Origin of the sequence: Hyunsoonleella pacifica (assembly GCF_004310335.1) — a bacterium.
Taxonomy (GTDB): domain Bacteria; phylum Bacteroidota; class Bacteroidia; order Flavobacteriales; family Flavobacteriaceae; genus Jejuia; species Jejuia pacifica.
In genome coordinates this window covers 403,700-519,042 of record NZ_SIRS01000002.1, presented here as the reverse complement: position 1 = coordinate 519,042, position 115,343 = coordinate 403,700, and the positions used below count along the sequence as shown (strand labels likewise).

The window sequence follows — 115,343 nt, the reverse complement described above, 5'->3', positions numbered from 1 at the left end:
ATTAGAAAAAGTTTACGAAAAGGGTTATAGAGAAAGAATAATTTATCAATTATTAATTAGTGCATATTTACAGATAAAAGATTACCCTAACTCACAAAGAGTAAATGATTTATATAATAACGAATTCAAAAAAGAATTCAATTCAAATGACTACACAAATTCGGGGCTAATAAAATCCTTTTCTGGAGCATATAATGAAGCTTTAGTTGATTATAATAAAGCTATTGAACTTGACCCAAAGAATAGTACTGCATTTAATAATAGAGGTTATACTTATAATGTTATGAAAGACTATGAGAGTGCAATATTGGATTTTGAGGAAGCTATATCACTAGAAGATAGTTTTGCTTACGCGCTAAACAATAGAGGATTTGCAAAGATTAAGCTAGGCCTGAAAGCTGAAGGTCTCAAAGACCTAGAAAAATCAATGACATTGAATGGTACCAACTCGTATTGTTATCTAAATTTTGGCGTGTATCATTATGACAATGGTAAGTATAAAAAAGCTTTGGAATGTTTCAATAAAGCTAAAGAACTTGATGATAAAACTTATTTGCTTGACAAGTACATAGAAAAGGTAAATGAGAAATTAAGTTTATAATTTCTATAATATTCCATACACGCTTTCAAGAAATTGTAGAAAGCACTTTGTCGCCGCATTGCCTCACTCCTACTCTAAAAACCCTAGAAGAACTTCCTCATTAAGGGATATAAAAGTTCAAGTTATACCTAATCAAGTTCGACACAAGCACCACGCAAGAACATTATAATGCATTTTTAATAACGGGATCATTTGGAAACAATTACGGTTCGTTTTTTATGTGTTTTGGCCAAAGTTTTCTGAAGTCGTATTTCTAATCTTTCCTAATATATTGATTGGAATACTATTTAATAAAGCTGCAACAATAAGTAATATTAACCCTGAATTCATAATTGATTTTTTCATATAAATAGGGCCAAAAAGAATAAGAATAATAGTTCCTGCAGTTGCTAAATAAAATGCTATCCAACTTTTTATTTGGTTTGATCTGCGCCAAATAAACCATAAGTTAATAAAAAGTAATCCACATAATACCGGAAGCATCCAAGGACTGTAAGGAATTGTTGATAAACTTGTTATTCCAAATATACTCATATAGGCAGTCCAGCATAATGGGCACTTGGGAAAAAGCACAATCAAAATTGGAACAATTATATTTCTAAATGTGCCAACCATATTTTGCAATCCTAAAGTATTAATCACAGACGTTTTTGGCTTTTTAGATAAATATTCCAATAAGCTATTTACTACATCCTCAGGTTCCCACTGAAATCTCACAAGAGACTTAATTGGTTTTCCAAATTCATCTAATATATGGAGCTCAATTAAATGTTTATTTATAATGTTTCCTGCATAATTAACTTCAGAATTAAAATACTTTAGAATTTGCGGCATTGAATTTTTATCTCTTGCTCGAAATATTCTATTTAAATAATCAAAGCTCACATGACGCTTTAGGGCATATGTTTTTAGTCTTTCTGGTGTGTCAAAAATTGGATCGTAAGACATTGCTGCAGTTTTTACTTTTTGATGCAGCTCAAATTTCTTTAATAGTTGTTGTAGTTTTCCTAATTTATTTATGGTTAAGGAGCATTTATTATGGTTTTCGCATCGTGTATAAAAAAAAACTAAAACAGTAGGTTTATCTGTGAAAAAATCACCATAAGTAAAAATCTCTCCATCTTGATCCTGAATTTTTAAACTCTTTATTTTTTTATAATCTATTTTAGAAACTTTTATGGGCGACTCAATTTCGACATTACAACAATGCTCTTGTTTACTTTTGTCTTTTTTAATTTTCTCAATAGTTTCTAGAATTAGTTTACGGTTGCTACTATTAATCTCACTGCTTACAGACAGAACTTCTAACTCTACAATTGCATCTTGTGCATTGGCTCCTAACCACTGTAAAGTAAGCATGATTTCTCTTAAAGCAGAAGTAGGATATTCTAATGGCCACTTGGGTTTATAAGTATTAAATGTAATTGTATCATCTCTATAGTAGATGTTTGTTATTCCAGCCATTAGATAATGAACTAATCGCGGATTTTTCCGTTTAAGACCTCTAATAGCCTTAGCAGAAGCAGCTACCATATATGCACTCATACCACTTTCCAATGACTCTAATGCAATGGGCAGCAACTTTAAAGAAAATCCATACTTTTCAAATGAGGCTAAAATATATCCTTGTATTCTATTGACTTCATTAGTACCTCGTCCATTATATAAAGGATTTGATTCTACTAATAACGCCCCTAAGACATTTATTCTGTTCTTTAATTTATCAGCTTGATCAACAAAAGTAGCTATATCTTCCTCTATAGTATGCCTGTCAAATTTGGGTACTAAATATTTTTTTCTATTCAAAACACATTATATCTATTTATTATCTGTATTTAAATAAAGATCTATCATATCATTTAATTCAGAAAGATTTGAGGTTCCTTTAATTTTAAGAAGGTTTTCCTTGAAGTTACCTTCTTCTTCTGTTAACCTCATAATTTTATGTTCAGCTTTTTCAATGTCTTCAGTTTCAAGAAAAATTAGTGTATTAAGTAAAGCGGTCTTTAATTCATCAAGGTGATGCCCTTGCTCTTCTATAATTATCTTTTTTGATATCTCGGAAGATAATTTCGGATTTAGACACATTAATGCGGTAGCAGCAGCATGACGAATTTCTGGTTCTTCATCTAAATTGTTTAATGTTTCTTGTAATAGTTCTTTGGACTCTTCATCGAAACCCAAATTTCTGATAGATTCTCTTTTAGCTATACTGTTAGGAGGGTTTTTAGCAACTTTACGTAAGACTTTAAAATGATTTGCATGGAGATCGTATGACAATAACTGTACGGCAATCTCGGGAGCAATTAATTCTTTAGATGGGTCTTCTAAAGATTCAACCAAACGTCTTTGTGCGTATTCATCCTTATTAATTGCCAAAATTTCTAAAGCCGAACCTCTTAGGTTTTCATTTTTATGATCTATAGCTGTACGGAGCGCATCCTTATACTCTGCAACATTAGCCCCATAGAGCTGTGGAGAGCTAATCTCAGCTGCCTTAACAGCATTAAGTGAGGCCAATGCAATTTCTCCACTGCCCTCCCCTTTCTTAATTTCATTGATAGCATCAAGCATCACATCTTCCTGGGAAAACACAAGCCCTGATATCCCATAAAACGCGCAAACTCTTAGTTCTTCAGGTAGATCCTTATTTCGAAATAAGCTAAGGGCTTTATCAACATCATCTCCTGTTATTCTACTCATTGTCTTTGCAGCTTCAATACGTTCCTCAAGCGATTTAGATTCGTCCAAAAAAACAGCAGCAGCTTCTTTTGCCTTCTTTTGAGACATCTTATCCATTTCTAAAGCTTTGGCATCTGCTTCTTTAATGGCCTTTTTGTAATTGGAATCTTTGTATCTATATTTTGACATTTTGATTTCTTTTTAAGTTGAGAATATTATACTATCAAACAATTGTTCCTGTTGGATAATCTAAAGGTATATCATCGTAATCAAATCCCAAATAATCATCTGGATTCTGACTGTGTTGCCCATGATAATCTATAGCTTGTTTTAATTTTGGAATGGGTCCAGGGGCACTTGCTACATCTGAATCTGGAAAATTTCCCCAATTGGCTTGAGGTGGTCGTGGAGGCTGATCATCTCCATCCCAAGGCCATAATGTGTCTTCAGTATAGTTACCTATTAAATCACTTATTGGTTGCCCTGGTGTTCTCGATCCGGTACCTTGACGATCATAACTAAATGGATCTGTAGGGTCAAAACGATATCCGGTAGTTTTCCATTGCCAAGTGGCCCATAGACGATCTACATTACAATGTAACATAAAAAATACTGGATCTGCTGGTGAATAGCCAATCAAGCTAATTGGGCCTCCCCAACTTACGTGAGCTCCTCCATGAGGCGACTGTTCTAAACCTGGAACTCCTTGGCCAGGTCCATTATTAAATTGATCATAATCTGAATATTGATAAATCGTTTCATGTTCTGTTCGATGCGCCCAACTTGTGCTAGGATGTGTATAAACAGGTGTAACTTGAGACTGTGGATTCCAAGACATTTGAGGATTATTTCCTATTAAATGCGCCCGATATAGTTTAGGACCTAATATAATGTTACCTTGGGTTATACCAGGTAAGTTTGTACTCCAGTTAACCAATGGGTTATTTGCATGGAAATCAACTAATCCAGCAGCATCCGGACTACCAGCAAATGACTTTACAAATACATTACTAGCAACATCAAAAAAGTCCCAATATGGTATAGTAACATGCGCATAAGATTTAATTGAGCCATCAGATTGCGATATCGTAACATTCTGGATTAGTCTTTCAAGGTTTAAAAGATACATTCTATGCCATGGCAAAAAACAACTTCTACCATGAATCTCTCTACCTGTATTTCCTACATGCATGTCTTGAAAATTTTTCCAAGGATGACTCGAAGAAGTTCTTGTATTCAAAAACATTATGGCTTCTAAAAAATCTTTTCTTTCATCTAAAGTAAGGGCCTTTACATTTTTACGTACCCTTACCATCAATTCTTTAGTGTAAATTAGACTAGCATCCTGGGAGTTATAAACACCAATCCCGGTATCTTTATCTTTAGAACTTGGAAAACTATCACCTGTGTTTTGATCAAACTTTCCAGCAATATAGAATTTAACCCAACCGTTATCTTGCGGGTCATTTATTAACTTAATCCCTGCCAATTCATCAGAAGGTAATAACATATCTGGCAAATCATTTGCATCCGTTGGGAAAAAAGTTACCTCTCCTCCACCTGAAAGACCATTATTTTTAAGATCTACAAAAATATCAGAGTTGCCATTAATTTGTCTTACCCATGCCGGCCTTGGTGACCAACCGATATAATCTGTATTTACATTGTTTCCTGAGAGATCATTTATTCTAATTTCAATTGTCATAAGAAATTCTATTTGTTTGTTTTAGTTTTTTACATCAGAAGATTAGTTTTTCTACTATAGATAATGATATTCAAATATTAAAAAAGAATATCATCAAAAATATACCCAATAATAGGTAATTAATAAAATACTATGTGTGCTATTGTTTTACTAAAGGAAGAGATAATTACCGTTTAATTTAGTAATCAGTTAAATATAAGAAAAATATTTCGATAATAATTCATTCTATACACATTTTGCCTCAACTCCTCTGCCCTTTCAGCGAAAAGCGTATTCCATTACCTTTCTTTAAAGAAACATTTGGGAATAAATTTTTCAAGAAACTGTAGAAATGACTTTGCCTCCGCATTACCTCACTCTTACTTCAAAAGGTCTACTAAACCTTTATCATTCAGACGTATCCAAAGCTCAAGTTACATAACGCAAGTACATTATATAAAATATCTTTGTAACATTAAAGATGAAGGTTTTGTTGTAATTATAGAAATAAAAATATGGAGTAAGATATTCCCAATATTGATTGAGTATCAATATTGGGAATACTATATACATGTAAAAATTAATTTACAGCTCAATTCTTAATTTTATTTTAGATGTCCACAAACCCTAATTTATTTGTGTTCATCAATAAACCGAAGAACTTCTGTTGTAAACCTATCAGGCTCACTGAACATAGGACCATGACCTGATTTTTTAAATATTAATAAGTCTTTAGATGGTGATCCAATGGCTTGGTAAGCATTTATAGCAGAAGCTATAGGTACTACCATGTCGTATTGACCTGATATGAATAAAGATGGTATTGTTATTTCTGGAAGTTGACTTGTGAAATCAACTGTTTGAAACAAACCTTTATCATCTACTAGTATAGATGATATTTGAGCATTGTTCCACCCTTTAGTTAAAAAATTATAGGCGAAGAAACTTTCATTACCTCTTATTCCATTTTCAACTGAAGCAATAAAGCCATCGTCAAACAATTTTTCTTCGGCTTCAAAAGCTTTATTGTTAAGCTTTAAAAAATCATCTAAATTATTTACTGGATCTACCTGATTTACAAACTCTATAACTGTCTCCCAGAAATTAATATTATTACCCAACGCAATTTGGGTATTTGCAGTAGCAATAAACGTTTCTATATACATATCATATAATCCAGTGGGGTTATTTGCTCCATCTACTTCTATCCAACCTTTAAAGTTACTTTGATCTTTTAGTAAAGTAGCTGTGCCTAATGTTCCTCCCCAACTACCTCCTAATAAAAAGAAACGTGCTTCATTACCAAACTTATATTTCATAACTTTTACTAAAGCTAGTACATCTTCTACCATAAGATCAATGCTTAGGTCATTTTCAGAATAATGTCCTTGAGAATTTCCAGACCCTCGCTGGTCAAAATATACCACACCATACTTGTTTTCTATAGCATCAAACGCTTTTCCAGTAAATCCTAATCCCGTACCTCCAGGGCCACCATGTAATGTTATTAAGAAAACTTTTTCGCTAGCATTTCCTCTTACATATGCAGGCATATCTGCATTTTTATGACGAACAAAGATGGTTTCATCTAAATCATTTAGAACATTATCATTAGAGCAAGCAGCTACTATGCATAGAGTAATTATAGCGAATATTATTTTTAAAAATGGTTTGTTAAACTGTTTCATTGTTTTTTGTTTTTAAAATTAAAGCGAAAACCATATTGTATTGAAAATGTTGGTAGTGTGCCTGTATTGTAATTAAAACGTGGGCTATAGGTAACATTTAAATACCTACCAGACCGTACTTTTCCTTTGCGCAGTTTGCCTATTCCAACAGAAAGAGAAGGACTATAATATCCACGTCCCGGTAGAAATACTTTGTCTACCTTATCGCCAATAACTTCGTAAGTTTCTGGTAAGAATGAGCGATAATAACCAAGTGGATTTAAATCGATACTAAACTGCTTTCCTTTTTTGTTAGTACGCCTCCAAGTAATTCCAAAATTTGTAAAACCTCCTGTGTCTGCCTTAGAAGCAAAATTGGTTACAAAACCTAGATTTCCATTAAAAAGAAACTGGTGTGTATTAGTGCGGTAAGCTCCTCTCCTGTCTTTGGTTTTTTTAATGTCTTTCCATAAATATTCAGCACCTAAACTTATGCCATTACTCCAAAGAATAGTTCCAGAATAGCCTATTTTGAATTCGGTTCTATCTAAAAAGGAGGCAACTTCTGCCTTTGTTTGTGCGCGTAATTGTATTGCATATACCAGCAGAAAAATAACGCTATATTTTTTCATGTTTCTAAATTTTTAGAGGTATTGTTTACTGTAGAGCTTCTATATCAAATGCTTCGCTAAAGCCCTGTTCAATAAAGTCCTCAAATGGTTCATCATGACCTCCACTCCCAGAAAGTATATTTGCGTTTTTCGACTCCAGAAATGCAACTTCAACAGCTGTAAGGCTCCCAACAGCTTCGTCAGTTTCGCCATAGATATAAGTTAGGTTAGATAAACTCTCTATAGCATTAAATTCTTGGGTATATCTATTCTTTACAATTGCTGCAAATAATCTTGCCTCGTTTCTATTAAACACGTTATCAAATGGCTCTGGAGCTACTACTGGCGTTACACCATTTTCGAACTCTGCGTTTCTACCATCTGCTAATCCTTGCCAGAAGACTTCATTTATATCTAATCTGCCAGAAATAATCAAAAATTTATCGGCTACATCTATCCCTTTTTGCGCAATTAATTCTTGGGTAATAAATGCCCCAAATGAAGCACCTACAACATACACTGTTCTACCTTCATCTTTAAAATATTTAATGGTTTTATAAAGTATTTCTATACTTTCGGTATTAAAACTAGCTGCTTCATTTAATGTAATTTCATTACCTAATAATAGGTTAGAATTCTTAGTTTGTGCTTGGTGAACAGTTACAGTTAAAATACCAGTAGTATTAAAAGTTTCAATTAACCAATCTACAGTATCTTCATCAAGTACTGGTGCTGGTCCTCCTTGAACATTTATTAAAACAGTAGATGCTTTTTCGTCTCCTTTATAAAATATTAGTTCTTTAATCTCTTCTGATATTTCATCAGCTATTACAGGTTGTTTTCCTCCATCATCATCTTTAGAACAGGAGTATGTACAAATTGTGAAAAGTGTTATTACCACTAAATTGATTACAAAATGAAACCGATTTTGATTTTTCATTTTTAAGAATACTTTTTTCATTAATATTTGTTTTTTGATTAATACAATACTAAAGACAATTCGGTTTTTAAATAGTTGCATTGGAGAAGAAAATCTTATAAAATGCATTCTTTTGAAGTAATTTAATACGTAAAAAACGAACAAGAATAGAGCTACTGGTTTCTAGAATAAGTGAAAATTATTATAGCATACCATTCCACAAACATTTCACTAAATTCCTATCTCCATTTTGTAAAAAGTGTATTCCATTAACGTCCGTAAAGAAAATGTAGAAAGCACTTTGTCCCCGCATTGCCTCACTCATACTCTACTAAAAGAAGAACTTCCTCATTAAGGGGTATCCAAAGCTCAAGTTATACCGAATCAAGTTCGGCACAGGCGACACGCGAGAACATTATAGTGTATTTTTATACTCTATTACTTTCTAATAAGATTGGAAGAAACTGTTATTGAAGAATAGTTATCATTCCAACCATTTGATGGACACACATTATCGTAACTAAGACTTCTTGTAAATACACCTCTAAAAATACCAACAACATCAATAGTTCCTGAGTAAACTATTTTACGGTCTTCTCTTACCCATATTTGATCTCCATCACAAAAGTAAGCGTGGGATACACTATCAAAATTAAACTCGTATGTTAATACATTATCATTAAACTCATATGTGCCAGATCCTCTTGATTCTGAAATCATAGTGCCATCAGCAAAAAATTCAATATCATCTATACCATAAAAACCTTTAAAATCATTAGGTACATCATCTTCAGTTTGAAAATATTGATCAGTATTAAAGTTATAGTTATGGCGCCATTTTCCAATAATATCTATCGTATTTGGCTTGGTTTTTATTTTTAAAACAATTGGTATTTCTGAAACTCTTGGACTAGAAAACTGTGGCATTATATTAATTTCTGAATCCTTTTCTTTAGCTACAAAATTTAGTGTAAGCTTACCTGTATGATCAGTAGTAATAGGGTTGCTGGTATTTACTTGTGCATCTCCATTTATAGTATAAGTGAAAGGTAGGTCTTGGGCTGAAACTAAATTTTCTTCTGAGGTAAACTTTAAACTTGTAGAGCTTGTCTGGAAATTATACTTAATTTCTCTTTCTTTAAAACTCGTTTCAAAAGTAAACGCATCTCCTTTTTGTCCTTCAAAAGCAACATCAGAAATAGTATTCTGTTCTAAGAACCCAACAGAGATACCATCTTTAAAATGCCTAATTTCTTGACCTTTTATATCTGAACCAAAATACTCTATAATAAAGCGCGCTAGCTCTGATCCACTTTCAAATCTACTTAAAAAGGGTTCGTATAGATCTATAAAAAACTTTATATATTCAAAATATCGTTGTTCTGTATAGCATTCAGGCTGTATTTCTTTTATATCATTCCTAGTATCTAGAATTACTGATAATACATCTCCAACGTTAACGCCTTCATTAAGTCCCATTAAAACCAATACTGTAAATTTTTCTTTTAAATTTTGACACTTTAAATATTTTGAAATAGTAATTATATCAATAGGCATTGCAAAAGAAAGTATTTGACTAGCAAATAAGCGTGCATTTTCTTTCTGGACAAATGCATTTAAATCACCAACATCATTCCTATTTCCATTTGTAAAACTTAAAGTATAACTTGAATTTTGTGAAAGCTGAAATGAATCATTGGGGTTGGGGTTGGAATCCACAAAATGGGTATAGATTTTTTCGGGTAATGAACCCGGAGAGAATACTAAATTATTAGGTTTTATGATTTGAGGGGTCATCACTTGATTACTATCAAAATCAGTAATTTCTACTCCCAAAGCACAGTATACAGGAGATTTAGATGGCCATTCAATTTTCCCATCTCTATGATAGTTAAAGCTATAGGATTCTGTTAGTTTACTTTTGGAAGACTTTGAGGTTATTTTATCTGAAATTATTTCTTGCGAATTGTCAAATATTAAATTAACAAAATCAGCATCTGCAAGTGGCGATTTATTTGCATTAATTATTGAAACCATTTTCTCTATTAACTCTGTGTAAGCTTGGAGTTTACTTATAGAATTTTTAATATCTTCCTTCTGAAAGTTATATATAGCCAAATTAGGATTACAGTTAAAGAAAAACGTTAAAATATCGTCTTTTGTGATGGTATTATCCTTTATAGTTTCTGGAAAGTACCCTAAAACAATTTGCGCATTTCGTTTTAAAATAACAGGTAATTTACTATTATCAGATTCTTGCCTTAAATATTGAAAGTTACCTTCATTATCAATTGTAGTTTCTCCTCCTATTGAAAGTACTCCAAGAGAGCTTACATCTAATTGTTCAAACGCTTCTAATTGTAGTTTTATAATATTTGAATTACTATTATTAGTAACCTCCTCAGTTTCATTAGAATCTTTACTACAACTGAGGACAACTAAGATTATAAGTAATAAAGCTATTGCTTTTCGCATTTGATTATAATGTTGTTTAGAAATAAAAGTACTTTAATTAAATATGTTATGCAATACCTTTTAATGGGTATTTAACGAGAAATATTGCTTTTAATCCTGTTTTGATATATTAAGTTCTTACACTATATCATTACTTAAAAATATTCTATTAACACTGGAAAGTGCTGCAGATAGATTTTTTTTTAAATATGTAACAAAAACTTTCACAAATTACGAAGAAGGTTGCAGTGCTCTTTTGATATCTAATTGATAACTGTAATTTATGTTATGCAAAATTATATGAAGTTTAATTCTGTTTGAAACTTAAGAAACAATTAAAGTTTATTTCACTATACCTTAAAGCAGAGTTATTCAAGAAAGATGTAATGCATTTTATCCTTAATCCCTTCTTGACTTTTAAAATTACCTATTTTCTTAGTAGTATCATTATAAAAGCTGTTGTCACAATTTGTATGTACCGCTAAATTAATAAGGCCTGCTATCGTTTCAAGTTGAGACATCTCTTGTTCAGACAAATAAATAGTATCTGTTTTCCCTACTTTGTTTTCTCCTATTGCTAAAGGCACTACTTTACCAGTAGTTGTGAGCCATACTAAGGGTGTTTCACTCCATGAAACATCTTCACATGGTGCAGCTGAACTTCTTCCAAAACCTGATATTACTTTACCATCTAAGATATTTATACGAATATCATAGTAATAAGGCTTTCCGTTTTTGAATGTTTTAGAGGGCTCAATCCATTTTTGAAAAATCATATTTGATGAATCCTTGCTCTTATCTAGTAACTCTTTCTTTTCTTTTAAATCTTTAATTGATGATACTTTTTGAATTCCAACACTAGCAGAGCCTTTTTCAGGTTTAATAATAATTGACTGTCCTGATATTAGCCATTCTTCTGCTAAAGTATATGCATTATTAAAATCATGATAAATTAAACAGTTACTGCTTAAACCTACATCTATCAATAATTCCGCTAACTGCTTTTTGTCAGGACAAATTGCTCTAAGGCGAAGGTCGTTTAAGCAAAAGCAATCTGGTTCATTTTTGGGGAATTGTGAGCTTCTCCGATACATGGCTCCTACCTCTATCGATTTTAATGATATTTTAGAACCTACTTGCTTAATCGAACTAAAATCAGCAATAAATGTTTCTATTTTTTTGCCATTTAGATATGTTAAAAGCGCATTAAAATCTTCCAACGTTTTCTCTATCCTATAATCGCCCAAAAACATATTATCTGTGATAGAAATAGGACGATTACTGAATCCATTTTTTATCCTGAAACAATCTGGCAGCAGAAGTACTATAGCTTTATTTCTACATTTTGATATTAGCTTTTCTGCAATTTTATCTATTCCGTTTCTACTTAAATATTTTGAAAATTGGGTAGATGTGTTTAATAACTGATCTGCTAAATATAATCCTGTAGGATGGTCGTTAACCTCTAATATATGCCATTGTCGGTATTCATCTAAAATCAAATCAATACCGAGTAATGCCATAATTTAACTTGAAAAACTGTAATCACTATTTTCGTTTACCACCAATGTTTTGTTCTACTTTAATAGCTTCCCAACTTTTTCTAACATCTCTTAATTTAGAGGCCAATGTAGAAACTGATGTATCATTAACAATATCAATCACTGCTATCGTCTCATTTGATGAAAGATCAATTCCACTTTCTTGAAGTGTTTTTAGTGGGTTCTCGTGTAAATCCTTAGAAAATTCTAAATCTTTTCTTGCCACTTCAAATACGAATGACACCTTCATTAACATTGCTTTTTGAATCATAGTTTACTATTTTTAATGGTTTATACTTAGTTTTTATTCTCAACTATCTCCTATAATTTGTTTCATTACATGAGTAGCATATCGTTGACTTGTTTTTCTCAATTTTATAGATTGATCACTTAAAATTATATGACCTTCTCTTTCAAGTTCTAAAAGGCGTTGCTTAACAATTGGATCTAGAACCCCAACTTTATTTAAAATAGGTTTTAAAGGTACATCCAACAGACATATACCCATAGCGATATCTCGAATACAGATATCTGATGTATTCATTTTAAACATCTTGTTAAATGGTAAATTACCATTTGCTACATCAGAATTGTACAAATGGTGTAATACATGGTTTTCCCATAAGTAATTCTTATTACGACTATAGGCCGCGGGGCCAAACCCTAAATAGTCTGATCCGTTCCAATTAGAAATAACATATTTACATTCATACCCTTTTTTGCAATATTCAGTTAAAGAATATTGTTCATAACCATGTAATGCAAGCTGTTGTTGTGCATATTCTCGCATTTGATGAATGACCTCTGAAGGTGGCATTTCTAATTCGGGTTTATTAGTCATTTTACGATCAAGAAGCTCACTTTCAAAGACAATCAATGGATAAAGTGAAAAGTGTGTAGGCGCCAAAATAATCGCTTGATCGATTGAGAATTTCCAATCACTCATTACTTGTCCTGGTAATCCGAACATTAAATCAATATGCATATTTTCAATTCCAGCATCTCTTGCATCTCCAAACATCTTTATGCTTTGCTCAATGGTATGCATTCTATTCATTGATTTAAGAATTTCATTTTGAAAAGCCTGAAACCCTATAGAAACACGATTAACACCAATTTTTACAAGTTTTTTAAAATCGGCTGCTTGTTTGGTGCCTGGTTCACATTCTAAAGTAAATTCTATCTCATCACCAATGTTAAATGAAGTCTTAATTTTATTAATTAGAATTTCTAAATCAGAAACAGATAATAAAGAGGCTGTTCCTCCTCCTAAATACACAGCTCTAGGTTTTGATTTTGAAAAGTCTGATTTCTGAAGAACTATATCAATTTCTTTAATCACACTATTCATAAATTGACTCAAAGAACCTTTTTCTAATTTTTTACGCTCGAAAGTACAGAATGTGCATATATCTCTACAGAATGGAACATGAACATATAAAGTGTAATCTGTCCAGGACATTTTTGGTAAAACTCCTTTCTCCCAAAGAAATTTTGGTGGATGATGAAATACATAAGCACCATCTTCTCTTAACTCCTTTTCTTTAACTTCTATCTTTTCCATTCATTTAATTTTTCAATATTTAAGCCTATAGGACAACTATCGATACACGCCCTACATTCAATATAACTATTAGTTGTTACAGCTACTGCCTTGCTCTTAACTTTCTCAGGGGATGCAACTACACTAGAGCACCTGTATGCTATAAATTCAGTTTCTGAAATAGCATTTACTGGGCACGCATCAATACAATTTCCACATTTGATGCAAATATTTTCTACTAATGAAGTGGAATATTCTTTTTCTGAATACTTATCAAGAGTTACTATCGTAGCTAATTGAAGGTATGCTCCATATTCTGGGTGAAGTAATAAATTATTCCATCCTCGTGTCCCAATACCTGCTAATTCAGCTAGTTCTACTTGGGCTATTTTATTGTTTGATATTCTGTCTATAGAACGAATCCTCGAATCTGGGAATTGATTACTTAATTCCACAATTGTACTTTCAAGTATATGGTTTGCAGTTAAATATCTTTTCTCATTAACATGATTCCAAAACCATAACGCTTCATCGTCAATAGGAATTCCAAATACAAAAAAGCTTCCCGTTTTATATTTGTTGAATTCTTTATACTCTTCTTGATTTAACAAATTTACAATACTGCTTAAACGTTGATCGTCCGCAGAAATAGTACCATAAACAGCGTTTGGAATAAATTCTAGAATACAAGAAATATATTTATTCAACATTCAACGTAGTATTATACGCATAAAACTATAAATATATTACGCAAATTCAAAATAAAACCATAAACAATTACTATAATAAATAAAAAAATACAACACATATTTACAGAAACAACTTTAATTTTTGACGAAAAATAAATACAGTTCTATTGACTTAAATTTTTATAAAATCTTTTAATCAATCTTAAAATGAAAGGAATAAACCCACATTAACGACACTAATTTTAAGTCTTAAAAAATATATTTCAATTAAATTAGATAGCTATAATTCTATTTAGATTAGCAATTTTATCCCTTAAAAAATGTAAAACCTCTTGCATCCTATCTACTCTTGTTCTCAACAAAAAGTTATGTTATTATAGCTTTTCTCTTTTCTAAAAAAGGGGCATCTCCCCCCTTATAAATATTGTTTTCCCTCTTTTCTGTACTACAGTAGCTATCTAAGTTTGAAACTTTATTATTAACCTTTTAATTAATTTAATTATGGACAAAGCACCAAAACTAAGTATAGGAGCAATAAACCCCTATGCCTTAACTGAAACTCTACTTGGAAGAAAAATTGATTGGAGTAAAAAAAAACTCAATCAAAATTATGGAGGACACTCTGGAAACGGATTACAGTGAACTTTTTGATATGAAATTTAATTCGCCAATTTATGCTGGATTAAAATTGAACAAGGACAATATGCCTGAACCATTAAAGGCTTCTGAAATTAAAATAAGAACACTTGAAGACGCTGAGACCCCAGATATATCTAGACTAAAAAAACTAAGCGAGTTAAAAAAGTTAGGTATTGAAACGCTTAGTGATGTAAAAATAAAATCTGGTTTGATTAATAAAGACTCTTTAGAGCTTAAATTAGACATCCCAAATATAAACCGTACATTATCTAAATCGGTGTTAAGTAAAGCTTTAGCTGCTATTGTACTTAACAAATCTGGGGCTTCTAAAAAAGATTGGACGCCACAAAATGGTGTTTGGGTAAATAAAGGCGATTTTTTTAATGATGTGGTAGAATATTCAGACCCTATACAAGGTGCAGTAGCAAATTGTTATTTTATTGCAGCTTTAAATGCAGTGGCCTGGGCAGATCCTTACAGGATTGTACATAGAAATAGAGCTACTAGCACTGGGGAAACCAGAAGGGTTAATGCTATTAAATTTTACTCAAAAGGAGGCGGTAAAGATGCGCCTACTAAACTCGTAGAGGTTTCAGATAAAACTGTAGTTAACGCTTCTAATAGTAATTGGATTTATTGCCGCTCTAATGATAATAATGAGATTTATCCTGCATTATACGAAAAGGCTTTTGCTAAATGGATCACAAAAACAAACTCTGATAAACCAGATATTACCAAAACTGCATGGGGTAATTGCGTGAAAGCTACAGCACAACTCAACAACAAAAAACCACATTATTATAACACGAATAGTAGAACTGGGAGTGAATTGTACTCTATAGTGAGAGCAAACTCTATGTCTAGAAAAACAATCCATCCCATGACTGCATGGACCTATGGGTCTTCTAGCAAAACCTACACAGGTACCAATGTTGTAGCTAGCCATTGCTATACTGTTTTAGGCTGGGCTTTTAATAATGATAAAAAATATATTGTTTTGCGCAATCCTTGGGGAGTAACTGAGCCTGCGGGCCTTAACACTTATCAAGGCCTAATTTCATTTTTTGATGGAAGCTTTTGGAGACCAATAAACACTATTGGTAATGATGGCGTTTTTGCTCTTGAAGCCAATTCTTTTAAAACACTATTTGCTGGGATAGGTGTCGCAAAATAAACCAGACCCTTGTGTTAATTTAATATATGAAACAAAAAATTGTTTACATATATTCATAATACATAATTACCAAAAAGCCGAACAATATTCTACTTTATAGATATTGTTCGGCTTAACTAATATTACTCTCAATAGCAGAACTTATAGAAAAACATCTAAGACGCTTATCAATTTTTGCATTTTTCTGCTGTTACTAATTTCATGATTTCTGTGATTTAAAAAATGAATTTACTTATCCATCTTATCTCAATTAAAAACGGTGTTTTTCCATTGTAATTCTAATTTTATTATTAGACGATTTAGATAGTTTAATAAAAACTTAGATGCTTCGTGTTTTAACTATCTAAATAGACTATTGAACTGAATATTAGCAATATAAAAACTTACTTTCAAAAAATATTTTTAAAAAAATAATATCATGAAAGAAATATCTTCATATATTTAGCAGTATTAAAGTGTTAAAATGAAAAATTATTTGTATGGAAAGAATACGGTACTTAAATTTTGAAAAGGCTGAAAAACTTTTTGAAGCAAGAAAAACAGCGCTTCACACGGATAATATTATGTACTTTATTGCCTTTTACACAGCCTTAAATTCAATTTTAAGCCAATTTGACCAATTGAGGTTTGTTGGTCTAGCATTAAATGTTTGTACTGTAATTGATGAACTTATAAATAATGCACCAACTATTATGATAATTATTGGCTTATTTATTAATGGCCTTATTATATGCTTTTTTATTTATTTGGCAATTAGAGCGAAAAAAAGAGAATTGTGGGCTTACAAACTAACTTTAATAATATATTTTTTAGATACAATTTTAATATTCGTATTACCTTACGAGCATAAAATAAGCACTTTCGTATTACATGTATTTTGTTTTTGGTTAATATGGCAAGAATATAAAGAATATAAGGATTATTTTATTTTAGAAAGAGATTTATACCTTCCAGAATGGGCGTTATCAAAAGAAAGTAATGTACTGTTTATAAAAAAAACAGATTTTGATTTACAACCAAATGAAGCATCACAAATATTAAACTATAAAATTGCAGTTCAATATCATGAACAAGGAAGAATTGCTAATGCAATCAAGTACTACACTGATGCAATTAATATATGGAAGCATATACCAATAGTAGATAATAAAGATAGAGATTGGTTTAGTTTAGCTCTAATGAATAGAGCTGTTTTAAAGTCAAGTAAAAAAAACCGCTACTATAATGAAAGCCTAAAAGATCTTATACTTGCGTATACCAATTTTAAAACATTAATACATGATGAAGTAAAACCATTGGACGTAAATCAATATACTAATCAAATAAATAGTTATGAAAACTATTACTATGTAGAGGAATATTTTGTTGAATGCTCTTATTGGACGCTAAAGTATTTAATGAATAACTTAAATAACGATCCTGCAATATTGAAGTTTGGAAAGATTATTCTAGGGATAGAATCTACTAAAACTAAATATCTATTGAATGATTTATATATGGATAGCTTAGATCTTATCAATAAATATCATGTCGATATATGGCATAACAAATGGACTTCAAAAATATTGAGTGAAATAATAATTCCTATAGACAAAACTAGGTTTAGCTATAAAAAAGGGCCCTTTTTTAATGATTAGCGAATCATCTAACATACTAGTACTTTCAACATTAATAGCTAATATAATTGCTATCATTAATGCTATTATTCTATTTACCAAAGGTGTAATTAATAAAAGATTAAAAGAGGATGATAAAAGGATTTATGAATTATCTGAAAAACCCGGTATAAAAGAAAAACTAAATGACATCAATGATGATGATGATAAATTAATTAAACTAAAGGAAATCATTTCTCAGCGAAGTAAAACCCAATTTGCTATTTCAACATTTTTAATTGTTTTAATTTTACTTTTAAGTTCACTTCTTATCTTTTTAATTAATAATCCTGACTATAAGTTAAATAATGAAGAATCTTTGCGTTTTGACACTAGTACGCCCTTCAATAAGATTCAAGATCAGTTTAAAATATTAATTCTACCTTTTAAAAAAGATGTTCATGATGACGATAATTTAGAATTCTTTCTAAAAAATAGATTTATTGAATTAAAACATGAAAAAGAACTTAATATCGCAGTAAAGTTTATAGATTATAAATATGCGAGAACGCATGAGGAAGCAGAAAAAATTGGAAAAGAATTTAATGCTGACATTGTAATTTTCGGCGATCAAGACATAAAAAACGAAAAAGCACGATTGTGCTACCTTTTATTGAATAAGGTTACCAAAAGAATGAACGAAAAAGGAAAATCTGATTTTGTCAATTTTACTGGTATTTCAGACGTAAGTCAAGGTTATCTTCAACAGGATGTAGATGATATTTTGTTTTGGACTTTTAGTATAAAAGAGTTAAGATCCAATAACTACAGTAAAGCCTTAGAATATTTAAATAGTATTCAACAAATCAATGATTCTCCATTAAAACGGGAAATAAATCTGGCAAAACTAACGTGTTTATTCCACTTCAGTGGATATAATATTGATAAGTTTAGTAATCTTATAGAAATAGAGAATATTGCTTTTTTTTCATTCACTGAATTAGCAATCTTTTCGAGTCAACATACCAATGATAAAGACTTAACAATAGAATTATATAAAAACGTTAATGGACTAGAAAGAAAACCTTCAACATTAAGTAATATTGCTTACGAGTTTGAAGAAAATGGTAATTATGATAAAGCTGAAAAATTTTATAGACTAGCATTAAAACTAAGTGATAATTCTTATTTGTATAGTAGTTTGGCAAAATTATACGCAAATGACTATTTTGAAAAATTTGATAATAGTGAAAAATTACTCTTAAAAGCTATTGAACTAGATAAGCAAAACCCATCACTTTACAACAGCTTAGGAGACTTGTATTCAAATAGTCATTTTAAGGATTATACCAAGGCAAAAAAACAATATTTAAAGGCCATTAAAGTAGATTCTCTTTATTTGAGTTCATATACTAATTTATCGTATTTAGAAAGTAAATACAATAATAATGGTGATAGTGCTATATACTATCTAGACAAAGCAAAAAAAATATACAGTAATTCTTCTTATCTATATAATTCTTATGGAAGATTATACCAGTATCATTTTAAAAATTATACAAAAGCAAAGTCTTTTTATATTAAGGCTATAGAACTAGATGGAACAAGCTCTTATGCATATAGCCATCTTGGCGATATATACATGTATAATTATAAAGATAATGCTAAAGCTGAAGAGAATTATAGAATTGCAATAAGTAATTCGCCTAATGATGCTAGTTTATATAATTCGCTAGGTTTGCTTTTTTTAAATGAATACAAAAATTATGATGAAGCAATGATATATTTTCGTAAAGCTTTATCAATACGTAATATATCAAAGACTGATAAAGCTGTTTATTTAACTAATTATGGTTTATCTAACATAATGACAAATAAATATGTAGAAGCTGAAAAGTATTATTTAGACGCTTTAAAGCATAACAAAGATTATTTTTATGCCCATATGGGGTTGTATAATCTTTATGATATAACCATGGAATATGAAAAAGCCTTAAAACATTATAAAAAAGCCTCTAAATTGAATAAAAAATATTATAATAGACTAACTATCACAAGTTTAAAACTAAAGCAGTTTTTCAAATCTAACGATTAGTAAATTATAAAAATTTTATTTAATAAATCTATAGATACTTTTGTTTTAAACTGTCGCTATAATTCTAGTTTAAAGGTTTTACTAGACTTTTTATGGCACAAATTCAAGTCAACGTTTTTGATTACTTAAAAAAAAACTAAAATACTCTCTGATTTCTTATAAAGAAAAAAAAGACACAAACTCACATTACTATTTAAGTAATAGGAAATCTAGCATCTCTATTTTGGTAAAACATATTGTAGTAATCAATTAAAAAATAAAGTATACCGCCATTGCCAACAAAAAAATCAGCAGTAGGATAATCAGGGTTTTCAGTTAACCAATACATACTGTTATTTTCTTTAATAAATGAATTTAGTAAAACACCTAAGACCCAATTTATGCGATCTGGGTAACTTCTATTATTAGTAATGCCATAAGCATGAAGCAAAATTTCCCCAATACCACTTAAACCATGGCATAAACTTAAATTAGGAAAATTGGGTTTATTATTTACCGCATTTAAAGATTTTGTTATGACGTTTAAATATTTTTCCTTCTTTGTAATATCATAAATGTTTAAAAAGAAAATAGCGATACCTGTAGCGCCATGGCACCACCAATTCCATATTTCTTGATTAGTTTCACTAAACGTCCACTCGTAATATGTCTCTTTGTCAATTTTATTCTTGTAAAGCCATTCTGCCGCTTTTTCGGCACATACTAAAGCCTCTATATTTTGACTATACTTATAATATGACAAGACAAAATTTGCTATTCCTGCTACTCCATGAGCAAAACCACACATAGTTTCTCCGCTAATACCATCAACCCCCTCCTCTATTACCCAATAGCCTTGTGCTTCCTGTTTAGTTTTTAGGTAGCCGTAACATTTTTGTAAAAACATCTCAACATCTTTATCAAACCCAATTAATTCCATAACCTTTAAACATGCCATGCCTTGACCTGCAGCACCATGTGTATAATCACTCCAATCTAAATCTCGTATGAGACTTTTCTTTATAAAATCTAAGTTTTCGTTGTTTCTTGGCAATATTCCAGATGAAATACAATATGCTATAGATACCGCAATACCGGCTGTGCCAAAGTGAAGACCAGGCAATAAATTTTTATTAATGTTAACATCATAATTATTTTTTAAATATGATATGGATTTATCAATGATTTTTGAGTTTGATGTTATATCAAAACCAGATATTTTAGCATGCGCCATAACATATAACACACCACTAATTCCCCTGTTTAAAGAACCATAAAATGTTTTATTTGAAGCTTTGTTGTTTTGTTCGTGATTGCTTTTATCTATAGTTTCTGAAAACCATAAATCATCCAAAGTATAGACAGTATGCGCTATGGAACTGATACAATTATTTATTGATGTTGTTAATTCTTGCTTTGTAATTGAAAACGAACTTTTTTTATTAGATACTTCCTTAAACTTAATCTGTTTAAACTTTGATTTTAAATAGGCTAGAGATGGTCTATCATTGCTCGGTTTAAAACAGTTTAATAAATCATCTAGAACAATTTCAATATCTCCTCCTGCTAAATGTAACAACCGCTTTTTAATTTGACTTAAAGTACCTTTTAGTACACGCCTAGGGTCTAAGCCCGTAAAAATTAAAGTAATTATTGCACCAACAGAATAAATGTCATCTTCAAATTTAGGCTCCATATTTTCTTTTTGCTCTAAAGACATGAACCCATCTGTACCTCCTTTAAACGGATGTTCTGAAGAGTTATTTAGATCGTAAGCTAATTCAAAATCTGATAAATATATAAAGTCGTTTTTTGAAACTAATATATTACTTGCTGATAAATCCCTGTGCACTATACCTTGATCGTGTAATCTTATAACTTCTTCTATTAATTGAATAGCGTAGTTTATTAATAGTTTTTTAGTTTGTAGTTTAGATGCTTTAAATGTTGAAGTGCTTAAAAGTTCAAATACTTTATGCTCTAAATTACCACCATCTATATATTCGGTTATGAGATAATGATTTTCTTTATACTTTTTTAAATCATATGGTGTAGGAATATTTATATTTTTTATTTTCTTTGAAAGTTGAAATTGGGAATTCAACCTGTTAATGATGTCTCTATCACTATCTTCATCACAAAATATATTGGCTACTGCTTGTTTTATAACTACAGGTTTAATGTTTTCTTTATTTGAAATATCAATCCCTCTAAAGACTTGTCCTTTCGGATGGGACTTTAATACATCTAATATTAAATATTGATTGAATAAAAGTTTGCTTCTCTCTTCTTGAGGTATCTCATATTTAAATTCATTAAATGGAAACTTATAATATTTTAAATCTAAATGACTTGTATAGTTGTCTTCTATAAGATTGTTATAGGGGTCATAAATCATTAATTTTTTACGCCCAAATCTATCATATTCAATAATAGGGTTATAACCACCATACCTAGTATAAAGAATGCTACCTAGCCTAATGTCTGTGGAGATCTTTGGACCTGTAAATTTAAAATCGGTTCTCTGCTTTATGTAAGTAATTATTTGTTTTGCAACTGTTTCGTTTTCTGGGTAAATAGTCATAGTCTTACCTATTTGTGTCACCCCTAAATCGCCATCGTTTAGCTGTATACACAACTGTTTATTAGCGATGATTTTAAAAGCAATTTTATTTTGTTTTAAATACGGACAAATGATAGTAAATAATTGATGAATCTTATTTGGTGTTGTAGAAACATGTAATTTCCACCCTTGAACTAAGTTAGTTTTTCCGCAAATAAGCCATGGTTGTTTTTCTTCAAAATCTATATGATGTTTCTCTAAGATGTTTTTATATGTTTCCATTATTATTTTAATTAAAAATGCCCAGCCTTATTTAAGGCTGGGCATTAGGTTAAAAAGATTAAAACAAAAGTCTTCTGTTGTTTAAAGCAAGAGTTCTAAAATCTCCAGGATTAACTAAGTTCGTGGTGTAACCACAACTTTGGTTACATGTAACCCCACAACTACTTGTACAGGTTACATCACAGCCAGCTGCGGTACCAATGTCTCCAGTAATTACCCCAATAAACTCCTCGGGATCCAGTGCTAGTATTGAAGCTTTGGTTTTCCTATCTAAAAACTCTAACTTATCAATAGCTTTTTCTGTTTCGAAGATTAGTGAATGTAAAAGTTTTGGATCTCCTTTTACTTCTTTTAATAATTGATTGAATTGCTTTGCATCCATGATTTTAATTAAATATTTGTACCTACATTAACGCATTCGGCTATACGTCCTACTTATTAAAGGCTTTCGGATTTTACCTGTACAACTAGTTGTTAATTTAAAAAAATCAATAAAAGATGATTACTATTAGTGATTCTTTTCGTTAGCTAAATTAAATAGAGACCAATTTTAAATTAATAGGATTTTTAACCTTTTTATAGTAGGGTTTTTCCTTTTTTTTACACTGTTATAAAACGTATGGATACAATAATGTATAAAAACAAAAGCCGAACAACCTCTTATTTTACAGAGATTGTTCGGCTTAACTAACTAACCAAACTATTAAACTAATACTGCTGCTCTAAACTGCAGAACTTAGAGAAAAACCTTTAAGACGCTTGTCAATTTTGCGTTTTTTAATGGTTACCAATTTCATAATATCCATTAGTTTAGGATCTTTTGTTTTCTTATAAATAGTATTAATAGCTAATACTATTGCTTTAGCTTCTCGTGATGCTAACACCCTATCGCTAGTAGTCATTCTAGACATGCTTCTCTTTTCGAACTCTAGTGCTTTTTCTATTAACTTCATGATTTTTATGATTTAAAAATTAACTTACTTATTCATCAGTTTCAATTAAAAATGGTGTTTTACCATCGGTAATTATAATTTTGCTATTAGGCGATTTAGATAATTTATTAAAAGCTTCAATACTTCGTATTTTAATTATCTCTTGCGTTAAACCTTCTGATAAAATCTTTTGAGCATCTCTTTCTCCTTTTGCATTAATTATTTTTCGTTCTGCTTCTAATTTTTCCTGTTGTATTACAAACTCCATACGCATTGCATCTTGTTCTGCTTGTAATTTGCGCTCTATAGAACTAGCAAGACCACTAGGCAACTGAATACTTTTCATTAATACCGCAATAAGTTCTATGCCATCAGCTTGTTTTTCTAAATTTATCATCATTTTCTGCTTGATTTCTTCTTCTATATTTGCACGCATACCTGAATGCATATCTTTTGCAAAAAACTGAGCACAAACATCAGAAGATGCAGACCTAAATACACTAGTGATAATAGATTCATAATCTCTACCTAAGTTTTCTAAAACTGATGGGATTTTTTCTTGTTCTAAACGATACAGAATTGAAATTTCAGATTTTACACTTAACCCTTCTTTACTTGGTAGATTTAAGATAAGTTTTATGTTGTTAGTTTGAGTAGATTCTTTTATCACTTTACTATTAAAAGGATTGTAGAAGATGGTACCCTGAGTAACAACTTGATTGGATAATTTACCTAATGTTTGTTTTACACCTGCCTCACCAGGCCTAATAACTGCGCAACTTGTAAAAAGTAGAATTGTGGTAACTAAGAATATAACTTTTGTTTTCATAACTATTTTATTTTAAATTAAAATTACGAAACAAAAATCATATATTATTATTTATATTTTTAATGATTTATATAATCTAAATTTATGTTTTCAAAAAAATATTATAACTTATCTTCTCATAACAGTAATTAATAATCGTCTTTAAGTATTTATAAAACAGAAACTTATATTTTCGGTTTAAACCTTAAAAAAACTACTAGTCTATTGCTTAGAACATAATTTAAAAAAAAACGTCCAATAAAATATTTTTATTGGACGTGGTGTTATAGTGTACAAATTTAACTTACTCATTAATGCACCATCACTTTCTTAACTAACTGTTTACCTTCACTTGAAATTCTCACAAAATAAAGACCATTGGTAAGATTTTGAAAATCAATTACTGTGTCTTTAATTGAAATAATCTCTTGGATCGTTTTTATGGATTTACCTGTTACATCAAAGATTTGAACTTCTGAAATTTTACTATTAAATCCATCACTTAAAAGTTTTACTGATCTATCTAGTTGATTGTATAACAAGTTTAGCGAGTTAACATTAAAATCTTTAGTATTTAATGTTGAATAATTACAGGCATTAAATACATCTAAAAGATTCTCACCTGAACTATTAACGGTAACTAGCCTATTTGTACCAGTAACTGTAGCACAGGTAGCTTCTGGCCCTGGCGTTTCATCATTACCCCATCCTGAAGCACTTAAATACTTATATTCCAATTCGATAGGATAATCTGATGGTGTAGGAAGTCTTAAAACACCACTATGTATATCTCCTGAAGCATTTGGCAGTGATAACACTTCTGCATTCCAATCGGTTAACCAACCCGCTACATGTACATTACCTGCTGCAATGGTACCTTCACTAGACATATCTACATTTAATGTTACCTCAAAACTTGTTCCTGAAGCGTTACAACCATTAAAAGGTACAGGTTCTAAAACTACAGCCATACCAGAATTATTGATGTACAAGAATCTGTCTCCATTTGAAGGTGCGCAAGGGTACCCAGCTTGCTCCTCTGTACCCCATGCATTTCCATTTAAGAATTTGTATCGGTGCCATCCTTGATTTAACTGAATAGTTACAGCATAAATACTCGTTGCTCCTTCTTGAGTTAACATTGTAGCGTCTGGAGTCCAACCGTTAATTGTGCCCACCACATGTATTCCATTAGCGCTTACAGACTGTCCTGCCATGTCTACTCTAATAGTTACATCTACTTGTGCAAATGCTTGTACTGATATAAGCATAGCTATAGCAAAGCTTAAAATGTAATTTTTTTTCATTGTCTTAAAATTTTAGTTAATAAATTATTGTTTGCATTGCATGGGGCATTATTTTATAATCGATTTGATAATCGCTTACTATTAATTTATAATCAATAGGTTGGTCTGTTTTATTCATTACCACAGTAACAATTTCTCCTTCTGGATTTTGAAACGAGGTACTTTCAATCGTACTTCTACTCATTGTAGTACTGATGCGTTTTGCTTTAGGCTTTATAAACTTTGAAAAGTGCCCGATGTAGTAATAGGTAGGTGTATATATAAGCGTGTTAGTTTTTGTATCTGCATGTATAGGCGCAAAACAGAAGTTCTTAACATGATTTGGACCACCATTTTCATTTAACAAAATATTCCAATCGGTCCAACCAACAGTACCACTATTAAAATCGTTAATCATGGAATTACCATAACGTTCTGCATTAGACCAACGCTCATACTGCGTGGCATCAAATTTTTCTTGACATCCTTCTGTGAACAATAAATTTTTAGATGGGAAAGACGCTTTAATGTTTTTAAGATTATCGTATTTTGGATCACCTCCTGTCCAAGTTTCATACCAGTGAAACCCTATTCCCCAAGCGTATTTCATAGCTTCTGGGTCTTCAAAAATAGTATTGGCTCTATGTGATATTAAATCTCTATTATGGTCCCACACTACAATGTTTTTATCTCCTAAACCATTTTTTTCAAATGTTGGCCCTAAATTGTACTTTAAAAAATCTCGTTCTTCTTCGGCTGTATATATACAAGATTCCCAACGTTGTGTTGCCATAGGTTCATTTTGAATAGTTACGCCCCAAACTGGAATGCCTTCTGCTTCATAGGCCTCTATAAACTTTACAAAATAATTAGCCCAAGCTTGATAGTACTCTGGCAACAACTTACCGCCCTGAAGCATGTGTTTATTAGTTTTCATAAATGCTGGTGGACTCCACGGACTTGCATAAAACACCAAATCATCATTTACAAGAGCTTGGGCTCGTTTAATCATAGGTATACGCTTTTCCTTGTCTTTCGCAATGGAAAATGTTTTAAGCTCCATATCTCCTTCTTCTATATAAGTATGGCTACCTAAACCAAAATCGCTACTGTGGATACTGGTTCTTATAACGTTATAGTTGATACCTTCATCAGAGAAGTAGGCGTTTAGGAACTCCTCTTGCTTGTCTTCACTTAATTTTGAAAATACTTCTGCTGCCGCATCTGTAATAGCTCCTCCTATTCCTAGAAATTCTTGAAATTGCTTTTCTGGATTAACAAAAATGGCTACTTCAGTTTCTAATGGTTGTTTTGCTTCCTTAAACGTTTTCTGAATGTCTAAAGACAATCTTTTATCGGTATGTTCTGCCGTAGTATAAACACGCACTTGTTTACCTAATAGGCTTGTACTTTCTTTTACTTTACTTTCATAATTCATAGCTAAGTCTCTAGAATTTTCTTTTTGCTTACACGCAAAAAAAGCGGATACTATGAAAAGGAGGTATAAGATTCTTTTATTCATTTCTACTATTTTTTACCAAATAAATGTAGCTACTGAACCTGCTGGTATCGTTACTGTTATAGGCTCTGTTTGTACGTTAATGTTTAATGATTTTTGTACGTCTGAATTGTTTAATACAAGAACTACAATCTTATTCTCAGGTGTTTTGTATGCTACATTAGGAAACTCAAAAGAGGCACTAGATTCTACTCTTACAGAACCGGGCGGTACAAATTTTGAAGTATGTGCTATAATGTAGTACCCTGGGTTTCTTTGGATAGAATTACCATCTATTGTAACAGCACCCAAACATTCTTCACAACCGCCATTGGTATGTGGATCGCTATTAGGATCTGATGCCAAGTTCCATTGTAATACATTTTTACTCCAATTACGTGGTGCACCAACCATGAGTTCTCTAACATGCCAACGCATATCTCCAAAGAAATCTCCAGGTGCTTGTATCCACTGCTCTGTGAAATACAGGTTTTTGTCAGGATGTGCATTATGAACAAGCGACATGTTACTAATTTGACCAGCGTATAAATGAAAGGCTGACCCATCTACATAGGTTTTAGCAGAGGCGTCATTCATTATTGAAATAGGATAATCTGGATTATCAAGATTATGATCAAAAAGAATGATTTTCGTTGTTATGTTTTCTGTTGCAAATAATGGTCCCAAATGATCTCTGATGAAGACTTTTTGTTGTTCTGCGCTCATTACCATGCTTGGGTTATTAAATGGATTTTCTGGTTCGTTTTGTACTGTAATAGCATCTATAACGATACCTTGAGCAGCCATTCCTTCTACATACTTCACAAAATAATTTGCATACGTATCATAATATTGTGGTAACAACTCTCCTCCTACTGTATTATTATTAGTTTTCATCCATGTTGGTGCAGACCATGGTGTTGCCAAAATTTTAATATTAGGATTTATGGCTAAAACTTCTTTTAGTACAGGAATTAGATTTGCCATATCTGGATTTAGAGAGAAATTATCTAGATTAACATCAGTTTGTCCGCTTGGCAAATCGTTATAACTAAACGTGTTTGCATCTAAATCAGAAGAACCAATACTTACTCTTAAATAACTAATACTTATACTGTTTGCTCCTGTTCCAAAAAGTTCCTCTAAAAGATTTGCTCTAGCTGAAGATGACATGTTATTAATTAGCATAGCACTACCTCCTGTTAATGAATATCCAAAACCATCCATTTCTTGATAGCTTGTACCTTCATCAACAGTAATTGTAAAATTGTTGTTTGTGACCATTGGAAATAGGCCATTAGTTGTCTCAGCTAGTAGATTGGCTTCATCAGGAGAAGTGAGAAAAAAATCTACATTCACATCTGCAACTTCAGGTGGTGGGTAAGTTCGCATTTCATCATCATTACACGCCTGTAACGTCACTATAAGAAGTAGTATAAAATAAAAGTTCAAATTGTATATATTTAATAATTTCATGAGTCTTAATTTGTATTATTGAGCAAATTCGTAGGTTCCTGTTTGGTAATCATCATTTAATACTATAGTTACTGTATATGAGCCATCAGTATCTATATTAAGTAAGTTTGCACCTCCGCCATTAATAAGGTTTCCTGTTAATGAGGCTGGATTATCGCTACCTAAATCAAAATCCCATGGACTAATAAATTTACTATCTGATCCTGCTGTAAGATTGGCTGTAACTGTAAATGTATTTGGATGGCTGTACGTCATCTGTAACTCTTCTCTATCATCCCAAACTTGCCAGTGAAATAATTTAAAGTTGTAGTAAGACCATGTAAGTTCTGGCGCACTAAAATCTATAGTGAAACGTAATGCTCTATCTGAAACAACTGTAAACGTTGTGTTGCTTTCTACCAAAGTAATAGCATCAGTTACTAAATCGCCATCAGGAGTTACACTGTTGGCTAATACATCATTAACACTGTATGAAGTGCCCGAACCATCCATAGCACTATTAAGAGTATAGCTATTACTAGCTTGCATAGGAATAAACCTGCTAGAACTAAAAACATCCCCATTTGCAGATAACTCTTCAATCATAGTTCCATTTTCAAATAGAAATAATTGTGATGGTGTGTCTATGGGTTCAACAACAGTATCATCTATTTCAAAAGCATAATTATAGTTTTCAGCTGATAGATCTAGAGTTACAAAATATTGTCCCGTTTGGTTGTTTGGTATATCTTCAAAAGTTACCCCTTGGTTACCTGCATCACTTTCCAAAACAAGTGTATTTGGTGTACCAACTATTCGTTTTAATAAATAGCCCCAATCTCCATTGGCTCTAAACACAAACCCACCTGTTTCCAGCAGATTGATAGATGCTCTCCAAACACCATTGCCCTGATAAGCTAAAGGTTCATCACCTCCCCAACCACCATTGATTGGTGTACCTACCATACTCCAAAAATTTATTTGAAATAGTTCGTAGGTATTGTTATCTAAATCTACTCTTATTCTAAATTGACCTGAATCATTAGCTACTATTGCATCTCCAAATGATACTATATTACCATCACTCCCACCAAACTCTAATGCAGGTAGTGAACGTTCACTGTAAAACTTGTAACTTTCTCCTGCGACAAGACTTGTATAAACTTCATAGATATTTGATAATGCACCATTACTATCTGTTAAGCGTCTTAAAGCAATAGCTTGAGATAAATCATTATTATTTTCTGTTGCTGTTCCAGAAATGTAAAGTGATTGTGGCAATGCTTCACTTTCAAAACGTGTGATATTTAAGTTTGCAGTTGTTTGACTCGACTTGCTTAAGCTATTAGCTTTTACAGCAAATGTTATTTGCGCTTCTTCATTGGCTCGAAAACCTGAGAAAGCTAATGCTTGGTCTAATGCTTCATAACTTATAGATAGTGAAGTATTTGTACCATTATTAGATGATTCTGAGTTAAAAAGAGGTCTCGTGAAATCTGCACCTATTTCATCTATTAAAACTTCATAAGTAACTGCGTATCCTTCTGATGATTCTGCAGCCTCCCAACTAAAAGTAATAGTTTCATTAGGTGTGTCTTCATCTAATACTATTACAGATTCTATAGATGGTGTTAATATTGTTGGTGTGCTTAATTCCCATTGACCTTCTGGTTGCAAGTTACCGTCTGGATGGCAAGATGTTATTACTAACACCACACACGCCATTATAATTCTTATTGTATTTAAATTCTTTGTTATCATAGCTGGATTTTTAAAGTGGATTTGGATCTAAAGCTGGATTTCTATCTAACTCTTGTTGTGGAATTGGCAATAATTTTTTTGCCTCTGTCATATTATAATTAACTGGATTACCAGTTCTTAAATCTATTTCTACAACATCATTCATTGTAGAGACTAATACATTATATCTGGCAAGATCATCCCAACGTTGACCTTCTTGAAATAATTCTAATCGCCGCTCCTTAAGAATGGTTTCTCTTAATACCTGTTGTGAACTACTTTGAACGTCTGTTAAATCTGGTAATCCAGCCCTCGACCTAATTAGGTTTATCTCTGTAATAGCTGCTTGAAGTTGGTTTGTAGCATTTAAGGCTTCTGCCTTAAGTAAAACAATATCGCCATAACGTATTAGGTATGTATTATCTGCACTTGCAAAACCACTAGCGTTTTTCCACTTATAACTAAATGGAATTGATGTACCTTGGCTATTACCCCAATATTCGTCTACCCATTGTACAGATTCAAATAAAATAGCTGCATTTTTTCTAACCGTATCGCCTTCAGCATCAAATGCATTAATTAGATCTACCGAAGGTGTTACAAATTTTCTCCAAGTGTCACCACTAACTGATGGTGGCAACAAAAGCTGTGGACCAAAATTACCTTCATTTCCTCCTAAATATTGTACTTCAATAATCGATTCTGCATTGTTATAATTATTACCATCAAATAACTGATTGTAGTCGATAAGTTGATAATTTGCTGCGCTCGTCTCAACAGCTTCAATATGGTTTAAAACAGCTTGATAATCTGGCATTGGTTGCTGAGCATAGGCCTTAGCTGCCAGAGCATGAGCTGCACCTGATGTAGCTCTCCCTTTATTAATACTTGCATCATTTCCATAAACATCTGGTAGTAATGATGCTGCTAAAACTAAATCTGAGGTTATTTGTGCATATACTTCCTCTGCTGTAGAACGAGGTATATTAATAGCATCAGCTTCTGTTGAGGTTATTGTATTTGTAATTAAAGGTACCCCTCCCCATAATTTTACTAGTGTAAAATAATGGTATGATCTTAAAAAGAGCGCTTCACCTCTAATTTGGTTTTTACGTTCTTCTGTAAGTAAAGGATCATTAATACCATCTACGCGTTCTAATACTAAATTAGCTTTAGAGATGGCATTATAAATATTTGACCAATGCTTGAATAATCTGGAATGGGTTGGTGCAATATCAAGAAAATCTAATTGAAAAATTTCAGGATTGTCTCCTCCTGCGTAACAGTTATCAGATCTCACATCTTGAAATAATAGATAATCCCAAACATAATATTCTGAAGATTGAAAAGATTCGTAAGCTCCAACTAATGCAGCTTCTATTTGACTAGCTGTTTCATAAGCATTTCCACTTGTTTCTATAGAAATAGGTTCCAATTCTAAATAATCATCACAAGAAAGCCATGTTATTGAAATAAATAGAATCGTTAAAATTTTATATAGTTTCATAGATATATTTTTTAAAATGTTGCGTTTAGTCCAAATATTAAATTTCTGGTTTGTGGATAGGTACCAAAGTCTATACCTTGCACCGTATTGCTACCGCCAAAAGCGTTCACTTCAGGGTCGAAACCAGAATAGTTTGTAATCGTAAAGATATTCTCCCCTGTTCCATAAATTTTTAAAGCTGATATACCAAGCTTATCTAGAATACTTTGTGGTAAATTATAGCTTAGAGTGATGGTTTTAAATCTTAAATATGAGGCATCTTCAATAAACCTTGTAGACACTCTTGAATTATCACTATTCCCAAAGCTTGATCTTGGAATATTGGTAATATCTCCAGGATTACGCCACCTGTTTAAAACTGCTATTGATTGATTTTTAGGGTCTATCATGCCCTCGGTTTCAATACGTGTAACATTTAGCATATCGTTACCTTGAGAACCTTGCAAGAATACAAACAAACCAAACCCTTTATAACTTAAAGTATTTGTAACGCCATAATAAAAATCTGGGTTGGCATCGCCTATTATAGTTCTATCATCTGAACTTGGTGTAAACGTAGAGCTTCCATTTCTATCAATGTAAAACGCATTTCCTGTTGCTGGATCTACACCTCCAAAAATATAACCGTAAAGTGATCCTAAAGGTTCCCCTTCTCTTACCAAACTTGCTTCTCCTCTACCTCCAGTAATACCACCTTGAAGTAATTCTTGACCTACTAAATCAACAACTTCATTACGATTAAATGAAATATTAAATCCAGTATTCCAGGATAAGTTTTTTGTATCAATATTAACCGTATTTAACGCAAATTCTAATCCTCTGTTTTCAATCACACCAATGTTTCTTATGGCATTATCAAAACCAGTAGCTGTTGGCAACGGTGCATTTAATAGTAAATCTTTTGTCTTTTTAATGTATGCATCTGCAGTTAAGCTTATTCTACTACTAAATAGTGCAATGTCAATACCTATATTAGTTTGCTCAGACTCTTCCCATTTAAGCTCTAAATTTTCTATAGACGCAGGAAAAGTTCCAGGTTGCACTACTCCTGCAAAAGGATAATTGGCACCAGAACCAACACGCCCTAGATAACTGTATGCTTCAATATTATCATTACCTACAATACCCCATCCTGCTCTAAGTTTTAAATCATTAATGAATGAGTCGTCTTTGATAAAACTCTCTCTAGACATACGCCACCCCAATGAAAATGATGGAAAATACCCCCAACGTTTATCAGGTCCAAAAACACTAGATCCATCAGCTCTAAAATTGGCAGTTACAAGATACTTATCATCATAGCCATAATTTATTCTGCTTAAAAACGAGGTATTTGCTCTTTCTGATTTAAATGCTGATGCCGAAAACAGTTCTGCACCACCACTAGGCGTTGTTATGGCATCACTCGCAAAATTTCTAGTTTGTATACTACTATCCTCAAATCTAAATTTTTGCGCAACAGAACCTACTAATGCTTCAACTTTATGTTTATTATAATTTTTATTAAAGCTTATTGTATTCTCTACAATGTAATATGATTTTTTGTTGGTATTATTAATACCTTGACCACCTATAGCAACACCAAAACCGGTTCTAAAAGGGTCAAGAAAAGAATCAAAAACACCATGACTATTATCTATACCATAATTAAAACGGTATTTAAAATTTTTTAGAAACTTAGCCTCTAAGTAAATATTTCCTAAAAAACGTTGATCGTTAAATTCTCTATCCAATCCATCTGTACTTGCTAATGGGTTTTCCCAATTTTGAAATGGATTACTTGTAAACATACCATTATCACTAAAAACTCCTATGATAGATGGCGTTGTTAAAGCGCCTAAAAGTACGCCTCCTTGATTTACACTATTGTTATCATTAACATCAACATCTCTATATATAGTATAAGCTATTCTTGTGCCTACTTTTAGCCAATCGTTTATTTCTTGATCTATATTAATCTTAAAATTACTACGTTCTATCTCAGAACTTCTAACTGCTCCTTCTTGAGACAGGTAACCTCCAGAGATAAAATAATTAGTACCATTTACTTTTCCTGAAACTGATGCTTGATAATTTTGTGAAAATCCATTTTGAAATATTTCATCTTGCCAATCTGTGCGTGCTGTAAAACTATCCCAATCTGTAGTTAAACCCATTTCTGTCATTAAATCTCGATACTGTTCGCCATTCAATACAGGTAATGTATTCCAAACTTGAGATACTCCAGTATAGGCATCTAAAGTAACTTTAGGCTTAGATGTTGTTCCTCTTTTAGTAGTAATTAAAACAACACCATTGGCACCTTGAGCTCCATAAATAGCTGCAGAAGATGCATCTTTTAAAACGGTAATAGTATCTATATCACTTGGATTTATAGATCTAGTATCATTTGTAGGTACACCATCTACTACATACAAAGGTTCACTACTAGCATTAATAGAATTGGTACCTCTAATTCTTAAACTAAAACCAGCGGAGGGTTTACCAGAACTTGAGATAACTTGTACTCCTGATGATTGCCCTTGTAATAACGACCCCACTTGTGTGTTAGGTCTAGATTCAAAACTATCTCCGTCAATAGTGGCTACTGCTCCTGTAATATCTTTTTTAAGTTGAGATCCATAACCGACTACTACTACTTCATCTAGAGTACTAATATCCTCTTCTAATTTTACATTAATAACACTTTGTCCATTAACAAGTATTTCCTGTGTCTTAAAGCCCAAATAGCTAAAAACAAGAATGGAAGAATTGGTCACCTCCTCTTTTAATGCATAATTACCATCAAAATCTGTTGTAGTTCCTGTAGCTGTTCCTTTAATAATTATTGAAACGCCAGGTAATGGTATATCATCCTTATCTACAACTAGCCCTGAAACATTGGTTTGAGCTATTGCAAAATGACAAGTAAATAAAATAAGTACTGCAATCGTTAACCACTTTTGTTGTATCATTTATTTAGTTAAGTTTAAATTAATATTTAGTTAAGTTTAGATTGAAAATTTTCTTGATGCAATTTACTTTGACATAAGACTTATAACAATAGGGAATCTTTAAAAAGTGGATATAATAAAACCCAAAAACACAACAATTGACTAATAATCAATTATTTAATAATTTATTATTGAAACCAAAAAGTGGATTTAAAGTATGGAAATAATAAAAAATAGCACCTTTTTTTAAGGATTAGATATTAAAAAAGGTAAGAAAAAACAGAGTTGTAAATCTTATTGTATTTTTTTTATCAAATCCTCAAACAAAGCTTTGTCTTTTGACATACTTTTAATTGACGCCCTATAGTTGTAAATTGTATTTACTGAATATCGTAAGATTTTTGCAATTTTAGAACTGCTTGTTATTCCCAATTTTATTAATGCCAAAATCCGTAATTCAGTATTAAGTTTGGTCTTATCTTCAAGATGTATTTGATTGTCTTGCTTAAGTAGTTTGTTAACTGCATCAACAAAGTCTGGGTAGATATGCAAAAATGAACTATCAAAATTTTTATTAAAAATCTCTAATTCTTCATCAATTAATTGCTTAGATTTAGAAAGCTTTAGTAAAGCATTCATCTGATTTGCGTTTACATATTTACTTACTAATTTTCTATAAACATCTAATTTTGAGATGTATTCTGAATAAAGGTTTAAAAAATTACCTATGTAGTGTTCTTTTATTTTATCAACTTCTGAAAGTTCTTTATATAATTTTCTTAAATCTTCATTTGCTGTTTTTAATTCATTTCTAGCTAATGAAACTTTTTGAACTTGCTTATAGATAAGATAGACAGCAACTAATAAAAATACAGAAAGTATACTTATGAATATTAGCAGTTCTTGTAGACGCTCTTTTTGTTTAGCTGTTTTTTCCTCATAAGCCTTTGTTATTAAAGGCATACTATTAGCAATATTTACAAAACGTAAATTAGAATTATAAAATTCTGCATCATCATAGGAAAAATTAATATAACGATGAGCACGATCTATATCGCCTTCTTTAAAAAGTATTTTTGCAAGTGTCCCTAAAGATGCATTATCCTTTACTGAAGATTTAATATCAGAAATTGCAGATAGAACTAAGTACTTTTTTTGTTCAGTAATATTACCTTCTAATTCATAAAGCAATGATCTTTCAAAAGTTATCAATGAAAATAGTCTTGAACCGTCATTTACTTTAGATAAGCGCTGGTTATTTATCTCTAGCGCCATTTTAAGATTTCTATTATCTCTAAATTCCTTTTCTTTTACTCTCAAAGCTTCTTCAGAATCTAATTTAAGCCTTGAGTATAATGAGTCTTGATACGCTAAGTATAATTGAGTATAATTTAATTTACTACTGTTAACAGTTGTATTAAAGGCCAAACCAGAATACCCTTCACTAAAAGCAATGTAATAGTTATCTAATAAGATATTAGGAAGTGTTTTTTTAACCACTTCATTCAAAGCATCAATTGACTCTTTATAACGACCTGTATTTACGAGTAATAGCCCTAATTTAAGTTTCGATTCATTAATATATGATAAGTTCTCTAATTGATTTGCAATTTGAATGTTACCTTCTATATATCTAAGTGCATTATTAAAATTATAGAATTGATAGATCTTGAAAAGAGAGTTATTAAACGCGTATATTTTTTCTAAATCTGTAGTCTCATTTCTATGAGTAAGAAGGTTTCTGATTTGTTTTTCTTTTTGCAAATCATAATCTTGATGCATATTCATAGTAGACTCCAGCTCAGTTATTAGCGAATCTAGTTGCTGTGCATTGATTTTTAATTGTAGACAAAGAAATACTATAACAAATATTATGGTCTTCAAAAGAGCAAATTTTCTACTAAAATATTGATTATATTTTATAGTATATCAAATACCATGATATGCCTAACTTTACTGTACAAAATGCATAAGGCTTTTATTGTAAAAACACTAGTATTATGAAATTTTTGTGGAAATATTCAATTTTAAGTAGTTATAATTTACATCTTGATGGAAAAAAGTAATAGTAAAGCTACTTATGTTTCTATTATTTTAGGCCAAAATAGATATCCTGCAATTACTCCAAGTACAAGTATTAATAGTTTCATTTCATTTGTTAAATCTAATTTAAAACCTACCTTACTATTACAGTTAAGAGTCTCGCAATCTCTATTTTCATAATGAAAAGAATCACTCTCAAATTCTTGACATAGTACTCTGGTAACATATTTAATTTCCACCTTTTTTATAATAGTTTGATAGTTAGAACATTTAACATCATCACTTATTATAATTTTGTTTCCTATAATTATAAATCCAACAGATATAATGACAAGTATGATTAAGTTCCAAACAAAATTTATATTATTTGATACTTTTCGTTGTAAAAACACATTGGAAATAAATAAACCAAACAACCAAATTAGCACAATAAACTTAGGCGATGAGTTATAAATAACTCTACTAATAGTTGGGAATTGTGAAAAAGAAACAAATACAATATCTAAAACTACTAATGCAATAAAAACAAAAAAGATAATTTTCTTGAACTTCTTTGCGCCTTCACTGTTCGCTATTTTTACTAAGCTATTTATTTGGTTTTTCATATTGATAATTATTTAAACGAAAATATTCATGCTCCAAATAAAGTGACCTGCAAACAGCCCACAGATTAGCAACAAAAAATGAAAAAACACATTTGAAGTTTTAAATTTAGACACCAATCCACTAATAAGAAAAATTGAAACTAAAACTGCTATTACAAGAACATCAAAAATGCCACAATCCAAATTTATTCCTAAAGTTTGGCAATCAAACCACCTATAAGTTATCCCTAGAAAAAGGTGCCCAGAAATTACACCAAAACAAAACGTAATAAAGTAGTACTTATCATAAGCCCATTGTCTAATTAACTCATTAACATTATCATTAGGAACATTGTTCAATTTAGCTATTATCTCTAACGCAAAGAGAATCAGTACAGCTAATACTATTACAGCGGAAACTACCCAATACAAAGACTGCATATTAATTTATATTTTAAGCATCTATATTCAAATTAAAATCAAAGATATCATCTTCTAAATTTTGAAGTTTAGATTTTTCTATTTCTTCTTTCAATCTATTTACAACCACCCTACAAGGGGCTAAAAATGGTTTGCGAGTAATTTTTATACTTAGCGTATTCGTAGACTCATACCAATCAGCAATAAGTACTATATTTTTATCTTCTAACATTATATCCCAAGGATTATCGCCTTTTACAGAAGCACCAGCTCTTAATAGTGCTTTAATAATTCTTTCGACCATGCTCTTAGAAACCTCTTTTACAATAAATTTTTCGCAAGCCATAATTTACTTTTTGTTTATACATTAATTATTTTACAATGTATATTCTTTATTGCAGGCTAAGAATACCCAATAACAGGTAATTTATAAATTATTTATATAGTGAAATATTAGAAAGAACAACACTACTTATTATGAAGTAATGCATGTAAATATAATAAATTTAACAGGAAATTAGAGACAGTATAAAATGATTAAAACGTGTAATAACAATGAATTAGTATTCTAATTAATGAATTTCATAGTTATTGATATAGGCACAAGTGAATAAATCGTTCATGTGAAATTATATACGTTATGCTACCCAAATTTGCGTAATATTTTTAGTTTATTTGTTTTTTAATCCATCATTATGATTCTTAAAGCCAATAACTTCTATCTTTTTGCCACAATATTTCTTTTTAGTTTCAATGTATTTTGTGCACAAATAAAAGTAAGTGATACACCAGTATGGGTTGTAAAACAATCTTATGATAAAACTCCTGAAATTGATTTAGATGAGATTTCTTATGGCTTATTAACGCTACTTAGTGATGAGCAAATTCATATCCCTAAAAAGGAACGTTATATTCGTTTTGTTCGTAAAATAACAGATAATGTTGGTGTACAAGATGGATCATCAATATCTATTAATTACGACCCTACATACCAACAGTTATTTCTACATGGTATTACTGTAATTAGGCAAGGAAAAACCATTAATAAACTTAACGTAAATGATTTTCAGAGTATTCGACAAGAATCTAATGCTGAAAGCTATATTTATGACGGTAGCCTTAATGCGATAGCTAATTTAGCTGATATAAGAAATGGTGATATTGTGGATGTAAGCTATACTATTAAAGGTTTTAACCCTATACATGGAAACCATTTTTCTGGAGGTACTGCACTTAACGACTTTCAGCCTGTAGGGAAAATTAATTATTACTTAATCTCTAATAAGAACTTAAAATATAAGAGTCTAAATTCAGACATTACACCAAAAACAGGGAAATATAAAGGGTATACAACCTATAATTGGACAACCACGTTAACAAAAGCTCCGAAATTTGAAGAGAATACACCAAGTTGGTATCTTTCTTACCAAAACCTATTTGTTACCGATTTTGAAACTTGGAAGAGTGTTGTAGACTGGGCCTTGAACATATATCAAGACAACGTTAAACCATCGCAGACACTAAAAGATGTAATTGAAAAAATAAAAAGCAGTACTGAATATGAAGGCGAGCGCATATTTGCGACACTTAAGTTTGTACAAGATGATATTAGATATCTTGGTTTAGAGTCTGGTATTGGGGCATATAAGCCTTTTTCTCCAAATAAAGTATTAGAGCAACGTTTTGGAGATTGTAAAGATAAAAGCTGGCTTATGGTTACCATGCTTCGTAGTATGGGTATTAAGGCATACCCTGTACTTATTAATACAGTATATGGCGAATCTCTTCATCAATTTTTACCCTCTCCTAAAGTATTTGATCATGTAGTGGTTAAAGTTATTGATAGTACAAATACAAATTTGTTTTATGACCCCACTAATAGCAATCAATCTGGAAATTATAAGTCAGTTCCCTTCACAAATTACGGAAAAGCTTTAGTTATAAAACAGGGTAATACAGCCTTAGAGCAGATTACCACTAAAAGTGAAAATTTGGTTGAGGTGTTTGATACATTTAATTTACCCACAGTAGGTGGCCCTGGCACTTTAAATACTATGACTGTATATAAAGAAGCTGAAGCAGATATCATAAGGTCACGATATAAATCGAATAGTATATCATCATTACGTAAAGATTTTAAAAGCTATTATGACAATCTTTATGATGGAGTTGAATCTTTAAAAGATCCTGTTTTTGATGATGATAGCTTGTCAAATGAAATACTAGTGGAAGAATCATACAAAATCAATGATATATGGAAATCAATGGTAGGAAACGATAAAAATATAGCCGTAGAATTTACACCATACAGTATATTGGATGTTTTTATCTTACCTAACGAAACACAACGTGAAACACCATTTGCCTTATATTATCCAACGCATAAAAAACATCAGATTACAGTTAAGCTACCAAGAAGATGGCCTATTTCTAAAGATAACAGTAGTGTAAATTCTAAGAGTTTTGATTTTTCAATAACATCTAAAATGAACCCCACACAAGATATTCTATATATAAATTATGAATATAAAAATAAAACCAGCTATGTAAAACCTGAAGACTTTGAAGAATATTACACGAAAATTAAAGAGGTAGAACAAATTTTGGGCTATTACATTTATATTCCAAAAAGCGAAGCAAATAGTGGTAATTTTGATGCGCCCTTATTTAGTAATAACTTTACTTCAAGTATAACAACGATACTGTATTGGGTTATAGGTCTTATGTCATTAATAGTGATTGGCTTAGTTATTTTTGTGGTAAAAAGTAATAGGAATAGAAGTTAATAGACTATCATTTTTATAAAACCTAGTCGTACATTTCATAGTTAAATTATATCAAACAGACATTAAACATATCTTAATAACTTATTATTAATAGTATCGCTGAAATGCTTAAATTTGCGATCATCCAACTAAAAATAAGTCTTTAATCCCTCATGAAAGTATTATTTTGTATTGTACTTACAGTATTAAGTTTTCAATCAAACGCTCAAAAATATAACTTCTTAAAACCTATAGAAATTGATATTGTGGTGGATTCTATGACCACAACTGTAGATTCTATTAATCTTGAAAAGCCAGATGTAAAAGGAGAATATTGGATAAGTACAGTATATAATCCCTACAAATATGCTGAGGATTTAAAGTTTCCATTAAAACTAACGTTTGAAGACTCCACCTATGCCCCACCTATCAAAAAGAAAAAAATAGTGACGTCACGTTATGGTTGGAGATATGGCAGACCACATAAAGGTATTGATATTGATTTAATTACTGGTGACAGTATTTATTCTATGTTTGGAGGTATTGTACGTATGGCAAGATATACTAGAGGTCACGGAAGGACTGTTGTAGTTAGGCATTATAATGGATTAGAAACTGTTTATGCACATTTATCTAAATATGACGTAAAAGAAAATGATACCGTTGCTAAAGGTGGATATCTCGGCAAGGGTGGTGTCTCTGGTAATGCCAGAGGAAGTCATCTACATCTAGTGGTAAATTATAAAGGGACTTCTATTAACCCTGAGTATATTTTTAATTTTGATAGTAGTAATACTATAAGAGCTCAAGAAATCTGGGTAACCAAAAAATGGACCCAACCTATTGCGCATAATTCTAAAAAGCAAAGCAAAATAAAGCCTTTACTTACTGAAGAAGATGCTTTAGCTAGTTTGGTAAAACAACGTTCAATTTATATTGTAAAACCTGGAGATACACTTTCTAGAATATCTAAACGAAACGAGGTTACTATTGCTTCTTTATGTAAAGTGAATACTATACGGAGAAATTCGGTTTTGCGTATCGGTCAGCAATTAGTCATTGAAAAATAGGTGTTCCTTCTACATAAGATAGATTAACATTGTTACCTATATCTAGGTGTCCAAGAAATATACAATGTTACAATAGCTGATACTGGAAAATACCTTTTGTTATTTTTCAGAAAAAGATAAACTGAAATTCAAAATTGAGAATTGTTAAATAATGTGATGACATTTTTAAAGGTTTTCGATGTTTATGTAAATAAGTACAAACAAACATTGAAAACCATGAAAAAATTGATTTACAGCCTATTTCTCCTAAGCTTTATTATTACTTTAACATCTTGTTCAAATAGTGACGATAGCGACTCCCAAATGGAACAAGATCCAGAAAAAAATTTCGCTTCTATAACTATTAATGGCGATGGCTTTGCAGATCTAAAACTTGAACTAGATATTGTTGACATTATTGATGTTGAAAATAATAGGGTTCGCTTAGATGTTAGAAATCAAGAAGGTTACAGAATTACCTTTACGCTTCCTGCACCTGTTGAAAAAAAACAATATACCATGATTGTTTATAATAATACTATGGATAACATTTCTAGTATGAGTATCCCAGGTAGTGGTATCTTTTTATCTAAAGCTGGTGGCACTTTAAATATTAATGAAATTATTGAAGATGGAGATTGTAAAATTTTTAAAGGAAGTATAAATGTGGAATATGACAGGCAAGATAACACCCCGGGAGATATTACAGTTGTAGGCTCCTTTGAAATACCCTCTGAATGCAATTGATAATAGGTATGTAACTAAAATAAAAATCCCCGACATACATAACGAGGTACGTTCGGGGATTTCAGTTTACATAATAAACACTAATATGTTAGGGATATTGGATTTAAAATAATATCTCGTTTACCAATAAGTAAACTATCTTTCTTTTCTAGTTTTAAAACGTTATTTAATCCACGTGTTTCTATTTTTCTCTTACATGATGCTCTTAAAAGCGGATCATTATCAAAAACAAAATGATTTAATTGATATGCCTCTGTATCATTAGGGGCCTTTACTATAGCGTGAATCTGTTGTATTTTTCTTGATGGCCAATAGGTTCCAGGAACAAAAGTGTAGAATGTGTATTTGCCATCAGTATCAGTCTTTACCCAACCCTGATGTTCTAAAACACGTTGACCGTTTACTTTTTTTGGATTATAATCTCCATATTCATCTGCTTGGCAGATATAAAGAATAACGCCTTTTGCAGGAGTTATACCATCACTTTCATAAATGGTTCCTGTAATTTTTAATTTTTCTTCCTTAGAATTAAAACCTGAAATGGTATCAGTGTTTTTAAGGTTTATTTGTGAATGTCCATAAAAAGCATGACGCTTCTTAATATTTTTCACAAAATTTTGGGCGTTAACACCAAAAAATGAATTCAAACTTAAGATGATAATTAATGAAGATAATAAACGTTTCATGGGGCTTTGTTTTATAATCTTCTCAAAACTAATTAACTACAGTGCCGTCAAAATAAAAAATCGGAAAAAAAGCAAAAATCACTGGTTCATTGAACGAACGCAAATATGAACTGCAAAAAACAACGATAAAATACAAAGAATCATCATACTAATCAGATAGTATAGATTTAGGTTTTTTAATGTTTCAGAATTTATATGCTATTATATTTTAAAAATATTAGATTCAGAAAAAGCATAAATATCAATAACATCAGTAGGATTGTGAGTATTTAAGCCTGTAAACAAACTAAATGCAGGTAAGATTAATTGTTTTTTGGTAACTTGGTAACAAGGTAATGTAATACGTTGTTTGGCTTTACCTTTTATAATTACTCCAGGATGCATATGTCCAGATATATAAAATGAGTTTTCATCATTATCTTTTACGTCATGCATGAAAGTAAAAGGAAAAACATCTAATTTATTAGAGATAATTTCAATATTCAAATTATCATAAAGCTCAAAATTTTGTCTATCATGGTTTCCTTTAACTAATATTAGTTTAAGGTTTGGGAATTGATGTGTCCAATTTTTAAATTGAAGAACATCACTATTCAATTCAGCATGAAATAAATCTCCAACTAATAATAATGTTTTTGGATTAAAGTGTTTTATGAGCTCCTCTAACCTTAGTAAATCCTTTTGAAGCACATCTGATGGTATTGGAATGCCATTTTTTCTAAAGTGCGCAACTTTACCAATATGTAAGTCTGACAAAATTAAAATTTGTGTTCTCTCCCAAAACACTACACGTTGATTAGTTAAAGTTAATACCTCTCCATTACACGCTATATCCTTAGTAACGATAGTCATCATTCAATGTTTAGAGTTTGTTTTTGAATACGTGCTATACGTTTTTCTAAATTCTCATTACTCATAGAGTTTCTCAAGCTATCTACTTTAATTGGAAAACTTAAAGGTGTAAACCCTTTAACGTGTTTTAAAATAATTTTACTTTTTGAGATACGCTCAAAAGCGGCCTGTAATCGAACTTCTTCTAATTGTTGATTAAATACTTCTGTATAAGCTTGTCGTAATAGTAAATTTTGTGGCTCATAGTCTTCTAAAACTCTAAATATTAGACCTGAGGATGATTGCAAACTTTTATTGTTTTGCTTACTCCCTGGACGAGATTGCACTACAAGACCTGCAATTACGGCAATATCTCTAAATTTTCTTGATGCCATTTCAGAGGCGTTGATACTCGCCGTAACATCTTCCATCAAATTTTCTTTTGAAAGAATAGATGTTAGATTTGCGCTGTCAATAGGAATAGGTTGGTCACTTAATAACTCAAAACCATAATCATTCATAGCAATTGTAAATGTAAGAGGCTTAATTTTACTTAAACGATGTGCTACCAATGCAGAAATTACCTCATGTACCAATCTCCCTTCAAAAGGATACATAAATAGATGATGACCTTCTTTAGTTTCTATGAGTTCTACTAAAAATTCATTTTGCTTTGGAATATGCGAAAAATTACTTTGCCTAGAAATTAAAGGGTGCAAAAACTTTAATTCTTTTTCTCGTATTCCTGGTGTAAGCGCATCGGTTAGTTTCACTCTCAAAAAATGACTTAAATGCGATGTTAAAGGCAACCTCCCTCCTAACCAACTTGGTGTGATAGCAGTTTTAGCTTTACTACGTTTTACATAAACTGTTACATCTTTTATTTTAACCAATTCCAACACGCGACCAGCTAAAACAAAGCTTGATTTGGGTTTTAATTTTGAAATAAAAAACTCCTCTATCATACCAATATAACCACCAGACATAAATTTTACGCGTAACATTGCATCACTAACTATAGCTCCGATATTCATGCGATGCAACATACTTATACGCCTGCTGTTTACTTTATAAACCCCACTATTATCTTTTTCAACTTTATGAAATTCTTCATAGGCATTTAATGTTTTACCGCCTTGTGTAATAAACTGTAAAGCCCAATTAAATTCCTCTATATTTAAATAAGAAAAAGCATGAGTCTGTTTTAAAAGTTTAAAAGCATATTCAGCAATAAAACCTTCTCCTACTGCCAATGTTACTAAAAATTGAACGAGCACATCATAACACAGCACCATTGGATTGCGTTCCTCTACTTGTCCTAATTTAATAGCTTCTTTTAGCGCTGCAACTTCAATTAACTCTAAAGAATGTGTAGGCACACAATATATCTTAGATACTTCATAAGGCGAATGCCCACTTCTCCCTGCGCGTTGCATAAACCTTGCTACACCTTTTGCTGAGCCTATCTGTATGATACAATCTACAGGTTTAAAATCAACACCTAAGTCTAGTGAAGATGTACAAATTACCGCTTTTAAATTACCTTCTGATATATTATCTTCAATCCAATGCCGTAATTTTAAATCTATAGAACCATGGTGAATTGCCAATTGCCCTGCAAGTTCTGGAGCTGCTTCTAGAATAATTTGATACCACAATTCGCTTTGCCCTCTTGTATTGGTAAAAATGAGGGTGGTATTATTTTCCAAAATAATAGGCACAATTTTAGAGCTCATAGATTTTCCTAGATGACCAGCCCACGGCAATACTTCAACTTCATCCGGTAATACAGAGATTACGTTTATTTTCTTGCGCTCTTTAGCCTGTATCATTACCGTTTTTAAAGATTCATAGGGAATTAGAACCTCTAATGCATCCTTTAAGTTACCAATGGTTGCTGTAATCCCCCAAATTTTAAGTTTTGGAGATAGGGTAAATAATCTTGAAAGTACAAGTTCAGTTAAAACACCTCGTTTATTCCCAATTAATTCATGCCATTCGTCAACTGCAACACATTCTAAATTTTTAAACCATCTAGAGTTGTTTTTTTGAGAAAACAATAAATGCATGGTTTCTGGCGTAGTTAGCAAAACATCAGGCATTAGGCGTTCCTGCTGTCGTCTTACATTTTGTGGCGTATCTCCATTTCTTACTTGTACTTCCCAATCTAAACCAATCTCGTCAACAACACTTGTCATGGCTTTAGCTAAATCTTTAGCCAATGAACGTAATGGACTTATCCAAAGTAATTTTAATCCCTTTGTATAGTTATCAGGATTATTTAAATAGTTAATTACTACTGCTAAAAACACCGAAAATGTTTTACCAAAACCAGTTGGTGCTACAACAATACCACTATATCCAGTATTATATTTTTTCCATGTTTGCAGTTGAAAACTAAATGGTTTTTGATCTTTTTCAGCTAAAAATTTTTGAATGACACGAAATCCTTCACTTTCCTCAAACCTTCCCATCATTGCGTATTAATTAAACTTTTTACAGATGCAATGGTATCTATATCTTCAACTTTTTTATCGTGACGCCAACGTTTTATTCTAGGAAAACGTAAAGCCACTCCAGATTTATGACGTTTACTTAGCGCTATACCTTCAAAAGCTATTTCAAAAACCAATTCAGGCTTTACAGTACGAACAGGACCAAATTTTTCTATAGCATTTTTATTTACCCATCTGGAAATTTCGGTAATTTCCTTATCGGTTAAACCAGAGTAGGCTTTGGCTACAGTAACTAAACCGTCTTCTTTTTTAACAGCAAATGTATAATCTGTGTATTTTGAACTTCGCCTACCACTACCCTTTTGTGCATAAATCATAACAGCATCAATCGTTAATGGGTCTACTTTCCATTTCCACCAATCGCCTTTCTTTCTACCAACATGATACCCTGATGCTTTTTGCTTTAACATTAAACCTTCAGAATTAATACTTCTTGCGTTTTCGCGAATAAGATGAAGTGCATTCCAATCTTTAAAACTTATGACTTGAGATAGTTTAATGTAATTAGGAAGCTTGATACTTTTGAATAGTTGTTCTAAAATCACTCTACGTTTTTCTAAAGATATAGACCTTAAATCTTCATTATTGAACTCTAATAGATCATATGCATAAAATCCTATTGGAACTTCTTCTAATAATTTTTTAGATATATTTTTTCGGTTTAATCTTTTTTGTAAATCATTAAATAACAAAACATTACTGTCTTTTAATGCAAGTATTTCTCCATCTAAAACAAAATCTTCTTTAAACTGATGCATTACCGTTTCAATCTCTGGAAATTGCTTTGTAACTAATTCTTCTCCTCTCGACCAGATGTAAATTTCATTATTCCGTTTTATTACTTGTCCGCGAATGCCATCCCATTTATATTCTACCTGCCATTCATGGGTTTGCCCTAATGCATCTAGCTCTTTTTCTAAAGCATAGGCCAAACAAAATGGATAAGGTTTAGAATTATCATAATTAATATGCGCACCACTAAGTAACTCATCAAAGTTTATAGTTTCTATATCCCAATTGCCAATAATACTATGCATGAGCTGATTTGCATCTATACCAGAATATTTAGCAAGTGCATTTACTAAAGTCTTTTTAGAAACCCCTATTCTAAAACTACCACCAATAAGTTTATTAAATATAAACCGTTCTTGCATATTTAATCCAGACCATGCGTGTAATACATACCCTTTCTTTTCCTCATCTGTCTTAGATTTTAAAACAATAATATCTTGCATCCAAGCATCTAAGGTTTTTTCTATACTGTGCTTAGGTTCTGGTAATAATAACGCTAGTGTTTCTCCTAAATCTCCTACAGTACTATAACTCTCTAGAAATAACCATTCAGGAATGTCTATAATATCCATACACCATTGCTTCATTAAAGAAGATTTTACTGGTCTTGGCGGGCGCTTTCCTGTAAAAATAGCAATAAGCCACAATTTATCTTTGTTTGTAGCTGTTTCAAAATAATTTACCAAGGCTTGAATTTTAGCATTGGTTTTATTCGTAATCTCAATAGTATTTATTAGGCTAACGAAATCTTTCATGAACTAGAAATTTCATTGGTTTCTACATCATTCAACAGCTCTTCGCCATATTCAGTTTTTACTTCTTCAGAGGGAATACCAATGGTGTTCAAATATTTTGAAAATGTTGCTTGAGACCCGTGGGTAACATATACTTTTTCAGCTCCTGAAGCTTTTACTGCACTAATTAATCCGTTCCAATCTGCATGATCACTTACAGGAAAACCTGCATCAACAGCGCGCCATCTCCTATTACCTCTTATTTGCATCCATCCTGAACATACTGCAGTTGCTGCATTTGGAATACGCTTTAATAATCTCGACCCCAAAAGTGAAGGTGGTAAAATCACTATTCTATTTTGAATTTCTTTTTTATCAAAATCTGTGGTTATACAATTAGTTTTTGGTAATATAACATCTGTGGTGCTAATAGCTTCATTTAACTTATAAATGGCATTATGTACATATATATTATCTATATCTTCAAGCATTTTCATTATCCGCTGGGCTTTCCCTAAAGAATATCCAAAAAATACACTTGTTCTATTGTTAGATTTATTTACAGCTACCCAATCGTGCATTTGTTGTTTTAAGGTTACCTCTGGTAACCATTTGTATACAGGCAAGCCAAATGTACTCTCAGTAATAAATTGATGGCATTTAACGGTTTCAAAAGGAACCGTTATATCATCTGAAGTTGTTTTATAATCTCCAGTAAACACAACTACAAAGCCTTTGTATTCCAAACGAATTTGTGCAGAACCGATGATATGACCTGCTGGATGAAAACTGACTTTTACACCATTTACAACCAAAGGGTCATTATAACCTAAACTTTGCACATTAATATCAGCATTAATACGATGTTTTAAAATAGGTTTTGTATGATGATGACATAAATAGTACTTCATTCCCCATCTAGCATGATCTGCATGCCCATGAGAAATTACTGCGTAATTTACAGGATACCAAGGATCTAAATAAAATTTACCTGGAATGCAATAAAGTCCTTTTTTAGTAAAGCTGATTAATTTCAATAATGCAATTTTCCTTAAAAATACGAATTATAGATTCTTTCAAGGCCTAAACTATTCTAAAAAAAGTAAGTTATTCACTAGGAAAAAAGAAAGTTAAACTGTTACATAAATAAACATGGTTTCTTTACGCAACCTTTTAGAAAACTTTGCATCATAATAATAACATCAACAGCGAACAACATGAAAATATTACTAATAATTAGCTTACTCATTGTTGTTAATTTAATATTATTAGCTTTTAGCGTTAATAAAAAAACAGATCCTTGATTAAGGATCTGTTTTTTGCTTTTTGTATAATCTTTACTTAATTTACTTCAGGTAAAAAGTTATATTCTTTACTATAATTCAACATCTGTTCTGCAAATGTTTCTGGCTGTTCTACACGTATGGCTTTAATTTCCTCATTTTCCATATCTGCAACCAAAACAGGATTAACAAAACCACTGTATGGTGCAGAAGTGAACTGTTTATTACGTTCTAAAACTTCAGAATGAATGTCTTGATTTACTTTTACGCCATAAGTCTCAACTAAAGTCTCAACTGCAGTATAATCGCCCTCAGACTTAATACGCTGTGTTTCTCGTAATAACTCTCCAAATAAATCATGTAATTTATTATAATCATTTATGTTGAAATAGGTTTTCCCATCTTTTATTACCTTCTCAATAACGCTATCTTTTTTCCCTTTTTCAAATACCCAAGCAGATACCCATTGCCTATTACGCATATGTGCCTCTTCAACATCATCGCCTAAATTCAACCTAATGAGTTGTGTCATGAGTCCATTTCTTATATATGCATCATAAGCAGCAATACCTACTTTTTCCCAATTATCTACTAATCCTAATTCTTGTAATTTAGGATGATACAAATAGTATAGACCAACTAAATCAGCTCGTCCTTCTTCTAATGTAGATGCATAATTTTTAAGTGTTTCCTTGGTTTCTCCTACTCCAGGGTTTAATTGTCCTGATGCATGCCCAATAACTTCATGAAGTGCTGTATGTAATTTATCAGCTAGCTGCCCGTATTTCTTTTCTAATTGATATTCTTCCTCATCATGTACAAACTCTTTTAAACGTCCCGTGCTTCCTGCATTATTATATGCCTCAATAATATTACCTAAAGATACAGATTTGCTTCCTACTTCTTTTCGTATCCAGTTGGCATTTGGTAAATTAACCCCAATTGGTGTGCTAGGTGATGCATCTCCAGCTTCTCCTGCTACAGTTACCACTTTATATGTTACTCCAACTACGTTTTTCTTTTTATGAGCTTCCATTAACGGAGAATTATCTTCAAACCATTGCGCATTATCCGATAACACTTTCATTTTTTGAGACATATCAAAATCATTTATTTGAACAATCATCTCATAAGAACCTCTGTACCCTAAGGGGTCATTATATACCTCTACAAAACTATTAATGTAATCAATATTACCTTTAGTAGCTGCTGTCCAAGCCACATTATAATTATCCCAAGTTTGTAAATCTCCCGTCTTATAATATTCAATTAATAAACCTAACGCTTCGCCTTGAGCCTTATTCTCAGCTACACCTTTAGCTAATTCTAACCATTTAATAATTTCATCAATTGCTGCCCCATATAACCCGCCAGATTTGTATACACGCTCTTTTAGTATACCGTTTTCTTTAACCAACTGTGAATTTAAGCCAAATGATAATGGTTTATCAGGATTAGGGGAAGTTTTCTGTTTATAAAAACTAATTACATCAGTATTAGTAACATTTGATCCATAAAAATTAACTGCAGAAAGAGCCACATTGTCCACGCCTTTGGCTTGATTTACTTTTTTAGCATCCTTATCATTAAAAATTACTTCAAAAGCGTCACCTTCTAATATTGTATTTGTTGTTGATAATAACTCTTTTAAATAATTGGCTGAGAACTTTGGTTTTATCTTATCATTTGAATAGTGATGATGAATACCATTACTAAACCATACACGCTTAAGATATGTTGTAAAAGCATTCCAATTATCAGAGGTTTTATCACCTTGATATGTTTTATAAATGTTTTCTAAAGCTTTTCTTACCTTGAGATTATGACGATAATTTTGATCCCACATAATATCTCTACCTGAAAGTCCTGCTTGAGTTAGGTAATACACTAATTTCTGTTCTTGTAGAGTTAGTTTATCCCAACTTGGAATTTGATAACGTAATATTTTAATGTCAGCAAATTGCTCAACATTATAATCAAAATCTTTATTGATTTCGGTTTCATTTTCAAGTACTTCTTCATTTTTTTATTCTCATTACAACAGAAAAAAAAGGCAATAGACACAAAAATTAAAATGACTTTCAGTTTCATAATTTCAGCTAATGTTTTAGTTTATTATTAATTGAGTAAGTGTTTATTTCATTTAAGTTATGGATAACCAGTAATAATGAATAAATAGTTGCTAAAACCCCTGTTTTACTAAACAAATGTAACAAATATTAAATCCAAATTTTAAAATTGACTATATTTGTTTTAAACAAAAACCTATTAAAATGAAAGCTTTAAAGTATATTTTCTTTTTGCTACTTATTGCAATAATTGGGTTAGCAATTTATATTGCAGTACAGCCTAATTCCTTTGAAGTTACTCGAACAAAAACCATAAATGCGCCATCTTCAGTGTTATATAATAATGTTATTGATTATAAAAATTGGGAAGCTTGGTCTTCTTGGGCTGAAGCAGACCCAAACATGAAAATAACACTTCCAGAAAAAACATCAGGCATAGGTGCTTCTTATAAATGGGAAGATAAAGATGGTATTGGCACTATGAAAACTACTAAAGCCGTACCTAATACATCTATACATCAAGAAATGCAATTTGCAGATTTTCCGCCTTCTGATATTACTTGGGCTTTTACCCCGAACCCAGATGGCACTACAGAGGCTACTTGGACTATTTCTGGCAAAGATTTAGGTTTTGGTTTTAAAATGTTCTCAACTCTTATGGGAGGTATGGAAAAGCAAATAGGTCCACACTATGAACGAAGTTTAGAAAAACTGGATAGCATATTGGTGGCTGGTATGAAAAAATACCGCATAAGTGTAAATAATATTACAGAACATGGCGGTGGTTTTTACATTTATAATACAGTGTCTTGCAAAATTCCTGATAAGTCGAAACATATTCAACAAATGATGCCAAAATTAGGAGACTACGCAATGAAAAATAATATTAAAATGGCTGGAGCTCCTTTTACTTATTACCATAAGTGGGATGAAGCTAATAACACCGTTATGTTTTCATGTTGTATTCCTACTACAAGTAAAATAATATCTACTAACCCTGATATTCTCACAGGTCAATTAAAATCTTTTAAAGCTTTAAAAACTACACTTACAGGAAACTATGACAACTTAAAAGAAGCATGGGAAACGGCTATGAAGTACATAGATAAAAATGGCTTGATAACAGACGAAAATGGTCCAATGCTAGAGGCTTACACTAATGATCCTATGGACTACCCTAACCCTGCAGATTGGATAACTGAAATTTATATTGCTTTGAAATAGTATATGAAGCAACTGTTATTAGTTTTTATTGGAGGTGGATTTGGTAGTGTATTACGATACCTTATAGGAAAATTTTTAAATAGTACTGAGAATGGCATTCCCTACGGTACATTTGCTGCAAACATTTTAGGAAGCTTAATAATTGGTATTATTTTAGGTTTAGCTGCCAAGAATGATTCGTTATCGCAAAACCAAACACTTCTGCTAGCAACTGGATTTTGTGGAGGTTTTACCACCTTCTCTACTTTTGCTTATGAAAACCATGTGTTTTTAAAAACTGGCGATTTTTTCAGTTTTGCCATATATACTATAGCTAGTTTTATTATTGGATTTTTAGCTGTTTTTGCTGGTATGTATTTGGTAAAATAAAGCCTACTCCAAAAATCATGAGCTACACTTTAATCTCAAAATACTGGAAAAACATCAATGACACATCCGTTAAGACAACATATTGAAGAAATAATCAACCTTACTGATGAAGAATTCGATTTTGTTTTAAGTCATTTTCAAAAAATAAAAAAACGGAAACATCAATACATTGTTCAAGCAGGAGATATAGTAAATAAAGAATACTGGATATTAAAGGGCTGCTTAAAAAGTTATTTTATAGATGATAACGGCAAAGAACACATACTTCAATTTGGAATGGAAAACTGGTGGATTACAGATTATGAATCTTTTGTAAGACAAATTGAGTCAAAAACCTCTATAGACTGTATTGAAGATAGTGAGTTATTATATATCACTTTTGAAAATAGAGAAAAACTTACTGCAGAAATGCACAAAATGGAGCGTTTTTGGGCAAAAAAAAGTAAAATTGGTCGAATAGCTCTTCAAAATAGAATTTTATCCTTACTAAAAAACTCTTCTAAGGAAAAATACAATTTGCTACTAGAACAATATCCAAAACTATTTCAACGTGTTCCCAAAAAAATGATTGCCTCCTATTTGGGAGTCTCTAGAGAGACATTAAGTAGATTGAATTCTTAATAGTATTATTTCTTCTCATTAAAATGTGATTTATATCACACAAAATAAGTGATATACCTCCTTTCTGGAAAAGGCTGTTCTCTACAATTTTGCATAACAAATAATTTAATAAAAAAAGTTATGCCATACATTAACATTAGAGTTACTGACGAACAAGTAACACAAGAACAAAAGCAAAAATTAATAAAAGGAGCCACACAACTTGTGGTTGATATCCTTAACAAAAACCCTGAAACAACGCATGTAGTTATTGATGAAATACCAGTTGCAAATTGGGGTGTAAATGGAAGACAATATTTAGGAACCAAAAACGAGTAAAATGAAAAATAAAACAGTAATTATTTCTGGAGCATCAACAGGAATCGGTAAAGAAATTGCAAAGTATTTTATAGCAAGAGAAAGTAATGTTGTTATGAATTCTGCAAATGAAAACAATTTAAAACGCGCTTACGAGGCACTCGGGTCTCCAACCAATGCCATTTATATGGTTGGCGACATTAGCAAAAAGGAAACTGGACAAAAATTAGTGCAATTAGCACTTAAAACATACAACTCAATTGATGTATTAATCAACAACGCTGGTGTTTTTGCTCCAAAGCCTTTTTTAGATGTTGAAGAAAAAGATTTAGAGCTTTATTGGGGCGTAAATTTAAAAGGAACTTACTTTACCTCACAAGCAGTAATTCCACAAATGATAAAACAGAACAATGGTTCTATAATAAATATTGGTACTGTACTTGTGGATCATGCTATTGGCGGATTCCCTGCTACAGCTCCATTGACTAGTAAGGGTGCTATCCATTCACTTACACGACAACTCGCCGCAGAGTTTGGCAAAAACAATATTAAGGTTAACACCATTGCTCCTGGAATAATAAGAAGCCCATTACAAGAAAAAATGGGTATTGAAAACGCTGACAGTTTAGCAGGACTCCATCTTTTAAATAGAATTGGAGAGGCAAACGAAATATCTGAGGCTGCTTATTACCTAGCCAATAGTGGCTTTATAACAGGAGAAACTATTAATGTGGCTGGCGGACATACTGTTGGTCATACCATTTAAAAAAACAAAACTTATGTATAGAGAGAATATAAAACAAATCGAAAATTTAATAACTAATTACTTTGAAGGTATCTTTTATGGAGATGTTTTAAAACTTGAAACTTGTTTTCATGAAAACTCACACATATATGGAGATATTAAAGGTGTTGATTATTTAAAAAGTATTAAAGACTATCTTGAAGGAGTTAAAAACAGACAAAGTCCTAAAGAATTGAAAGAATCTTTTAAAATGAAAATAATAGGCATTGATATTATGGGTAAAATAGCCATGGCAAAATTGCATGTTCCCATGTTGGGATATAACTATTATGATTACTTATCGCTATCAAAAATTGATAACCGTTGGATAATCACTAATAAGATATTTACCCACTCAGAATAGATACTTCTTAATATTGAAAAAGAAAGTAAAGCGTGAGTTATTTAACTTGCGCTTTACTATTTACAACTTATATAATAATAGGAATCTTCTTTTAATAAATACTATTTAAATTTGAAGAAAAGATACATTTCAATAAATACTAACAAATATCGTATCTAAATTAAGGAAAAAGTATATGCATATGTGTCGATGTATTTCTATTAACACAACAAGTCAACTAAAGCAGGTTGAAGATGATGAAACTTGAATTCAAAACCTTTTTGCTCTATATCTTTAGAACTCACACGCTGACTTTCAAATAAAATAATATACATTTCTCCTAAAACAAATTTCATGAGAAATTTAGGAACATTTGGCAGAAAGAATGGTTTTTTAAGAACCTTAGAAGCTGCTTTAGTTAATTCTGCATTAGTTACTGGATTGGGGGCCACACCATTAAAAACACCTTGCAGCTTATTTTCTAATACAAATAGAAACATACTAGCTAAATCTTGAATATGAACCCAAGACTGCCATTGCTTACCTGAACCAAAAGCAGCACCTGCACCAATTTTTATTGGTTTAATAATTTCTTTGAGTGCACCGCCTTTACTTGATAAAACTAAACCTATTCTAATTTTAGAAACTTTAATATCTAAGCCTGAAAAACCATCAACCTCATTCTCCCATGCACTAACCACTTTACCTAAAAAGGAACTGTTTACCTCTTCATTAGTTCTATCATAATATTTGGTTAGCGAATCTGGGTAAATACCTATAGCACTAGCTGATACAATTTGTTTGACAGTATGTGACTCCCCTTTTAAACTATGTATTAAAAGACGTGTACTTTCCACTCTACTATCAATAATTTCTTTTTTATAGCTGTCTGTCCATCTCTTAGAAATTGAAGCTCCTGCTAAATGGATGATAGCATCTACATTTTTAAAACAATTAGTATCAATATCTTGAGCTTTAATATTCCAGTGAAACCCTTGATAATTATCGTCTTTTGAGATTTTGGATTTTCGAGTAGTTAAGTAGTTTACTTTTATTTCTCTTTCATGACAAAGCTTAACAATTTCCTGCCCAACTAACCCTGTTGCTCCTGTTATTAAAACTCGCATTCCTTTTTTTATATAAATTTACAAAAAGCTAATACCTATTAACCAAAGTTTAAGTAAGGTTTAACAGATTAAATTATTTAGTTGCTCTCAGCATTTCTCGTTTGCCTGGTGGGCCGGGTAATCTTTCTACTGTAAATCCAACAGACTGCATTGCTCTTCGTACGCTACCTTTAGCAGAATATGTAACTAAAACACCTTTTTCTTTTAAAGCGTTATACATTGTCTTAAAGACAAGTTCTGTCCATAATTCTGGCTGCACTCTAGCTCCAAATGCATCAAAGTAAATAAGATCATACTTGTTTTCATCTTCTATTTCATCAAACATTTTTTGTTGTTTAGTTAATGAAAAGTGTTTATTTATTTTATGTGTATGCTCCCAGTCTATATCATGTAATTGCTGAAATATTGACTTTTTATCTTCTACACCTAATTCAGAAGGATAATTTAAAAGTTTGATTTCTTCGTTTAAAACTGGATAACCTTCTACTCCAACATAATTGATATTTAGTTTTAATTTTTCTGCTTCTAAATATGTTATAAATGCATTTAGCCCTGTACCAAAGCCTATTTCTAATATAAACTTTTGCTTTAAAGGCTTTGTTTTATCTTCTAAATCATACACATGATTCAACCCATATTTTATAAATACATGGTATGCTTCCTGAATAGCCCCATGTTTGGAATGGTATTGCTCATCCCAGTCTGGAAGATGTATGGTTGTAGAGCCATCTGCTGTTTTTATTATGTTTCGTTTCATTAAGTCCTTGAGTGAGGTAGTTTAGTTTGCAAATAATTTAAAACTTCATTTAAGTAAATGAAATTGGCTGACAGGTGCGCTAAGGATAGTAGTGGCAGTTTTTGGTCCCACTACAGCGGGAAGCAAAAACTATTAACGAAAAGCCTGCTTGCCGGCAGGCAAGTCCGCCCCCTTGTGTGTAGTACCAAAATTTTAGGGTGCAACTAAAACACCATCTGCCTCAAAGGAATATGTGCGCTTTGGCTCTGTAATAGCCGCAATTTCATCTGTAGATTTGCCAGAATCTGTGGCATAATGGCGTTGCTCATCTACTGAAACTTCTTTTACAAAAGCTTTTCCGTTAATGATTACTTCTTTTCCAGAAATATCCTTGGGGACAAAAAAGCCATAATCCTTAAATTTTACCATAACTTCTTTGTTTTCTCCCAAATCTAACGTCATCCAACATCCTTTGGCTTGACATACCTTATTTACTGTAGCTTTTATCTTTGCATTTATGCTGTCTCCTTGTTGCATAGTTTCGTAGTGTGCTGCCATAGATTTGGCAATTATAGCGTCTTTAGATTGTATTTCTTTACCAAAAGAAGTATAATTCTTATCGCATGAAATAAGTACCATAAAACATATTGCCAGTAGAGAAAATTTTTTCATTTTATAAAATTTATAATTTTAAAGCATTTATGTAAAGATACCGCATTTTTGAGAATGAATTTTATAAATTTGTAAGCTAAATTAATATGACATGAGTACTATAATCAACGACATTGAGATTATAAAAACAAAGTCCAGTAAAATAAATGAGGTGGACTTTGATGATTTAAAGTTTGGAAGTGTTTTTTCAGACCACATGCTCGTATGCGATTATAAAGATGGTAAGTGGCATGCACCAAAAATAATGCCTTACCAACCTTTAACATTAGATCCATCTGCAAAGATTTTCCATTACGGACAATCGGTCTTTGAAGGTATGAAAGCTTATAAAGATGCTGATGAAAATGTCTGGTTATTTAGACCTGAAGATAATTGTAACCGTTTAAATATTTCGTCGAAACGTTTATCTATTCCAGAGTTACCAAAAGCATATTTCATGGATGGCTTAATTACTCTATTAAAATTAGATAAAGATTGGATCCCTACCAACGAAGGGAGTTCATTATATATTCGTCCGTTTGTATTTGCATCAGGACAGGGGTTTCATGCCTCTCCAGCTGATGAATATAAGTTTATAATTTGTACTGCGCCTTCTGGGTCTTATTTCTCTGGAGAAGTAAAGGTTTTAATTGAAGAAAAGTACTCACGCTCCGCTAATGGAGGTGTAGGTTTTGCTAAAGCTGGTGGTAATTATGCTGGACAATTTTATCCAACACAATTGGCAAAAGCTAAGGGTTACCAACAAGTTATATGGACAGACGACCACAAGCACGAATACATTGAAGAAGCTGGTGCAATGAATATTTTTATTCGCATTAACGATACGCTTATTACTGGGCCTACTAGCGATAGAATATTGGATGGTATTACCCGTAAGAGTATTATTGAACTTGCTGAGAGCGAAAATATTCCTGTTGAGGTTAGAAAAATTACTGTAACTGAAGTGGTTGATGCTGCAAAAAATGGTAGTCTTAAAGAAATGTTTGGTGCTGGTACTGCTGCTGTAGTTTCTCCTATTTCTGCCTTTGGATATAAAGGTACAGATTATGATTTACCAAAATTAGAAAGTACTTATGCTGACTTTTTAAAGAAGCGTATTACCGATATACAAACAAATAAAGCTGAAGACCCTTTTGGTTGGAGGTATAAAGTGTAGAAGTTTTTAGCACCATTATTTTCCTTAACATTAAACTTAGAAAATAAAAAGAAACTCATTTTACATCAAAGTCGGAAATTTTAATCTTCCGACTTTTTTTGATTTATAAATTTGAGGATTTTTTCAATACATCATTGTTTAGGAGTTATTTCAAAAGCACTTTTAACTAAATTCATAAAGTTTCAGTCTAGAAAAACAATAGAAGTGCATCTTCAAGTTTAATTTCTAAGTATAAAACCTATCTATAGCTTGCAAAATCATATCTACCTGCTCTATATTTAAAACTTTCATATAGGTATAACTTGCATCCAACAAATTCATAACTGTAATATTATCCCTGTATTGCATCCGAGCATTATATAATCTTGCACAAACCGCTAAATCCTGCTCAGAATAACTTACGCCTGTATATTCTTGTAACATTTGTAAATATGTAAAACCAAATTGCGTAGTAGGCTCAATCATGGTGCCTTCCCCAAAATCATTCCATGTAATAATTTGAATAAAATCTGAAGCGTTATTAGTAGATGCATTTAAAGATTCTACAAATGTAAGCCCATCGTATTTAGGCAATACCCAAGAATTAGAACCATCACTCCATCCCCCATCAGTATAATAACTTGCAAAACCAGGATAAACGGAGCCTATTGTCATATAGTTAGAATCTGCATAAGTATTATAATAATACTCTTTAGCTAAAAGATGGTCTTGAGCTACCCACAAAAACTCCCCTTTAAAATTATCTCCAAGTGAGCCTTTCAATCCCCAAAGAGATAAAAGATAAGGTTGCTCATCTTCTGGAAATACCGAATATATATCATCCCATTGCTGTTTTTCTGTAATATGGTGCGGTCCAAACATAGAAATACTCTTAATGCCATTAAACTCCAAATAATTAGAGCTTTTAAAGTAAACATCATTAATGTATTTAAAATCTTGTTTGGCGCGTTTTACAGGGTCAATCGCTACACTTGTATTTTCCATGTAAGCCACACGGTCTTCGTACATTACAGCGAATTCTAAATCTATATTTTCTAACTTTGGTATAAAAGTTTCTGTGGCTGTTTTAATAAGACCATAATCATGAATATCCCTACTTCCGTACCAGTCAAAAATAACGCCATCTATACCACAAAGTTTCATTAATAAAAAGTGGTATTCTTGTAAATATTCATCAGAAGAAGAATAGGCTCCTATTAATGGATTGTAATAAGACGCAACCTCTTGTTGTCCTTGTGCATCATAATTGTCAGGGTTCCTATTAGTCATGGTCCAATGCTGCCCCCAATACCCATCATAACTCTTAGATTGAAACCACGGCATATAATGTACATATACCTTTTTAGGATTTTCTTTATCTATAACCATGCCCAGAGTGTCTGCTTTTTGTGTAAGACCTTTACGCATTAATTTAAGTTCTCTATCTAAAACTTCTCTAAGTACCGAATCTGGATAAATTATGGAAGGTTCAGGAATACTATAAAATGAAAAATCAGTGTTTTCTTGGTTAATAGATTCTTGATCTGTACTACATGATATTATGATAAAACTCCATAGTAGCAACTGTATTTTTAACAGTTTATTAAACGTTTTCATATTCTTAAATATTATGTCTGAGGGAGAATTTCATAAAATTAAGATACTATTATTTGTACGTTATTATTTATTTATAATTATGTATTTTCTTTATTAATATAATCTTTTAACAATGTTTAAATATAGGAAAAATTTTATAAAAGTTGCTATTAATCAACAATTTAGTCATAAATCTAGTTAAGTTAATGGAGTTAAATAGTTAGTTTTACTTAAGCTAAGAACCGCATAAATTATGAAGTATTGTATTTTTATGCTGAAAGTAATATACTTTAAAATGAAAAGAAATTTCTATTATTTTGAGCTAAGTAAAACAGCTAAAATTCTCTTCTTAATACTTTTTAAAAACTTAATAAATCACTTTTTTTTATTAAATGGAGCCGCTTTTAATAAGGCTAATAAGGAAATAGTGTATCATTTCAATAGATATTCTACTTTTCTAAAATAGCCTCAATATTTGGCTTAAAGTAATTTGGACCTTTTAGCACTTTTCCATCTTCGCGGTAAATAGGTTGTCCGTCCTCCCCCAGCTTACTCATATTGCTACGTTGTATTTCTTCAAAAACTTCTTCTATCTTATATTGTAATCCGTGTTCTATAATAGTACCACATAAAATATATAACATATCCCCTAGTGCATCAGCGACTTCTACCAAATCGTCATTATTTACAGCCTCAAGATATTCTTCATTCTCTTCACGCATTAATTTATAGCGCAACATATTCTTTGCAGATCCCAAATCAGCTTTTGGTGTTTCCCTATGCCCAATTTTAAATGCTGTATGAAATGCTTTTACAGCTTCAATTTTATTTTTCATGTATAGTGTTTTACTTAAATTTGCATAAAAATAGCTATATGTTTAGTAAAGGTCAAATCATTTTCGGAATTATATTTTTTATTGTCTTCTCCATCATTATTGGCTATACTTATCGTAAAGATCTAAGGCTACATAAACGCTTTTATAAAGGTAGTATTTGGATGCTTGTAGCGTTTATTGGGTTTATCTTACTCATAAGTGCGATAAAGTTTTTATTGTAGTAAAAGCATTATACCTTTATTTTTTACTTTTTATCTAGCATTTCTTTCTTGCTGCACTTTTCTTTATACTTTGAAGGGTAAAATATACCTAGTATTGGGTATTTATTATTTTAGAATTTCTATTGAAGTTTGTGGTATAACTAAATCAAAAGAAACAAAATGAAATTAAAAATTTTAACCGTGTCATGTTGCATCATAGTGTTGATTTTATCATGTAATAGTAAATGCAATAATAATAATCGCAACGATATGCCATTATTACAAACTAAAGCTATTCAAGAATATTTTGAATATTACAGTAATATTCCTATATACAATTATGATTTTTGTGAAAATGATAGTTCATATTGCGGAAAAGCATATTACAATACGAAATATGGTTATGCTTTATTCGCTATTCCCACCCCAAAAGGTTCAGAATTAAGATATAATGGAATGAGTTCTGATAATACAACTATAGAGTATATTTGTGAAGTTGATACCTTTTCAAACGATATCTATTTACAACCGAAATTAATTTCTGGATTAAGTCAAGAAAAAGGAAATCCATTGAATCTTTCTGTCGAGTACATTTATAAAAGTAGAAACTGTGGAAACAGTGATATAAGAAGTGGAGGAGTCAAAAAAAACACAACCCCCATAGCTGGTCACCCAATAATAACGCCAGAGTCTAATAAAGGAAATTGAAATATCTAATCTTGCCTTTACTATTCTACTATTCACTCTGTTTTTCGCAGAGTGATTCTACTTTCTATTATTTTCATAATACAACATCAAAAGATTATTTAATACATAAAATTCAAAGTTCGAAAAGTAGAAGTGATAGAGATTATTTTAATCTTATTTTACATTCCAGAGATAAGAATACTGATTCTATACTTTTCTATCTAGAATTGCTTAAAAAAAACAAACCATATTTAAATACTAAATACAGTAAAATACTTTATTTCGAAAGTTATTATCACAAATTACTTAATAATGATTCTCTTTATTTAAAAAAAAGTTTTGCTGCATATACAAAAGGGGTAGAAATCCAAGATACCCTAACGGTTTTAAATAGTCTATCTGCTCTTTCACAATCCTATGACTATTTAGAAGACAATTATTACAATTTGAAATACCTCAATCTATATAAAAATAAAGCTACTTTATACAAATCTAGAAGGCATAATATTATACATAGCTTTTTACTAGGAAATTATTATTTGTTTAGAGATAAGTCTAAATTAGCATTACATCAATATGAAAAGATTACTAAAAGTGTTCTACAAAAAAATGATAGTATTTATCTAATATCTACCTATCATAATTTAGGAGCACTATACGAAACAGTAATTGGTAATTCAGATTCAGCTATTTATTATTATCGTAAAAAAATTTCATTATTAAAAAAATACCCTCAACATTCAAACCCTAATCAATTTTTTGATATGTATATTGGAATTGGCAATTCATATCTTTCTAAGAATAATGTTGAAAAAGCAAAGTATTACTTTAAAAAAGCTGACAGTATTACAACACAAGGCAACGAAATTTTCAAAAAATCTTTGATTAAAGAAAATTTATCTTTGTTATATGCTAAATCCAAAAAATTTGAATTAGCTTATCAAAACTTAAAAGAATATCATGCTTTATCTGATAGTCTTAATCTAAAAGAGCAAAGAATTGCCATAGCTGATATTCAAGAACAATACGATAACGAAAAACTCCGCGCAGATAACTTAGAAATTGAAAACAAACGTAAACAAAATCGCAACCTTCTTATTGGAGCAATAACCTTTATAATATTAGGAGGTACCATTATGTTGCTCATCCAAAAAAACACCCGCAAAAAACAAAAATTAGCAGAACAAGCCAAAGTTTTAGAAAGTCAAAAACTAGCAACAGTTTTAAAAGAACAAGAGTTAGTTAGTATTGATGCTATGATTGAAGGCCAAGAAAAAGAACGGCAACGCATCGCTAACGATTTACACGACGATTTAGGCGGACTCATGGCAACAGTTAAACTACACTTTAATGCTCTAAAAGATAAACAAACCCCTGAACTATTTGATAAAACCACTACCCTTTTAGATGACGCCTATCATAAAGTTCGTTCTATTGCTCATGCAAAAAATTCTGGGGTTATTGCTAAACAAGGGCTTCTTGTAGCTGTACAAAACATGGCTGATAAAGTTTCTATGGCCAATCAAATCTCTATTAAAGTTATAGATCATGGTTTAGAAAATAGATTAGAAAACAGCTTAGAGCTTACTATTTTTAGAGTAATACAAGAACTTATTACAAATGTTATAAAACATGCTGAAGCTACTGAAGCCACAATTCATCTTACCAATCACGATGATGCTTTAAATATCATGATAGAGGATGATGGTAAAGGTTTTGATCCTAAACAAATCACAAAAAACCACAAAGGCATGGGGATTAGTAGTATTGATAAACGTGTAGAACACTTGAGTGGTAGTATGACCATAGAATCTGAAAAAGGCATAGGAACGACCATAATAATAGATATACCCACATGATACGACTAGTTATTGCTGAAGACCACCAATCTCTTATTGATGGGATAAAACTACTTTTAGAATACGAAGACGGCATATCTGTAGTAGGTACTGCCAATGATGGCAAAGCACTACTTGAAATCGTAGACAAAAAGCAACCTAATGTTATTCTAATGGATATTAGGATGCCAAAAATAAATGGTATTGATGCTACTAGAGAAATAAAGCAAAATCATCCACATATAAAGGTTTTAGCATTTACTATGTTCGATCAAACCGAAGCTATTCAACAAATGTTAAATGCTGGTGCTTCCGGTTATATTCTTAAAAATTCTACATTAAAAGAAGTATACAAAGCAATTTTAACCGTACATAAAGGCGGCACTTACTTTGATGCTAATATTAACACCAATGCTTTGCAGTCTCAACCATCTAATAAGTCTAAAGGTATTTTAACAAAAAGACAAATTGAAATTTTAGAGTTGATAGGACAAGGCAAAACTTCTCGTGAAATTGCAGACACACTGTTTATAGGTATACATACTGTAGACACCCATCGTAAAAACATGGCACGTATATTAGGTATACAAGGCAAAGGAGAACTAATGCGATATGCATTAGAGAAAAAATATAAGTTCTAGAATTTACCCAATACTGGGTATTGAACTACCATTATGTTTTATTGAAGTTTACACAAACAATAAAACATATAAAATGAAAGCTTTAGTTGTACCCTTTTTGTTAATTATCTTACCAATAAAAATCTTTTCACAAGACTACATACCAAATTCTGTGAGGGATTTTAAAAATATTGATCAAACAGATATTGATGTAGGTGATTATAAATCTTTTAATATTCTGAATGATACTCTTGGACTAGATGGAATTGACTTTTCAGTAAACACTTATTTAAACTCTGTACATTTACATGTACAATATTCTTCAAATAAGAAAAAAGACTTGAATATTCCTGGGTTTTCTGGCTCCCAAGTTTTGTTTGGTTTAAATGTTACAGGAAAACTAATTAAGCTCTTAGAGAGTGAATGATTATAATATACAGTAAATAAAAAAGAGGTGTAAAAACCTCTTTTTTATTAAACTAATTCTAAATCTTTATCAATTATGAAATTTTAATAGTTCGCACAGGCTTAGGCTTAGCCTCTTCGCGTTTTGGTAATTGTATACTTAAAATACCATCTTCATACTTAGCTTCAATTTTGTTATCTTCTATAGAATCTGGTAAAGTAAAGGTTCTTTTAAACGAAGTATAACCAAACTCTCTACGTGTAAAATTATCTTCATTATTTTTAGCTTCTACTTTCTGTTCAGCAGATATAGACAAAGTATCATTATCTAAGTCTATATTAAAATCTTCTTTTTTAAACCCTGGAACTGCTATATCAACAAAATAGTCATCTTTTGTCTCCCTGATATTTACTTTTGGAGTAAATACATTTGTGTTGAAATTGCTTGAAGTAACTGCAGGAAAAGCATCTATATTAAATAAATCATCAATCCAATTAGACCAGCCTCTCTGGCTTAATCCATGGTTTTTATAATTTCCATTTTTTGATACATTCATTAATGCACTCATAATACTATAATTTTAAATTAAACTTTAAATTTCTTTTTACTTATGAAGTTGTTTGCAAACTTCAATACATTAATAAGCAAATGGAATACCATAATAGAAACAATGAGATTTTGACAGGATTTAATAATCAGAAATGAACTAAAAATGCCAAAATGACATTATTTAATCAAAACATAATGACTTTTTGTCGCTAAAAAACAAAATATGATTTAGTAAAGCTTAAGATGTTTTCTCCTCTTGAGATATTTTTTTAACCTGTCCAGAATATTGAATAGAAAAACGTGAATTTCCATTTAATACAATTTGGCTTGTATTATTAGGAAAAAGTGTAATAATGACATTAAAATTTTCAGCATTACTTTTAGCCCTAAACGTGAAAATTTTACGATTTTTCTTTCCGTCTTCTATTTTTAAATCTTCCATTACCCCATTAAATTGAATAGCACTGTCTGTTCCTCCATAAGCCACCTGCATTTGTCGTTCTCCAAAATAAGGTAAATAGGATGTAATACTGTCTCCCTTTATAGTTAGAAAGTTAGCATTCCCTATTAAGTTAATGGAGTTGCCATTATTGTTAGGCCCCATTAATCCTGAATTCAAAACTTGAGTCATAGCATTAGTCAATTGCGGGTATGCCCAATCAGACTCTATTGTAAATTCTTGGGATGCAATAAGTGCTTTAAAGGTTTCGTACTGTTGAGCAGTAGCAATCTCTTTAGATGTTTTACAAGACAGAGCAATTAACATTAACACTACAAGCTGTATATTGTTTCTTTTCATAACCATAGCTGTAAGTTACTAAAAAGATAAAAAGAACACTTATAAGAATTCGTTAAAAAACTGATTACAAACTATTAAACCAACTATTGAGGATTTTTAACCCTAGTAGACGCCAATATTAAAAATAACAGAAAACCTCCAGTGATGTAGCTTATGTTAGTATAAGACCCTAAAGCTGTATAACAATAGCTAAATAGACTTGGTGCTATAGCACTAGCAATTACTAAAAAGCTCATGACTTTCCCTGTTATTGCACCTAAATGTTCTCTTCCAAAATATCTTGGCCATGTTACGGCATTAACTACTGCAAATAGCCCTCCAAACATTCCTAAACCCAAAATTAAAGCATATACACCAATATTAGAATTTAAGAAATATAAACCTAAAGATGCTAGAACTCCTGAAAAAAGCATAATGTATACATATACTTTATGATGGATATAATCACTTAACACATTACCTAGAGTAGATATAATAACAGCAATTATAGATATTGGGAAAAATACGGCTATGGCTTGATCTTTAGTATAATCTTGACTTTCAAAAATAGAAATAACGTGAAATGTAAAACCTGTAACAAAAAAACTATTAAAGGCTAGTGTTAAGCCAATTACCCAAAAAGCACGGGTTTGTTTAGCTTCTTTTAAAGTAAAGTGCTTTTCAACTTTACTTATTTTTAAAGTTTTAGCCTTAATTGATTTACCATCCGGTTTAAAACCAAAATCTTCAGGATTATTTCTATAAAACTGAATGATACAAAAACTAAAAATAATAAGACACATTGCTAATATTTGCCACGACATTTGCCATCCATTCTCATCAATAAGATAGTTAATCAATAATGGTGATACTGAAAAACCTAATGAAACCGTAACACTACTTATCGCGTTAATCTTACCTCTATTCTTATCAAACCACATCATAATCATATTACGTGATGACATGGTTAAAACACCTTGTCCAAAAAAACGTATTAAAAAAAATAAAAGTGTGATAACAACAAAAGGTACAACCCAAGAATTAATATTCAATATAACACTAATGCTATTACTGATATTCACAGATTGCGAACATAACACTAATGAGACACCTAATAAGAATGCAGAAAAAAATGCTACATAACGTGCTCCAAACCTATCAAATAACACCCCTGCCCTAGACACAAAAAACGCACTTAATAGCGTGCCAAACATATATGCATTACTAAACTGATTTCTTGATAAACCTAAAGCGTCTTTAACAGGGTCTGTAAAAACAGAAACACCAACTGTTTGTCCAGGAATACTAGCTAAAACTCCAATACTTCCAAAAATAAGAACTACATAGCCATAAAAAAAAGGAACTTTTTTTGGGTTGATAAAGGAAAATCTATTTGGATTCTTCAAAGGGTCTACAATGTTTACTTAAGAATATTTTTAATAGCTTGAATACACTCTTGTTGGGATTTTACTTTTGTGTGAAGTGCTAAACTACCATTTCCGTATGGCCCATAAATGGATTGATTATCTCTTGAAAACAAGCCTACTGTTGGCGTTAATGCAGCACTTGCCAAATGCATTACTCCATTATCAGCAGCAATAAAAACAGAAGTGTTAGCAATAATGCCTCCCATTTCTCGAACATCTTTACTGTAAAAATGAGGCGCCTTGAAATTTATCTTTGAAATATTTTCAATTGGCAACATCTCTATGATATTGTATTGTTCAGCAAAATTTTCTTTTAATTTTAAATAAAATGATTCCCACCATTGTTCTGAATAACATTTATCTGCTGTAGCATTAGTATAAATACAAATTGTAGGATTTTCATTTTTATTCAAATTATCTAATATTTGCTTACCAGTACTTAGTTCTGCATTAGATAACTTCAAATTCAAAACAGGAAGTGTAGTATTATTTTCTGGGAAGTTTAGTTTAGATAAATAACGTCTCAAGTTATAAATTGGGTATTTAGAAATATGCAGATAATCATCATATTGTCTTTGAATATCTTCATGTACATCCCCAAAAACCTTGAGTGGTGCTTTTGCTAAATTGGTTAGTAATCTTCCTGAAGAAGAGTCTTTATCACCATTAATTACCAAATCATATTTTTTTCTTTTGATAGAGATCCAGCACATGGCATATTTAAACAGATTACTAAATGGCTTTCTTGGTAGTTGGTAAATTTTATTGATTGAATTATAATTTTCAAAAATAGCAAAGGCTACGCCTCCTTTTGCAAATAAATCAATTGCACAATCAGGAAACGTTTTTTCTACTTCTTGCACCAAAGGCGTGGTTAGTAATTGATTACCCAAACGATGATTTGGCCTAATAATCAATACCTTTTTAATTTCAATATTTTTTATATCATGAGAAGAAGGTTCTGAATAAGAACTACCAACGCTTTTGGTAATTGCAGTCATTACCTTTCGACGTTTTTGATTTATCCAACTTTTAAAACTCATTACATGTTTTTAAGTTCGCCTACTAATTCTGTTAGAGCAGCTTTAGCATCTCCAAATAGCATAGATGTTTTAGAATTAAAAAACAGTTCATTTTGAATACCTGCATAACCAGCATTCATACTTCTCTTGTTAACCACAATGTGTTTTGCGTTTTCTACATCTAATATTGGCATACCATAAATTGGACTTGATGGATCGTTATGAGCAGCTGGATTAACCACATCATTTGCGCCTACCACTAAAACAACATCAGCATTTGAAAATTGAGGATTAATATCCTCCATTTCAATCAACAAATTATAGTCTACGTTAGATTCTGCAAGTAATACATTCATATGCCCAGGCATTCTACCCGCAACTGGATGAACTGCATATTTTACATTAACGCCTTTATCTGTTAAAATTTCCTCTAATTCATGAATAACATGTTGTGCTTGCGCCACAGCTAATCCATATCCAGGAACTATAATCACGTTTGTAGCATAATTCATCATAATAGCAGCATCACTGGCAGTAGTCTTTTTGATGGTTCCTTGAGTTTTATTGCCACCTTCTATAGCATCATTACCTGCACCAAAAGCACCAAATATAACAGAGGCAAGTGTTCTGTTCATCGCTTTACACATTGCTACAGTTAAAATTATACCCGCAGAGCCTACTAAAATACCACCAACAAGCATTACCATATTATCATACAGGATTCCTGTTATAGCTGCTGCAATACCTGTAAGAGAGTTTAATAACGAAATTACAACTGGCATATCTGCCCCACCAATTGGCAAAACAAACAAAATACCATAAACTAATCCTCCTGCTAAAACACCATAAGTAAATAACGAATTGTAGCTACCAGTAACAATCATAAATATTGCTAAACCAACAATAGCCAAAAAGAAAAGATTGTTAACGATGTTATACTGAGGAATTTTTACAACACTTTTTAAAGAACCGTTAAGCTTTCCCCAAGCCACTAAACTTCCTGAAAATGTTATGGCACCAATAATTATACCTGAAACAATAGTAATAGCTTGCAACGAATCTTCTACACTTTTACTAAGTTCTACCAAACCAATAAGAGCTGCACTTGCGCCTCCAAAACCATTAAACAAAGACACCAATTCTGGCATTTTTGTCATTTCAACTTTTATGGCTATTAAATAACCAATTATAGAACCTAACACAATAGCAACACCAATAAGAATATAAATAATTGGTGCTACATTCAAATCATGAATACATATAGTTCCCAAAATAGCTAACCCCATTCCCGATGCTGCAATGATATTACCGCTTTTTGCTGTATCTGGATGCCCAAGACGCTTTAAACCTACAACGAATGTTACCGTTGCTATTAAATAAATTACACTTAATATAACACTCATTACTTTTTCTTTTTAAACATTTGTAACATTCTGTTGGTTACTGCAAAACCACCAACTACATTTATTATACCGAGTAAAACCGCTATAAAGCCTAATGTTAAGGCTAAATAGTTATCAGGATTAGAATGTAACATTACTAATATAGCTCCAACTATTACTACACCACTCAAAGCATTTGCTCCAGACATTAAAGGTGTATGTAATACTGCAGGAATACTTTTTATAACTTCAATACCAACAAATATGGCTAAAATAAGGATGTAGACAATTTGTAAGTTATCTTTAATAAATTGAATAAATTCGTTCATGATTATTATTTATTTCGGATGGTTCCGTCTTTTACAATTAAAGTATCATTAGTTATTTCTTCTTCTAAATCCCACTTAAATTTTGCGTCTTCAGTTAAATGCACAAGGAAATTGTAAATGTTTTTTGCATATAGCTCACTAGCATTTGTAGAGACACTTTCTGGCGCAATGGTAGTACCTATAATTTTTACCCCATTTACTATTACTTTTTCATTTAATTTACTCAGTTCGCAATTGCCGCCTTGTGCAGCCGCTAAATCAATAATAACAGCTCCATTTTTCATTTGTTCTACTTGCTCCTTAGTAATTAAAACTGGTGCTTTTCTACCAGGAATATTAGCTGTGGTAATTACTAAATCTGCTTGAAATAAAGATTTGTTTACTGCATCTTTTTGCTTCTTTACATAATCTTCAGATGCCTCTTTAGCATAACCGCCTTCAGAGGTTTCCCCTTCATTATCTACAGAAATAAATTTTGCTCCCAAGGACTCTGCTTGTTCTTTAGTTTCAGTTCTAATATCAGTAGCCTCAACAACCGCTCCTAATCGCTTTGCTGTAGCTATGGCTTGTAAACCCGCAACACCAACACCAAATATTAAAACTTTTGATGGCGTTATGGTTCCTGCAGCTGTCATCATCAAAGGAAAAATTTTAGTCATCTCATAAGCCCCTAAAATAACTGACTTATAGCCTGCTAAATTATTCTGAGAACTTAATACATCCATATCTTGCGCTCGCGAAATCCTTGGTATTGCATCCATAGAAAATGCTGTAGCGCCTTTACTGGCTATAGCTTCTATTAATTCTGGATTTGATTTGTGATATAATTGACTTATCAATATTTGGCCTTTATCAATCAATTTTAAGTCTTCTTCATCAAAAGGGTTAATCTTAATAAGTAAATCTGCTTCTTTGAATACAACGCCGCGTTTTTCTACTGAAGCTCCTAAGTCAATATAATCAGCATCTTGATAGGAAGAGTTTACACCTGCTTGTTCTTCAATTAAAACTTTAAAGCCTTTATCAATGAGTTGTTTTGAAATATTAGGCGATAATGAAACCCTATTTTCTCCGTTTTGGGTTTCTTTTAGAATACCAATTTTCATGTTGGTGGTTAGTTTGTTTATAGTTTTTATAATCCGTTGAACAAATTGAAACAATACAGTTGTCCAATAAACTTCAAACTGATTTTCATTTGTTTTAACAAAAAATTAAGAGACAAATATAGCCAAAAGGTAGTGGTATACATCTTGAAAAAAAACTTTTACGAATAGTTTAGCATTACCCTTTTTTCATTGAAAAGCTTTTAACGATAATTAAGAAACAACTTATTTTAAATATTTTTAAAGCTAAATATAAAATACGGCAAGAAAGAGATTAATATGTGAAATTTATCTAGGCTTTTGCTTGTAAGTAACATTCAATACAAGCCCAGTTATTATTAAAGTAATTCCAAATAAACTCAAAAATGAATATACTTCACTAAAAAGAGTAACACCAAATAACAATGTAAAAATAACCTCTAAATATTTAAAGGGCGCTATTTGATTTGTTTTAGCAATTTGAAAAGCTTTCGTCATATATACTTGCCCAAAATACCCAAAACACCCTAAACCAAATACTAATAGCCACTCTTTACCTTCAGGCATAATCCATTTATTAATTGATAAAACACCTCCAACAATAGTAGCAATTATCATAAAATAGTTAACCACAACCACTGGATGTTCGCTCTTCCCTATTTTTCTAATAACTATATATACTAGTCCACTAAAAACTGCAGAGATAAAAATTAATAGTAAACCATAAATACTAAGTGAAGTATCAAATCCTTTTAAAACAATTACTCCCGAGAATGCAATAGTAAAAAACAACCATTGCACAAGTTTCATTTTTTCTTTTAATAATACTACTGCAAAAATTCCAGCAAATATTGGTGCCATATAACGTAAGGAGACTGCTGTACCAATAGGTAAATATTTTGTAGACATAAAAAACAAAGTCATCGAAGTTACACCTACAACTCCTCTTAAAATCAACAAACTGTGTTTTTTCCCCAGTATTGGAATGTTATTTTTAATAAGAAAAGTAAGTGTAAAAAGCAGACAACTAAAAGACCTAAAAAACACAATTTGAAAAGCATTCATATGGACTAAATGCTTAACAATAGCATTCATGCACGCAAAGGACAACGTGCTTATAATCATGAATGTTATCGCTTTTTTAAGCTCCAAATACAGTAACTAATTATTCTTTAGGCGCATAACCATGAACTTCTTCGAATACTTCATCAAAATTTGCTCTTAGATAAGAATTTAATTTTTTACGGTAATCGCCTCGAAGCCATTCCACAAAATTATGTGTACTTTTACTAATACACTTAGTGTAACGCTTTATTCTAAAGTCAATATCATCTCCTAATTTTTTTGCTAAAGCAATAGCATCATAAACATCTTCGCTATTTTCAATACATATTTTAGCATGTTGCGCTATAGAGCGTTCTAAAACTACTTTAGTAGATTCTCCACTTCTTACTGCATCTACATAAGTTTTCTGAACATCAAAATGCACATCTTCAGAGTTTTTAAATTCTTCACGTAAATCATCAGGCATTTCATATCTAAAATTACTTTCTAATTCTTCATCACTTAATAAAGCATCTAAATAGTAATTAGGAGATTTAAAAATACGTTGCCAATCTAAATTATCTCCCCAAGGTCCAAATCTGTGAAAATTGTTTCCTAAATCAATAACTTGAAATGTATCTTTATTCTCTAAAACACGAGAACCACGACCAATCATTTGATAGTATAGTGTTAACGATTTAGTTGCTCTATTTAAAATAATACTCTCAACAGTAGGTTCATCAAAGCCAGTAGTTAAAATACTTACAGATGTTAAAATAGCATTAGGAGTATTTTTAAACCACTTTAAAATCATGGCCCGCTCTTTCTTTGTATTTGTATTGTCTAAATGTGCTACAGGATAACCTGCTCTTCTAAACGTATCATAAACATGCAAAGATGTATTTATACCATTATTGAAAATTAGTGTTTTTTTACCTTTAGATCGTTCTTCGTAAGCGCGTAATAACTTAGTAAGCATGTTATCATCGGTATACAAATCTTCAGAAGATTTCACTGTATAATCTCCGTTAGCTCCAACAACTAAACTTGTTAGACCTACATTGTAACTAAACATCTCTGCCCGAGCCAAAAATCCTCGATTTATTAAAGATTCTATAGACTCTCCAACTATAAGTTCATCATAATTATCAGTCATAGGTAGTTCCATACTAGAACTTAAAGGTGTTGCTGTTACGCCTAAAATAAAAGATTGACTAAAGAATTTAAATAGCTTAGTAAATGAATTGTAGTGCGCCTCATCAATAATTACTAAACCAATATCAGAAATATCTAATTTATCATCATTCAAACGGTTGTTTAGCGTTTCAACCATAGCAACAAAACAACTATAATCTGCTTGATCACTTAAATCTGCCTTACTATCTACAACCTTATTAATAACACCAAATTCTGTAAGCATATTAGACGTTTGCTTACACAATTCTATACGATGCGTCATTACTAAAACCTTTTTCTTCTTTATGTTTAGATATTGACGAACAATTTCAGAGAAAATTACTGTCTTCCCTCCTCCTGTAGGTAATTGATATAATAAGTGATAATCAGATGGCGACTCTTCAAAAGCAGTAAAAATTTTATCTATAGCGCCTTTTTGATAGCTGTATAATTCTTTCCCGGTTTTCCTTTCTAGCAGTTCAGTTTTCGAAATTGACATACGTATAGTTTGGTAAAATGCAAAAGTAACATCTTTATTGGGTTTTTTAAAGTGGTTTTTTCTAAAGTTATTCAACAAATTGTTGATAATAATTTTAGTCTAAAATGTTAAAAAAATAAAAAATACGGTAAAAAGTGTAACAAAATATAGTACTTGTATTCTAATGACGTATCACAAAGAATTATATTGGTTAATTATTAAAAAAACTTATCATTACAAATGAAAACTTCTATTTTAAAATTAGGTAGTGTTCTTTTTTTATTTTTGGGTATGACTACACAAGTTAACTCACAAAATATTGAAGGTTCATGGAAAGGGACACTCGCTGTACAAGGTATGGAAATGCCTTTAGTTTTTGATATTAAAAGCGAAGGAGATAATCTCTCTTCTACTATGGATAGTCCATCTCAAGGTGCAACGGGAATCCCCATGGATGTAACAAGCTTTGAGAATAATACACTTACTATTAAATTTAATAAAGCAGGAATTAAATATGTTGCTACACTAAAAGAAAACGTATTAAATGGCACATTTTATCAAGGAGGCATGGAATTACCATTGAACTTAGAAAAAACAGTAAAAACTCTACCTGGGAATACAGACTTACCGACATCTGATGATGACTTGAAAAAATTAGCAAACTGGAACCCTACTAATTACAAATATTCTGTGGCAGATTATTTTGCTAGACCTAAAGCAAGATCCTTTCAGTTTTCTCCTAACGGGATGTATTTATCCTACAGAGAAAAAGATGAAAATGCAAAGAATCATGTGTATGTAAAAAACACACAAACTGACGATATAACTAAAGTTATTGAGGAAAAAGAAGAGCTAATAAGAGGCTATGGGTGGGCTAATGATGGCAGATTAATTTATGTAATGGATAAAGGCGGAAATGAAGATTACCACTTATTTGCTGTAGATATTGATGGTTCTAACCAAAAAGAATTAACTCCTTTTGATGGTGTTAAGGTAAATATACTAAATGGTTTAAAAGAAGATAAAAACCATATGATTATTTCTATGAATAAAAATAATGCTCAGATATTTGAACCTTACAAAATTAATATTATAACAGGAGAATTAAAGCAATTATATAAAAATGAAGATGCTACAAATCCTATAACGGGCTATGAGTTTGATAAAGACGGAAACCTTAGAGGGTTTGCCAAACTTCGTGACGGTGTTAATGTAGATTTTTACTATACCCAAGATGGCGAAAATTACGAGGTTTTTAAACAGTTAAGTTGGAAAGACAGCTTTAGTATTTCTAGCTTCAATTACGCAACAGATTATCCACATGATGCTTATGTAGTATCTAATTTAGATAGTGACAAATCTCAGATTTACTTATATGATCTGAAAAATGATAAAGTGATAGAGAAATTATTTTCAAACGAAAATTATGATGTTTCTGGTTTAGGGCTATCAAGAAATAGAGATTATGAGCTAGATTATTTCTCATATGAAGGAGAGAAACAAATTATTGTGCCTGTAAGTAAATATTATAAAAAATTACATAAAAAAATCACTGACAAATTTCCTGGGTACAACTACTCCATAGCAGATAAAACAGATGATGAAAGTAAATATTTAGTTTTTATTCAAAGTGATAAATTATACGGAACGTATTATTCTTATAATGCCAAAAACAAAGAATTTAAATTATTGTACAACTTAATGCCTAATCTAGTTGAAAAAGATATGGCAGAAATGCGACCGATATCGTTTAAAAGTAGAGACGGTAAAACTATACATGGTTATATTACGCTACCTGAAGCTGCTATTAAAGGAGAAAAAGTACCTGTTATAGTTAATGTACATGGTGGCCCACAAGGTATCAGAGATTCTTGGGGATTTAACCCAGAAGCACAATTGTTTGCAAGCAGAGGATATGCTACGCTACAAGTTAATTTTAGAATTTCTGGTGGTTATGGAAGGGAATTTCTTGAATCTGGATTTAAGCAAATTGGTAGAAAAGCAATGGATGATGTTGAGGATGGCTTACAATATATAGTAGATCAAGGTTGGGTAGACAAAGATAACGCTGCTATTTATGGTGGAAGTCATGGTGGATACGCTGTGTTACGAGGTTTAACAAAAACTCCAGATTTATATGCTTGCGGTGTAGATTATGTTGGAGTGTCTAACCTATTTACTTTTATGGATAGTATGCCTGAATATTGGAAACCTTACTTGAAAATTATAAAAGAAATTTGGTACGATGCTGATGTACCAGAAGAGAAAGTTATTATGGAAGAAGTTTCTCCTGTAAATCATATTGATAAAATTAAAAAACCATTATTTGTAGTACAAGGGGCAAACGACCCTAGAGTGAATATCAATGAATCAGATCAAATAGTTTCAGCACTAAGAACAAAAAATGTTGACGTTCCCTATATGGTTAAATATGATGAAGGACATGGGTTTGCAAAAGAAGAAAACAGAATAGAGCTTTATGAAGCAATGATGGGCTTTTATGCAAAACACTTAAAACCTCAAATAAAACAGCCGATTAAAGATTAGTTAGTAAAAAAGCATAATAAAAAAAGTCATTTACATCTGTAAATGACTTTTTTTATTGAAATAGAAATATAGTACATTTAAACAAAAATTATTCGCATGCAAATCAATGACAAATCAAACATCATAGAATATATTGCTTCTTCTGAACGATATGATACAATGACATATAAAAGAACAGGTAATAGTGGTGTAAAACTACCTGCTATTTCCTTAGGTTTATGGCATAATTTTGGTTTTATTGATAACATTCAAAATGCAAGAGAGGTATTACGTTGTGCTTTCGATTTAGGCATTACACATTTTGATTTGGCAAATAATTACGGACCTCCTTATGGTTCTGCCGAAGAAAATTTTGGCACAATTCTTAAGAAAGATTTTAAAGCATACAGAGATGAGATATTCATCGCTTCAAAAGCAGGTTTTGATATGTGGCCTGGGCCTTATGGCAATTGGGGATCGCGTAAATATTTAATGGCTAGTTTAGACCAAAGTTTAAAGCGTATGGGATTAGAGTACGTAGATGTTTTTTATCATCACAGACCAGATCCTGAAACACCGTTAGAAGAAACCATGGGAGCTTTAACTGATATTGTACGCCAAGGCAAGGCATTGTATGTTGCTATTTCTAACTATAAACCTGAGGAAACTCAAAAAGCTGCAGAACTTTTAAAGGCATCAAACACACCGTTTATATTGCATCAGGCACGATATTCTATGCTTGATCGTTGGATTGAAGATGGTCTTTTAAAGACTCTTGAAACCAATGGTGTAGGATGCATAACATTCTCTCCTTTAGCCCAGGGCATGCTTACCGATAGATATTTAAATGGTATTCCTAAAGATTCCAGAGCTGCTAAAAATTTAACATATTTAGATAAAACAACAGTTGAGAGCAACATTAAAAAAATAAAAAGTTTAAATGATATTGCTGAAAGTCGAGGACAAAAACTATCTCAAATGGCAATAGCTTGGATATTGAGACATAAACAAGTAGCTTCAGTTTTGATTGGAGCCAGTTCAGCCAATCAATTGAAAGAAAATGTGAAAGCTTTGGATAATTTGAGTTTTACAGATGAAGAGTTAAAAATGATTGATAATATTACCAAATAAACTATTCTTTAACAATAACAATCGTCACCTTAACACCAGCAGCAAGCGCCCAAACCTTATTTGAAATTCGCTTATCATTCTCGTCCACTATACGATATTCGGCTGTATTGGGGCCAGAAGCTCCGGTATTAATGGCTTGAAAGACAATTTCGTTTAGACCATCTTTTAAATCTAGTTTAAATCCAGTAAAGCCTTGCGTTAAGTAAGCTCTAGGCTCTATTACATCTCCATTTACATAAACACGTAATAAATCCCCATCTATAGCAGAATAATCTCTATACATAACCCTTAAGGATTTTGAAGTGGTTTTATAATCTCCCCAATACGCATCTTCTTTTAAACCTGCATTCTCTCCATGTCCTTCTGGTAATAAGGTTTTTTCTATCTTATTTAGTTTTTTGGTATGTAGTTCTGCTGGGTTACCAAACTCTTCTTGAGGAAACATCGAAAATTCCTTTTTAGGTAATTCCAATTTACCAACTATTTTTGGAGATTTAACTCCACTTAGTTGATCATTTTTTTTAAGCGCTTCAGGAGCTATTTTTTTACTATCAGTGGAATCTTTAGGTGCTTCAATAGCAGGAATAATTGCCCCTGATTTCTTTCTAGAATCTATCTGGGAATTTGCCGTTGTGGCAAAAACAATACAAATTATACAAGTAATTACAAATCTCATATATAGTCAATTAGCTCGATATTATAAAGCTATATGTTTTAGAAATTATACACCAAAGATATTTAATATCTTAAAACATAACTCTATAACTTTATATTTTATAAGTATTTAACAATAACCATACCCAAATAGTCTCCTTTTAACTACTATCCTATCTTAAAACTAGAATAAATATGTTAAAATTTGTTAATTTATTACTTTGTTATACATAGTACTGTAACAAAAATATTTCTGTGTCGTCTATTCAGTATAATCAATTAAAAAACAAAAATTATGAGAACTTTAAACACCAATCAATTAACAGAAACTTTAAGTAATACAAAATCTAATAGATGGAATAGCAAAAGACGCTATAGATAGTAATTACTTTAATTTATCAATTTTATTTATCAATCAAAAAAAATCATTAATCATGAGAACTTTAAACACAAATCAAGTATCTGAAACATTAAACAGAACAAAAACTAACATTTGGAACAGTAAGAGACGTTATAGATCATAAGCGTCTCTGTTTTCTAACCATCATCAATCAAAAAATATGAAAACAACAATCAACATATCAAAACACATTGAAAGACTTACTAAAGAAAACTTAAATTCTAACAAACGAATTTTGAGTTTTCCTTCAGAAGGAATTATTTGGAAACGACTTCACCATCATATGCGTTAATCATATTCTGATTTTTTATGGTATTGTTTTTGTGTCTTAACACAACATTAACTAATACCACAAGAATCTTAAAATGAATGATAAAATTCGTTTCTATTTCCTTTAGATGAAATATAATTCAAATTTAAAAAATCAATCGTCTTAAAACTCTTATGGTATAAAACATAAAAATCATGAGACGAACAAAAGAACACCCAGAAGTAAATGCGGGATCTATGGCAGATATCGCATTTTTGCTATTAATTTTTTTCTTAGTAACTGCAGTAATTCCTAAAGATCAAGGGATTTATAGAAAACTACCTAAAGAATGTAAAGGAGAAGATTGTAATATTCCCATTCCTGAAAGAAACATTTTAAAAATCGCTATCAATTCTAAAAATGAGATAATGATGGATGATAACATTGTTTCAGTCTCCGAAGTTAAGGATATAGCCATGAGTTTTATTGATAATAATGGAGATGGAAGCTGTACATATTGTAAGGGTAATAAAACTGAAACATCATCAGATAATCCTTCTAAAGCAATAATTTCTTTACAATCAGACAGAAATTCAAATTACAACCAGTTTATAGAAGTTCAAGATGAACTAACAAAAGCCTATTTTGAGTTAAGAAAAACGTATTGTGAGACTATTTTAAAACGCCCACTAGATAAGCTAACTAAAGTAGAACTACAACAAGTTAAAGATGCTTACCCATTTATACTTTCTGAGGCAGAAACTGTAACGCATTAATAAGTTAATAATTCTTTTAATACTTTTTCAAATCTTAGCTTAGGTAAGTATTGATCCTCTAGAGTTTTAGCAAAGGGAATTGGTGTTTCTAAACTCGCAACCCTTTTTACTGGTGCATCAAGATATTCAAAACAATTTTCCATAATTTGCGCTAATATATCACTAGCAATTCCTCCAAACAAGGAGTCCTCTTGAAGAATAATAACTTTACCTGTTTTTTTAACTGAGTTGTAAATAGTTTCAGTATCCAGAGGTTGAAGCGTTCTTAAATCTATTATATCTGCTGATAGTTCTGGATATTTTTTCATGGTATCTAATACCCAATGCACTCCTGCACCATAACTAATAATCGTAATTACATCTCCAGTTTTTATCAAGTTTGCTTTACCAAATGGTAATGTGTAATAGTTCGTTGGAACATCTTGCCTAATACTTCTATATAATCCTTTGTGCTCAAAAAACAACACAGGGTTGGGATCATTAATTGCTGTATTTAATAAACCTTTGGCATCATACGGAAATGCTGGATAGACTACTTTTAAACCTGGCGTTTTGGTAAACCAAGCCTCGTTTGTTTGAGAATGAAACGGGCCTGCTCCCACACCTCCTCCACAAGGCATTCTAATGACTACATCAGCATTTTGCCCCCAACGGTAATAGGATTTAGCTAAATAATTAACAATAGGATTAAAACCTGAAGACACAAAATCAGCAAATTGCATTTCCACAATACTTTTCATACCGGCAATAGAGAGTCCCATGGCAGTTTCAACAATGGCAGACTCACATATAGGTGTATTTCTAACACGTACTTTACCATATTTCTCAACAAATCCCTCTGTAATTTTAAATACACCACCATATTCAGCAATATCTTGTCCCATAATAACAAGCTCATTATAGCGATCCATACTTTGGCGAAGCCCATCCGAAATAGCATCAATTAATCGTATTTCTTTTACACTTGAATTCGGAGTAATATGCTTGTAATCAAAACTTTTAAATACATCATTTAATTCTTCAGTTAAGTTTGGTTTTATATCAATCTCATTAAATGCTACCTCTAAATGTTCATTAATCTCATGAAGAATTTTAGTTTTAATTTTTGATACAATAGCATCATTAATAATGCCTTCTTTTTTTAGAAAATCATGGTAATTTTCTATGGGATCTTTCTTAGCCCAAGTATTCATTAATTCCTGAGGTACATACTTTGTACCACTAGCCTCTTCATGTCCTCGCATCCTAAAAGTTTTAAACTCTATCAATACAGGATGTGGCTTTTTGCGAATACGTTCTACTATTTCTTTAACTTTTGTATAAACTTCTAAAATATTATTACCATCAATTATATGAGATGCTATACCATAACCCAATCCCCTATCTGCTAAATTTTCACAATTATATTGTTCTGATGCAGGTGTAGATAAACCATAGCCATTATTTTCAATACAAAATAAAACTGGTAATTGCCATACAGATGCCACATTAAGTGCCTCATGAAAATCACCTTCACTTGTACCTCCTTCTCCTGTAAAAACCGCTGTTACCGTTTTTTCCTCTCTTAGTTTTGATGCTAGAGCAATACCATCAGCAACTCCTAATTGAGGCCCCAAATGTGAAATCATCCCAACAATATTGTATTGCTGAGTGCCAAAATGAAACGAACGATCTCTACCTTTTGTAAACCCTGAAGCTTTACCTTGCCATTGCGCAAATAATCTGTATAACGGAATTTTCCTAGAAGTAAATACTCCTAAATTGCGATGCATAGGTAAAATATATTCATCATTATTAAGCACCATAGTAACTCCTACCGCAATTGCCTCTTGCCCTATACCTGAAAACCACTTGCTAATTTTTCCCTGACGTAAAAGCACAAGCATTTTTTCCTCAATAAGTCTAGGTTTAAGCATATTTTCATACAGCTTTAACAAAACTTCAGTAGTTAAATTTTCAGTACTAAATTTTATCTGAGTGGGCTTTTTTGAGGTTTTCATGAAACAATACTTGTATACTATCAAATATACTGTAATTTCAATTTACGAATAGGAAGTCTGTATATAATTCAAGAGAATGTTTTTGTACATTTGTTCACATCACATTATAGTATATAAGTCATGAATAGTATCCCTAGTGTAGATTTAAGTGATTTTATTTCTGAAAACCCTGATAGAAAACAACATTTTGTAAAATCTATTGGAAAAGCCTATGAAGACATTGGTTTTGTAGCACTAAAAGGTCATTTTTTGAATGATACTTTAGTTAGTAACCTTTACAGTGAAGTAAAACGCTTTTTTGACTTACCTATTGAAACAAAGCAGAAATATGAAATCCCTGAAATTGCAGGGCAACGTGGATACGTATCCTTTGGAAAAGAAAGCGCTAAAGGTAAGAAAGAAGGTGATTTAAAAGAATTTTGGCATTTTGGACAGTATATCTCAGAAGATGAAAAAGAAAAATATGGATATCCAGATAATGTGATTGTTGAAGAATTATCTGAGTTTAATAAGATAGGAAAACAGACGTATCAGATGCTTGAAAAAACAGCAAAATACGTTTTGAGAGCTTTAGCTTTACACCTTGGTTTGGAAGAGACCTATTTTGACAATTATATTAAAAATGGTAATTCTATTTTGCGCCCTATACACTATCCTCCAATAAAAGAAGAACCTAAAGAAGCTGTTCGTGCTGCTGCTCATGGTGATATAAACTTAATTACACTATTAATGGGAGCACAAGGACGGGGCTTACAGGTACAAAGTCATGAAGGAGAATGGCTTGATGCTATTGCTCAACCTGACGAGTTAATGATTAATGTTGGTGATATGTTATCTAGGCATACCAATAACAAACTAAAATCTACAATACATCGTGTAGTAAACCCACCTAAAGAACTTTGGGGAACATCAAGATACTCTATCCCATTTTTCATGCATCCAGTAAGCGAAATGAAGTTAGATGTTTTAGAGAATTGTGTAGACAAAAACAATCCCAAACAGTTTGAAGACATTACTGCTGGTGAGTTTCTAACAGAACGTTTAATTGAATTGGGCCTTATTAAAAAGTAACCAGATCTGGTAGCAATATTCCATCCTAATGTCTTATATCTACCTAACTACCTATTAAACACCAAGTAATACACACCTAATATTATTATGGATTTACAAGACCAACTAAAAAACCTCTTTCCCGATCATAAACCAGAAGAAACAGAGCATAATGCTTTAGAGGATACAAGTATCTGGATGCAGGACGATCCAATAATTTGTAAATACGAAAAACGAAAAGGTAAACCCACAACCATACTGGAGGGCTATACAGGAGCCACTGAAGATTTTAAAGCTTTAGCCAAGGAAATAAAAACTAAGCTTAGCGTTGGAGGAAGTTTTAAAGATGATAAAATCATAATACAAGGTGACTACAGAGATAAAATAATGCAGATATTAAAAGACAAAGGGTTTAACGTTAAACGTGTAGGTGGATAATTTATGAGCAAGCAAATTCTACATATTACAAATGGAGGAAGTTTAACATCCTATCTAAATGAATTACAAATAGAAGGGGAAATTGTTACGTGGCAAGAAATGCTTTGTGAAGGCCCAACACAGGTAACGGTTCATTCCAATGCATTAATTCAAGCTAGGAGAGACTTTCTTGGGGAATTTTATAGTGTAGATTTAGATATGGACAAGGTTAATTTTGCATTAGAACAACTAGATAATGCTAATCAAAGGTATTCAGAAGTAGTACTTTGGTTTGAGTACGATTTGTTTTGTCATATTAATATGTTAGCTGTAATAAACTTACTCAAACAAAAAAAAATAAACTTACCCACGTATTTAGTTTGTAGTGGTAGAGTTTCTGGTAGTAAAGAATTGAAAGGATTACCAGAACTTACTTCAGGTCAACTAATACAGCATTATAAGGATAAAGTTAAATTAACTAATAATGATTTAGATTTAGCAATTACCCTCTGGCAAATATACTGTGGGGTTGATCATAATCTATTTAAACCTTATATTGTAAAATCATCATCTTTCAAATACTTAAGTAACTGTTTAAAAGCACATTTAGAACGTTTTCCTGATGCCGTTACTGGACTCAACATTTTGGAAACTAACACTCTAAGACTTATTGAAAAAAATGATATAAAATCCAAACACCACCTATTAGGCTATACACTTAATTATCAAGGGTTTTATGGTTATGGCGATTTACAATTAAAACGTATTATTGATAATCTAGAACCATTTTACACTATAACAGATAGTAGTATTAAGCTTAATAGAAAAGCGCATGAAACACTACATGGACAATATAATGCCTCAAAAATGTTAAAAGATAAAATGACATTTGGGGGTGTAAAAAAGCTAGATTTTCAATTTAATAAATTAGAAAACAAACTTGTTAAGTCTCCTTTAAATGCAAATTAAAGCTTCAGAACTCATTCTAAATCCAGATGGCAGCATTTATCATCTTAATCTAAAACCTAATGCTATTGCAGATACAATAATATTAGTAGGAGATCAAGATAGAGTTGATTTAATAACAAAGCATTTTGACAGTATAGAGTTTGAAACTCAAAAGCGAGAATTTAAAACCCAAACAGGAACAATTAATAATAAAAGAATCTCAGTAATATCTACAGGTATTGGTACAGATAATATTGATATTGTATTAAATGAATTAGATGCTTTAGTAAATATTAACTTTGAAACAAGAACCGTTAACAAGCAGTTAAACAGTTTAAATATTATTAGAATTGGGACTTCTGGCGCACTGCAACCAGATATCCCTATTGATTCTTTCCTAATAAGTCGATATGCTATAGATTTAAATGGAATGCTTCACTCCTATCAAACAGAAAATATTTCTAATGCAGATATTGAAGCTGCTTTTGTACAACATACCCAATGGAGTGCTACCAAAGCAAAGCCAATAATAATAGAAGGATCAAAAGCACTACTATCAAAATTTGAAAGTGTTGCTACCGTCAAAGGGGTAACAGCTACAGCAAATGGGTTCTATGGTCCACAAGGGCGTGTTTTAAGGTTACCACTACAAGATAGTTTACTTAATAAAAAAATAGACAGCTTTCGTTATAAGAACACTAAAATCACAAATTTAGAAATGGAAACCTCAGGAATTTATGGTTTATCTAAATTACTAGGGCATAACGCTATATCCTTAAACGCCATAATTGCCAATAGAGCTAATGGTACATTTAGTGAAAATCCACTTAAAACCATAGAAAATTTAATTACCTATACATTAGAAAGAATTTAAATGAAAACAGTAAATATTGGCGGTGTACCAGAGCATTTTAACTTAGCTTGGTATTTAACACTCAAAAATGGCGAGTATAAAAATGAAGGTATAAATCTTCGTTGGCACGATTATCACGGCGGTACAGGAGCAATGTGTAAAGGACTTCGCGAAGGAGATATTGATATTGCAGTAATTCTAACTGAAGGCATCATAAAAGATATTATTGCAGGAAACCCAAGTAAAATTGTGCAAACATTTGTTGAAACCCCACTTATTTGGGGTGTTCATGTAGCACATCATTCTAAATATAAAACAATTGAAGATTTAAAAGGCACTAAGGCAGCCATAAGCAGATATGGTTCTGGTTCTCACTTAATGGCATATATAAATGCAGAAAACAACGCATGGAACTTAGAAAAAGACTTAAATTTTGAAGTAATAAAAAATTTAGATGGAGCAGTTGAAGGCCTAACTAATGGCAATGCAGACTATTTTCTTTGGGAAAAGTACACCACAAAACCTTTAGTTGATGATGGAGTTTTTAGAAGGATTGATGATTGTCCATCTCCTTGGCCATGTTTTGTAATTGCTGTAAATGAAAGTTTTATTGAAAAAAATGAAGAGGATTTAAAAACTATATTGAACATTATCAATGCAACCACATCAGAATTTAAAGATATACCAAGTATAGATAGAATGATAGCTAATAGATACAACCAACAAATTGAAGATGTACAAGATTGGTTAACCATAACAGAATGGTCTCAAGAACTAATAGATGAACAAACAATTATAAATGTTCAAAAAGAACTTAAAGCATTAGATATAATTCCAAAAACTGTAAAATATCAAGATTTAATCCATAAACTGTAAAATAGTTAACAACACTTTAAACTATTGTTAATTAAAACCTTATAATAGAACTAAATATATATTTTCGTAAAAAATTTAAAAATCAGACATGAAAAAAATTCTAATCACTCTAATTTTAATTACGTTTTTTGCTTGTAATCAAAAGGAAAACAAACCGGTAGATTATGCTATAATTTCAGGAAAAATAATGAATAGAAAAGGAGTAGTTACCATAAATAGTTTTGATAGAACTTTTAGTGAACCTCTAAATGTTTTAGCAGACGGCACTTTTACCGATACCTTAGACGCAGATAAAAACTCTTATGTGATTTTTGATGGCACGAATCCTATATTTATACATATACAACCCGGGTATAAATTAAATGTAAGTTACGATGTGAAAGATATCGATAATACACTTGTATTTTCTGGAGAAGGAGGATCTGTGAATACTTATTTATTGAAAAAGAATAAAAATGAAAAAAAACTACTTGGAAATCGCTGGGATACATACTCATTAGATGAAACTGAATACAAATCTAAATTTCAGAGTATCAAAAAATCTAGCGATAGCATCCTAGAATCTTTTTCAGGTATACCTGATAGCTTTAAAACCTTAGAAAAAAGAGACCTAAAGTATAATTATTTAGCAAGGTTGAGTGAATATGAAAAGTATCATACTTATGTAACTAAAAAAAATGATTTTAAAGTATCTTCTGATTTTTTAAATGAACTTGAAAACTTAGATTACTTTAATGAAGACGATTACTTTTTCTCAGAGAATTACAAGTTGCTTGTATCTAGTAAAATTAAAAGTGACGCACAGATTTTATCGAAAAAAGACAGCTTAGACCTTGATATAGCTTATTTAAAAACTGTAAGTAATATTGAAAACCAGAATATTAAAAATGACATGCTCTTTACTTTTGCTACAAATAGTATGAGCTTTACAAAAGACATAGAACGTTTTTACAAATTATTCTCTAATTACTCTGATAACGAAAAAAACAATGCTCTTGTTAAAGAAAGGTACATAAAGCTAACTAGTTTATCTAAAGGGAAACCTTCTCCAAAATTTGTTAATTATAGAAATCATAATGGACAAACCACATCTTTAGACGATTTAAAAGGCAAGTACGTTTATGTTGATGTTTGGGCTACATGGTGCGGCCCTTGTATTAGAGAAATCCCATCTTTAAAAGAAGTTGAAACAGATTTTCATAATAAAAATATTGAGTTTGTAAGCGTTTCTATTGACAAGGAAAAAGATTTTTCAAAATGGGAAACCATGATAAACGATAAGGAGCTAGGTGGAATTCAATTATTTGCTGATAACGACTGGAATTCCAAATTTGTAAAAGACTATGAGATTCAAGGTATACCAAGGTTTATACTAATTGACCCAAATGGAAATATAGTTGACGCTAATGCACCGAGACCATCAGATCCAGAGTTAAGAAACGTATTTAAAGGACTTAATATTTGAAAACTCAGATAACATACATAAAAAAAGCCGCAATATGCGGCTTTTTTTATTTCTATTCGTTAGTCATTCTCATCAGGTTCTTGTTGAGTTTGTTGTTGTGGTTCAGGCTGCTTAAATAAATCTATAAAGGCTTCCCCCAAATAATCAATCACATGGCTTGCCATCAAACTTTGATACCCAAAATCTTCTACTGCAATATCAGCAGACCTTCCATGTAAATACACTCCAAAAATTGCAGCAACTGATGGATGATAACCTTGCGCCAATAATCCAGTTATAATACCTGTTAATACATCTCCGCTACCCGCAGTAGATAAACCAGGGTTCCCTGTTGTATTAACAAAAAGCCTCTCATTAAATACAGTTATAGTATTGGCGCCTTTTATAACAATAATCAGTTTATATTTTTTTGCAAAGGCTTTTACCTTTTTAAGCTTTTCAAAATCATCCTTCCAAGCACCAATTAGTCGCTCTAGTTCTTTTGGATGCGGTGTTACAATAGTATTTTCAGGTAATAGCTTTAATAACGCTTTCTTTTTAGCCAACATATTAAGCCCATCTGCATCAATAACTAAGGGTACTTTATTAGATTTTAAAAACCCTTCAAAAGCTGTAATGGTCTTTGTTTCCATTCCCATTCCTATTCCTAGACCAACTACAGTAGGTTCAATTTCAAAATTAATTGAAGATATATTTTCTTCATCAGCATCTGTAATTACCATAGCCTCAGGAAAGGAAGACTGTAAAGGCAAATAACCACATTTGGGTACATAAGCAGATACAAGTCCAGCACCAGCAGATAATGCTGCTCTACTCGTTAAGGTTACAGCTCCTATTTTCCCATAGCTTCCGCCAATAATTAAAGCATGACCAAATTGTCCTTTGTGAGAAAACTTATCTCTAGGAATATAATTTGGCAACACTTCATGCTTACCAATAAGTTGCGCTTCTGTCTCAGTTGTATACAAATATTCTGGATCTAAACCAATATCTAAAATTTCCCATTGCACAGTATATTTAGCTGTTTCAGGCAAAAAGAACACCAACTTGGGTGAGGCAAAACTTAACGTAAAACCTGCATAAACAACAGCTTCAGGATCTTCTACAATCTTGTCAGTATACAATCCAGAAGGAATATCAATAGATAAAGTAAAAGCTTTGGTCGTTTTAAAGTGCTGAAATAATTTTTTTACCCAGTCTGCAACAGGTCTGTTTAAACCAATGCCAAAAACTGCATCAACAATAATATCATCTGGATGTATCTCTGGGAAATCTTCAGTACATTTTAAAAGTGTTGGCCATTTTTTTGTAACGTTTTTTATTCTATCGTAATTAATTAAAAAATCCTTTGAACGCTTATCACTGTAATTAATAACATAGGTATGTACATTGTAACCATGTGTTACCAAATGTCTTGCCAAAACCAAACCATCACCCCCATTATTCCCAATACCACAAAACACATGCACAGGCACTTGTGCACCTTGCATACGCGCATGCATCCAATTAAAAATTTGAGTGCCTGCTCTTTCCATTAATTCAGTTGAAGTAATGTTTTGTCGATCTGCAGTGAGTTTATCCCCTGCATATATTTGTTCTTTAGAAAATATCTTCATAAAATATCAATTATCAATCTTTCAATTCTTTTCGCATTTAGTCGTTTTTTTTAAATGAAAATTTAGCGATGATAAGAATCTTGCAAAAAAATAAGTTTAGTTTTTTTATTAGGCTAAAAGTAATACTTTTGGAATGTTTTATATAACGAAAATGAATCATTTAAGCCAAAATAAATTTATAACTGTGTTTACATTTTCTTCAAACACAACTACTATTTTAGCTACAACTACAAATACAACAACCCTTTGGGGTTATTAGTTATATATTATTCTAGGCTTACGTGTAATTTTTACAATTACATTTTTTTAAATTTTACATTTCAATTTCAATTCATTAGATAAATGAAAGTTTTAAAATTCGGAGGAACTTCTGTAGGTTCTTCAAAAAATATAAATAAAGTCATAAGTATATTACAATCTTATGCACAAGATAGTAAAGTAGTATGTGTGGTTTCTGCTGTTGGTGGTATAACTGATAAACTGTTATTAGCAGGACGACAAGCACAAAGTAAGGACGATAGTTTTAAAGACACATTTAAAACCATTGAAACTATACATTACTCAATTATTAAAGAATTAAATACTGATAATAATACTTCTATTTTAGCATACGCTGAGAAAAAATTAAGCGAATTATATAGTTTATTAGAAGGTATATTTTTGATTAATGAAGTGTCTCCTAAAACTTCTGATAAATTGGTAAGCTTTGGAGAGTTGTTATCCTCTTTTATTATAGCTGAAACCATGAAGAATAGAAATATTTCAGCAAATAGAAAGAATTCTCAAGAATTGGTAATTACAAACTCTAACTTTACTAAAGCTGAGGTTGATTATAAAATTACCAACAATAATATAAAAGACTATTTTGATTCAGCTAAAGAATCAATTACTATTTTACCCGGATTCATAGCCAACTCTACATTTGGAGAACAAACTACATTAGGGCGTGGTGGTTCAGATTTTACTGCTGCTATTATTGCTGCAGCATTACATGTAGAACAACTAGAAATTTGGACAGATGTAAGCGGTATGTTTACAACTAATCCTAAATTAGTAAAACAAGCACAACCTATACAGAGTATTTCATATCAAGAAGCTATGGAGTTGTCACATTTTGGAGCAAAAGTACTCTACCCTCCTACCGTACAACCTGTATTAGATTTAGATATACCTATTCATATTAAAAATACTATGGAGCCTGAGGCCGTTGGTACTATAATTTCCAATAGACCTGAGATTTCAAGCAAGCCTGTTAAAGGTATTAGTAATATTTCTAACATCGCTTTGTTAACCCTTCAAGGAAGTGGCATGGTAGGTATTCCTGGATTTTCTAAACGTTTATTTGAAACACTTTCTAACGAGAAAATCAATGTTATTTTAATCACTCAGTCTTCTTCAGAACATTCTATTTGTATAGGTATAGAAGAAAAAGATGTAGAAATTGCTAAAACTGCCATAGATATAACATTTGAAAACGAAATTGCACTTCATAAAATTGATCCTATTATAGTTGAAACTAACTTATCAATCCTGGCTTTAGTGGGTGATAATATGAAGAACCACCAAGGCATTAGTGGTAAAATGTTTTCATCTTTAGGAAAAAACAATATTAATATTAGGGCTATCGCTCAAGGTGCTTCTGAAAAAAACATTTCAATTGTTATAGAAGAAACTGACGTAAAAAAAGCATTAAATACGTTACATGAAGCCTTTTTTGAAAGTATAACAAAACAATTAAATGTATTTATTACTGGGGTTGGTAATGTTGGAGAACGCTTAGTAGAACAAATAAAACAGCAGAAAAAATATCTTAAAGAAAACCTTAAAATCAATCTTCGTGTTGTAGGATTATCAAATTCTAGAAAGATGATATTTGATGCTTCTGGTTTAAATCTTAAAACTTGGAAAGATGACTTAAGTAATGGGGAAACTGCTTCTTTAGAAGGATTTTTCCAAAATGCAAAAGCATTGAATTTACGTAATAGTATTTTTGTAGATGTCACTGCCAATGCAGATGTAGCAAATCTCTACAAAAAATACCTGAAAGAAAGTATTGCAGTTGTAGCTTGTAATAAAATTGCTTGCTCAAGCGATTTTGAAAAATATCAAGAATTAAAAGAGCTATCTCTAAAATATAATGCACCATTTTTGTTTGAAACCAATGTTGGTGCAGGTTTACCAATTATAGATACATTAAATAACTTAGTGGCTTCAGGTGATAAAGTTACCTCAATACAAGCTGTACTTTCTGGAAGTTTAAACTTTGTATTTAATAACTTTAGCGATACTACAAAATTTTATGATGTAGTAAAACAAGCTGGTGCTGAAGGTTATACTGAACCTGATCCAAGAATAGATTTAAGTGGTGTTGATGTAGCTCGTAAGATTTTAATTCTAGCCAGAGAAAGTGGCGTAACACTAAACCTAGAAGATATTAAGAATACTTCTTTCTTATCACCATCAGGATTGGAAAGTGGTTCTGTAGAGGAGTTTTATAAAACGTTAATTGCTGATGAAGCACATTACCAAAGTTTATACGCTTCTGCTAAAGCAAATAATTGTCAGCTAAAATACGTTGCGAAATTCGATAATGGTAAAGCTAGTGTAAGCTTACAAGAAGTTCCTGTTGGACACCCATTTTACAACTTAGAAGGAAGTGATAATATTGTAATGTTCTACACAGAACGTTATTCGCAACAACCTATGATTATTAAAGGTGCTGGTGCTGGTGCAGATGTTACAGCGTCAGGATTATTTGCTGATATTATAAGATTAGGTAATAATTAAAACAAATGGAATTACACAAAGAAAGTGATATTTCCTGTAGTAGTGCAGCCGAACATTATTTAATAAAAAAGATGAATGAAATAAGACTATTTTCTCCTGCCACAGTGGCCAATGTATCTTGCGGATTTGACGTTATGGGCTTCTGTTTGGATAACGTAGGAGATGAGATGGTAATTAGAAAAATCGACAAAAAAGGCATTTTTATATCAACAATTGAAGGCTTTGATTTACCTAAAGAAGCAGAATTGAATGTTGCAGGTGTATCCGCATTAGCAATGTACGAGAATTTGGATGTTGATTTTGGTTTTGAAATTGAAATCTATAAAAATATAAAGCCAGGAAGTGGTATTGGCAGTAGTGCCGCAAGTGCAGTTGGTAGTGTTTTTGGGATGAATGAATTGATAGGTCGACCATTTGACAAGACTCAACTTACGGAATTCGCTATAAAAGGAGAAGCATTAGCCAGTAAGTGCGAGCATGCTGACAACCTTGCTCCTGCTCTTTTCGGTGGATTTACTTTAGTAAAAAGTATATCGCCTTTACAAATATTAGAAATTCCCTCTCCTGATGATTTATATGCAACAATAATTCATCCACAAATAGAAATAAAAACATCTGAATCTAGAGCTATTCTTCCTAAAGAAGTTCCTCTTAATAATGCTATAATACAGTGGGCAAATTTAGGTAGCCTAGTGCATGCACTACATACTAGTGATTATAATTTGATAAAAAGTGCCTTAACCGATGTAGTGGTTGAGCCTTATAGAAGTCAATTGATTCCTCTATTTACTGAAGTAAAACAAGCATCATTAAATGCAGGTGCCTTAGGTGCTGGAATCTCTGGTTCCGGACCTTCAATTTTCACATTAAGTAAAGGTCTGGAAAATGCAAATAAAGTTAAAGACGCAATGCAAGAGGTTTACGCATCATCAAGTATAAATTTTGATATACACGTATCAAAAATTAATACTAAAGGAGTTAAAATTATTAATTAAATAACAGATTATTTCGACAATAAAAGAAATAACATTATACAACTAAATCCGATTCCAGTAAATGATTTTTCATTTTCTGTATTCGGTTATTTCAACAACTTATGAATTATTATTCATTAAACAAACAAGCAGCAGATTCAACATTTAAAAATGCTGTTATTAAAGGGTTAGCTCCAGATAAAGGCTTATACTTCCCTGAAAATATCACGCCCCTTTCCCAGTCGTTTTGGGATAATTTAGATAATTTATCTTATACTGAAATAGCGTTTGAAGCTATAAAACAATTTGTAACTCCTGAAATTCCAGAGGATATTTTAAAAACTATTGTTGAAGAAACATTATCCTTTGATTTTCCTGTTGTAAAGCTAAATGATAATATATCTACATTAGAATTATTTCATGGACCAACTATGGCATTTAAAGATGTAGGAGCACGCTTTATGGCGCGTTGTTTGGGACATTTCAACCAAAATAATAATGAAGAAGTAACAGTTTTAGTAGCTACTTCAGGAGATACTGGTGGTGCTGTAGCAAATGGTTTCCTTGGAGTTAAAGGTGTTAATGTTGTGATTTTGTATCCTAGTGGAAAAGTTAGCGATATACAAGAAAAACAATTAACAACACTTGGCCAAAATATAAAAGCATTAGAAGTAAATGGCACATTTGACGATTGTCAAGCCATGGTAAAAACTGCATTTCTCGATGAAGAATTAACCAGTAAAATGCAATTAACTTCTGCAAACTCTATAAATGTAGCACGTTGGTTACCACAACTATTCTATTTTATATTTGCCTATAAACAGTTGCACAAACAATATGATGATATTGTATTTTCAGTGCCTAGTGGTAATTTTGGAAATATTTGTGCAGGTATGATGGCGCAACAATTAGGACTTCCTATTAAGCATTTTATAGCATCAAATAACGTTAATAATGTTGTAACACGCTATTTAATATCTCAATTATACGAGCCAAAACCATCTATACAAACCATAAGCAATGCTATGGATGTTGGTGCTCCTAGCAATTTTATACGAATTCAAGAGATTTATAAAAATCAGTTCGAAACTTTAAAGCATAATTTATCTTCTTACAGTTTTACTGATGAAGAAACTAAAGAAGCTATGCTAGAGATATATAACAATTACAACTATGTTGCTGATCCGCATGGAGCTGTTGGGTATTTAGGTTGCAAATCTTACTTAAAAGAGCACCCAAATGCGCATTGCATATTTCTAGAAACAGCACACCCAACTAAGTTTTTAGATGTTGTTGAAGATACTATTAAAGAAGAACAAGTTTTGCCTAAACAAATAAAAGCGGTTATAGGAAAACCAAAAGTAGCTACTCAAATTTCAAATTATCAAGATTTAAAGGATTTTCTACTGTAAATACTTGAAAAACAAAGAAAGTACAGGATACCTCATGATGGTTTAATTCATCAATTATCTGAAATTGCAACATAAAAAATTTAGCAATGAAAAAAACTACACTTACCTATTTTCTTGTACTCTTACTATCAATTATTAGTTTACAATTATCAGCTCAAACTGCAACTTGTGATGGAACATTGCCTTTTGAAGAACAAAATGGATTACTAACTATTGAAATGGAATCTGGTATTTTACCTAATGGATCAAACTGGAAGACAGGGAGTGAAGCTGATCCAAATTTATCTGGGTCAACAATTACTTATATTTATTGGGATGGTGCTCAATCATTTTCAGCGTTAACAGGCGCCCCTATAACTTACAATATCAAAATTAATAATCCCGGTACATACAGACTTGCATGGCGAGGACGCATAGGTACAGGAACTTCTGGAGGCGAACACAACGATGCATGGTTACGTATAGTTGCTGATGACTTTTATGCTACCAAACAAAGTAGTGCAACTTCTACTCAAGTAGTTGAGCCTAGACCAAGTTGTACTAGTAATCCTGACAGAGATTGTCCGGAAGGCTCGAGTACATCAGGATATTTCAAAGCTTTTATGAATAGACATCCTGTAAATTTACCAGTAGAACAACGTTGGGGGTTTGTTACTAATACTAATGATGGAGATTCTTTTAGATTTATCTGGGCAACATTTGATAACCCAGGTAACTATTCCATAATTGTTGACGCAAGATCAAGCTTCTTTTTTATGGATAAAATGGTATTGCGTAGAACCGATGTAAGTGATAGTAATGCTTTTAGTCTAACAAATAGTGAGTCATCATGTTCAACGCTTTCTACAGATGATAAATATATAGTGAACGGCATAAAGCTATATCCTAATCCAGCTATTGATAAAATAGAGATTAGTAATTTCTCAAATTACAAAGGCAAATTAATCCTAAGAAATATACTAGGTAAGGCCATTCGTGAAATAAGCATTCAAAAACCAAAACAAACTATTGATGTTAGTGATTTAAAAAGTGGAATTTATATGATTACTGCTATGGACGGCAACTTAAATTTTACTGAGAAGTTTGTCAAATTATAAAAACTTATATAGTTAAAAAACAAAATATATCCGATGAATGTTTATTCATCGGATTCTTTATTTAAAAAAGCTGTTAAACTATAGCTAATTAACATTTAAAATTTTAAAATAATACCCTAGAAACTTATATTTGATCCCGTTGTGATAAAAGTTTTATGAAAGAGAAACAAAAAACCAAAACTGGCAAATCTAAGCTTCAGTTACTTCATCAATACTACACCTACACTGGCTTTTATACATTTGTATGGCAAGCTGTAAAAAAGGCATTACCATATATTGCCGGAGCCATTATAGTTATTTACATAATAAATCACTTCTTTAATATTAATGACGCTTTAGTAAAGTTAACAGAAATACTACCATCTCAAGGCGTATTAAGCTTTTTCTTTGTATCTGAAACACTACTTGGTTTAATTCCACCAGAAATATTCATAGCATGGTCTGGGAAAATGCCAAACCCTTGGGGGTACTTAAGTATCCTAGCTGTACTGTCTTACACTGCAGGTTTATTAGCTTATCATTTGGGAAAAATGATTACTAAAATTCCTTCAGTACATAACCACCTTGAAGTTAAAATGCAAAAGCAGTTAAAGAACTCAAAGAAATGGGGTGGATTTTTAATAATTGTTGGTGCATTACTACCGTTACCCTTTTCAATCTCTTGTATTGCGGCAGGTATTATAAAATTCCCATTTAAAAATGTTGTATTATTTGGATCGTTACGTTTAGTGCGTTTTGCTATTTATGGTCTTATCATTTTTAATGCATTATAAAAAAATCTTAAATCATAGTATTTTGTTATTGTTCTGCTCTACTTTTGCAGTAAAATATCAATAATGTTTTCATTTTTAAATATATTCAGAATAGTAGCTTTCTTAGAAGGCATATCCTATATTCTATTACTTTTTATTGCTACACCAATAAAATACCTTTTAGATGATCCACAATATGTTAAACTCTTAGGTATGCCTCATGGACTATTATTTGTGGCTTATATTGCTTTAGCGGCACTAATAAAACCAGAGTTTAAATGGGATAATAAAACCTTTGCAATTGTACTAATAGCTGCAATTATACCATTTGGCACTTTCTACATTGATAGAAAATATTTAAAATCTGCCTAATGATTCAAGAAAACGTTACTGAAGACGCAACAGGTTTAAAACACTGGATTTTTGAAAAACTCATTGAATTAGGTATTTCAGAACAATCTGCTCAATACCTAAACATGCTTATTCTTCTTGTTGGATTATTAATTGTAATTTTCCTTATAGATATTATTATTAGAAAATTACTAACAGGTACATTTTCCCAGTTTGCAAAGCGTTCTAAAACCAATTTTGATGACTTGCTTATATCCAATAAAGTGCCAACAAATATTGCGCATATTATCCCGCTTTTAGTTGCTATAGAATTTGTTCCAGATGTATTTATTGATTTTGGAGACTTTGAAAATATCATAGAAAAAGGGCTAAAAGTATTTGCTATTATATTAACACTTTGGATAGCCAGAAGCATATTAAATACGCTAAAAGACTATTTAAAAACACTACCTAGATTTAAAGATAAACCTATAGACAGTTACATTCAGGTTTTTATGATTTTTGCTTGGTTAGGCGGCATAATGTCTGCAATAGCAATAATTACGGGTATTCCATTTTTAAAATTCTTAACTGGATTAGGTGCTATTTCTGCCGTTATCATCTTAGTATTTAAAGATACAATCCTAGGCTTTGTTGCAAGTATCCAAGTGTCTATAAATGATATGGTACGCATTGGTGATTGGATTACTTTTGAAAAATACGGAGCCGATGGAGATGTTACTGAAATTACGTTAGCAACTGTTAAAGTTCAAAATTTTGATAAAACAATAACAACTATCCCCACCTACGCCCTTATATCTGAGTCTTTCAAGAATTGGAGAGGAATGACTAGTTCTGAAGGACGGCGAATTAAAAGAGCTTTAAACATCAAACAAGATTCTATAAAATGTCTATTAGAAAATGATATTGAAAATCTTAAAAAAATTGAATTGTTAACACCATATTTAGAAGCAAGACAAAATGATATTTCTAAATACAATAAAAACAATAATATCAACAAAGCTATAGCCATAAACGGCAGAAACTTAACTAATATTGGAGTTTTTAGAAAATATATCCAAACATACATAGAAAACCATTCTGCAATTAATAAGGATATGACCATTATGGTACGTCAACTTGCGCCTACTCCCCAAGGATTACCCATAGAAATTTATGCCTTTAGTTCTGATAAACGTTGGGTAAATTACGAATATATTATGGCTGATATTTTTGATCATGTGCTTGCTTCAGTCTCTTATTTTGATTTAGAGATTTTTGAGTTACCCACTAAGTTCTCAAATACATAGAAAATCACTATTAAGTTAACAATATCATAATAAAACTAGATGTAGTAAGGTTTTTTGTGATTTTGTTAATTTTTAATTACGCATACTTTAACAGATAAAGATAAGTTATAAAGATAGTTTTACGCCATCAATCATAACTTATATATATGCAATTAAAACTACGATTACTCTGCATGTGTTTAATACTATTCTGGAGAATAGGATTTACACAAAACCTAGAAACAACTAAAGAACCACCCAAGCTCTCCTCAAAATCATTTTTAGAAAGAACCGAATTCAAGATAGCCTATTCTGGAAATATCTTTTGGAACAACGGTTTAAGTTTTGGTTCAGAATACCTTCTAAAAGAAACAATAAAAACAAAAAATAAAAGAGGCAAAGAAAGAACAAATACGCATCAGTTTTTGCTAAATGGTAATTTAGGTTTTACTACCAACTTTTCTACCTCTACTGATACTGGAATTTTTACAAATTATGGACTTACTTGGAGACGTATCAATAAAAAAGGAAAAGAATTTAGTATTGAATTCAACCCTTTGGGCTATTATCGCTCTTTTTTACCAGAAACATACGAAGTTAATGGAGACAACGTATCAAAAGTTTTTCTTCCAGGAAGAGGATACTATGCGCCATCTATTTCCATAGGAATTGGAAAACAAAGACCTGGTAAAAAAATAACAGGACGTTATTTTAACATAAACTTTATGCTACGAACTCCATACAACGCAGGAGCTTTACCAAGTTTTAATTTTCAATATGGATACCGGTTTAATTTCAAAAAGAAAAAAAAGAGATGAAAAAAATAATAAATAGATATACATTAGTACTAATAGTTGTTATATGTACCTCCTTTTCATGTTCTAATGATGAGAATTTAAACAACTTAAATGAAACCATGTTTGTACGTCATGAAAATGCGGATATGCCTGCTTATATACATGGCAATGCCTCAGAAAAAGTTTTTCTTATAATCCTTCATGGAGGTCCTGGAGGCTTTGGATTAAGCTACAGAAACGCTACAATTAAAAGTGAAATAGAAAAAGAATGTGCTGTTGTCTATTTTGATCAAAGAGGATCAGGGATGTCGCAAGGTAACTATTCAGAAAGCGGAATCAGTATTGATATTATGGCTGAAGATGTTTTAGCACTTGTAAAAGTGATTCAACATAAATATGGAAAGGATTCTAAATTATTTCTAATGGGACATAGTTGGGGTGGTACATTAGGACCAGCGACCTTGCTTAAAGACCAAAGCCCCTTTTTAGGGTGGATTAATGTAGACGGCTCTGGTAACACCAAAGGTTTATACAAGGGCTATATTGATAATTTTAAAAGAGTGGGCAACGAACAAATAGCATTGGGAAATCATGTTGAATATTGGAATTCTGTTATTGATCTTGCAAACAACACACCTCAAGAATACAAGAATATTGATGATGCATATAGGTTGAATAGTGAAGCGTTTATCGCCGAAGAAAAACTTGAAGACTCAGGGCTTATCAACAAACAGGAAAATCTAGATGGCAAAACTATTTATAAGTATAACGTTTTAACGTTAATTTGGAATATGCTAAAAACACAATCCATTCTAGATGAAGACTTATTTGAAAATATCGATCTCACAGATCAGTTTTCAGAAATAACAATTCCTTCCCTAACCATTTGGGGAAAACATGATATGATAGTGCCAATAGCATTTGCACAAGAATCTTTTGATAACTTAGGTTCAACCGAAAAAGAATTGGTGATTTTTGAACAATCTGGACATTCCCCAATGTTTTCAGAACCCCAACTATTTTCTGAAACAGTAATCGCCTTCATAAACAAAAATAAATAACAAAAAAAGACCTTTCAGGTTTTTTGAAACCTGAAAGGTCTAAATATATTTATCCTAGTAAAGTTTAAATATTAGCAGCCAACCAATCACCAACTTCGCTAGTACCATACGAGGTACCTCCATCAGCTAAATCTTCAGTTACCATACCTTTTTCTAGGGCGCTATTTACAGCATCTCTAATAGCTTTACCTTCGGCTTGTAAACTAAAGTTCTCAAACATCATAGCAGCAGAAAGTACTGTTGCCATTGGGTTTGCAATATTTAAACCAGTAGCCTGTGGGTAAGATCCATGGATAGGCTCAAACAAACCAATATCCGATCCTAAAGATGCACTTGGCATTAATCCCATAGATCCAGAAATCACAGAAGCTTCATCCGTTAAAATATCTCCAAACAAGTTTTCAGTAATTAACACGTCGTAGCTATTTGGCCATTGTACCAAACGCATGGCTACAGCATCAACAAACTCGTAGCTCACTTCAACTTCAGGATAATCGGTTTCCATAGCCTGTACCGTTTCTCTCCAAAGTCTAGATGTTTCCAGTACATTCGCTTTATCCACGCAGCATAATTTTTTACCACGAGCCATCGCCAATTCAAACCCCTTTTTAGCCAAACGTTGTACTTCTGCTCTGGTGTACACACAGTTGTCAAAAGCCGTTTCACCTTCTTCTCTTCTACCCTTTTCTCCAAAGTAAATACCACCAGTCAATTCACGTAAAAACACCAAATCAGTGCCCTCGATACGTTCCTTTTTTAAAGGTGACTTGTCCAATAACGACGGAAATGTAAAAGTTGGTCGTACATTAGCAAACAAGCCCAAAGCCTTACGCATTTTCAACAATCCCTGCTCCGGACGCACTTTTGCAGATGGATCATTATCAAATTTAGGATGACCAATAGCTCCAAATAACACAGCATCGCTACTTTTACAAATCTCATGGGTTTCATCAGGATAAGGTTCCCCAACAGCGTCAATAGCGGCAGCACCCGTTAAGGCTGGTTTCCAATTAATTTCATGTCCAAATTTTGCAGCCACAGCATCACTTACTTTCACTGCTTGGTCTATCACTTCAGGTCCTATGCCGTCTCCAGCTAAAAGGGCTATGTTTAATTTCATTTATATGTAATTTAATCTTTATTTATTCTTTTTAATTAATCGTGTAACTGTTTATGCGTTTAACTGTTTAATCGGGTTTCTAGTGTAACAATTAAGCGATTCCACAAATCAACAATTCAACACATCAACTTACTACAATATTCAACATCTTCTCAGTAGCTTTAATAGCAGAAACCGTTTGATCACTATCTAAACCACGCGTTTTAAATTCTTTTTCAGCATTTTTCCAAGTAATAATCGTTTCACATAAGGCATCAGAATTACTCCCCGGAGGAATCCTAACCGCGTAATCAATTAAATTTGGAAGCTCTATTTTTTTTCTTTTAAAAATCGTTTTAACAGCATTCATAAATGCATCATACTGTCCGTCTCCCTGAGCATTTTCTTCAAAGGTTTCATCTTCTATAGTAATAGATACAGTTGTAGAAGGTTTTAAACCTTTAGAATGTGTTAACACATAAGAGTTTACCGTTATCTTTTCTTCGTAGGTTCTGTCCAGCACATCAGAAATTATATATGGTAAATCCTCTTTGGTAACCACTTGTTTTTTATCGCCAAGTTCTATAATACGTTGGGTAACTTTCTTTAAATCTTCATCATTAAGCTGTAAACCTAATTGTTGTAAATTTTTTTGGATATTTGCTTTACCAGACGCTTTACCTAAAGCATACTGACGCTTTCTACCAAAACGCTCCGGCATTAAATCACTAAAATACAGGTTCTTTTTATTGTCGCCATCTGCATGAATTCCAGCCGTTTGCGTAAACACATTTGCACCAACAATAGGCTTATTTGCAGGAATCATAACCCCAGAAAAATTCTCTACCAGCTTACTTACCGTATAAAGTACCTTTTCATTAACACCCATTTCAATATCAGGCATAAAATCATTAATTACGGCAATAGTACTACTCATAGGTGCATTTCCTGCACGCTCTCCCATACCATTTACCGTTAAGTGTAAGCCATCTGCACCGGCTTTTAAACCTTCAATAGCATTTGCCACCCCCAAATCATAATCATTATGTGCATGAAAATCAAAATGTAAGTTTGGATATTTGTCTTTTATCTCCTTAACAAAAGTATACGATTCTTCAGGAGTTAAAACGCCTAAAGTATCGGGGAGCATTATTCTAGCTACTTTTTGAGTACTTAAAAACTCTAAAAACTCATATACATAATCTTTAGAATTGCGCATGCCATTACTCCAATCTTCCAAATATACATTAGTAATAATATCATGGTTCGCAGCTAAGGCTATCGTTTCCTTTATCTCTTTAAAATGCTGATTAGAAGTCTTTTTAAGCTGATGAGTTAAATGATTTAATGAACCTTTAGTTAATAGGTTTTGAACCTTAGCACCTGCCTCTTTCATCCACTGAATGGAAACACCCTTATCTACAAAAGTCAACACTTCTACCTTATCGAGGTAATTGTTTTCAGCAGCCCAATCTGTAATGTCTTTTACCGCTTGAAACTCACCTTCTGAAACTCTAGCCGAAGCAATCTCAATACGATCTACCTTTAATTCTTCAAGTAAAAGTTTCGCTATTGTTAGTTTTTCAGATGCTGAAAACGACACAGTGGAGGTTTGCTCCCCATCCCTTAATGTCGTATCCATTATTTCTATTCTTCGCTTAGACATTGCCAGTTTTTATATTCACAAAAAGCATTTCATTTGTTAAATGGAATGCTTTTTTAATGTATTGTTATATTTTTTGCTAATATACTTAAAATGGTCTTGTCTCAGCAAATGCTTTAACCTCATCTTTCATATTTTGAAGATAATCTATATCATCAAAACCATTTAACATATTTCCTTTCTTATAACCGTTAATATCAAACGATTCAGACTCTCCAGTTGATAGTAAGGTTACTGTTTGATTTGGTAAATCTACTTTAATTTCTGCTTTAGGATCCGCTTCAATAGCGTCAAATAATTTCTGAGCAAAATCAGCCGAAACCTGTACTGGCAATACGCCAATATTCAAACAGTTATTTCTAAAAATATCAGCAAAGAATGATGAAATTACACAACGTAATCCAAAATCGTAAACTGACCATGCTGCGTGCTCTCTAGAAGATCCAGAACCAAAGTTCTTGCCTCCTACTAAAATCTTAGAACCTTCGTATTTCTTATCGTTTAAAGGAAAATCTGCTATAGGATTTCCTTCAGAATCGTATCTCCAATCACGGAAAAAGTTATCGCCAAATCCTTTACGCTCTGTAGCTTTTAAGAAGCGAGCTGGTATAATTTGATCTGTATCCACATTCTCTATTGGTAGTGGGTATGCTGTACTTGTTAATACTTCAAATTTATCGTAAGCCATTTTGTTTTTGCTTTTTGCCTTTAGCTTTTAGCTATTGGCATACTATTATAATTGTTGTGTTCTGCTAATGGCTATTTACCAAAAGCTAATAACTTTTTAAGCTGTCGCTGCCTCCATTACTGTTCTAGGGTCTGTTACCACTCCTGTTACTGCAGTAGCAGCTGCAACAAGAGGCGACGCTAATAGAGTTCTTGATCCAGGTCCTTGACGTCCTTCAAAGTTTCTGTTAGATGTTGATACTGCTAATTTTCCAGCAGGCACTTTATCATCATTCATTGCTAAACATGCAGAACATCCTGGCTCTCTTAATACAAAACCAGCAGCTTCTAAAATTTTATCTAGACCTTCCTCTTTTATTTGATCTACAACCTTGTGCGATCCTGGGACTAACCAAGCCGTAATATTATCTGCCTTTTGACGCCCTTCAACTATAGAACAGAATGCTCTAAAATCTTCAATACGTCCGTTTGTACAAGATCCAAGGAATACATAATCCACTTGTTTACCTATCATATCATCGCCTTCATCAAACTTCATGTAACCTAAAGACTTCTTATATGTAGCTACACCTCCTTTTACATCTTCAGCCATTGGAATAGATTGTGTTACCCCCATTCCCATTCCTGGATTAGTACCATAAGTAATCATTGGTTCAATATCGGCTGCATCATAAGTAAACTCTACATCAAATACTGCGTCTTCATCGGTTTTAAGCGTTTTCCAATAGCCCATCGCTTTATCCCAATCTGCACCTTTTGGTGTATGTTTTCTTCCTTTAATATACTCATACGTCTTTTCATCAGGAGCAATCATTCCACCACGAGCACCCATTTCAATAGAAAGGTTACAAACCGTCATACGACCTTCCATTGTCATATTTTCAAACACATCTCCTGCATATTCTACAAAATAACCTGTAGCACCAGAAGTGGTTTGTTGTGAAATGATATATAATGCCACATCTTTAGGTGTTACCCCAAAACCTAATTCGCCATTTACGTTAATACGCATTTTCTTTGGCTTAGGTTGCATAATACATTGTGTAGATAAAACCATTTCTACTTCAGATGTACCAATACCAAACGCAATAGCACCAAAAGCACCATGTGTAGAGGTATGTGAATCGCCACACACGATAGTAGATCCTGGTAATGTAATACCATTTTCAGGGCCTACAATATGAACAATTCCGTTATTTCTGTGTCCTAATCCCCAATGCGAAATACCGTATTCAGCAGCATTATTAGCCAAAGCCTCCAGTTGGTTTGCTGATAAAGGATCTGCAACTGGTAAATGTTGATCCCAAGTTGGTGTATTGTGGTCTGCGGTTGCAAATGTACGTTCTGGGTACATAACGCCTATACCACGTTGTTTTAAACCAACAAAAGCTACTGGACTTGTAACTTCATGTATAAAATGACGGTCTATAAAAAACACGTCTGGCCCATCTTCTATGTTTCTAACAACGTGCGAATCCCACACTTTGTCAAATAATGTCTTACTCATAAATAATAAAGGTTTGTTTTTTGAAATAATTTCTGAAAACTAACTGATTGTCTTCAGTAAAATTATAACAGTATACAAAGTTATATTTAATTACATTTAATCGAAAGTTTAGACCGTATTGTTATTTTATTTTTACAAAATATACAATGAACACCATAAAAATTGCATTTTATGCAATGAAAATAAACTTATTGAAAAAAAAAAGCACTTGCTTAATCCCTAGCAAATGCTCATTATTTTTATTTTTAAAAAACTGATGCGATAGTTATAGTCGGTTTTTAGCAACTACCTCATAAATTCCTGTTATCTTATTAAATCGTTTTGTTAAATTATTAGTGGTTTTAAAAACATCAACTAAATCAAACTTACCATTATAAAACTCTTTTTTATTAGAAACATAAGTTTCCCAAATACCCATTATCTCACCAATCTCCTCTTCAGATTCTGTAGTATTGTAACTACTTATTAAAAGATAACCAATGGCATCATCAAACTCTTCAAACGTTTCTTTTAGCACCTCCTTGTAATCAGCCTTTTCATTTGGAAAAAGTGTACAAGCTAAATAATATAATCCTAATCGTTGAGATAACATACGTTGTTTTCCTGATTTGTTAACTATAATAACTGCTTCTTGATCGTAGTTATTAAAATACTTACTACTGTAACCAGAGAGAGACTCTATTTGCATCACTATTTGATGACAAGATTTGAGTAAATCTGTATTTAAATCAAGTACTTTACGTGCATTTTCAAGTGTAGGTTCTGCACTGATTAAATCCTTAAAATTATACCATAATTTTTCGGTTTGCTTTACTAAAAGTTTAATTGCAGAAGACTTCTTACCGTTCTCTTTTATAATCTGCAGCTGTTTTTCAAATATAAATTTACTAGAGGATAGTTCTTTTTTTATCTCTGTATTGTCAACACCGTGTGCTAAAAACAAATAAGCCTTGGCCATTTTTTGAGAAAGCATTCTTTGCTTTCCTGAAATATTTACTGCCTTGTTATATGAAATCGATCCGTAAGTTTGAGATTGAGAACTGTATTTAGTTGTCATGAAAAGGAAGCAAATCAAAACAATGCTTTTATTTAATATAATACGCATACTTCTTGGGTTAAGTTAGTAATTGGGATAATACGTTAACATGTGTAAAACTATAAAGCTTTCGTCTTAAATAAAAAGCTTAATCCTTCTTTTAGATTATCAAATCTTCAAAAAAACAATAATTTTATCGATTTTATTTGCGTTTCATCATGTTTTAGAAGTAATTTTGTAAGATTATTAGTTTACAATACTCATATTTGATGATTTATTAAAAATAGGGAAATTTAATTTTTATGAAAAACAAAAAAAGCATAGACCTGATATACAATAATCGTAATATATGCTATTGTTTTTTTTCGTATTGACAATAAATTCTGATAAAATCCACAACAAATCAGGCTGTTTAAACAAAAAACGACGCTACATAAGCCAAAAACATAACTTAAAGTAATGTTTGTTGTTTACTTTCATTAGGTATTTTGAGGGAACATCCCAATTCTGAATTGAGTTTTTTAATAAAATTAAAATCAACTTATTTGTATTTCAATTTCTTGAATTTAATTTAGTCTTTACGACAAAGCCGGTGCTTGTTATTACAATCTATCTTTTACGTACTCAACTTTTGTTTTTCCGTGGGCTAAGGGTTTACCATCTTGCCCCACATTCACCATGACTATATTAGATATTGTAATTATGGTTTCTCTAGTCATCATGTTTCTCACTTCGCAACTCAAAGTAAGGGATGCCTTCCCAAATTTTATAGCTTTAATACCAATTTCAATTACATCGCCCTGTTTTGCAGAGGCTTTAAAATCTATTTCGCTTATATATTTGGTAACTACCTTTTGGTTTTCTAGCTGAACAATACTATATAAGGCAGCCTCTTCGTCTATCCATTCTAATAATCGCCCTCCAAAAAGGGTACCGTTAGCGTTTAAATCTTCAGGTTTAATCCATTTTCTGGTATGAAATCTCATAATACGGTTTTATATTTAAAATAGTGTTTTTTGAGGGTCTTCATTTGGGATGGTAAGATCACACCCCAAAGCGGCATTTAATTTTTTAATAAAATAGGCTGATAATAGAGGCGACTCTTTTTCGATATTCTGATGAATAAAAAAATCAATTTCCTTTATACCTTGATCTTTCCATAATTTTAAGCGCTCCACCCAATCATCTAAACGTGTATAATCGCTTTCGTGATTTGCACCAACATAGCGTACAAAGGCCGTGGCGTTGGTTAATCGCATATGCATTAAATCACGCCTGCCAGCCGTGTCTACAATAACATTGGATATATTATGAGTTTCCAACAATTGGTATAAATCTTCTGCAATAGCTTTATCGTTATACCAATTGGTGTGTCTAAATTCTATAGCCAATGGAATTTCTTTTGGCCATGCTTCAACAAAAGTTATTACTCTGTCAAAATCTTTAGGCGCAAAATTACTGTGCATTTGTAAAAAGATAGTGCCTAACTTCTCTTTTAAATTTGAAGCGTTGTACAAATAATTATCAACTACAGCCTGAGTTTCATTTAAACGTTTCCAATGGCTAATTTCCTGATTTAACTTAGGGAAAAATTTAAACCCATCAGGTGTTTTATCATACCATTTTGAAAACTGTTCCGCAGGAAATATGCGGTAAAACGTTGCATTCATTTCAATAGCATTAAACTGAGACGAGTAATATCCTAATTCGTCTTTAGTACCTCTGGGATAAAACCCTTTTAAGTCTGCCCTATTCCACTTGGCACAGCCTACATAAATTTCGGGGAAGTTATCATCCTTAACTTTCTCTAGAACTTTCTTGGTGTCAGGATGGTCTTTTGGGAATGTAAAATCTATCAATTCTGGATGTTCAACGCTACCAAATTTCATATAAAATTGTTTATTTCAAAGGTATGCATTTATACAATTATGATGAATAACAAAATTTTAACATTCAGTTTAAATAAAATGTTTTAATTTTGAAACGATCATTTCAAATAGATATGCCCAAAGTAGAAACATTTGATAAAAATCTTGTTATTAAGCAAGCAACCGAAGTCTTTCATGATAAAGGTTATAATGCTACATCTATGCAAGATTTGGTAGATGCTACAGGTTTAAACAGATCTAGCATATATAACTCGTTTGAGAATAAACATAATTTATTTTTAGAATGCTTAAACAGCTATCAAGAGTTTTATAAGGAACAATTAAATGATAAATTATTAAAGGCATCAAACGCTCTTGAGGCTATTGATAATTTGTTTGAACTTTATTTAAATGATATCATAAAGGAAAAGAATAACAAAGGCTGTTTGATTGTGAATTGCAAATCAGAAATGGCAAACCATGATAAACCAATTACTCAGTTTTTAGTCAATAATCAAAATTTAATGATTGATATATTAGAAGATATTGTTGATAGAGGGCAAAATGAATTATTAATCAACAAAAAGATGACTGCAAAAGCGTATGCATTGTATCTCTACTCTTCTATTCAAGGTTTTAGAATGACGAGTATATTAACCAATAACAAACAAGAATTACAGAGTATTATTAAAACAATAAAACAAACATTAATTTAATTTTTTTTAAACAAATTTGAAACGATTGTTTCAAATAAAAACATCTATTTATGAGTAAGTTAAAAAACAAAGTAGCAGTAATTACAGGCGCTAATAGCGGTATAGGTTTAGCAACAGCAAAATTATTTTTAAAAGAGGGTGCTAAAGTGGTACTTTCCGGCAGAAGACAAGAAGCGCTTGATGAAGTTTCTGAAGACCTTGAGGGCGATTTTATAACCGTTTTAGCTGACGTTGGTAAACCAGAAGATAATACCAACTTAATTAAAACAGCAAAAGCGAAATATGGAAACATTGATGTTCTATTTTTAAATGCAGGTATTGCTCCTCCTACTCCAACTACAGATATAACCGCTGAGCATTATGATGAAATATTCAATATAAATGTGAAAGGACCAATTTTAGCAGTAAAAGAAGCACTTCCTAATATGAATGATGGAGGTTCTATTTTATTTACAACATCAATTGTAAGTCAAAAAGGCTTTGATGGTTTTGGTGTATATTCTGCAAGTAAAGGTGCATTACGTTCTTATGCTAGAGTTTTAACTTCTGAAGTAAAATCTAGAGACATTAGAGTAAATTCTATTGCACCAGGACCGGTAGAAACACCTATTTATGGAAAAATGGGATTGCCACAAGATGTTCTTGATGGATTAGGTCAAGAATTTGGACAACAAATACCTTTAGGAAGATTTGGTACTTCTGAAGAAATAGCAAATACTGCACTATTCTTAGCTTCTGAAGATGCTTCTTTTGTCAATGGTATTGAAATTGAGGTTGATGGTGGATTAAGTCAGATTTAAAAAACAAATAACTATATAAAAGGTTGGGTATATTCTATGCTCAACCTTTTTTGTTAATAACCTCGTTGACAATTATAAAACCTCGTTTTCATTTTCGCCTTTATATTTCGATATTTTTATTGAAAATCTACAAGAAATGGACACCAGACAATTCAAATTAAAAGGTATTCGCCCAGAAATTTTATCAGCCACAATTAATGACAATATGAGTTCTGATGAACGGTTTCAGAATTTGGTATTGCGCCCCATTATTAAATTTCAAAACGATTTATTGATTGCTGTTTTCAAAAACTATATTACAAAACACAAGTCGGTGTTTTATGATTTATCTATTGATAAACGTATGATTTATATTGAAAACGCTATTCAAAAGGATATGAAATTGCGTAACTCTATGAAAGGAATGATTATTGGACAATTTACTGTGGAAGAATACGAAATTTATATTCAGAACTCTTCAGCTTTAAATAAACGTATGATGAATATTGTAAAGCAACGCTTAATTAGTAATATTCAGTTATTTGAGAAGCCAGAGTTTTTGACGGCGGTTTAACATATTTAATTGCTTTTATCTTTAAGTAGATATTTACATGACTTCACACACCAAAAGAAAATTTGTAGGTAATATTAAATTTGATTTTGATATCAATGATATTAATAAAGATAATGAATACGGAAAAAAGCCATCTGAAGTTGACTTTGAAATCTATACTAAAGCTTTTATACAAACTGAAGACAAGAAAATTATTCAAGGTTTTGTTCATTTAGTTAATGGAAAACCAATAATAATTCCAGAACCAGAACCTTCAATTCTGTACTTTACTAATGCGGAAAGTAAACTGACTGAATTAATAAAAAGTCAGTCAATAATTCTTGAATCTAAATTGTTTGGAGACTTAAATGATTTATCACACACTTTTTTTAATTTCTTTCAATTATCTTCTGATTATATAATTAACTTATTCACTTCTATTGAGGCTTATAATAATAGCTTAATTCCTGACGATTTTGAGATTCGGCACAACAGAAAAACTTACAACAAGGAAAGAACACAAAGGTCAATGGACTTTTTATCAAAACTAAAAAAGGTCATACCTCAAATTATGGATAAATCTTTTGTTAGTGATTTTCCAGAAAAATATGAATTTATATTGGAATTAAAGAAGTTAAGAGATAATGTAGTTCATACAAAAAATATGCAAAACGGATTTCCTGCATCTTATCGTGAATTATATAAAAGTTATCTGGATTTTGACTTTATTAAGTCTTACCAAATCATAAAAGAATACTTCAATTATTACCAAACTGATTGGATTGAGGAATGCAATTGCGACAAATAAACACAAAATCTTGTGATTTGACTTATTAGCATTGATAAAGCGTAAACACGTTTTAAATCAAAGATACTCCATTCAAATCCGTAGTCAATACATCACTCATATAATCAAAAAATGGGCGAATGGCTTTAAAAGCTTTATCTATTTCATTTAAAAACCCTGCATCTAAAACCTCTTTGTCCGTGTATTTTTTTGTGAAGATATATTGTTTCTTTTTAATCAGGTCAATCGCTTTATGCTCCTTATTAAACCCTTTAGGTGCCGTTTTTACTTCGTCTCCTATAAAGCTATCTCCCCAAATTGAATTAAAGTTTTTATTTGCAAGAATTTCACGTATTTCAGCATCGTCCATTTCAAATTCTTTTCGTATTCTTAGTAAATCTTCTTTGGCTGGTTCCCAAAAGCCTGTAGCAATAAAACTTTCGTTATTGGGCTGAATATGTAAATAGTAACCACCTCGTAACCGCGGTTTTGTTCTATGAAACGAGCCACCAAAATGAGTTTTATAGGGCAACTTGTTTTTTGAAAAACGTACATCACGATAAATTCTAAAAATCTTGAGTTTATCAATCTCGTCATGCTTGTTTAGGTTATCGAAAATCGCATTATAAAACTGCTTTACCTCGGCTTCTATCGCTTTAAACTCTGGTTTATTTTCGTTAAACCAGTCTCTATTATTGTTTTTCTCTAGTTTTTTAAAAAAAGTAAATACGGATTTTGGTACGGTTAGGCTCATATTACATATTAAATTTAAAGACTCCTAAAATACAAAAAGTCTCGAGTTTCCCCGAGACTTATTACTTATCTTAACACTATGTGTGATTACATGGCGTCTTCCTTTTCGTTATACGTTATGGTTTTTATACTTTCTGAATCTTCATCATAGTATTCTACAATAAAACTACCGTCTTTATCAAAATAACCAATACCGTTAAAGGTTTCGCCTTTAATAATGTAACTTCCTGGACTGTGGGTATTCCACGCTTTTCCTATTTCTACAAACTCATTTTTATCATTCGCCAATGCCATCATAAACCCAGAAGTATTCGGACTGAATTTATAATCCTTATCTGCACTTATGTAATAGGTTTCAGAAGTTAAAACATCATAAGCTTTGTCTGCATCGTTATCAATCATTATCGTAGTTGTTACCTTTTTGTCAGTAGGAACTCTATCTTGATTTAACTTGTACTTATCATCAGCATCAAGCTTTACTTTTGAAGTTTCTTTGGTAACTACTTTTATTTTTCCTTCTTTGGTTTTGTCACCATCAGTATACTTCACTTCCTTTACTTTAGTTTCTTTCTTAATTTCTGTTGGCTTTTCTTGTGCCATTATTGGTACACAAATTAATAAAGCCATTATATATATGTAATTTTTCATTTTTGTGGTTTTTAATTTTGTTAATCTTTTCTTTAATATCTGCTAGAGTGGGCTGTTAGTTAATGCGTAGCATCATCAATTTCGTCTTCAATCTCTTCAACAGCATCTCCAGCTTCATCTTTTACTTCTTCTAAAGCTTCTTCAATTTTATCTTCTGTTTTCTTTTCTCTACAGCCTGTAAATACAGTTGATATTGTAAATAGTAAGGCTAATGTTAATATGATTTTTTTCATGATTTTTAAATTTTAAAGGTTAATTAATTTTTATTTCTTCACTAATCCCTTAATCAAAGAGACTATAAATAGTATGATGAAAATATAGAAACATATTTTAGCTATTCCAGCTGATGCTCCTGCAATACCTCCAAAACCTAGTACTCCGGCGATTAAAGCGATTATTATGAATGTTATTGTCCAACGCAACATTTAATAATGATTTAAAAGTTAGTATATATAAAACTTCTGACTCTCAGAAGTATACATGCAAATATCACTCAGATATTTTGCACCTGTTAACTTTAATACATCGTTTATTAACGCATATTAATATTAACTTTTTTACTCTAATTAATTACTTGAGAATTCTTTATTTCGGGTAGATGCGTCTAGCGCTAGCTTATTATCAAACTGAAGTGTTCGAATTGGAAATGGAATATTAATTCCTGCTTTATCATAAGCTTTTTTAATCTCAATAATAGCTGTGGTTTTTGCCTTTAGTCTTTCTAACATACTCTCGGCATCAATCCAGAATCTACACATATAGTTTATAGAACTGCCTCCAAACTCAGTATAATAAAACTCGACATCATCAGCATCATCAACTTGGTCAAATTTATTAGCAATAGTCTCTTTTGTTAAGCGTTCTACCTCTTCTAAATCAGATTCATACCCAACACCACACTCTAAAACAACGCGCATACGGGTAGTTAATGAGTAATTTTTTAATGGGTTTTCTAATATCATTTTATTAGGAATGATTACCAAGTTATTGTCTGCTTCTTTTAAAACAAACTCCTTTAAGTTTACATCAACAACTTCGCCAGAGAAGCCATTGGTTTCCACCCAATTACCTAATTGTATGCGTTTTCTAAACGAAATTACTACACCAGCAAAGGTATTAGATAATGTACCTTGCAATGCTAAACCAATAGCTAAACCTGCAACACCGGCACCTGCCAATAAGGAGGTTAGCATTTTACTTAGGTTCATAATTCCCAAGGCTAAAAATAGTCCCGCTGCTACTACAACTACTGCCGAAATTTTAGCAATAATATTGGCGATAGATTTTTGAGGTACTCTGTTATTAACTAGCTTTAAAACTAATTTTCTCGTGTATCTGGCTACAAAATAAGCGGCTGTCATTACCAAAATGGCCAGAATTAAATTTGGTATGTTTTCTATTACGGCACTTACCCAGCCTTGTAGTTTATCCAATAAGTTATCAAATGCCGTAGACATTGTACTTTCCATAGTCTTTAAATTTTTAAGGTTAATATTGTTTTATGCAATAGCGTCTATAAATTCTATTACGCTTCAACAATACTTTCCTTTAAATTTTCCGACGTTTTTTTGGTCCATGCATTTAGCATCCAACTTGTTTTTTCTAGTTCTCTAATGTAAGCTCCCATCAAGTCAATCGTACCTTCATCACTAATAGCTTCGGCCTTTTCAATAACCTTACTCATTTGTGCCAGTAACAATTTATGATCGTTTAATGTATCTACAACCATATCCTGATCTTCCTTTAATGGCGCCTCTTCCAAAATAGCTGAAGTCTTTAAATAGTCCTCCAACTTACTCATCGGATGAAAACGCAATGTTAAAATACGTTCTGCAATTTCATCAATTTTAACTTTTGCATCGTTATACATGGTTTCAAACTGCTCATGCAAATCGAAAAAATTCTTTCCGATAATGTTCCAATGCTTACTTCTTAATTTTTGATAATACACGTGGTAGTCAGCTAATAAAACATTCAATTCCACTACCACAGGCATTAATTCTTCTTCATTCATGTTTAAATAGCTCATAATATATTTTTGTTTTTTAAGTTAAACTCACTTTCAATATATGGGCAATAGCAATTTTGTCAAGCGGTTTAACAGGTTTTAACGGCATTAAGAAATATTTAACTTAAATTATGTTAAATAAAAATGAAGATGTTAAAGGGTTTTAAGAGAATACCTTGTTTAAATATTTGGGCGCTACCACAAGGGTCGGGCTATCCGTTATATCTTTTGCTTTCTGTCATTCCTGCGAAGGCAGGAATCTATCACTAATCTAATTCTAGCTTCCAAAACTCGTGCAAAACACAAAAAAGCAAAAGGATGCCACTACTATCTCTAACGCAACCCACTCAAACGGAAGCCCTCCTAACCTCCCCAAAGGGGAGGAACACTACTCTTATCTAATAAAAAAATCAACAAGTAAGTCAACACCCGCATCAATTCGCAGAATTGAACGTCAAGACGCAGAATAGATGAAGAAAAGCTCCGAGAGCAAGAGAACGAAAGTTCGACGCGGAGTTTTCGAATCGGTTTTCAGTTTTTAGACTGAAAAATTCCTCGGCTTGAACTTGATTTTTTGGTTCGTTTTGCATCAAGGCAAAATGAACAAGAAGGAAAACATAAATCTCAACAGCAAAAGTTTCTCCTCCTTGAACAGATTTAAGGAGACTTCGTAACTTCTACTCAAACTCTATAGAATTCAAAATTAACCCAGAAGCAGGTGCGATATAATCCATCTTCACTTTACTATCAGGAACAAAACTATCCTCAATATCTTTTAAAGTTAATTTCCCTTTACCTAAATCGATCAAGGTGCCCATCATTAAACGAATTTGATTTCGCATAAAACCCTTGCCTTTTACCCTTAACAAATATGTTTTTTCAGGAAAATAATTAGCGGTATATATATCATTTTCAACCAACTCGCATTGTAGAATATTACGAGTGTAAACACCATTTTCGGTAGGTTTATAGCAGTAAGACCATAGGTAGTTTTTACCTTCAAACAGTTTAGCGCCTTGTTTCATAATGTCTATATCTAAATCATCTAAAATAGTCGTCATTATTGGTGCGCAAAAGGGGTGACACTTTTCTCCATAAGTAAACAAATACAGGTATTCTTTAATTTTAGAGTGTTGAATAATATTAAATTCTGCATCAACCTCCTTTATGCTTAAAGCTCTAATATCTTGTGGTAAATTGTAATTAAACAGTTCTAAAAACGCAGTTTCATCGGCTATGGGCTCTTTTAAAAACAACTCAAACGCAGCACTTTCAGCAGAAACCATGGCATCAGTTCTACCAGAAGTTAGTGTTTTAAAATACTTTCCTTCTAAAATATAATTAAATGTTCTATCCACCATAAGGTGCAAGGTTTTTAGGTTGGGCTGTTTTTGCCAACCATGAAAACGATAGCCTAAATATTGGATTTTAATAAGGTAAAAGTACTTTTTCATAACAATAAAACGAAGGACGAAAATTAGTCTATATAATCTACTGTGACAAAAAATTTATAAATTGTATATCAATTTACTTACTAAATACTTTAAAATTATGTCGAATTCTACATCAAACAAACCACCAATTTGGTTTTGGATTGTTAGTATTATTGCACTTATCTGGAATG

Annotated in this window: 104 protein-coding genes and 1 pseudogene (2 of these 105 running past the window's edge); 43 read left to right on the top strand and 62 right to left on the bottom strand. The window is 31.6% G+C overall.

Going from position 1 to position 115,343, the window contains the following annotated elements:
* A protein-coding gene (locus EYD46_RS05685) for a tetratricopeptide repeat protein (protein ID WP_130936093.1) crosses the window boundary here: on the top strand, positions 1-601 show its 3' portion. Its footprint begins 578 nt before the window's first position; the window shows 601 of its 1,179 coding nt (coding positions 579-1,179); its start codon lies beyond the left edge, outside the window; its stop codon occupies positions 599-601.
* 216 nt (positions 602-817) lie between these two features.
* Here the strand turns inward: EYD46_RS05685 and EYD46_RS05680 are convergent, their stop codons facing one another.
* From EYD46_RS05680 to EYD46_RS05630, 11 genes are all read right to left on the bottom strand, one after another.
* Entirely contained in the window at positions 818-2,407 is a 1,590-nt protein-coding gene (locus EYD46_RS05680) for an SCO family protein (protein WP_130936092.1), read from the bottom strand.
* A gap of 12 nt (positions 2,408-2,419) precedes the next feature.
* Complete coding sequence (locus EYD46_RS05675; protein ID WP_130936091.1) at positions 2,420-3,472, bottom strand: HEAT repeat domain-containing protein; 1,053 nt, start codon at positions 3,470-3,472, stop codon at positions 2,420-2,422.
* Between the two features lie 34 nt (positions 3,473-3,506).
* Positions 3,507-4,988 (bottom strand): tyrosinase family protein, encoded by a 1,482-nt coding sequence (locus EYD46_RS05670; RefSeq protein WP_130936090.1) that lies wholly within the window; start codon positions 4,986-4,988, stop codon positions 3,507-3,509.
* 611 nt (positions 4,989-5,599) lie between these two features.
* Positions 5,600-6,655, bottom strand: coding sequence for an alpha/beta fold hydrolase (locus EYD46_RS05665; RefSeq protein ID WP_130936089.1), 1,056 nt, complete (start codon positions 6,653-6,655; stop codon positions 5,600-5,602).
* Positions 6,652-7,266, bottom strand: coding sequence for a hypothetical protein (locus EYD46_RS05660; RefSeq protein ID WP_130936088.1), 615 nt, complete (start codon positions 7,264-7,266; stop codon positions 6,652-6,654). The genes EYD46_RS05665 and EYD46_RS05660 overlap by 4 nt, the downstream gene beginning before the upstream one ends.
* Positions 7,267-7,291: 25 nt before the next feature.
* The gene (locus EYD46_RS05655) at positions 7,292-8,206 is read right to left on the bottom strand and encodes a hypothetical protein (protein WP_130936087.1); all 915 of its coding nucleotides are present in this window, start codon (positions 8,204-8,206) and stop codon (positions 7,292-7,294) included.
* A gap of 396 nt (positions 8,207-8,602) precedes the next feature.
* Positions 8,603-10,639 (bottom strand): hypothetical protein, encoded by a 2,037-nt coding sequence (locus EYD46_RS05650; RefSeq protein ID WP_130936086.1) that lies wholly within the window; start codon positions 10,637-10,639, stop codon positions 8,603-8,605.
* A gap of 347 nt (positions 10,640-10,986) precedes the next feature.
* Entirely contained in the window at positions 10,987-12,141 is a 1,155-nt protein-coding gene (locus EYD46_RS05645) for an ATP-grasp domain-containing protein (RefSeq protein ID WP_130936085.1), read from the bottom strand.
* 25 nt (positions 12,142-12,166) lie between these two features.
* Complete coding sequence (locus tag EYD46_RS05640; RefSeq protein ID WP_130936084.1) at positions 12,167-12,430, bottom strand: hypothetical protein; 264 nt, start codon at positions 12,428-12,430, stop codon at positions 12,167-12,169.
* A gap of 39 nt (positions 12,431-12,469) precedes the next feature.
* Positions 12,470-13,723, bottom strand: coding sequence for a radical SAM family heme chaperone HemW (gene hemW / locus EYD46_RS05635; protein WP_130936083.1), 1,254 nt, complete (start codon positions 13,721-13,723; stop codon positions 12,470-12,472).
* Positions 13,711-14,412 (bottom strand): DUF362 domain-containing protein, encoded by a 702-nt coding sequence (locus EYD46_RS05630; RefSeq protein WP_130936082.1) that lies wholly within the window; start codon positions 14,410-14,412, stop codon positions 13,711-13,713. Before EYD46_RS05630 ends, hemW begins: the two co-directional genes overlap by 13 nt.
* 480 nt (positions 14,413-14,892) lie before the next feature.
* Here EYD46_RS05630 and EYD46_RS17720 point away from each other — a divergent pair, with 480 nt between their 5' ends.
* From EYD46_RS17720 to EYD46_RS05615, 4 genes are all read left to right on the top strand, one after another.
* A complete protein-coding gene (locus tag EYD46_RS17720; protein ID WP_165454346.1) occupies positions 14,893-15,033 on the top strand; it encodes a hypothetical protein in 141 nt (46 codons plus the stop codon).
* The gene (locus EYD46_RS05625) at positions 15,002-16,204 is read left to right on the top strand and encodes a C2 family cysteine protease (RefSeq protein WP_130936081.1); all 1,203 of its coding nucleotides are present in this window, start codon (positions 15,002-15,004) and stop codon (positions 16,202-16,204) included. The genes EYD46_RS17720 and EYD46_RS05625 overlap by 32 nt, the downstream gene beginning before the upstream one ends.
* 479 nt (positions 16,205-16,683) lie before the next feature.
* A complete protein-coding gene (locus EYD46_RS05620; protein WP_130936080.1) occupies positions 16,684-17,841 on the top strand; it encodes a hypothetical protein in 1,158 nt (385 codons plus the stop codon).
* Entirely contained in the window at positions 17,834-19,894 is a 2,061-nt protein-coding gene (locus tag EYD46_RS05615; protein WP_130936079.1) for a tetratricopeptide repeat protein, read from the top strand. The genes EYD46_RS05620 and EYD46_RS05615 overlap by 8 nt, the downstream gene beginning before the upstream one ends.
* A 193-nt stretch (positions 19,895-20,087) precedes the next feature.
* Here EYD46_RS05615 and EYD46_RS05610 read toward each other — a convergent pair whose 3' ends face one another.
* The 14 genes from EYD46_RS05610 to EYD46_RS05545 all read right to left on the bottom strand — a co-directional run bounded on the left by EYD46_RS05610 (position 20,088) and on the right by EYD46_RS05545 (position 38,270).
* A complete protein-coding gene (locus EYD46_RS05610) occupies positions 20,088-22,718 on the bottom strand; it encodes a lanthionine synthetase LanC family protein (protein WP_130936078.1) in 2,631 nt (876 codons plus the stop codon).
* Positions 22,719-22,776: 58 nt separating this feature from the next.
* Entirely contained in the window at positions 22,777-23,100 is a 324-nt protein-coding gene (locus tag EYD46_RS05605) for a hypothetical protein (protein WP_130936077.1), read from the bottom strand.
* Positions 23,101-23,440: 340 nt separating this feature from the next.
* Entirely contained in the window at positions 23,441-23,671 is a 231-nt protein-coding gene (locus EYD46_RS05600) for a hypothetical protein (RefSeq protein WP_130936076.1), read from the bottom strand.
* Between the two features lie 28 nt (positions 23,672-23,699).
* Positions 23,700-24,479: a prohibitin family protein gene (locus EYD46_RS05595; protein ID WP_130936075.1), complete on the bottom strand. Its 780-nt coding sequence runs from the start codon at positions 24,477-24,479 to the stop codon at positions 23,700-23,702.
* 290 nt (positions 24,480-24,769) lie between these two features.
* Positions 24,770-25,765: a T9SS type A sorting domain-containing protein gene (locus tag EYD46_RS05590; RefSeq protein WP_130936074.1), complete on the bottom strand. Its 996-nt coding sequence runs from the start codon at positions 25,763-25,765 to the stop codon at positions 24,770-24,772.
* A 16-nt stretch (positions 25,766-25,781) separates the two neighbouring features.
* Complete coding sequence (locus EYD46_RS05585; RefSeq protein ID WP_130936073.1) at positions 25,782-27,266, bottom strand: glycoside hydrolase family 30 protein; 1,485 nt, start codon at positions 27,264-27,266, stop codon at positions 25,782-25,784.
* 12 nt (positions 27,267-27,278) lie between these two features.
* Positions 27,279-28,718, bottom strand: a complete 1,440-nt coding sequence (locus tag EYD46_RS05580; RefSeq protein WP_229731271.1) for a glycoside hydrolase family 30 protein — start codon at positions 28,716-28,718, stop codon at positions 27,279-27,281.
* Positions 28,719-28,733: 15 nt separating this feature from the next.
* Positions 28,734-30,458 carry a SusE domain-containing protein gene (locus EYD46_RS05575; protein ID WP_130936072.1) on the bottom strand — a complete coding sequence of 575 codons (1,725 nt, stop codon included), beginning with the start codon at positions 30,456-30,458 and terminating at the stop codon, positions 28,734-28,736.
* Between the two features lie 10 nt (positions 30,459-30,468).
* Entirely contained in the window at positions 30,469-31,944 is a 1,476-nt protein-coding gene (locus EYD46_RS05570) for a RagB/SusD family nutrient uptake outer membrane protein (RefSeq protein ID WP_130936071.1), read from the bottom strand.
* Between the two features lie 11 nt (positions 31,945-31,955).
* A complete protein-coding gene (locus EYD46_RS05565) occupies positions 31,956-34,898 on the bottom strand; it encodes a SusC/RagA family TonB-linked outer membrane protein (RefSeq protein WP_130936070.1) in 2,943 nt (980 codons plus the stop codon).
* A 273-nt stretch (positions 34,899-35,171) separates the two neighbouring features.
* The gene (locus EYD46_RS05560) at positions 35,172-36,761 is read right to left on the bottom strand and encodes a DUF6377 domain-containing protein (RefSeq protein WP_130936069.1); all 1,590 of its coding nucleotides are present in this window, start codon (positions 36,759-36,761) and stop codon (positions 35,172-35,174) included.
* 194 nt (positions 36,762-36,955) lie between these two features.
* Positions 36,956-37,525, bottom strand: a complete 570-nt coding sequence (locus EYD46_RS05555; protein WP_130936068.1) for a hypothetical protein — start codon at positions 37,523-37,525, stop codon at positions 36,956-36,958.
* A 12-nt stretch (positions 37,526-37,537) separates the two neighbouring features.
* Entirely contained in the window at positions 37,538-37,945 is a 408-nt protein-coding gene (locus EYD46_RS05550) for a hypothetical protein (RefSeq protein WP_130936067.1), read from the bottom strand.
* Between the two features lie 13 nt (positions 37,946-37,958).
* Positions 37,959-38,270 carry a hypothetical protein gene (locus tag EYD46_RS05545; RefSeq protein ID WP_130936066.1) on the bottom strand — a complete coding sequence of 104 codons (312 nt, stop codon included), beginning with the start codon at positions 38,268-38,270 and terminating at the stop codon, positions 37,959-37,961.
* Between the two features lie 349 nt (positions 38,271-38,619).
* Between EYD46_RS05545 and EYD46_RS05540 the strand changes: the two genes are divergently transcribed.
* The 3 genes from EYD46_RS05540 to EYD46_RS05530 all read left to right on the top strand — a co-directional run bounded on the left by EYD46_RS05540 (position 38,620) and on the right by EYD46_RS05530 (position 42,485).
* Entirely contained in the window at positions 38,620-40,710 is a 2,091-nt protein-coding gene (locus EYD46_RS05540; protein ID WP_130936065.1) for a DUF3857 domain-containing transglutaminase family protein, read from the top strand.
* Between the two features lie 152 nt (positions 40,711-40,862).
* Complete coding sequence (locus EYD46_RS05535; RefSeq protein WP_229731272.1) at positions 40,863-41,759, top strand: peptidoglycan DD-metalloendopeptidase family protein; 897 nt, start codon at positions 40,863-40,865, stop codon at positions 41,757-41,759.
* Positions 41,760-41,975: 216 nt separating this feature from the next.
* Positions 41,976-42,485: a hypothetical protein gene (locus tag EYD46_RS05530; RefSeq protein ID WP_130936064.1), complete on the top strand. Its 510-nt coding sequence runs from the start codon at positions 41,976-41,978 to the stop codon at positions 42,483-42,485.
* Between the two features lie 80 nt (positions 42,486-42,565).
* Here EYD46_RS05530 and EYD46_RS05525 read toward each other — a convergent pair whose 3' ends face one another.
* From EYD46_RS05525 to EYD46_RS05500, 6 genes and pseudogenes are all read right to left on the bottom strand, one after another.
* Complete coding sequence (locus EYD46_RS05525) at positions 42,566-43,171, bottom strand: hypothetical protein (RefSeq protein WP_130936063.1); 606 nt, start codon at positions 43,169-43,171, stop codon at positions 42,566-42,568.
* A gap of 201 nt (positions 43,172-43,372) precedes the next feature.
* Complete coding sequence (gene pdeM / locus EYD46_RS05520; protein ID WP_229731273.1) at positions 43,373-44,026, bottom strand: ligase-associated DNA damage response endonuclease PdeM; 654 nt, start codon at positions 44,024-44,026, stop codon at positions 43,373-43,375.
* Positions 44,023-46,476 carry a ligase-associated DNA damage response DEXH box helicase gene (locus EYD46_RS05515; protein WP_130936244.1) on the bottom strand — a complete coding sequence of 818 codons (2,454 nt, stop codon included), beginning with the start codon at positions 46,474-46,476 and terminating at the stop codon, positions 44,023-44,025. Before EYD46_RS05515 ends, pdeM begins: the two co-directional genes overlap by 4 nt.
* Complete coding sequence (locus tag EYD46_RS05510; RefSeq protein ID WP_130936062.1) at positions 46,476-48,065, bottom strand: ATP-dependent DNA ligase; 1,590 nt, start codon at positions 48,063-48,065, stop codon at positions 46,476-46,478. The genes EYD46_RS05515 and EYD46_RS05510 overlap by 1 nt, the downstream gene beginning before the upstream one ends.
* Positions 48,062-49,081 (bottom strand): ligase-associated DNA damage response exonuclease, encoded by a 1,020-nt coding sequence (locus EYD46_RS05505; RefSeq protein WP_130936061.1) that lies wholly within the window; start codon positions 49,079-49,081, stop codon positions 48,062-48,064. Before EYD46_RS05505 ends, EYD46_RS05510 begins: the two co-directional genes overlap by 4 nt.
* A 304-nt stretch (positions 49,082-49,385) precedes the next feature.
* A pseudogene (locus EYD46_RS05500) lies at positions 49,386-51,418 on the bottom strand (dipeptidyl-peptidase 3 family protein).
* Between the two features lie 182 nt (positions 51,419-51,600).
* On the opposite strand from EYD46_RS05500, the gene EYD46_RS05495 reads away from it, so the two are divergent.
* From EYD46_RS05495 to EYD46_RS05470, 6 genes are all read left to right on the top strand, one after another.
* Positions 51,601-52,620, top strand: coding sequence for an SRPBCC family protein (locus tag EYD46_RS05495; protein ID WP_130936060.1), 1,020 nt, complete (start codon positions 51,601-51,603; stop codon positions 52,618-52,620).
* Between the two features lie 3 nt (positions 52,621-52,623).
* A complete protein-coding gene (gene crcB / locus EYD46_RS05490) occupies positions 52,624-52,989 on the top strand; it encodes a fluoride efflux transporter CrcB (RefSeq protein ID WP_130936059.1) in 366 nt (121 codons plus the stop codon).
* 57 nt (positions 52,990-53,046) lie between these two features.
* Positions 53,047-53,610: a Crp/Fnr family transcriptional regulator gene (locus tag EYD46_RS05485; protein ID WP_130936058.1), complete on the top strand. Its 564-nt coding sequence runs from the start codon at positions 53,047-53,049 to the stop codon at positions 53,608-53,610.
* A gap of 120 nt (positions 53,611-53,730) precedes the next feature.
* Complete coding sequence (locus tag EYD46_RS05480) at positions 53,731-53,928, top strand: tautomerase family protein (protein WP_130936057.1); 198 nt, start codon at positions 53,731-53,733, stop codon at positions 53,926-53,928.
* A gap of 1 nt (position 53,929) precedes the next feature.
* Complete coding sequence (locus EYD46_RS05475) at positions 53,930-54,673, top strand: SDR family NAD(P)-dependent oxidoreductase (protein ID WP_130936056.1); 744 nt, start codon at positions 53,930-53,932, stop codon at positions 54,671-54,673.
* 13 nt (positions 54,674-54,686) lie between these two features.
* Positions 54,687-55,055, top strand: coding sequence for a nuclear transport factor 2 family protein (locus EYD46_RS05470; RefSeq protein WP_130936055.1), 369 nt, complete (start codon positions 54,687-54,689; stop codon positions 55,053-55,055).
* A 200-nt stretch (positions 55,056-55,255) separates the two neighbouring features.
* Here EYD46_RS05470 and EYD46_RS05465 read toward each other — a convergent pair whose 3' ends face one another.
* The 3 genes from EYD46_RS05465 to EYD46_RS05455 all read right to left on the bottom strand — a co-directional run bounded on the left by EYD46_RS05465 (position 55,256) and on the right by EYD46_RS05455 (position 57,569).
* Entirely contained in the window at positions 55,256-56,161 is a 906-nt protein-coding gene (locus tag EYD46_RS05465; protein ID WP_130936054.1) for a TIGR01777 family oxidoreductase, read from the bottom strand.
* Positions 56,162-56,234: 73 nt separating this feature from the next.
* Positions 56,235-56,918, bottom strand: coding sequence for a tRNA (5-methylaminomethyl-2-thiouridine)(34)-methyltransferase MnmD (gene mnmD, locus EYD46_RS05460; RefSeq protein ID WP_130936053.1), 684 nt, complete (start codon positions 56,916-56,918; stop codon positions 56,235-56,237).
* Positions 56,919-57,110: 192 nt separating this feature from the next.
* Positions 57,111-57,569: a DUF4920 domain-containing protein gene (locus tag EYD46_RS05455; RefSeq protein WP_130936052.1), complete on the bottom strand. Its 459-nt coding sequence runs from the start codon at positions 57,567-57,569 to the stop codon at positions 57,111-57,113.
* 91 nt (positions 57,570-57,660) lie between these two features.
* On the opposite strand from EYD46_RS05455, the gene EYD46_RS05450 reads away from it, so the two are divergent.
* Positions 57,661-58,725, top strand: coding sequence for a branched-chain amino acid aminotransferase (locus EYD46_RS05450; RefSeq protein ID WP_174719891.1), 1,065 nt, complete (start codon positions 57,661-57,663; stop codon positions 58,723-58,725).
* 225 nt (positions 58,726-58,950) lie between these two features.
* Here the strand turns inward: EYD46_RS05450 and EYD46_RS05445 are convergent, their stop codons facing one another.
* A complete protein-coding gene (locus EYD46_RS05445) occupies positions 58,951-60,321 on the bottom strand; it encodes a glycoside hydrolase family 71/99-like protein (RefSeq protein ID WP_130936051.1) in 1,371 nt (456 codons plus the stop codon).
* A gap of 428 nt (positions 60,322-60,749) precedes the next feature.
* Positions 60,750-61,136 (bottom strand): pyrophosphohydrolase domain-containing protein, encoded by a 387-nt coding sequence (locus EYD46_RS05440; protein WP_130936050.1) that lies wholly within the window; start codon positions 61,134-61,136, stop codon positions 60,750-60,752.
* A 380-nt stretch (positions 61,137-61,516) separates the two neighbouring features.
* Between EYD46_RS05440 and EYD46_RS05430 the strand changes: the two genes are divergently transcribed.
* The 4 genes from EYD46_RS05430 to EYD46_RS05415 all read left to right on the top strand — a co-directional run bounded on the left by EYD46_RS05430 (position 61,517) and on the right by EYD46_RS05415 (position 64,908).
* Positions 61,517-62,044, top strand: coding sequence for a hypothetical protein (locus EYD46_RS05430; protein WP_130936048.1), 528 nt, complete (start codon positions 61,517-61,519; stop codon positions 62,042-62,044).
* Entirely contained in the window at positions 62,041-63,882 is a 1,842-nt protein-coding gene (locus tag EYD46_RS05425; protein ID WP_130936047.1) for a tetratricopeptide repeat-containing sensor histidine kinase, read from the top strand. Before EYD46_RS05430 ends, EYD46_RS05425 begins: the two co-directional genes overlap by 4 nt.
* Positions 63,879-64,502 (top strand): response regulator, encoded by a 624-nt coding sequence (locus tag EYD46_RS05420; protein ID WP_130936046.1) that lies wholly within the window; start codon positions 63,879-63,881, stop codon positions 64,500-64,502. Before EYD46_RS05425 ends, EYD46_RS05420 begins: the two co-directional genes overlap by 4 nt.
* 73 nt (positions 64,503-64,575) lie before the next feature.
* Positions 64,576-64,908 carry a hypothetical protein gene (locus EYD46_RS05415; RefSeq protein ID WP_130936045.1) on the top strand — a complete coding sequence of 111 codons (333 nt, stop codon included), beginning with the start codon at positions 64,576-64,578 and terminating at the stop codon, positions 64,906-64,908.
* Between the two features lie 73 nt (positions 64,909-64,981).
* On the opposite strand, the gene EYD46_RS05410 is transcribed toward EYD46_RS05415, so the two are convergent.
* The 9 genes from EYD46_RS05410 to EYD46_RS05370 all read right to left on the bottom strand — a co-directional run bounded on the left by EYD46_RS05410 (position 64,982) and on the right by EYD46_RS05370 (position 74,175).
* Positions 64,982-65,455, bottom strand: coding sequence for an Hsp20/alpha crystallin family protein (locus EYD46_RS05410; protein WP_130936044.1), 474 nt, complete (start codon positions 65,453-65,455; stop codon positions 64,982-64,984).
* A 219-nt stretch (positions 65,456-65,674) separates the two neighbouring features.
* Complete coding sequence (locus tag EYD46_RS05405) at positions 65,675-66,235, bottom strand: DUF4251 domain-containing protein (RefSeq protein ID WP_165454345.1); 561 nt, start codon at positions 66,233-66,235, stop codon at positions 65,675-65,677.
* 83 nt (positions 66,236-66,318) lie between these two features.
* Positions 66,319-67,620 (bottom strand): MFS transporter, encoded by a 1,302-nt coding sequence (locus tag EYD46_RS05400; protein WP_130936042.1) that lies wholly within the window; start codon positions 67,618-67,620, stop codon positions 66,319-66,321.
* 14 nt (positions 67,621-67,634) lie between these two features.
* Entirely contained in the window at positions 67,635-68,684 is a 1,050-nt protein-coding gene (locus EYD46_RS05395) for a glycosyltransferase family 9 protein (protein ID WP_130936041.1), read from the bottom strand.
* Complete coding sequence (locus tag EYD46_RS05390) at positions 68,684-70,066, bottom strand: NAD(P)(+) transhydrogenase (Re/Si-specific) subunit beta (protein WP_130936040.1); 1,383 nt, start codon at positions 70,064-70,066, stop codon at positions 68,684-68,686. The genes EYD46_RS05395 and EYD46_RS05390 overlap by 1 nt, the downstream gene beginning before the upstream one ends.
* Entirely contained in the window at positions 70,066-70,374 is a 309-nt protein-coding gene (locus EYD46_RS05385; protein ID WP_130936039.1) for an NAD(P) transhydrogenase subunit alpha, read from the bottom strand. The genes EYD46_RS05390 and EYD46_RS05385 overlap by 1 nt, the downstream gene beginning before the upstream one ends.
* A gap of 5 nt (positions 70,375-70,379) precedes the next feature.
* The gene (locus EYD46_RS05380; RefSeq protein WP_130936038.1) at positions 70,380-71,480 is read right to left on the bottom strand and encodes a Re/Si-specific NAD(P)(+) transhydrogenase subunit alpha; all 1,101 of its coding nucleotides are present in this window, start codon (positions 71,478-71,480) and stop codon (positions 70,380-70,382) included.
* 285 nt (positions 71,481-71,765) lie between these two features.
* Positions 71,766-72,608: a DMT family transporter gene (locus tag EYD46_RS05375; protein WP_262708419.1), complete on the bottom strand. Its 843-nt coding sequence runs from the start codon at positions 72,606-72,608 to the stop codon at positions 71,766-71,768.
* A gap of 13 nt (positions 72,609-72,621) precedes the next feature.
* Positions 72,622-74,175: a DEAD/DEAH box helicase gene (locus EYD46_RS05370; RefSeq protein ID WP_174719890.1), complete on the bottom strand. Its 1,554-nt coding sequence runs from the start codon at positions 74,173-74,175 to the stop codon at positions 72,622-72,624.
* Positions 74,176-74,394: 219 nt separating this feature from the next.
* On the opposite strand from EYD46_RS05370, the gene EYD46_RS05365 reads away from it, so the two are divergent.
* Both EYD46_RS05365 and mgrA read left to right on the top strand, forming a co-directional pair.
* Positions 74,395-76,701 (top strand): S9 family peptidase, encoded by a 2,307-nt coding sequence (locus EYD46_RS05365; protein WP_130936036.1) that lies wholly within the window; start codon positions 74,395-74,397, stop codon positions 76,699-76,701.
* A gap of 96 nt (positions 76,702-76,797) precedes the next feature.
* Positions 76,798-77,811: an L-glyceraldehyde 3-phosphate reductase gene (gene mgrA / locus EYD46_RS05360; protein ID WP_308807859.1), complete on the top strand. Its 1,014-nt coding sequence runs from the start codon at positions 76,798-76,800 to the stop codon at positions 77,809-77,811.
* A 1-nt stretch (position 77,812) separates the two neighbouring features.
* On the opposite strand, the gene EYD46_RS05355 is transcribed toward mgrA, so the two are convergent.
* On the bottom strand, positions 77,813-78,487 hold the full coding sequence (locus tag EYD46_RS05355) for a hypothetical protein (protein WP_130936035.1): 675 nt from the start codon (positions 78,485-78,487) through the stop codon (positions 77,813-77,815).
* A gap of 843 nt (positions 78,488-79,330) precedes the next feature.
* On the opposite strand from EYD46_RS05355, the gene EYD46_RS05350 reads away from it, so the two are divergent.
* Positions 79,331-79,891 carry an ExbD/TolR family protein gene (locus EYD46_RS05350; protein ID WP_130936034.1) on the top strand — a complete coding sequence of 187 codons (561 nt, stop codon included), beginning with the start codon at positions 79,331-79,333 and terminating at the stop codon, positions 79,889-79,891.
* Here EYD46_RS05350 and EYD46_RS05345 read toward each other — a convergent pair.
* On the bottom strand, positions 79,888-81,891 hold the full coding sequence (locus EYD46_RS05345) for an alpha-ketoacid dehydrogenase subunit alpha/beta (RefSeq protein ID WP_130936033.1): 2,004 nt from the start codon (positions 81,889-81,891) through the stop codon (positions 79,888-79,890). The two genes, EYD46_RS05350 and EYD46_RS05345, sit on opposite strands and share 4 nt — an antisense overlap.
* 120 nt (positions 81,892-82,011) lie before the next feature.
* On the opposite strand from EYD46_RS05345, the gene EYD46_RS05340 reads away from it, so the two are divergent.
* The 6 genes from EYD46_RS05340 (at position 82,012) to EYD46_RS05315 (ending at position 87,500) form a co-directional block, all read left to right on the top strand.
* On the top strand, positions 82,012-82,962 hold the full coding sequence (locus tag EYD46_RS05340; RefSeq protein WP_130936032.1) for an isopenicillin N synthase family dioxygenase: 951 nt from the start codon (positions 82,012-82,014) through the stop codon (positions 82,960-82,962).
* 87 nt (positions 82,963-83,049) lie between these two features.
* Positions 83,050-83,379 carry a translation initiation factor gene (locus EYD46_RS05335; RefSeq protein ID WP_130936031.1) on the top strand — a complete coding sequence of 110 codons (330 nt, stop codon included), beginning with the start codon at positions 83,050-83,052 and terminating at the stop codon, positions 83,377-83,379.
* Positions 83,380-83,382: 3 nt separating this feature from the next.
* On the top strand, positions 83,383-84,327 hold the full coding sequence (locus EYD46_RS05330) for a DUF1835 domain-containing protein (protein WP_130936030.1): 945 nt from the start codon (positions 83,383-83,385) through the stop codon (positions 84,325-84,327).
* Positions 84,317-85,180, top strand: coding sequence for a nucleoside phosphorylase (locus tag EYD46_RS05325; RefSeq protein ID WP_130936029.1), 864 nt, complete (start codon positions 84,317-84,319; stop codon positions 85,178-85,180). The genes EYD46_RS05330 and EYD46_RS05325 overlap by 11 nt, the downstream gene beginning before the upstream one ends.
* Complete coding sequence (locus EYD46_RS05320) at positions 85,181-86,035, top strand: substrate-binding domain-containing protein (RefSeq protein ID WP_130936028.1); 855 nt, start codon at positions 85,181-85,183, stop codon at positions 86,033-86,035.
* 88 nt (positions 86,036-86,123) lie between these two features.
* The gene (locus tag EYD46_RS05315) at positions 86,124-87,500 is read left to right on the top strand and encodes a TlpA family protein disulfide reductase (protein WP_130936027.1); all 1,377 of its coding nucleotides are present in this window, start codon (positions 86,124-86,126) and stop codon (positions 87,498-87,500) included.
* Between the two features lie 59 nt (positions 87,501-87,559).
* Here EYD46_RS05315 and EYD46_RS05310 read toward each other — a convergent pair whose 3' ends face one another.
* Positions 87,560-89,116 (bottom strand): NAD(P)H-hydrate dehydratase, encoded by a 1,557-nt coding sequence (locus EYD46_RS05310; RefSeq protein ID WP_130936026.1) that lies wholly within the window; start codon positions 89,114-89,116, stop codon positions 87,560-87,562.
* 342 nt (positions 89,117-89,458) lie between these two features.
* On the opposite strand from EYD46_RS05310, the gene thrA reads away from it, so the two are divergent.
* The 9 genes from thrA (at position 89,459) to EYD46_RS05265 (ending at position 99,615) form a co-directional block, all read left to right on the top strand.
* Positions 89,459-91,903 carry a bifunctional aspartate kinase/homoserine dehydrogenase I gene (gene thrA, locus EYD46_RS05305; protein WP_130936025.1) on the top strand — a complete coding sequence of 815 codons (2,445 nt, stop codon included), beginning with the start codon at positions 89,459-89,461 and terminating at the stop codon, positions 91,901-91,903.
* Positions 91,904-91,974: 71 nt separating this feature from the next.
* Positions 91,975-92,898 (top strand): homoserine kinase, encoded by a 924-nt coding sequence (locus EYD46_RS05300; protein ID WP_130936240.1) that lies wholly within the window; start codon positions 91,975-91,977, stop codon positions 92,896-92,898.
* A gap of 101 nt (positions 92,899-92,999) precedes the next feature.
* Positions 93,000-94,289 (top strand): threonine synthase, encoded by a 1,290-nt coding sequence (gene thrC / locus EYD46_RS05295; protein WP_130936024.1) that lies wholly within the window; start codon positions 93,000-93,002, stop codon positions 94,287-94,289.
* 86 nt (positions 94,290-94,375) lie between these two features.
* Positions 94,376-95,386 (top strand): T9SS type A sorting domain-containing protein, encoded by a 1,011-nt coding sequence (locus tag EYD46_RS05290; RefSeq protein WP_130936023.1) that lies wholly within the window; start codon positions 94,376-94,378, stop codon positions 95,384-95,386.
* A gap of 155 nt (positions 95,387-95,541) precedes the next feature.
* A complete protein-coding gene (locus EYD46_RS05285; protein WP_130936022.1) occupies positions 95,542-96,159 on the top strand; it encodes a YqaA family protein in 618 nt (205 codons plus the stop codon).
* 63 nt (positions 96,160-96,222) lie between these two features.
* Positions 96,223-96,510, top strand: a complete 288-nt coding sequence (locus tag EYD46_RS05280; protein ID WP_130936021.1) for a DUF3817 domain-containing protein — start codon at positions 96,223-96,225, stop codon at positions 96,508-96,510.
* A complete protein-coding gene (locus EYD46_RS05275) occupies positions 96,510-97,778 on the top strand; it encodes a mechanosensitive ion channel family protein (protein WP_130936020.1) in 1,269 nt (422 codons plus the stop codon). The genes EYD46_RS05280 and EYD46_RS05275 overlap by 1 nt, the downstream gene beginning before the upstream one ends.
* Before the next feature lie 173 nt (positions 97,779-97,951).
* On the top strand, positions 97,952-98,575 hold the full coding sequence (locus EYD46_RS05270; protein ID WP_130936019.1) for a hypothetical protein: 624 nt from the start codon (positions 97,952-97,954) through the stop codon (positions 98,573-98,575).
* Positions 98,572-99,615, top strand: coding sequence for an alpha/beta fold hydrolase (locus EYD46_RS05265; RefSeq protein ID WP_130936018.1), 1,044 nt, complete (start codon positions 98,572-98,574; stop codon positions 99,613-99,615). The genes EYD46_RS05270 and EYD46_RS05265 overlap by 4 nt, the downstream gene beginning before the upstream one ends.
* A gap of 64 nt (positions 99,616-99,679) precedes the next feature.
* Here EYD46_RS05265 and leuB read toward each other — a convergent pair whose 3' ends face one another.
* From leuB to EYD46_RS05230, 7 genes are all read right to left on the bottom strand, one after another.
* The gene (leuB, locus tag EYD46_RS05260) at positions 99,680-100,735 is read right to left on the bottom strand and encodes a 3-isopropylmalate dehydrogenase (protein WP_130936017.1); all 1,056 of its coding nucleotides are present in this window, start codon (positions 100,733-100,735) and stop codon (positions 99,680-99,682) included.
* Positions 100,736-100,859: 124 nt separating this feature from the next.
* Positions 100,860-102,380, bottom strand: coding sequence for an alpha-isopropylmalate synthase regulatory domain-containing protein (locus EYD46_RS05255; protein ID WP_130936016.1), 1,521 nt, complete (start codon positions 102,378-102,380; stop codon positions 100,860-100,862).
* 85 nt (positions 102,381-102,465) lie between these two features.
* Entirely contained in the window at positions 102,466-103,065 is a 600-nt protein-coding gene (gene leuD, locus EYD46_RS05250; RefSeq protein WP_130936015.1) for a 3-isopropylmalate dehydratase small subunit, read from the bottom strand.
* 96 nt (positions 103,066-103,161) lie between these two features.
* A complete protein-coding gene (gene leuC / locus EYD46_RS05245; RefSeq protein WP_130936014.1) occupies positions 103,162-104,571 on the bottom strand; it encodes a 3-isopropylmalate dehydratase large subunit in 1,410 nt (469 codons plus the stop codon).
* A 265-nt stretch (positions 104,572-104,836) separates the two neighbouring features.
* A complete protein-coding gene (locus EYD46_RS05240; RefSeq protein ID WP_165454344.1) occupies positions 104,837-105,628 on the bottom strand; it encodes a type IV pili methyl-accepting chemotaxis transducer N-terminal domain-containing protein in 792 nt (263 codons plus the stop codon).
* 581 nt (positions 105,629-106,209) lie between these two features.
* Positions 106,210-106,593: an acyl-CoA thioesterase gene (locus EYD46_RS05235; protein ID WP_130936012.1), complete on the bottom strand. Its 384-nt coding sequence runs from the start codon at positions 106,591-106,593 to the stop codon at positions 106,210-106,212.
* A 15-nt stretch (positions 106,594-106,608) separates the two neighbouring features.
* On the bottom strand, positions 106,609-107,496 hold the full coding sequence (locus tag EYD46_RS05230) for a DUF72 domain-containing protein (protein WP_130936011.1): 888 nt from the start codon (positions 107,494-107,496) through the stop codon (positions 106,609-106,611).
* An 89-nt stretch (positions 107,497-107,585) separates the two neighbouring features.
* Here EYD46_RS05230 and EYD46_RS05225 point away from each other — a divergent pair, with 89 nt between their 5' ends.
* The 4 genes from EYD46_RS05225 to EYD46_RS05210 all read left to right on the top strand — a co-directional run bounded on the left by EYD46_RS05225 (position 107,586) and on the right by EYD46_RS05210 (position 110,331).
* Complete coding sequence (locus tag EYD46_RS05225) at positions 107,586-108,191, top strand: TetR/AcrR family transcriptional regulator (RefSeq protein ID WP_130936010.1); 606 nt, start codon at positions 107,586-107,588, stop codon at positions 108,189-108,191.
* 50 nt (positions 108,192-108,241) lie between these two features.
* Complete coding sequence (locus tag EYD46_RS05220; protein ID WP_130936009.1) at positions 108,242-108,991, top strand: SDR family NAD(P)-dependent oxidoreductase; 750 nt, start codon at positions 108,242-108,244, stop codon at positions 108,989-108,991.
* 136 nt (positions 108,992-109,127) lie between these two features.
* Positions 109,128-109,544: a glyoxalase gene (locus tag EYD46_RS05215; RefSeq protein WP_130936008.1), complete on the top strand. Its 417-nt coding sequence runs from the start codon at positions 109,128-109,130 to the stop codon at positions 109,542-109,544.
* A 37-nt stretch (positions 109,545-109,581) separates the two neighbouring features.
* Complete coding sequence (locus tag EYD46_RS05210; RefSeq protein ID WP_130936007.1) at positions 109,582-110,331, top strand: hypothetical protein; 750 nt, start codon at positions 109,582-109,584, stop codon at positions 110,329-110,331.
* Between the two features lie 52 nt (positions 110,332-110,383).
* Here the strand turns inward: EYD46_RS05210 and EYD46_RS05205 are convergent, their stop codons facing one another.
* The 6 genes from EYD46_RS05205 to EYD46_RS05185 all read right to left on the bottom strand — a co-directional run bounded on the left by EYD46_RS05205 (position 110,384) and on the right by EYD46_RS05185 (position 113,740).
* Positions 110,384-111,064, bottom strand: coding sequence for a DUF2461 domain-containing protein (locus tag EYD46_RS05205; protein WP_130936006.1), 681 nt, complete (start codon positions 111,062-111,064; stop codon positions 110,384-110,386).
* Between the two features lie 86 nt (positions 111,065-111,150).
* Positions 111,151-111,711 carry a hypothetical protein gene (locus tag EYD46_RS05200; RefSeq protein ID WP_130936005.1) on the bottom strand — a complete coding sequence of 187 codons (561 nt, stop codon included), beginning with the start codon at positions 111,709-111,711 and terminating at the stop codon, positions 111,151-111,153.
* Between the two features lie 59 nt (positions 111,712-111,770).
* Complete coding sequence (locus EYD46_RS17715) at positions 111,771-111,944, bottom strand: hypothetical protein (RefSeq protein WP_165454343.1); 174 nt, start codon at positions 111,942-111,944, stop codon at positions 111,771-111,773.
* A gap of 30 nt (positions 111,945-111,974) precedes the next feature.
* Entirely contained in the window at positions 111,975-112,136 is a 162-nt protein-coding gene (locus tag EYD46_RS05195) for a DUF1328 domain-containing protein (protein WP_130936004.1), read from the bottom strand.
* A gap of 141 nt (positions 112,137-112,277) precedes the next feature.
* Positions 112,278-113,180, bottom strand: a complete 903-nt coding sequence (locus EYD46_RS05190; protein WP_130936003.1) for a mechanosensitive ion channel family protein — start codon at positions 113,178-113,180, stop codon at positions 112,278-112,280.
* A gap of 56 nt (positions 113,181-113,236) precedes the next feature.
* Positions 113,237-113,740 (bottom strand): Dps family protein, encoded by a 504-nt coding sequence (locus tag EYD46_RS05185; RefSeq protein WP_130936002.1) that lies wholly within the window; start codon positions 113,738-113,740, stop codon positions 113,237-113,239.
* 272 nt (positions 113,741-114,012) lie between these two features.
* Here EYD46_RS05185 and EYD46_RS17710 point away from each other — a divergent pair, with 272 nt between their 5' ends.
* Entirely contained in the window at positions 114,013-114,189 is a 177-nt protein-coding gene (locus tag EYD46_RS17710; protein ID WP_165454342.1) for a hypothetical protein, read from the top strand.
* A gap of 207 nt (positions 114,190-114,396) precedes the next feature.
* On the opposite strand, the gene EYD46_RS05180 is transcribed toward EYD46_RS17710, so the two are convergent.
* Positions 114,397-115,173: a tRNA pseudouridine synthase A gene (locus tag EYD46_RS05180; protein ID WP_130936001.1), complete on the bottom strand. Its 777-nt coding sequence runs from the start codon at positions 115,171-115,173 to the stop codon at positions 114,397-114,399.
* A gap of 97 nt (positions 115,174-115,270) precedes the next feature.
* Here EYD46_RS05180 and EYD46_RS05175 point away from each other — a divergent pair, with 97 nt between their 5' ends.
* On the top strand, positions 115,271-115,343 hold the start of the coding sequence (locus EYD46_RS05175) for a hypothetical protein (RefSeq protein WP_130936000.1). 347 nt of this gene lie beyond the right edge of the window; only the first 73 of its 420 coding nucleotides appear in the window; its start codon is at positions 115,271-115,273; its stop codon lies beyond the right edge, outside the window.

What these genes read in the sequence shown, in the direction of transcription:
- EYD46_RS05525 (WP_130936063.1), bottom strand. Translation starts at nt 43,171, where the DNA reads ATGAAACGTTTATTATCTTCATTAATTATCATCTTAAGTTTGAATTCA.
- thrA (WP_130936025.1), top strand. Translation starts at nt 89,459, where the DNA reads ATGAAAGTTTTAAAATTCGGAGGAACTTCTGTAGGTTCTTCAAAAAAT.
- EYD46_RS05595 (WP_130936075.1), bottom strand. Translation starts at nt 24,479, where the DNA reads ATGAAAACAAAAGTTATATTCTTAGTTACCACAATTCTACTTTTTACA.
- EYD46_RS05330 (WP_130936030.1), top strand. Translation starts at nt 83,383, where the DNA reads ATGAGCAAGCAAATTCTACATATTACAAATGGAGGAAGTTTAACATCC.
- leuD (WP_130936015.1), bottom strand. Translation starts at nt 103,065, where the DNA reads ATGGCTTACGATAAATTTGAAGTATTAACAAGTACAGCATACCCACTA.
- EYD46_RS05445 (WP_130936051.1), bottom strand. Translation starts at nt 60,321, where the DNA reads ATGAAAACGTTTAATAAACTGTTAAAAATACAGTTGCTACTATGGAGT.
- crcB (WP_130936059.1), top strand. Translation starts at nt 52,624, where the DNA reads ATGAAGCAACTGTTATTAGTTTTTATTGGAGGTGGATTTGGTAGTGTA.
- EYD46_RS05640 (WP_130936084.1), bottom strand. Translation starts at nt 12,430, where the DNA reads ATGATTCAAAAAGCAATGTTAATGAAGGTGTCATTCGTATTTGAAGTG.
- EYD46_RS05600 (WP_130936076.1), bottom strand. Translation starts at nt 23,671, where the DNA reads ATGAAGTTAATAGAAAAAGCACTAGAGTTCGAAAAGAGAAGCATGTCT.
- leuB (WP_130936017.1), bottom strand. Translation starts at nt 100,735, where the DNA reads ATGAAATTAAACATAGCCCTTTTAGCTGGAGACGGCATAGGACCTGAA.
- EYD46_RS05390 (WP_130936040.1), bottom strand. Translation starts at nt 70,066, where the DNA reads ATGAGTGTTATATTAAGTGTAATTTATTTAATAGCAACGGTAACATTC.
- EYD46_RS05415 (WP_130936045.1), top strand. Translation starts at nt 64,576, where the DNA reads ATGAAAGCTTTAGTTGTACCCTTTTTGTTAATTATCTTACCAATAAAA.
- EYD46_RS05625 (WP_130936081.1), top strand. Translation starts at nt 15,002, where the DNA reads ATGGAGGACACTCTGGAAACGGATTACAGTGAACTTTTTGATATGAAA.
- EYD46_RS05325 (WP_130936029.1), top strand. Translation starts at nt 84,317, where the DNA reads ATGCAAATTAAAGCTTCAGAACTCATTCTAAATCCAGATGGCAGCATT.
- EYD46_RS05620 (WP_130936080.1), top strand. Translation starts at nt 16,684, where the DNA reads ATGGAAAGAATACGGTACTTAAATTTTGAAAAGGCTGAAAAACTTTTT.
- EYD46_RS05610 (WP_130936078.1), bottom strand. Translation starts at nt 22,718, where the DNA reads ATGGAAACATATAAAAACATCTTAGAGAAACATCATATAGATTTTGAA.
- mnmD (WP_130936053.1), bottom strand. Translation starts at nt 56,918, where the DNA reads ATGAAACGAAACATAATAAAAACAGCAGATGGCTCTACAACCATACAT.
- EYD46_RS05530 (WP_130936064.1), top strand. Translation starts at nt 41,976, where the DNA reads ATGAAAAAATTGATTTACAGCCTATTTCTCCTAAGCTTTATTATTACT.
- EYD46_RS05200 (WP_130936005.1), bottom strand. Translation starts at nt 111,711, where the DNA reads ATGAAAAATTACATATATATAATGGCTTTATTAATTTGTGTACCAATA.
- EYD46_RS05495 (WP_130936060.1), top strand. Translation starts at nt 51,601, where the DNA reads ATGAAAGCTTTAAAGTATATTTTCTTTTTGCTACTTATTGCAATAATT.
- EYD46_RS05555 (WP_130936068.1), bottom strand. Translation starts at nt 37,525, where the DNA reads ATGAAAAACCAAATAAATAGCTTAGTAAAAATAGCGAACAGTGAAGGC.
- EYD46_RS05650 (WP_130936086.1), bottom strand. Translation starts at nt 10,639, where the DNA reads ATGCGAAAAGCAATAGCTTTATTACTTATAATCTTAGTTGTCCTCAGT.
- EYD46_RS05475 (WP_130936056.1), top strand. Translation starts at nt 53,930, where the DNA reads ATGAAAAATAAAACAGTAATTATTTCTGGAGCATCAACAGGAATCGGT.
- EYD46_RS05615 (WP_130936079.1), top strand. Translation starts at nt 17,834, where the DNA reads ATGATTAGCGAATCATCTAACATACTAGTACTTTCAACATTAATAGCT.
- EYD46_RS05255 (WP_130936016.1), bottom strand. Translation starts at nt 102,380, where the DNA reads ATGTCTAAGCGAAGAATAGAAATAATGGATACGACATTAAGGGATGGG.
- pdeM (WP_229731273.1), bottom strand. Translation starts at nt 44,026, where the DNA reads ATGATGACTATCGTTACTAAGGATATAGCGTGTAATGGAGAGGTATTA.
- EYD46_RS05540 (WP_130936065.1), top strand. Translation starts at nt 38,620, where the DNA reads ATGATTCTTAAAGCCAATAACTTCTATCTTTTTGCCACAATATTTCTT.
- EYD46_RS05395 (WP_130936041.1), bottom strand. Translation starts at nt 68,684, where the DNA reads ATGAGTTTTAAAAGTTGGATAAATCAAAAACGTCGAAAGGTAATGACT.
- EYD46_RS05480 (WP_130936057.1), top strand. Translation starts at nt 53,731, where the DNA reads ATGCCATACATTAACATTAGAGTTACTGACGAACAAGTAACACAAGAA.
- EYD46_RS05270 (WP_130936019.1), top strand. Translation starts at nt 97,952, where the DNA reads ATGTGTTTAATACTATTCTGGAGAATAGGATTTACACAAAACCTAGAA.
- EYD46_RS05220 (WP_130936009.1), top strand. Translation starts at nt 108,242, where the DNA reads ATGAGTAAGTTAAAAAACAAAGTAGCAGTAATTACAGGCGCTAATAGC.
- EYD46_RS05190 (WP_130936003.1), bottom strand. Translation starts at nt 113,180, where the DNA reads ATGGAAAGTACAATGTCTACGGCATTTGATAACTTATTGGATAAACTA.
- EYD46_RS05550 (WP_130936067.1), bottom strand. Translation starts at nt 37,945, where the DNA reads ATGCAGTCTTTGTATTGGGTAGTTTCCGCTGTAATAGTATTAGCTGTA.
- mgrA (WP_308807859.1), top strand. Translation starts at nt 76,798, where the DNA reads ATGCAAATCAATGACAAATCAAACATCATAGAATATATTGCTTCTTCT.
- EYD46_RS05370 (WP_174719890.1), bottom strand. Translation starts at nt 74,175, where the DNA reads ATGTCAATTTCGAAAACTGAACTGCTAGAAAGGAAAACCGGGAAAGAA.
- EYD46_RS05450 (WP_174719891.1), top strand. Translation starts at nt 57,661, where the DNA reads ATGAGTACTATAATCAACGACATTGAGATTATAAAAACAAAGTCCAGT.
- EYD46_RS05310 (WP_130936026.1), bottom strand. Translation starts at nt 89,116, where the DNA reads ATGAAGATATTTTCTAAAGAACAAATATATGCAGGGGATAAACTCACT.
- EYD46_RS05545 (WP_130936066.1), bottom strand. Translation starts at nt 38,270, where the DNA reads ATGGCTTGCGAAAAATTTATTGTAAAAGAGGTTTCTAAGAGCATGGTC.
- EYD46_RS05410 (WP_130936044.1), bottom strand. Translation starts at nt 65,455, where the DNA reads ATGAGTGCATTAATGAATGTATCAAAAAATGGAAATTATAAAAACCAT.
- EYD46_RS05570 (WP_130936071.1), bottom strand. Translation starts at nt 31,944, where the DNA reads ATGAAACTATATAAAATTTTAACGATTCTATTTATTTCAATAACATGG.
- EYD46_RS05345 (WP_130936033.1), bottom strand. Translation starts at nt 81,891, where the DNA reads ATGAAAACCTCAAAAAAGCCCACTCAGATAAAATTTAGTACTGAAAAT.
- EYD46_RS05590 (WP_130936074.1), bottom strand. Translation starts at nt 25,765, where the DNA reads ATGAAAAAAAATTACATTTTAAGCTTTGCTATAGCTATGCTTATATCA.
- EYD46_RS05470 (WP_130936055.1), top strand. Translation starts at nt 54,687, where the DNA reads ATGTATAGAGAGAATATAAAACAAATCGAAAATTTAATAACTAATTAC.
- EYD46_RS05215 (WP_130936008.1), top strand. Translation starts at nt 109,128, where the DNA reads ATGGACACCAGACAATTCAAATTAAAAGGTATTCGCCCAGAAATTTTA.
- EYD46_RS05420 (WP_130936046.1), top strand. Translation starts at nt 63,879, where the DNA reads ATGATACGACTAGTTATTGCTGAAGACCACCAATCTCTTATTGATGGG.
- thrC (WP_130936024.1), top strand. Translation starts at nt 93,000, where the DNA reads ATGAATTATTATTCATTAAACAAACAAGCAGCAGATTCAACATTTAAA.
- EYD46_RS05335 (WP_130936031.1), top strand. Translation starts at nt 83,050, where the DNA reads ATGGATTTACAAGACCAACTAAAAAACCTCTTTCCCGATCATAAACCA.
- EYD46_RS05675 (WP_130936091.1), bottom strand. Translation starts at nt 3,472, where the DNA reads ATGTCAAAATATAGATACAAAGATTCCAATTACAAAAAGGCCATTAAA.
- EYD46_RS05240 (WP_165454344.1), bottom strand. Translation starts at nt 105,628, where the DNA reads ATGACAACTAAATACAGTTCTCAATCTCAAACTTACGGATCGATTTCA.
- EYD46_RS05195 (WP_130936004.1), bottom strand. Translation starts at nt 112,136, where the DNA reads ATGTTGCGTTGGACAATAACATTCATAATAATCGCTTTAATCGCCGGA.
- EYD46_RS05275 (WP_130936020.1), top strand. Translation starts at nt 96,510, where the DNA reads ATGATTCAAGAAAACGTTACTGAAGACGCAACAGGTTTAAAACACTGG.
- EYD46_RS17720 (WP_165454346.1), top strand. Translation starts at nt 14,893, where the DNA reads ATGGACAAAGCACCAAAACTAAGTATAGGAGCAATAAACCCCTATGCC.
- EYD46_RS05440 (WP_130936050.1), bottom strand. Translation starts at nt 61,136, where the DNA reads ATGAAAAATAAAATTGAAGCTGTAAAAGCATTTCATACAGCATTTAAA.
- EYD46_RS05285 (WP_130936022.1), top strand. Translation starts at nt 95,542, where the DNA reads ATGAAAGAGAAACAAAAAACCAAAACTGGCAAATCTAAGCTTCAGTTA.
- EYD46_RS05575 (WP_130936072.1), bottom strand. Translation starts at nt 30,458, where the DNA reads ATGATAACAAAGAATTTAAATACAATAAGAATTATAATGGCGTGTGTG.
- EYD46_RS05280 (WP_130936021.1), top strand. Translation starts at nt 96,223, where the DNA reads ATGTTTTCATTTTTAAATATATTCAGAATAGTAGCTTTCTTAGAAGGC.
- leuC (WP_130936014.1), bottom strand. Translation starts at nt 104,571, where the DNA reads ATGAGTAAGACATTATTTGACAAAGTGTGGGATTCGCACGTTGTTAGA.
- EYD46_RS05320 (WP_130936028.1), top strand. Translation starts at nt 85,181, where the DNA reads ATGAAAACAGTAAATATTGGCGGTGTACCAGAGCATTTTAACTTAGCT.
- EYD46_RS05670 (WP_130936090.1), bottom strand. Translation starts at nt 4,988, where the DNA reads ATGACAATTGAAATTAGAATAAATGATCTCTCAGGAAACAATGTAAAT.
- EYD46_RS05455 (WP_130936052.1), bottom strand. Translation starts at nt 57,569, where the DNA reads ATGAAAAAATTTTCTCTACTGGCAATATGTTTTATGGTACTTATTTCA.
- EYD46_RS05580 (WP_229731271.1), bottom strand. Translation starts at nt 28,718, where the DNA reads ATGAAATTATTAAATATATACAATTTGAACTTTTATTTTATACTACTT.
- EYD46_RS05485 (WP_130936058.1), top strand. Translation starts at nt 53,047, where the DNA reads ATGACACATCCGTTAAGACAACATATTGAAGAAATAATCAACCTTACT.
- EYD46_RS05645 (WP_130936085.1), bottom strand. Translation starts at nt 12,141, where the DNA reads ATGGCATTACTCGGTATTGATTTGATTTTAGATGAATACCGACAATGG.
- EYD46_RS05405 (WP_165454345.1), bottom strand. Translation starts at nt 66,235, where the DNA reads ATGAAAAGAAACAATATACAGCTTGTAGTGTTAATGTTAATTGCTCTG.
- EYD46_RS05660 (WP_130936088.1), bottom strand. Translation starts at nt 7,266, where the DNA reads ATGAAAAAATATAGCGTTATTTTTCTGCTGGTATATGCAATACAATTA.
- EYD46_RS05565 (WP_130936070.1), bottom strand. Translation starts at nt 34,898, where the DNA reads ATGATACAACAAAAGTGGTTAACGATTGCAGTACTTATTTTATTTACT.
- EYD46_RS05230 (WP_130936011.1), bottom strand. Translation starts at nt 107,496, where the DNA reads ATGAAATTTGGTAGCGTTGAACATCCAGAATTGATAGATTTTACATTC.
- EYD46_RS05185 (WP_130936002.1), bottom strand. Translation starts at nt 113,740, where the DNA reads ATGAGCTATTTAAACATGAATGAAGAAGAATTAATGCCTGTGGTAGTG.
- EYD46_RS05605 (WP_130936077.1), bottom strand. Translation starts at nt 23,100, where the DNA reads ATGGATGCAAAGCAATTCAATCAATTATTAAAAGAAGTAAAAGGAGAT.
- EYD46_RS05180 (WP_130936001.1), bottom strand. Translation starts at nt 115,173, where the DNA reads ATGAAAAAGTACTTTTACCTTATTAAAATCCAATATTTAGGCTATCGT.
- EYD46_RS05430 (WP_130936048.1), top strand. Translation starts at nt 61,517, where the DNA reads ATGAAATTAAAAATTTTAACCGTGTCATGTTGCATCATAGTGTTGATT.
- EYD46_RS05205 (WP_130936006.1), bottom strand. Translation starts at nt 111,064, where the DNA reads ATGAGCCTAACCGTACCAAAATCCGTATTTACTTTTTTTAAAAAACTA.
- EYD46_RS05385 (WP_130936039.1), bottom strand. Translation starts at nt 70,374, where the DNA reads ATGAACGAATTTATTCAATTTATTAAAGATAACTTACAAATTGTCTAC.
- EYD46_RS05265 (WP_130936018.1), top strand. Translation starts at nt 98,572, where the DNA reads ATGAAAAAAATAATAAATAGATATACATTAGTACTAATAGTTGTTATA.
- EYD46_RS05535 (WP_229731272.1), top strand. Translation starts at nt 40,863, where the DNA reads ATGAAAGTATTATTTTGTATTGTACTTACAGTATTAAGTTTTCAATCA.
- EYD46_RS05585 (WP_130936073.1), bottom strand. Translation starts at nt 27,266, where the DNA reads ATGAATAAAAGAATCTTATACCTCCTTTTCATAGTATCCGCTTTTTTT.
- EYD46_RS05340 (WP_130936032.1), top strand. Translation starts at nt 82,012, where the DNA reads ATGAATAGTATCCCTAGTGTAGATTTAAGTGATTTTATTTCTGAAAAC.
- EYD46_RS05350 (WP_130936034.1), top strand. Translation starts at nt 79,331, where the DNA reads ATGAGACGAACAAAAGAACACCCAGAAGTAAATGCGGGATCTATGGCA.
- EYD46_RS05315 (WP_130936027.1), top strand. Translation starts at nt 86,124, where the DNA reads ATGAAAAAAATTCTAATCACTCTAATTTTAATTACGTTTTTTGCTTGT.
- EYD46_RS05630 (WP_130936082.1), bottom strand. Translation starts at nt 14,412, where the DNA reads ATGTTGAATAAATATATTTCTTGTATTCTAGAATTTATTCCAAACGCT.
- EYD46_RS05465 (WP_130936054.1), bottom strand. Translation starts at nt 56,161, where the DNA reads ATGCGAGTTTTAATAACAGGAGCAACAGGGTTAGTTGGGCAGGAAATT.
- EYD46_RS05290 (WP_130936023.1), top strand. Translation starts at nt 94,376, where the DNA reads ATGAAAAAAACTACACTTACCTATTTTCTTGTACTCTTACTATCAATT.
- EYD46_RS05235 (WP_130936012.1), bottom strand. Translation starts at nt 106,593, where the DNA reads ATGAGATTTCATACCAGAAAATGGATTAAACCTGAAGATTTAAACGCT.
- EYD46_RS05355 (WP_130936035.1), bottom strand. Translation starts at nt 78,487, where the DNA reads ATGAGATTTGTAATTACTTGTATAATTTGTATTGTTTTTGCCACAACG.
- EYD46_RS05300 (WP_130936240.1), top strand. Translation starts at nt 91,975, where the DNA reads ATGAATGAAATAAGACTATTTTCTCCTGCCACAGTGGCCAATGTATCT.
- EYD46_RS05210 (WP_130936007.1), top strand. Translation starts at nt 109,582, where the DNA reads ATGACTTCACACACCAAAAGAAAATTTGTAGGTAATATTAAATTTGAT.
- EYD46_RS05665 (WP_130936089.1), bottom strand. Translation starts at nt 6,655, where the DNA reads ATGAAACAGTTTAACAAACCATTTTTAAAAATAATATTCGCTATAATT.
- EYD46_RS05655 (WP_130936087.1), bottom strand. Translation starts at nt 8,206, where the DNA reads ATGAAAAAAGTATTCTTAAAAATGAAAAATCAAAATCGGTTTCATTTT.
- EYD46_RS05510 (WP_130936062.1), bottom strand. Translation starts at nt 48,065, where the DNA reads ATGAAAGATTTCGTTAGCCTAATAAATACTATTGAGATTACGAATAAA.
- EYD46_RS17715 (WP_165454343.1), bottom strand. Translation starts at nt 111,944, where the DNA reads ATGAAAAAAATCATATTAACATTAGCCTTACTATTTACAATATCAACT.
- EYD46_RS05515 (WP_130936244.1), bottom strand. Translation starts at nt 46,476, where the DNA reads ATGGGAAGGTTTGAGGAAAGTGAAGGATTTCGTGTCATTCAAAAATTT.
- EYD46_RS05365 (WP_130936036.1), top strand. Translation starts at nt 74,395, where the DNA reads ATGAAAACTTCTATTTTAAAATTAGGTAGTGTTCTTTTTTTATTTTTG.
- hemW (WP_130936083.1), bottom strand. Translation starts at nt 13,723, where the DNA reads ATGGAAAAGATAGAAGTTAAAGAAAAGGAGTTAAGAGAAGATGGTGCT.
- EYD46_RS05380 (WP_130936038.1), bottom strand. Translation starts at nt 71,480, where the DNA reads ATGAAAATTGGTATTCTAAAAGAAACCCAAAACGGAGAAAATAGGGTT.